The sequence below is a fragment of the Streptomyces sp. NPDC047315 genome, from assembly GCF_040643215.1.
Lineage (GTDB): Bacteria > Actinomycetota > Actinomycetes > Streptomycetales > Streptomycetaceae > Streptomyces.
Genome location: NZ_JBEYTZ010000022.1, coordinates 1 through 113,047, shown reverse-complemented (window position 1 = coordinate 113,047; position 113,047 = coordinate 1). Strand labels below are relative to the sequence as shown.

Genomic DNA, 113,047 nt, shown 5'->3' with positions numbered 1-113,047 from the left:
GGCCGTCGCCACGGGCGCGGCGGAGGACCCGGTGCTCCGCGCCCGGCTCGTACGGCAGTGGGCGGAGCTGCACGCCCTGCGCTGGAACGCCGTCGAGACCCTGGGCGACGACGGGGACCCGGGCGCGCCCAGCGTGGCCAAGCTGCTGTGGGGCGGCTGGCACCGGCGGCTGGGGGAGCTGGCGGTGGCCGTCCGGGGCGCCGCGGCGACCGTCGGCCCGGGCGACTGGCACCCCGCCGATCCGTACGGACTCGACGCCGCGCAGCGGCTGTTCCTGTTCAGCCGGGCCGACACGATCTACGGCGGCTCGGACGAGATCCAGCGCAACATCGTCGCCGAGCGGGTACTCGGCCTACCGAGGGAGCCACGGGCATGAGGGGTGTCGTGTTCGACGGGAGCCGGCCGCGGGTCGTCGACGACCTGGAGGTACGGGCGCCGGGCCCGGGCGAGGTGCTGGTGGCAGTCGCCGCCGCCGGGCTGTGCCACAGCGATCTGTCGGTGCTGGACGGGACGATCCCGTTCCCGCTGCCGGTGGTGCTGGGGCACGAGGGCGCGGGCGTCGTCGAGGAGGTCGGGCCCGGGGTGCGGCACGTGGCGCCCGGGGACCACGTCGCGCTGTCGACGCTCGCGAACTGCGGGGCGTGCGCGGACTGCGACCGCGGCCGGCCCACCATGTGCCGTGCCGCGATCGGCCGTCCGACCAGGCCGTTCTCCCGGGGCGGCGAGCCGCTGCACCAGTTCGCCGCGAACTCGTCGTTCGCCGAACGCACCGTCGTCAAGGCGGTGCAGGCCGTCCGCATCCCGCGCGACGTCCCGTTGACGTCGGCCGCGGTGCTGGGCTGCGGGGTGCTCACCGGCGTCGGCGCAGTGCTGAACCGGGCGAAGGTCGGCCACGGCGAGAGCGTGGTGGTGATCGGCGTGGGCGGCATCGGCCTCAACGTCATCCAGGGCGCGCGTCTCGCGGGTGCCACGACGATCGTGGCCGTGGACACGAACGCGGCGAAGGAGGCGCCGGCGCGCACCTTCGGCGCGACGCACTTCCTCGACTCCGCGGCGCAGGTGAAGAAGGAGGTGCTGGCGACGGGCGCCGACCACGTCTTCGAGTGCGTGGGCCACACCGGGCTGGTCCGGCAGGCCGTCGACCTCCTCGACCGCGGCGGGCAGGCGGTGCTGCTGGGCATGACCCCGCCGAAGGCGGAGGCCAGCTTCCTGCCGGCGGCGATGTTCCTCGACAAGTCGATACTGGGCTGTCGGTACGGCTCGTCCCGCCCGCAGCGCGACATCGCGCTGTACGCGGAGCTGTACGGGCGCGGGGCGCTGCTACTGGACGAGTTGGTGACGGAGACGTACCCGGTGGAGGACTTCACGAGGGCGGCGGACGACGCGCACCACGGGCGGGTGGCGCGCGGCGTGTTGACGTTCTGAGCAGCCGCGGCGCGCTGCACGTCGGTCAGTTCTTCTCGTGCTTCTCCCATGAGATCTGGAAGTAGCTCTCCCTGCGGAACTCCACCTGGAACACGGTGTCGTGGCGCTCGCGCACCTGGGCCGCGGTCGTGCCGGCCGGCTCGACCACGCAGCGTCCGCTGTCGTTGGACAGCCGCTGCTCGGGGCAGTACATGTGCGGGTCCTGGACCGTGGAGCCCGACAGCGGATCGTCCCACGACACCACGGTGCTGGGCTCGGACAGCGTTGGAGGCCCGAGCTTCACCCCGTTCAGCACGCCCTTCAGCCGGTAGTAGTCCAGGGCGCGCTTGACCGAGTCGTCGCCACCGAGTGCGGTGCCCCACGCGCCGAGCGCGGCGGCGTCGATCTTGCGCAGCACGGTGGGTACGGGCGTGTCGGTGCCGTAGTACGCGTACGCCTGCATCGAGCAGTTGAAGGCATACGGGTCCTCCTGCGCGTCGAACAGTTCCGGGCGCTGGCCGCCGCCGCAGCTCCACTGGAGGTGGAGGAGCGCCGGCTTCAGGTCCGTGCCCTTCGTGAAGGCGGCCACGCGCTCGCGCAGGGCCCGTTCCGCGTCGGCCCGGTTCGACCCGGCCTGCGGCGAGGAGCCGTAGCGGCGCATCTCGTCGCTGCTGAGTTCGCCGTTGTCGAGGGCGCAGGAGGCGAGCGAACCGGTCAGCAGCAGGACGCCCGCCAGCGCCGCCCACTTCGTCCGTCGTCGCATCCCGCCCCGTCCTCCGTATCCGTACCCGGAGGCCATGATCGCCCGATGCGCCCGGGGCGGGCACGGGGCGCCTGCTCAGCGAGGTGAGTACGCGTACGGATGGGCGGCCGGGCGGCCGTCATGCGCAGGGCGCGCGGTGGCCGTCGGGGCGGAACGTCCTGCGGTACGCCGTGGGGGACACCCCGAGCGCGGCTTGCAGATGGCTGCGCATGGACTGCGCTGTGCCGAAGCCCGCGCCGCGGGCGACCTGGTCGACGGAGAGGTCCGTGGACTCCAGGAGCTGGCGGGCACGCTCGACGCGCTGTTGGGTGAGCCACTGGCCGGGGCTGACCCCGACCTCCTCGCGGAAGCGGCGGGTGAACGTGCGTACGCTCATCGCCTCCTGCTCCGCGAGGTCGCGCAGCTGGAGGGGTTCGTGGAGCCGGCCCAGCGCCCACGCCCGGGCCGCGGACGTGGTCGCCAGCTGGGCCTCGGGCACCGGGCGGCTGATGTATTGGGCCTGGCCGCCGTCGCGGTGCGGCGGTACGACGCTCTTGCGGGCGGTCTCGTTGGCGACGGCGGCGCCGTGGTCGCGGCGCACGATGTGGACGCACAGGTCGATGCCGGCGGCGACGCCGGCCGAGGTGAGGACGTCGCCGTCGTCCACGTACAGCACGTTCGGATCGACCCGCACCGAGGGGAAGAGCTGCTGGAAGCGGTCCGTCCAGCCCCAGTGGGTGGTGGCCGGGCGGCCGTCGAGGTAGCCGGCGGCGGCGAGGAAGAAGCTGCCGGTGCAGATGGAGGCGATCCGGGCGCCGGGCCGGATCGCCGCGAAGACGTCCGCGAGCTGCGGCGGGAGGCGGCCTTCGGCGTAGAGCACGGCGGGGCGGTACGCGGCGGGCACGATCACGGTGTCCGCGCCGGCCAGCTCCTCGACGCCGCGCTCCACGTTCACCTCGAAGTCGGCGGTGGTGGGGACCGGGCCCGGGTCCGGGGTGCAGCTGACGACCTCGTACAGCGGGTCGCCGGCGGGCGTCGTGGCCCGGCCGAAGATCCGGTGCGGGATGCTCAGCTCGAACGGGATGACCTCGGGGAGGACGAGGACCACGACGCGATGCGGATCGGCCATGGCCCGATCCTAGCGAATGCTGTCCTTCGGGCCACTCGATGCGGGATCTCGGGCCACGGAAGCTGTACGCCGTGACCACATCGCAGATCGAGAACTCAGCCTTCGGCGGCGTCGGGGCGCCCCGCGGGCGCCGCCCTCCGCGGATCCACCGCGCCTGGTACGTGGCCGCCGTCACCTTCGTGACGATCATCGGGGCGGCGGCCTTCGCGTCGCTGCCCGGCCTGTTGATCGAGCCGCTGCACGAGGAGTTCTCCTGGTCGCGCGGGACGATCGGGTTCGCGGTCTCGGTGAACCTGGCGCTGTACGGGCTCACCGCGCCGTTCGCCGCGGCGCTGATGGACCGCTTCGGCATCCGCCGCGTGGTGGCCGTCGCGCTCACGGTCATCGCGGCCGGCTCCGCGCTCACCGTCGTGATGACGGCCGCGTGGCAGTTGGTGCTGTACTGGGGCGTCCTCGTCGGCCTCGGCTCCGGCTCGATGGCGCTCGCCTTCGCCGCGACCGTCACCAACCGCTGGTTCGTCGCCCGCCGCGGCCTGGTGACCGGCATCCTCACGGCGGCGGGTGCGTCCGGGCAACTCGTCTTCCTGCCGCTGCTGTCCTGGCTGGTGGAGCAGCACGGCTGGCGCCCCGCGGCGATCACGGTCGCGCTCTCCGCGCTGGCCGTCGTCCCCTTCGTCTGGCTGCTGCTGCGCGACCACCCGGCGGACGTCGGACTGGCCCCGTACGGCGCGAAGGAGGCGGTGGCGAAGCCGGCGCCGGTACGGGGGGCCGCGCGGCGGGCGCTCTCCGTCCTGTTCCGGGCGGCCCGCACCGGGCCGTTCTGGCTGCTGGCCGGCACCTTCGCGATCTGTGGCGCCTCCACGAACGGCCTGATCAAGACGCACTTCGTGCCCGCCGCGCACGATCACGGCATGGCGATCACCGCGGCGGCTTCGCTGCTGGCGGTCATCGGCGTCTTCGACGTCGTCGGCACGATCGCCTCCGGGTGGCTCACCGACCGCTTCGACGCGCGGCGGCTGCTCGCGGTGTACTACGCGCTGCGGGGCGTCAGCCTGCTGTTCCTGCCGATGCTGTTGGCGCCGACCGTGCAGCCGCCGATGATCTTCTTCATCGTCTTCTACGGCCTGGACTGGGTCGCGACGGTGCCGCCGACGATCGCGCTCTGCCGCGAGCACTACGGCGAGGACAGCGCGATCGTGTTCGGGTGGGTGCTGGCGTCGCACCAGGTGGGGGCGGCGGTGGTGGCGTTCGGGGGCGGGGTGGCGCGGGACGTGTTCGGGTCGTACGACGTGGTGTGGTACGCGTCCGGCGCGGTCTGCGCTGCGGCGGCGCTGATGTCTTTGGTGATCCGTCGCGCGTAGCGCGACGTATCCCCCTGCCCTGCGGGCGGCCTGGCGCCCGCGCCGTTTCCCCGCGGGTTGCTTGGCCCCCGCGCCCCGGTGGTGGGCTTGTCGCGCAGTTCCTCCCCCTTGGCCCTAGAGGGCCTGGGGGGACCCCCAGCGCCCCTGGCACGCTCGCCGTTTCCCTGCGGGCTGTTTGGCCTCTGCGGCCCGGTGGTGGGCTGCTCTCGCAGTTCCTCGCGCCCCTGTTTCGCTGTTCCCGTCACTTGTCTGCGGGCTGGGGCAGAGGCTTTTAGGGGCGCGGGGAACTGCGCGAACAACCACAACGGTGCCGCGGAGACTAGCCGGCCGTGGTGCAGCGGCAGCGGGAGCCTTACGCGGGGGCGGTCACCTTGGTGATGAACGTGGTGAGGTTGCGGTGGAGGCGGGCGACCTTCTCGTCGAGGGGCAGGTGTTCCTCGGTGCGCAAGGTGCGGAGCTTTGGGGTGCGCTTGCCGCGGACGTACAGCGAGCACGCCAGGTCCGCGCACACGTACGCGCCCACCGTGCTGCCCTCCCGCCCCCGCGCCCCCGCCAGGGGCGCGGCGAGGAGGGTGACGCCGGAGGACGCGTGCGAGGTGATGCAGAAGTCGCAGATGCTGGACTTGAACACGCTGGAGTTCCGCGTGCTCGGCACCCGCAGGCCCAGGCCGAGCGGGTCGCCCGTCGGCTGCGGTACGACGACGTACGCGCGCAGCGGCGCGCCGGGGTCGATCCAGCCGAGGTAGTCGAGGTCCGACCAGGGGAGCTCGGCGAAGTCCAGGGGGAGGCGGAGCCGCTTCGCCTCGCCCTTCGTGCAGTTCACGAAGGACGCACGGATCTGCTGGTCACTGAGCGGTTCCATGAAACGGACGATACGCACGTCACGACGGTGCGGCACCCTCTTTTTCCGGGTGGTCCCCCGCCAGCCGGCGGAACCGGCCGCGGTGGAACACCAGCGGGCCGCCGGCCTCGGTCGGCGCGCCGAGCGCCGTGACCCTGCCCACCACGATCAGGTGGTCGCCCCCGGTGTGCACGGCGTGGACGGCGCAGTCGACCCAGGCCGTGACGCCCGCCAGCAGCGGCGCGCCGCTGACCGGTGCCGGCCGGTGGGCGACCCCGGCGAACTTGTCCGCGCCGCTCACCGCGAAGCCGCGGCACAGCTCGCCCTGCTCCTCGCCGAGCACGTTGACGCAGAAGGACCCGGCGCGGGCGATCCGCGGCCAGGTCGTGGAGGTGCGGCCGACCATGAAGGCGATCAGCGGCGGGTCGAGCGACAGCGACGAGAAGGACTGGCAGGCGAAGCCGGCCGGACCGGCGTCGTCGTGCGCGGTGACGACGGTGACGCCGGTGGCGAAGTGGCCCAGGACGCGGCGGAACTCGCCGGGGGCGAGCGGTGGCCGTTCGTCCTGCCGTACGGCCCGCAGCTCGGGGCGGGGGTGCGCTTCGTAGGGCGCCGGCGGCGCGGCGGCCTCCGGCGCGGCGGCGTCCGCGGCGGCACCCACGGAGCGGAGGTAGCGGACGGCGGTGGCGGCCATGGCTGCGTGTCCCATCACACCTCCATTGAAACTGACGGTTCGTCAGAAAGGAAGCCCTCGCCGTCGCGTCAGCGCCCCCGGTACTCGGGCGTTCGACGCGCCACGAAGCTCGCCACGCCCTCCTGTGCGTCCCGCGTCCCCATGTTCAGCTCCTGCGCCGTCGCCTCCGCCGCGAACGCGGTCGTACGGTCCGACTCCAGCGATGCGTTCACCAGCTGTTTCGTCAGGGCGATCGCCCGCGTGGGGCCGCGGGCCAGCCGCTCCGCCCACTCCCGCGCCGTCCGCGCCAACTCCTCGGCTGCGACGACGCGGTTGACAAGTCCGATGCGTTCGGCGTCCGCCGCCGAGAGTGCGTCGCCGAAGAACATCAGCTCCTTCGCGCGCTGCGGCCCCACCAGCCGGGGCAGCAGATACGCCCCGCCGCCGTCCGGGACCAGTCCGCGGCGCACGAACACCTCGATGAAGCGGGCGTCTTCGGACGCGAGCACCAGGTCACAGGCGAGGGCGAGGTGCGCGCCGAGCCCCGCGGCGGTGCCGTTCACCGCCGCGATCACCGGCTTCTCGCAGTCCAGTACGGCCGCGACGAAGCGCTGTGCCCCGCCCCGGATCAGCCGCGCCACGTCCCCCACGACCCGGTCCCCGGCCGGGCCGCCCGACGGCGGTGCGCCGCGCAGGTCCGCGCCCGCGCAGAAGCCCCTGCCCACCGCGGTGATCACCACCGCCCGCACCTCCGGGTCGGCGGAGGCGTCCGCGAGCAGGTCCGTGATCAGCTCCCGCTGCTCCCAGGTGATCGCGTTCATCGCCGCGGGCCGGTTCAGCGTGATCCAGCTGACGCCGTCCTCGATCCGGTGCAGCACCTCCGCGCCGTCGCCGTCGGTCGCGGTCACCGACACACCGCCGCCGTCGGCCGCGGTCACCGGCACACCGCCAGCGCGTCCAACGCCACCGCGCCCTGCCCGCGCGGCAGCACCATCAGCGGGTTGACGTCCAGCTCCACCAGCTCGTCACCCAGCTCCAGCGCCATCCGCTGCACCCGGAGCACCACCTCGACCAGCGCGTCCACGTCCAACGGCGGCCCGCCGCGCACCCCGTCCAGCAGCGCCCGGCCGCGCAGCTCGTCCAGCATGGCCCGCGCCTGCCCCTCCCCGAACGGCGGCACCCGCACCGCCGCGTCCCGCAACACCTCCACGAGCACCCCGCCGAGCCCGACCGTGACCGTGGGCCCGAACAGCACGTCCTGCGTGACCCCGACGACCATCTCCACGCCCTGCTCCACCATCTGGCACACCAGCACCCCGTCGAGTTCGACCTCCTCGTACCGGGCGACGTCGGTCAGTTCGCGGTACGCGTCGCGCACCTGGCTCGCGGAGGTGAGCCCCACCTTCACCAGCCCCAGCTCGGTCTTGTGGGCGAGTCGGGCGCCGGACGCCTTCATGACGACCGGGTAGCCGACCAGCGCCGCGGCGCGCACCGACGCGGCGGCGCTGGTGACGAGCTGCTCGCGCGGCACCCGTATCCCGTACGCCCGCAGCAGCTGCTTCGCCGCGTGCTCGCTGAGCTGCGCGCCGGGACGCAGCAGGGCCCGCGCCTTGCGGAACGACGGGGACGGGGTGCGCGGCGCCTCGTCGAAGGGGGAGAGGTAGGAGGAGGCGAAGCGGTGGTGGTCGAGGTAGGCGCGCACGGCGGTGATGCAGTTCGCGAACGTGCGGAACGTGGCGACGCGCGAGGAGCCGAGCAGGGTGGTGCGGTACGCCTCCTCCGTCCCCACGGGCGAGCCCCACACCACGCACACCAGCTTGTCGGTGGCCTCCGCCGCCGCGACCAGGTCTTCGGCGAGCTTGTCGCTCATCGGCGGGAACGGGCCGGTGATCGGACAGATCAGGACCCCCACCTCGGGGTCGGCCAGGATCGCGTCGATGATCTTCCGGCCGCGCCAGTCACCCACCGGGTGGCCGCCGTTGTCGACCGGGTTCGCCACGCTCAGGTACTCGGGGATCCACTGGTGCAGCTCGGCTTGTTTTCCCTCGCTCAGTCGGGGGAGCCGCAGCCCCGCGGCCGTCGCCAGGTCGGAGAAGTGGGCGCCGGTGCCGCCGGAGATCGAGTACACGACGACGCCGTCCGCGAGCGGCTTGCGGGCCCGGGCCAGCAGGGCGGAGGTGTCCTGGAGCTCGTCGAGCCCGTCGACGCGGATCACTCCGTACTGCCGCATCGCCGCGTCGACGACCTGGTCGGCGCCGGTGAGCTTGCCGGTGTGGGAGGCGGCCATCCGCGCGCCGGCCTCGGTGCGCCCCACCTTCACGGCGACGACGGGCACGCCGCGGCGCGCCGCCCGGTCGGCGGCGAGGAGGAAGGAGCGGCCGTCCTTGAGCCCTTCCACGTAGCAGGCGATCGCGCCCACCTCGGGGCGTTCGGCGAAGTACGAGATGAAGTCGGCGGTCTCCAGGTCGGCTTCGTTGCCGGTGGGGGCCCAGTGCGACAGGCGCACGCCGAGCTGCTGGAGGGTGAAGACCGGCCGGCCCTGGTGACCGGACTGGGTGATCAGCGCGATCGCCGGTCCGTCGAGGTCGTCGCGGAACTCCTCGAAGGCGTTCAGGTTGGTGTTCGGGCCGAGCAGGCGCACGCCGGCGCGCTCCACGGCAGCGGCGAGCCGGGCCTGGGCCGCCGCGCCCTCCTCGCCGGTCTCCGCGTATCCGGAGGCGAAGGCAACGGCGAACTTGACCTTGGCGTCGGCCAGTTCGTCGATCAGCGGCAGCGGATCGCCGACCAGCAGGACGGCGAGGTCCACCGGTTCCGGCAGCGCTTTGACGCTCGGTGCGCAGGGCAGGCCGAAGACGTGCGTGCGCACGGGGTGCACGGGGTGCAGCCGGGCGCCGACGCGATCGGCCCAGGCGATGAGTTGGCGCGTGATGCCGGTGTTGGGGCGGCCCTCGGCGTCGGACGCGCCGACGACGGCGACGGACGCGGGGCGGAAGAAGCGGTCGAGATCGGGGACGGGGGCGTACAGGGGGCGTCCGCTGACGTCGGTGTCGCCGTCGGACGCGGTGTGCGACGCGGCGTCGTGGACGGCGTCGCGGTGCTGCTCGCCGCAGGCGACCACCCGCGCACGGAGGTCGGAGGTGAGGGTGCCGTGAGTAGATCCAAGCATCGGTGAGCCCCGCTCCTGCTCGTTCTCGTTCTCGTCTTCGGTCTGCTGTGGGGGTGTCCTGCTTCTGTTTGGATGTGTGTGGTGGTCGGGGGACCCGGAGTTGGGTCCCGGCGTTAGGTCAGGTCGTTGGGGCGGGCAGTTGGGTCCGGTGGTGAGGGGAATCCAGAAGCTGACATGTTGTCAGGTTACAAGAACTGACGGCTCGTCAGGAACAGGCGTGCGGGCAAAGGCCGGTCACCGGCTGGGGCCGGCCGTGCAGGGCGAGGCGGGCGCGCAAGCGTGATCTACCCAGCAGTAGGTGCGCCGACGCGCCGGTTTTCGGTCGAGGGGTGCGCGCAGTCGCAGTCGCGGTCGCAGCCGCGGGCCTCACGCGCGTGCCAGCGCCCTCGCGATTTTGCGGGCGTCCATCGACATCTCCCGCAGCATCCCGCTGATCGGGTTCGTGAAGCCGGTGAAGTACAGGCCCGGTGCCCGGGGCGGGGTGCGTCGGCCGCGGGTCGTCGGACGGCCGCGGTCATCCAGCACGTCGAGGTGGCCGAGGACGCCGTCCAGCCCGCGGGCGTACCCCGTCGCCGCGATCACCGCGTCCGGGCGGATCCGGGTGCCGTCCGCCAGCACCACCTCGTCCCCGTCGAAGGAGTCGACCGCCGCGACGGGCTCCACCGCGCCCCGCCGCACCGCGCGCACGAAGCCGACGTCCTGCACCGGGATCGCGCCCTGTCTGGCCCGGGTGTACAGCCCGGCGCGCGGGCGGGGGAGGCCGTGGGCGGTGAGGTCGGGGACGGCGACCTTCGTGAGGGCCGCGGCCAGGCCGTCCACCACCCGCACCGGGAGCCGGCGGACCAGTACGGCGGAGCGCTGCGCGGGCCAGCCCATCGTGCTGCGCCGCATGATGTGCGGGGGCGTGCGGACCGCGATGCGCACCCGGGCCGCGGCGCCGTCGCCGGTCGCGCCGAGCTTGCCGCGGCCGGGCTTCTTGCCTTCCGCGAGGTCCACGGCGATCTCCGCGCCGGTGTTGCCGACGCCGACGACGAGCACGTCCTTGCCCGCGTAAGGACCGGGGTTGCGGTACGCGCTGGCGTGGACGACCTCGCCCGTGTACGTGTCGAGGCCGGGCCAGTCGGGCAGTCGGGGTGTGTGGTTGTAGCCGGTGGCGACGACGACCGCACGGCCGGTGAGCCGGCGCCCGCCCGTGGCGTGCAGCAGCCAGCCGGGACGGCCGGGGCGGCGCGCGTCGGCGGGGGCGGGCTCGACACGGGTGACCTCGACGCCGGTGACCACCTCCAACTCGTGGACCTCGGCGTACTTCTCCAAGTACCGCACCACGTCGTCCCGGTGGACCCAGCGGCCGAACGACCTGGGCATGGGCAGGCCGGGCAGGGCGGACATGCGGCGGGTGGTGTGCAGGCGCAGGCGGTCGTAGTGGCCGCGCCAGGAGGTGCCGACCGCGCCGGACTTCTCCAGGACCACGGCGCGCACGCCGCGCTCCCGCAGTGCCGCGGCGACCGAGAGCCCGGCAGGGCCGGCGCCGATGACGTACACGGGCCGGTCGTCAGGGTCGCTCCCGCCGCGCCTGCCGCCGCTGCTGTCCTTCTTGGGGCCGGCGGCTCTGCCGGAGCCGTCGGCATCTCTGCCGTCTCTGTCGTCCTTGTCGTCGGTGCGGTCGATGCCCATGGGACCTGAGCGTAACGGCGCCGTCACTTGTTGGGTCTCGGTCAAGATGGAAATGGATTGCGAACTGATCACGGACGTACGCAGCGCTTTCGTTCCTGATCGTTCGGTCCCAACTCTTGCGCGCCCGGGGAAGTCGCACTGAACTGATGACCTCAACTGATGGAGCGTCAGATCCAGTGCCCGGAAGGGATCCCCGCCGTGACAGCTGCCACCCCCGACGTCGACGACTTCAGCCGCGCCTACTGGGACGCAGCCGCCCGCGGCGAGCTGCTGATCCGCCGTTGCCGCGGCTGCGGGCTGCCGCACCACTACCCGCGCGAGTTCTGCCCGTACTGCTGGGGAGATGACGTGGAGTGGGAGCGGGCCGGCGGTCGCGCCACGCTCTACACCTGGTCCGTCGTGCACCGCAACGACCTGCCGCCGTTCGGCGGGCGCGTGCCGTACGTGGCCGCCGTGGTGGACCTCGCGGAGGGGCCGCGGATGATGACCGAGGTGGTGGAGTGCGCCGAGGAGCGGCTACGGATCGGGATGGAACTCACGGTCGCGTTCCGGCCGGTGGGGTCTCAGGCGGAGGGCGGCGCAGCCGCGGACGCGCTGGCCGTGCCCGTCTTCCGCCCCGCGCGTCCCTGACAGGCACCCGCCTCCCGACGCCCTCCGCTTTCCCGGCGCCCCGGCGCCCTCCGCTTCCCTGACGCCCGGCGTGTCACCGCGTCACGGCCACAGCAGCTCGCGCACCCAGCCCGCGTCGTCGGGGTCGGCTTCGAGGTCGCGCCGATAGCGCAGCCGTACGTGCCGGCGCGCCGCGTCGCCCTGGAAGAACTCGACCTCGCGCGGCGTGAGTACGTACCGCGTCCAGGTGGGCACGGGCGCGTCAGGCTCGGCCTCCGCCCGCACCCAGGCGGCCCGGGACGCCGCCGCCAACTCTTCAACGGACGACAGCACATCGCTCTGACGGCCGGTGAGTGCGGCGGCCAGCGCTCCCGTGGACCGGGCGCGCAGATCCGCCCGGCTCTCGGCGGCCCCGGCCGCGGTGACCGCGCCCCGCGCCCGCACCTGGCGGCCCTGCGCGGCCCAGTAGAAGCCGAGCGCCGCGTCCGGGCGGGCGGCGAGTTGGCGGCCCTTCGCGCTGGTGGCGTGGGTGGCGAAGTGCCAGCCGTGCTCGTCGGCGTCGTGCAGCATCAGGGTGCGCACGTCCGGGCGGCCTTCGGTGTCCACCGTGGCCAGGGTCATGGTGTGCGGCTCGGGCTGGCCCGCGGCCACCGCCTCCGCGAACCACCGGTGGAACAGTGGCAACGGGGCCTCGGGCGCCTGCGCCGGGTCGAAGGCGGGCAGCTCGACGTCCCACACCCGCTGGGAGAGCAGCAGCGCGCGGAATGCTTCGAGGTCGGGCTCCTGGGCGTGCTCGTCCGTGGTGTTCATGGGGTCAGTGTGGCCCGGGTGCGGGCGCGACGAGGGCTGCGGCGTACGCGGCCATCGAGCGGTTGTACCGCGGCAGGTGCCGCGCGAGCGCGCCCACCGCCAGCGCCACCGCTTCCCGCTCCCGTCCGGCGTCCGTCAGCGCCAGGGCCAGTACGGCGTCGACGGCGTCCCCCAGCCCGCGCGTGGCCTCGTCGAGCGCCGCCGCATCCTTCGCCCGCTCGGTGCGCAGCAGTGCGACGCTCTCCTCCAATTCGCCAAGGTTTCGCAGCGTGGAGGCGAGTTGGATGTTCGCCCGTCGTTCCCGGTAGGGGTCGAGCCCGCCGGCGAGTGCCGCGCGGTAGAGGGGCGCGGCCCGGTCGGGGAGTCCGGTGCTGTCGTTGGCGCAGGCCAGCTCGAAGGCGCTGACGGGATGGCCCTCGGGCAACTCTTCGGCGAGTTCCCGTACGAGGGCGCGGAAGGCGGCCGGTTCGTGGTCGTCGATGGCGGCCCACAGGGCGGCGCTACGGGCTTCCCAGGCGGGGGAGGGGGCGGGTGCGGTCGTCATGGCGCGAGCGTCGCACGGGGCGCGGGCGCTGCGCGAGGAGTTTCCCGCGGGCTGCGCCCGTTGCCGCCCGGTGCCGACCGCGACCCGGTGCCGACCGCGACTGGGTGCCGCCCAGTGCGGTCCGTTGCCGTCCGCGACCGGGTGCCGTCCGCCCGTGCGTCCGCGTACTCAGTCGCGCCCCAGGACCACCGTCGCCGACGAGCAGAACCAGCCGCCCGTCGCCGACGCCACCGCCAGCCGCGGCGCGGTGCCGTCGGGGCGTAGCCACTGATGGGAGCCCGCCTCGTTGCGGAGTTGGCGCACCGCCTCCACCAGCAGGAACAGCCCGCGCATCCCCGGGTGGCAGGCGGAGAGCCCGCCGCCGTCCGTGTTCACCGGCAGTTCGCCGCCCGGCCCGATGCGGCCCTTCTCGACGAACGCGCCGCCCTCGCCCTTCGCGCAGAACCCGAGGTCTTCCAAGGTCACCAGCGTCATGTAGGTGAAGGCGTCGTAGATCTCGGCGATGTCCATCTCGGCGGGCGCGAGCCCCGCGCGTTCGAAGGCGAGGCGGCCGGAGACCGCGGCCGGGGAGACGGTGAAGTCGTCCCACTGCGACATCGCGGTGTGCGAGACGTACTCGCCGGTGCCCAGGATCCACACGGGCGCCTTCGCCGCGTCCGGCAGGTACTCCTCCGCCACGAGCAGCACCGCGCAGCCGCCGTCGCTGCGGATGCAGCAGTGCAGCTTGGTGAAGGGGTCCGCGATCAGGGGCCCGTCGAGCACGTCGTCGACGGTGATCGGGTCGCGGAACATGGCGTCCGGGTTCGCGGCGGCGTGCGCGCGGGCCTGCACGGCGACCGCGGCCAACTGCTCCAGGGTGGTGCCGTACTGGTGCATGTGCCGGCGTGCCGCCATCGCGTACTTGGCGATCAGGGTGTGGCCGTAGGGCACTTCGTACTGGAGCGGGCCGCGGCTCCCGAAGGAGAGGTTCGCGGTGCGGCGGCGCGCCTTGACGTCGGCGCGGGCGGTGGATCCGTACACCAGCAGCACGGCGTTGGCGTGCCCCGCGGCGATCGCGTCGGCCGCGTGCGCCGCCATGACCTCCCAGGTCGCGCCGCCGACCGCGGTGGAGTCCACCCAACGGGGCCGCAGCCCCAGGTACTCGGCGACGTCGACGGGGGCGAGCGTGCCGAGTCCGGCGGAGGCGAAGCCGTCGATCACCGTCCGGTCGAGGCCGGAGTCGGCGACGGCGCGCCGGGCGGCCTGGGCGTGCAGGGCGTACGGCGTGCGGTCGTCGACCCGGCCGCAGTCCGCCAGTGCCACGCCGGCGATGGCGACCTTGCGACGGGGCGGGGAAGCCAGCGCGGTCATGAATCTGACGGTACATCAGATAAGGGTGATGCGGTACGCCGCGCGGGGCTGTCCATCTCCGGCCCTCCGCTCTAACATGACGGCCCGTCAGAAAGGGGGTTCGCCCGTGGACACGGACACGGACACCGCCGACGCCGGGGCGCGGGACGAGATCCGGCACACCCTGCGCACCCTGCTCGCCGAACGCGCCGCGCCCGACCGGGTCAAGGAATCCGTACGCACCGAAGCCGGGCACGACCCCGACCTGTGGGCGCGGCTCGCCGGTCAGCTCGGGCTGCCCGGCCTCGCGCTCCCCGAGGAGTACGGGGGAGCGGGCTGCACCCTCGCCGAACTCTCCGCCGCCTGCGAGGAGACCGGCCGGGCCCTCCTGCCGTCCCCGCTGCTCGCCACCTGCGGGCTCGTCGCGCCGCTGGTCACCGCGCTCGGCACCCCGGCGCAGCGCACCGCCCTGCTGCCGGGGATCGCCGACGGCTCCCTGACCTGTGCGCTCGCCGTACCGGGCGGCAGCCTTGCCACCGCGCTCGCACTGGTCGACTCGGGCGAGTCGGGCGACTGGTCGGGCGGCGGCCGGGCCGGCGGCGTCCAGGCCCGGCCCGCCCCTGCGAACGCCGGATGGCTGCTGTACGGGGAGGCGGCCCAGGTCATCGACGGCCACCGCGCGGACCTGCTCGTCGTCGCCGCGCACACCGGCGGGTTCCCGCGCAGCCGCACCCTCCTCTTCCTCGTCCGCGCCGGCGCCGACGGGCTGTCCCGCCGTCGGCAGACGGCGCTGGACGAGACCCGCTGCCAGGCCCGGGTCGAGCTGCGCGACTGCCCCGCCGAACTCCTCGGCACGGATGACGCCGACTGCACTGGTGGCACGTCGGTGCTCGACGCGCTCGCCGCGACCGGGACGTGGGCCGCGGCCCTGATCGCCGCCGAGGCCGTCGGCGCGGCGGAAGGCGCCCTGGAGCGGACGGTGGCGTACGTACGCCAGCGCGAGCAGTTCGGGCGGGCGATCGGCTCGTTCCAGGCGGTCAAGCACCGGCTGGCGGACCTGTACGTCCTCACCCGCGCGGCCCGCTCGGCGGCGTCCTGGGCCGCCCGGCACCCCGCCGACGCGGGGCTCGCGCTCGCCCAGTGCCTGGCGGCGCTGCGCACGGTCAGCGCGGAGGCGGTGCAGCTCCACGGCGGCATCGGCTTCACCTGGGAGCACGAGGCGCACCTCTTCTTCAAACGGGCCGCTGCCGACGAATTGCTGTTCGGCCCGGTGCACCGGCTGCGGGCGCACGCGGCGCAGGCCGCGGGCCTGTTCGCGGTACCCGAGCGAGAGGCGGCCATCCGATGACGAACGGCAACGCAAGGAAGGAAGCCAGGGCCGTACGCCTGGTGCAGAAGGTCTCCTCGACCCGCGGCTTCGCCAAGGTCGCGCCGCACCTCCTGCCCGCCCTGGACCGCACCGTGCACCGGCTGACCCGCGGCCGGGTGCTGCTCAGCGCCCGGATGCTGCCCGGCCTCGTCCTCACCGCCCGCGGCGCCCGCTCCGGCCTGCCCCGCACCACCCCGCTCGCCTGCCTGCGCGAGCCCGGCACGGACACCTGGCTCCTCGTCGGCTCCAACTTCGGCCGCGACCACCATCCCGCGTGGACGGCGAACCTCATCGCCCACCCGGACGTCGAGATCAACTGGAGGGGGCGGGACGTCCCCGTCCGCGCGCGGCTCCTGGAGGGCGAGGAGCGGGGGCGGGCGTGGGAGGGGGCGCTGGCTTTCTGGCCGCCGTACGCGGCGTACCAGGCGCGCATCGGCCGCGAGATCCGCCTCTTCCGTCTGACCCGCCGCTAGCGCCTGCGCGCGCCCTTGCGGCTCTGGACGTAGTCGCCGCTTCCCTGCGGGAGCGTTGGTCTCCGCGGCCCGGTGGTGGGCTTGTCGCGCAGTTCCGCCCCCTGTGCCCTGCGGGCACGGGGGGACCCCCAGCGCCACCTGATTTGCTGCCCCCGCCATTCACCTGCGGGCTGGAGCGGAGGCATTTAGGGGCGCGGGGAACTGCGCGAACAGCCACAGACGGGCCGCAGACGCCATGACCGCATACGAGCAACGGCGTCACGGCGTCACCGCGCCGCCGCGTCGCCGAGCAGCCGCGCCACCGCGCGGGCCCGTGCTACGGGCCGCGGGTGCCCCACACGTGGACCGTGTCGTTGAGTCGCAGCGCCTGCCACAGGCGCCTGGCGTCGTCGTAGCGGAGGTTCACGCATCCGTGGGAGCCCGGCTCCTCCCAGATGTCGCGGTAGCTGGCGTGCAGCGCCTGGCCGCCGTCGAAGAACTGGCTGAACGGCATCGGGCCCTCGTACAGGTCCGACCACTGCTTCTCGACCCGCTCGTAGATCCGGTGCGCCCCGGTGCGGGTCGCGTAGCCGGACTTGCCGGTGCGGATCGGCACCGGGCCGAAGGCCACGTGGTCGCCGTCCCAGACCCACAGCAGCTGCCGGCGCAGGTCGACGCAGACGGCGAGACGGGCGCCGTGCGGGCAGCCCGTCAGCCGGGCGGGGGCGGCGCGGGCCTGCTCGTACTGGACCATCCGCCAGGTCTCGGGGCCCGCGAAGCCGTTCGCGCCCTCCATGCCGTTGCGCGTCTGGAGGGTGCGGATCGCGGCGCAGTCGGCGGCCGACTGGACGCCGTCCGCGGTCAGCTTGAGGTGGGTTTCGACGGTCTTCTGGTACGGGCCCGTCTCGGTCGAACACTCGTCGGCGCGCCCGGCAGCAGCGGCGGCGGCGGGCGCGGCGAGCGGGCCGAGCGCGGCGCCCACGGCGACGAGGGCGGCAAGCGCGGCGACGGGCAGCGCGGTACGGGAACGGCGGGCGAACATGGCTCGCATCGGTGGTGGGCCTCCACGAAGTGGGCGCGAACGGGGATAGCAGGGGCCGAACGGGCGTGGTTCGGGGCCGAACGGACCCGGAATCGTTGCTTCCACGATGCGTGCCCCCGACGGGGAGCGCGTGCCGGCCCGGGCCCCGCACCCCGTCGTACGACGCCGTACGACGCCGCACGCCGTCGTCGTAAGCAGCGGTGCCCGGCGCCGCGGCCCGTTCCCGCGGCCCGTGGACGCCTCGTCGCCACGAGCCGTGGCCCGTTGCGCCGCTGGAGCGAACGGCCCTTCTCCCGAAGCTGCTCCGGCCGGCTGACGGCGCCAGCGCTCCTCGGGTGACGCTCGGCCCGGCGGCCACGGAGCGTGCGCAAGATCCCCTGCGGGGTGCGGTACTGCTGTGCCCTGGGGGTGCGTACCGGACGACCTGATGAGTCCTGAACGAACGGAGCACATGTCGCTATGCGTGGTTCTCCCGGTAGACGAAGGCGCCTCGGCGCCCTCACGTCCGCGGGCCTGGCGATCGGGGCCCAGGTGGCGGCCTTCGGGGCCGTCGCCCTTCCCTTCGCGGCCCCGGCAGCCGCAACACCCGGTACGCCCGGCGTGCCGCAGTCACCCGTCGTCGCCTTCGACGAGGACTTCGAGAACGGCACGGGCCAGACCCCGATCCTGCTGACCGCCTACGTCGGCGCCCCGCCCGTCAACGCCCAGTACACCGCGGACCCGCCCTGGGTGAGCGCGACGCACTGCAACGGGATCATCCTGAACCAGTCCGGTGCGAACAACCCCGCCTGCCAGACCCGGAGCGCGACGGCCATGGCGGAGCTGAAGTTCATGGCGAACGTCCTGGGCCAGGTGGCGGGCTCGCCGTCACCGCGGGACAACCACGCGGTCTCCGCGTACACGGAGGGCGCGAACCCCGGGGCGAACCTGGTCGAGCTCCAGACCGTCAACCCGATCCCGCTCGTCACCTCGAACCGCTTCATCACCTTCTCGGTGGACGCGGCGGCGGTGAACTGCAACGTGTCGGCGCCGCTGCTGAACTTCTTCCTCACGGGTTCCGGTCCGGACATCCCCGTCAACACGACGCCCATCAACCCGTGCACGGACCCGCGCTCCGCCACGTACAACGTCGGCCCCCGCCCCATCCAAGCCGGTTCCTTCGCGTCGAACTCGTCGGTGCTCTTCACCGGCTCGGCGGTCGGCATCAAGATGACGAACGCCAACGGCAGCGGGCTCGGCAACGACCACGCCTACGACAACATCCGCATCCTGGACGTCACCCCGCAGCTCGACAAGGCGTTCGCGCCGGCCTCGATCCCGCAGGGCGGCACCTCCACGATGACGTTCACCGTCACCAACACCTCCGAGCTAGCGGAGAAGGACGGCTTCTCCTTCTCCGACGCGCTGCCGGCCGGGGTGACCGTGGCGGCCGTTCCGAACGCCTCCAGCACCTGCGGCAGCCCCACCCTCACGGCGGTCCCCGGCAGCGGGACGGTCGGGCTGAGCGGCGGTGACCTCGCCGCGGGCGCCGCGTCCTGCACCTTCTCCGTCGACGTCACCTCGAACACCCCGGGCACGTACGTGAACGTGCCCGCGAACGTGACCGTCGCCGGCGTGAACCCGCCGGGCGAGGCCACGCTGATCGTCAACGTCCTCGGCTCGCCGACCATCGCCAAGTCGGCGGACGCCGCCAGCTTCCAGGCCGGCGAGACGATCAACTACGCCTTCGACGTCACCAACACGGCCACCACCCAGCTCACCAACATCACCGTCACGGACAACGGTCCCGGTACGCCGACGGTGAGCTGTCCCTCGACCACGCTCGCCGCGGGCGGGTCGATGACGTGCACCGCGACGTACACGGCCACCGCCACCGACGTGGCGAACGGGACGATCGACGACACGGCCACGGTCACCGGCACCATCAACGGCAACACCGTGACCGGGACCAGCAACGCGGTCTCCATCCCGCTGCGGGCCCTGAGCGTCACCAAGACCGCCGACCACGCGGAGTTCAGCGCGGCGGGCGAGACCATCACGTACAACTTCCGGGTGACCAACACCGGACAGGTCCCGCTCACGGACATCGCCGTCACGGACAACGGCCCCGGGTCCCCGGTGGTGACCTGCCCGGGCAACCCGGTCGCCCCGGGCGACAGCGTCAACTGCGTCGCCACGTACACGACCACCGCGGCGGACGTCGCCGCGGGCAGCATCACGGACACGGGCACGGCCGTGGGCACCGCCCCCGACGGCGAGACCGCCCAGGACACCAGCAACATCGTCCGCATCCCCTTCGTCCCCATCGAGGCGGACCTGCAGATGGTGAAGACCGGCCCGGCAGCCGTGCTCCCGGGCGGTCAGATCACGTACGAGCTGACGGTGACCAACAACGGTCCGGACGCTTCGACCGGATACACCGTGAGCGACACCTTCCCGGCCGGTGTGTCGAACCCGACCACGAGCGCACCGGGCTGTTCGATCAGCTCGAACGTGCTGACCTGTACGGGTGCCGCTCTCGCCGTCGGCGCGAGCAGGAACGTCGAGGTCACGGGTACCGCCGCCGCCGGTGCCACGACCATCGTGAACACGGCCACGGTGACGGGCCAGAACGACGACCCGAACCCGGACAACAACACCAGCTCGACGACGACGAACGTGACGCCGATCGAGGCGGACCTGGGCATCGTGAAGACCGGCCCGGGGTCGGTGTCGCCGGGCGGTGAGATCACCTACCAGTTGACGGTGACCAACTTCGGCCCGGACGACTCGACCGGCTACACGGTGAGTGACAACCTTCCGGCCGGGATCACCGGGGCGGCGACGAGCACGCCCGGCTGTTCGATCAGCGCGAACCAGCTGACGTGCACGGGTGCCGCTCTCGCCGACGGCGCGAGCAGGACGATCGTGGTCACGGGCACCGCTGCCCCCGGTGCGACGAGCATCGTGAACACGGCGACGGTGACGGGCCAGGACGACGACCCGAACCCGGACAACAACACCAGTACGACGACGACGAACGTGACGCCGATCGAGGCGGACCTGGGCATCGTGAAGACGGGCCCGGCGTCCGTGGACCCCGGTGGCCAGGTGACGTACGAGCTGACGGTGACGAACCACGGCCCGGACGACTCCACGGGCTACACCGTGAGCGACACGCTTCCGGCCGGGCTCAGCGGTGCGACGACGAGCACGCCGGGCTGCTCCATCGGCGCCGGCGTGCTGACCTGCACGGGCAGCGGGCTGGCCGACGGGGCGAGTACGACGATCGAGGTGACGGGCACGGCCGCGGCCGGTGCCACGAGCCTGGTGAACACGGCGAGGGTGACGGGTAGGGACGACGACCCGAACCCGGACAACAACACCAGCACCATCACCACCACGGTCACCCCGACGCCGTCGCCCGTCGTCATCAAGAAGACGCAGGACGGGCCCTCGACCGTGCGGCCCGGCGACACCGTCTCGTACACGATCACCGTGACCAACCCGGGCACCACCAGCGTCGACGCGTCCTTCACCGACGACCTCAGCGGGCTGCTCGACGACGCGAACTACAACAACGACGCCACCGCGACCGTCGGTGACGTCACGTTCTCCTCGCCCGACCTGGAGTGGTCCGGCACCCTCGCGCCGGGCCAGACGGCGACGATCACCTTCTCCGTCACCGTCCACAACCGCCCCTTCGGGGACCTGAAGCTGGACAACACGGTCGTCTCCTCGACCCCGAGCAACTGCACCGAAGGCAGCACCGACAGCCGCTGCTCCACCCACGGCACCGTGAAGGTCAAGGACAAGGACAAGGACAAGAAGAGCAAGGGCGAGAAGTCGATCGAAGGACGCCCCGCCAGGGACGTCTAGCGAGCAGGCTCTCTCGTAGCGACGGCCCGCCCGGGGCTTCCCGGGCGGGCCGTCGCGATGTCTCCACCCATTTGAGATGTCGACACCATCTGGATGGTGTGCGTATTCTGATCGCCTCGACGGGGCACGACGGGGAGGGAGTCGGGTGTGGCTCGACTGACGCGGGTCCAGCAGCAGGCGCGTACGCGCGCAGCGGTTTTGGTGGCGGCCCGGGAGGAGTTCATCGCGCACGGCTACGCCGCGGCGAAGGTCGACCGGATCGCGGAGCGCGCGGAGCTGACGCGCGGCGCCGTGTACTCGAACTTCCCCGGCAAGCGGGCGCTGTATCTGGCGGTCCTCATCGAGCTCGTCGAACTCGTCGACGGCGTCGCCCCCGCGCAGGCCGCTCAGCCATCAGCGCAGCCGCCCGCCCGGCCCCCCGCTCGGCCGCCGGCGTCGTTGGCTGATGCGCTGGGGGCGTTCGCCCGCACGTGGCTGGAGCGGCTGCCGTTGGTCGACGACACCGCGGCCGGTGGGCGCCTCCAGCTCCGCTCCTTGGTAGGGGTGTTCGACGACGAGCGGGGGCGGGCGGCGCTGGCGCAGCTCGCCCACGTGGAGGCGCTGTTGCTGGGCCTCGCGCTGGAGTCCGGTGTGCCTGGTGAGGCGCCGGGGCGGCGGGTGCGGCTGGCCGAGCTGGTGCTGACCCTGCTCGGCGGCGCCGGCTTCCTGGCCGAGACGGCGCCGGGGTTCGGCGACCCCTTCGACCGGGCGCGCGCGTGCGAGCACCTGGCCCGGCTCGACCTCGCCGACCGCTGGGAACCCTCGTACCTGCCCTACGTCGCCCCCGCCGAGACGTGCCGGGAGCCCTGGTCGCCGCCCGCGGGGCTGACGGACCTGCTCACCGGCGAGCCGGTCGACCTCGGCGCCGACGGCCTGGTGGCGGTCCTGGGCGCGGGCCGGCTCGCCGCCGCGGAGGAGGCCGTGCGCTCCGCCCGGCCCGGCGACCGCGTCACCGTCGTCGTGGCCACCGACGACCCGGCCGAGACCGGCAGTCTCGTACGGCTCAGGGTCAGGGACCTCGCGGCCTGCCTGCGTGCCGTGTTCCCGCCCGAGAGCTGGCAGCGGCTTCGGCTGGTGGTCGACGGCGGGGCGGCCGTGGCGTCGGCCGCAGGGCTGGCGGCCGAAGGTGACGAGGAGGAGGCGGCCGTACGCATCCGGGGCGGTGCGATCGTCGCCCGCGGTCACGGGCGGGGCGCGGCCCACGCCGTATCAACTGCACCCATCACGCCCACTGTTGGGCCGTCTCGGAGGACCGAAGCGTGATCGAACCCCTGGGTACCGACTGCGGCACCGACGACGCGTCGGCCGTGCTCCACGCCCTGCGCTGCGGCGGCTTCGCCGGCCTCACCCGCCTGTCGGCGGCCACCGGGCTCCCCGAGCCCGCGGTCGAGTCCGAGCTGCTGGACCTCGCGGTCGCCGGCCTCGTCACGCACCTGAGCGGGGACTTCGGCGGTTGGGGGCTGACGGACGCCGGCCGCGCGGCGGACGCCGAGCGCACGGCCCGCGAGCTGGAGTCGACCGGCGCCCGCCCCGCGCTCCTCGCCGCGTACGAACGCTTCCTCACCCTCAACCCCGAACTGCTCGACCTCTGCACTGCCTGGCAGCTGCGCACCGTCGACGGCGTGCCGACGGCCAACGACCACCGGGACCCGACGTACGACGCCCGCGTCCTGGACCGGTTCCTCGACCTGCACCTGCGGGCCGCGGTCGTCGTCGCCGAGCTGATCGCCGCGCTGCCCCGCTACGCCGGCTACGGCGTCCGGCTCGCGGAGGCCCTCAACCGGGCCGTGGCGGGCGAGTCGGGGTATCTGACCGACCACACCGCCTCGTACCACACCGTGTGGGCGGAGCTGCACGAAGACCTTCTCGCCACCCTGGGCATCCCGCGGTGAACCCGGGTGGTGCTTCGACGAGGTGGATCCGCCCGCTGTCCGCGGAGGTCGAGGAGCCGGCGGAGGTGCTGGGCGCGAAGGCGCGGGGACTCGTGGAGCTCCGGCGCCTGGGGCTGCCGGTGCCCGCCGGGTTCGTCGTCACCACCGAGGCGTGCCGTGCGTTCCTGCGCGACGGACGCCTGCCCGACGGGCTCACCACGGAACTGGGCGCCGCGCTCGGCGACTTGGAGGCCGCGACGGGACGCCTCTTCGGCGGGGCGCGCCGCCCGCTGGTGGTGGCCGTCCGCTCCGGGGCGGCCGTCTCCATGCCCGGCATGATGGACACGGTCCTCAACCTGGGCCTGACGGAGGAGACGACCGCCGCGCTCGCGACCGAGACCGGCGACGCGCCCTTCGCGCACCGTGCGCGGCAGCGCTTCCTGTCGACCTTCGCGGCTGCGGCGGCGGGCGGCGCCGTACCCGAAGAGGCGGCCCGCCAGTTGGAACTGGCGCTCGCCGCGGTGTTCTCCTCGTGGCACGCGCCGCGCGCCCGCACCTACCGCGAACTCCACGGCCTCCCGCACGACCTCGGCACCGCGGCGATCGTGCAGACGATGGTGTTCGGCAACCGCGACGCCCGCAGCGGCTCCGGGGTCGCCTTCAGCCGCGATCCCAACACCGGGGAGAACGTCCCGTACGGCGACGTCCTCTTCGGCCACCAGGGCGACGACGTCGTCTCCGGCCGCACCCCCACCCACCCGCTGCACCACCTCGCAGAGCGCGCCCCCGCCGTGTGGAGGGCCCTCACCGCCGCCCTGCGCCGCATCGAGGAGCAGCTGCGCGACGCGGCCTACGTCGAGTTCACCTTCGAAAGCGGCGAGCTGTGGTTCCTCCAGGCCCGCCCGGGCCGCTTCACCGCGGGCGCGGCCGTGCGCGTGGCGACGGACCTCGCCGACGAGGGCACGATCACCCGCACCGAGGCGCTGCTCAGGGTCTCCCCGCACCACCTGCGCCACGCCCGCACCCCCCGCATCGCGGCCCCGTCGTCCGCCGACGTCGTGGCCCGTGGCGTGGGCGCCTGCCCCGGGGTGGCCGTCGGCCGGGTCGCCACCACCACCGAGGCCGCGATCCGCATGGCCGCGCAAGGCCCGGTCGTCCTCGTCCGCCCCGAAACCTCCCCGCACGACATGCCCGGCCTCGCCGCAGCCGCCGGCATCCTCACCGCCCGCGGCGGCCCCGCCAGCCACGCGGCGGTCGTCGCCCGGGCCCTGGGCAAACCCGCCGTCGTCGGCGCATCCCCGACCCCCGGCGCCCGCCCCCTCGACGAAGGCACCCTCATCACCCTCGACGGCACGACCGGCGACGTCGCCCTCGGCACCCCCCGCCTCACCACGACCGAGCCCAACGCCTCCCTCGAACGCCTCCTCACCTGGGCAGACGACATCTCGGGCACCCACCCGACCCACGACGACCTCCACCGCCTCACGGCGGCCCACGAGGCCCTCCGCGCCGAGAGCTGACCCGCGCTCCGTAAGGCAGGCCCTGGCCCTACGGCCGCACGCCCGGACCGAAGCCCGTCCAGCGCAGGCTGGGCGGGAGGTGGCTCATGTCGTTGTACGTCAGTACGCGCGGTGCCGCGCCGTCCGCGTAGTCGATCGCCGTCAGCGCGGTGTTTCCGCAGCTGAGGCCCAACCACCGCACTGGTGGCGCGTCGAGGGCGTGGCGGAGCAGCCAGGACACCTGGTAGGCGTGGGTGACCAGGACCTCGTGGGTCTCCGACGCGGCGGGGCGGGCGAAGCGGGCGGTGAGGGCGTCCGCGAGGCGGGAGCCCTCGGCTGCTTCGGCCCGGTCGTACCCGTCGAAGAACCCCGCCCAGGGCGCGGGGATCTCCGTCGGGACGTACGGGACGTGGTCCACCAACTCGGCCGCTTCCCGCACGGGTATGTCACCCAGGCGCTCGCCGACGATCCGCGCCGAGCGCACCGCGCGCGGGAGCGGCGAGTGCCACACCGCGTCGACCGGGAGGGCGGCGAGGCGCTCCGCCAGCAGCTCCGACTGCTGCCGGCCCGCCTCTGTCAGCTCGCCGAACGCGTCGGCCATGCCGTGCCGCACCACGTACAGATGCCGGGTCGCCATGCCGTCCTCCCCGATGTGCGAGGCGTCCTATTGCGCGGGGGACAGGTGCTTCCGCGCCCACTCGTCGAAACGGGTCAGCGGGATGCCGAGTTCCCGCGCGAACTTCGGATGGGCCGGCGGGTCGAACACGTTCTGCCACGCCTGGGCGGGGAGCAGGAACTCCGGCATCCCCGCGGCGAGGATCTCCTTGTCCGTCGCGGCCAGTACGGGCGGGGGGACGTCGAGGGAGCGGGAGACGACGTCGGCGATCTCCGCCACCGACAGGCGTTCGCTCGCCAGCTCCAACTCCACCCGGTGGAACCGCTCCGGTGCCGCGATGGCCGCGGCGGCTGCCGCGCCGATGTCGTCCGCCGCGACGAGAGGCAGCACGGTCTTCGGGGCCAGGGGCGTGACGAGGCCGCCCTCGATGCCGCGCGGGAAGAGGTAGCCCGCGGACGGGAGGGCGTTCTCCATGAAGAAGCCGGGTTTGATGAGCGTCCAGTGGGTGAAGCCGGCCGTACGGACCGCTTCCTGGATCGCGGACTTGGCGGCGTAGTACGGCTCCAGCGGAGCCCAGCGGCCCTCGGCCCAGCCGGGAGCCCGTGTGTGCTGGTCGGCGCCGGTGACCGAGGTCTGCACGAACTGCGGTACGCCCGCGGACTTCGCGGCCTCGATCAGGTTCAGGCCCTGGGCCACCTCGCCGTCGAAGTCGAATCCCTGGTCGTTGAGGGGCAGCTGTACGGAGAAGACGGCGCGGGCGCCCTCGGCGGCCCGGGTCAGGGACTCGCGGTCGCGGAGGTCGCCGACGACGAGCTGTGCGCCGAGCGCTTCGACGGCCTTGGCCCGGTCGGTCGACGCGTCGCGCACCAGCGCGCGGACGGGGACGCCCTGCGCGAGCAGGGCGCGGGCGGTCGCGCCGCCCTGCTTGCCGGTGGCGCCGGTCACCAGGACGGGCGCGGAAGCGGTGGCGGCTTCGGTGGCTGCGGAAGCTGCGGGATCTGCGGACATGGCTCTCCTCAGGAGTGGGCGTCCAATAAGTGGCGGGCCCCGCCGTTTACGTTTCGATACGATACGGCGGAGCCCGCCACTTAGCAACGCCGGAGGTGAACGCCATGCCGATGCCGCAGCAGCCCGAGCGCTCTGAGCGTCCCGAACGCCAACGCGCCGACGCCCGGCGCAACTACGCACGCATCCTCGCCGTGGCCGAGCAGGAGGTCGCCGCCCACGGCGCCGACGCGTCCCTGGAGAAGATCGCCCGCACCGTCGGCGTCGGCTCGGCCACCGTGCGCCGCCACTTCCCCACCCGCCGCGCCCTGCTGGAGGCCGTCGCCCAGGAGCGCATCACGGCCCTCGGCGCCCGCGCCCACGACCTGGCCGACCACGACGACAGCCGCGCCGCGCTCCTGGAGTGGCTGGGCGAGGTCGTCGAGTACTGCGTCTGCGCGCGGGGCCTGGCCGCCGCCCTGTCGTACGACTTCGCCGAGACGGACCCGGTCCACGAGAACAGTTGCGCGGCGGACCTGGAAGCGGCGGCGGCCCCGCTGCTGGACCGCGCCGTACGCGATGGCCGGGCGTCCCCGGACGCCACCCCCGCCGACCTGATCGCCCTGGCGGTCGGCATCGCGCTGGCGACGGCCGGCCACCCCGACCCCGCCGCGAGGGCGCACCGGTTGTTCCAGCTCACCGTCGCGGGGATCAGCCCGCAGCGCTGACGCCGACGGCGCGGCCCCGGACCGCTCAGGCGCTGGCGGAGGCGGAGGCGACGAAGAACGGGATCGCGGCGAGGAAGCGCCCGGCCTCGGCGCGCCCGCGCTGTTCGGCGAGCCAGCCGTCCGCCCGGTCGCGGTCGACGGCGCCGCTGGCGCAGGCCGGCTCGGCGAGCCGCGCGAGCAGCGGCAGCATCGCGGGATCGGTGAACACGCTGGTGTGCACTTCGACGGCGACGTCGTCGAAGCCGCCGGCGAGCAGCAGGCCGCGGTACTGCCGTCCGGCGCGGGGCGCGCCCAGGAGGTCGGCGCGGGCGTGCACGATCGTCCGGGTGAGCGCCGCGTCGGCAGAGTCGATCATGATGGCGTCCCAGTCCTGCCCGACCAGCACGATCCGGCCGCCCGGGCGCAGGACCCGGCGCGCTTCCGCCACCGCGCGCGCCGGCTCCTGGAGCAGGTGGAAGACCTTGTCGGCGCGGTAGCCGCGGACGCTTCCGTCGGCGAACGGCAGTTCCTCCGCCCCCGCCTCCCGGAACTCGGCCGCCGGCCACCGCCCCCGGGCCGCGGCCAGCATCCACGGGCTGGGGTCCACGCCCACCGCGCGGACGCCCTGTTCGGCCAGTTCGCCCGCGGCCCGACCGGCGCCGCAGCCGACGTCCACGACGGTCGACCCCGGGGCGAGCCGCAACAGCTCGTAGGAGCGGACCCGCAGCCGGGCGGCGCTCGACAGCCGGTCCGCAGCGTCCAGGACCCCCAACAGGGCTTCGGTGTCGCGGTGTTCAGCCACCGCTTCCTGATTCTCAGACATGTTGGACATGGCCGCCATGCTGCGACTTAATGTCGATATGAAGTCAAGCGGAGGCGGAGGCGGTGACAGCGGCGAAGGTGGTGCTGGCGGCGGTGTCGGCCGCGGCACGTTGAGCATCGGCGCCATCGCGGCGCGGTTCGGCCTGGCCACGCACGTGCTGCGGCACTGGGAGGCGATGGGGCTGCTGCGCCCCGTACGGGACCCCGGCGGGCGCCGCCGGTACGGCACGGACGACCTCACCCGCGTCGCGACGATCCTCATCATGAAGGAGGCCGGTTTCGACCTGACCACCATCGGGAGGTGGCTCGGAACGAGTGACCGCACCACCCGCCACGAGATCCTGCGCCCCGCGGCCGACGAACTCCGGTCGAGGATCGCGGCGGCCCAGGCGTCGTTGGAGCTCGTCGAGGGCGGCCTGAACTGTGAGCACGAGGACCCCGCCCAGTGCCCGAACTACCGGCGGTTGATCACTGAGCGGGCCGGCCCCGGAGCGGTTCGCTAGCCGGCCGGCTCCGTTCAGGCTTCGTTCAGGGCTTCGCCCGGCGACCGATGTCGTTCAGCTCCGCCACGTCCTCGTCGGAGAGGGCGAGCCCGGCGCCCGCGACGTTCTCGCGCAGATGCGCGGTGGAGGAGGTGCCGGGGATGAGCAGGATGTTCGGCGAGCGCTGCAACAGCCACGCCAGCGCAACGGACATGGGCGTCGCCCCCAACCGGCCCGCGACCCGCGAAAGGGCCTCGGACTGCAGCGGCGTGAAGCCGCCCAGCGGGAAGAACGGCACGTAGGCGATGCCGTCGACGGCGAGTTCGTCCACCAGGTCGTCGTCGTTCCGGTGGGCGAGGTTGTACATGTTCTGCACGCATACCACCGGCGCGATGCCGCGCGCCTCGTCGACCTGCTCCGCGGTGACGTTGCTGATGCCGAGGTGCCGGATCAGCCCCTCGCGCTGGAGCCCGACGAGCGTCTCGAACGCCTCCGCGAGGGAGCCGGCCCGGGGGCTCTGTGCGTCGCCCATCCGCAGGTTGACCAGGTCCAGGACCTCGACGCTGAGGGATTCGAGGTTCTCGTGGACCTGCTGGCGCAGGTCTTCGGGCCGCCGGGCCGTGGGCCACCCGCCCTCGGCGTCGCGGTTCGCGCCCACCTTGGTGGCGATGAGCAACGACTCCGGGTAGGGGTGCAGCGCCTCGCGGATCAGCCGGTTCGTGATGCGCGGCCCGTACGCATCGCTGGTGTCGACGTGGGTGATCCCGAGCCCGACCGCCTCCCGCAGCACGCCCAACGCACCGTCGCGATCGGCCGGCGGCCCCATGACCCACGGGCCGGCGAGCTGCATCGCGCCGTACCCGAACCGGGTGACGGTCGCGTCGCCCAGTGTCCAGGTTCCACCGGGGAGGGATGGGGAGGACGTGTGCATCGTGGCGCCTTTCGTCTCGTTCTGCTCGTTCCGGGGGTGGCGGCTCCGGCCTCTTGTGCACCAGTGTTGGAGAGTTGCTTCCTGCCGGGAAGTAGGCACTCTGAAGTGTGTAACTAACTGAAGGAGAGGTACGAGGCCGGTGACGAATACGAAGGCGGAGTACAACGCGTTCCTCGCGGAGTGCCCCAGCCGCCAGCTCCTCGACCGGATATCCAACAAGTGGGCCGTGCTGATCCTGTGCGCCCTGGGCGGCGACACATCCGCCGCTCCGCAGGCGATGCGCTACTCCGAACTCGCCCGCCTCCTGGTCGGCGTCAGCCAAAAGATGCTGACCCAGACCCTCCGAGCCCTCGAACGCGACGGCCTCCTCACCCGCACGGTGACCCCCACGGTCCCCGTCACCGTCACCTACGAACTGACGGCCCTCGGCCTCTCGCTCCACCACCTGACGCGCGGCCTCCGGCAGTGGGCGCAACACCACATGCCCGAAGTCCTCACCAACCGCGAGAAGCACGACGCCCGGGCTTCGTGAGAGGAGCGGAGAGGGAAGGAGGGGATGAGGAAAGGAGGGGACGGTGGACGTGGAGCGGGAGCGCTGGGAGATACGCCCTGGAGGCTGATTTCCAGCCACGCCCACCCTGATCGCGCCATTGTCCGCGCGGGAGACAACCTCTGTCGCCCCTTCCCCCTAAGGACGTGAGGGGCCGCCAGGCCCCGACCGGATCCGGCAGGAAGGGTTTCCTTTGAGACACACCGACAGAACGACCGCGGCTCCCGCCCGCCCACCCCGCCCCAAACGGCAGCGTCTGCCCCTTCGCGCGGTGGTGTACGCGCTGGTGACGGCGCTCGTCGCGGGGCTGCTGAGTGCGGGGGCGGTGCTGGCTGGGGCCGGGGCCGCCGTGGCCGCCCCGGGTGGTCCGCCCGCCGCCTTCTACATTCAGAACGTCAAGAACGGCTTCGCCCTCTCGGCGGCGAGGGACAACGTCGACAGCCGCCCCCCGAAGGGCAACGAGGACCATCAGCAGTGGGAGTTCGTCCCGCAGTCGGACGGCTCGCACTGGATCAGGAGCACCAGCCGCGACGGCCAGTGCCTCGGGCGGAGCAACGCGAACGCCTGGCCCAGTCTCGTGGGATGCGGAAACGCCTCGGGCAACTGGTGGCTCCAGGGAATCGCCGGCGAGAAGTACTCCCTCCACACCGGCCCGGGCAGCGCCGAGCGGCTGGCCGCCGGGCAGGTCACGGACGAGGAGGTGGCGTGGCCGATCTTCAGCACCGCCACTGACGAGACCGCCCAGTGGTACGTCACGCCCATCGACCCGCCGAAGACCCCGCGGACCGGCGACGACCTCACCGATCCCACCTTCGACCAGCTCACCTTCCTCACGACGCACAACGCGTTCCAGAACACCGAGGACATCCCCGGGGTCATGGGCCCCGCCCAGCCGCATTCGATCGTCGGGCAGCTCAACGACGGCGTGCGCGGCCTGATGATCGACGTCCACAACCACCACGGAACGATCGGCGTCTGCCACAAGCCGTGCTCGTCCCTCGAAATACGGCCGCTGGAGAACGTGCTGGCGGACATCACGCAATGGCTCAACAGGCCCGACAAGCGGAATGAGATAGTCACCCTCTTCATCGAGGACCGGGTCTCCGCGGCGCAGCTCAAGTCCGCTTTCGATCACCCGTCCGTCCAGGGCGCGCTCAGCAGCCTGATCTACAACCCCCGCCTCGAACAGGTCCACGAGAACGGGTGGCCCCGCCGCTCGGAGATGATCAACGACAACAAGCGCCTGATCGTCTTCTCCGACAAGCACGACGACGAGAACGCGGCCCGGGAGGGCTTCGGGGTGATGTCCGGCAAGGACTGGACCGTGGAGAACTACTGGTCCATGGGGCCCGGGCTCGGCAACTCCAACTGGAGGTGCTTCAGCCGGTGGCACGACGTTCCCCTGACCAAGGAGGAGCCGAAGTTCCGTCGGTTGTTCGTCATGAACCACTTCCGTGACGCCCCGCTCGCCCCGACGTACACCAACGACAACTCGAAGCTCCAGAACCGGGCCGAGCGGTTCTGCATGCCCGCCGCCCGCAAGAAGCCCAACTTCCTCGCCGTCGACCAGTACAAGAACGGCGACCCGACCCCGCTGACCACCGTCGCCAAGCTGAACGAGTACACGTACCACGGCGACACCCCGGGCCAGGGCGGAACCCAGCCGCCGTGGCAGATTCCCCGGCTGGCCGTGATGCCGATCGGCGACTCCATCACCCAGGGCGTGGGCAGCAGCACCGGCAACGGCTACCGGGACTACCTGCGCAACCACCTCCAGGGACGGGTGGGCACGCTCGACTTCGTCGGTTCCCTCCAGCACGGGAACATGCCCGACCCTGACCACGAGGGGCACTCGGGCTTCCTGATCGAACAGGTCGCCGCGGACATTGAGTCATGGCTGTACGCGGCCAAGCCCAATGTGATCACGCTGCACCTCGGCAGCAACGACATCAACCGCAACCACGAGGTCGCCACCGCGCCCGCGCGTCTGGGCAACCTGATGGACCGCATCCTGGCCGTCGCCCCGGACGTGACCATCCTCGTCGCCGGCATCGTGCCCAACTACCGGCAGGCGGTGGGCGACCGGGTGAATGCCTTCAACAACGCGCTACCGGGGGTGGTCGCCGCACGCCAGGCGAACGGCTTCAAGGTGTTCCAGGTGAACTTCCCGCGCCTCAAGGTCAATGACCTGCCCGACGGGCTCCACCCGAACGACAACGGCTACCGGAAGATGGCGCGGGGCTTCTACGACGTGCTGGCCCGGCCCGAGGTGCGGGGCGTGATCACCGAGAACGTCACGGTGGCGCCCGCCCCGCCGGGAGCGGGCCTCACCCTCGGCGACCAGGACGTGGACTTCGACGCGGACGGCCGCGCGGACTATCTCGTCGTCGGTACGAACGGCAGCGTCCGGGCCCTGCTGAACCGTGGCGGTGACAACCGTGGCGGCTGGGAGGATCTGGGCCAGGTTGCTTCCGGGTCTTCGCAGTGGACGGGCGACCAGGTCAGGTTCGCCGACTTCGACGCGGACGGCCGTACGGACTACCTCGTCGTTGGTACGAACGGCAGCGTGCGGGCTCTGCTGAACCGTGGCGGTGACGGTCGGGGTGGCTGGGAGGATCTGGGCCAGGTTGCTTCCGGGTCTTCGCAGTGGACCGGTGACCAGGTCAGGTTCGCCGACGTCAACGCGGACGGCCGTACGGACTACCTCGTCGTCGGCGCGAACGGCAACGCGCGTGCCCTGCTGAACCGCGGCGGCGACAACCGCGGCGGCTGGGAGAACCTCGGCCACATCGCCGCGGGCTCTTCGCAGTGGACCGGCGGTCAGGTCAGGTTCGCTGACATCAACGCCGACAACATCGCCGACTATCTCGTCGTGGGTGCGAACGGCAGTGTCCGCGCTCTGTTGAACCGTGGCGGTGACGGTCGGGGTGGCTGGGAGGACCTGGGGCAGATTGCTTCGGGTTCCTCGCACTGGACCGGCGGCCAAGTCCGATTCGGCGACATCAACGCCGACAACGTCGCGGACTACCTCGTCATCGGTGCGAACGGCAGCGTTCGCGCGCTGCTGAACCTGGGCGGCGACGGCCGCGGCGGCTGGCAGAGCCTCGGCTACATCGGCCTCGGCTCCCCGCAGTGGACCGGCCGGCAGGTACGCATCTGATCCACCCGGCTCCTGGCCCCGCGGCCAGGAGCCGTCGCCGGTCTGGGGAATCGACCTCCCGTCGCCCCAGACCGGCGGCACCGCCGCTGAGCACCCGCCTCTAGTCCTCGACGCCGTACGGGGAGCGCGGCGGGAGGTCCGGGAGTATGCCCTCCTGGCAGTCGACGGCGGTACGGGCCGCGCGCGCCGCCGCGGTCATCTCCTCGTCGGTCGCCTCCAGGTCCCGGTAGCCGTCGTCCATCGCGAGCCCGAGGAACCGCGTGAACGAGGCGCGCGGGGTGAGGACGACGCGGTGCGGGGCGTTGCTGTCCCAGAGCTGCACCATGCGCGTGCCGTCCGGCGTGACGTTCGAGGGTTCGATGTTCAGCAAGAGGCTCCTCCCTTCCTTTTGTCATATTCCGCTGCGTCATACCGAATGGCGGCTATTGGCATTGATCTCCGTGAGCGCGGGAGAGATCAGGTCGGCGGTGGTGGCGGGGCGGAGTTCGCTGGGCGGGGCTTCCCATTCGTATCCCCCGCGGGGAGGGCGGAGGTAGTAGCGGGTGGGGTACTTCGCCATGACCACGCCCACGCGTTTCATGACGACATCGAAAGCGAGTTCGCCTACGGCGAGTTCGGGTCGGGGAGCGGGTGCATTGTTCTCGGTCATATGCCACTCCTATTCGTATTGCCCCCCACTACCAAGCGAGTTCAGCGTGACCTACAGTGGCATGACCTTCAACTTACGGTAACTGTTTGGGGAGTTAGGTGAAGGACGTTGAACCGTAAAGAATTGCACCCTGAGGAGTCGCCGAAAGCGGCCTTTGGTCAGCGTTTACGCTTTCTGCGGGACGAGCAGGGTCTGACGCAGGACGAGTTGGCCGATCTGATGGGCTGCTCGGGGACGCACATCTCGGCCGTGGAAACTGGTCGGCGTGCTCCAACTCCACGGTTCGCACGGACCGCCGATCGCGTGTTCGGCACTGAAGGCAGGCTCGAACGCCAGTGCCTTGCTGTGCGGCAAACGGCTTGGCTGGAGGGTTTCCCGGAGTACGTCGAGCAAGAGAGGCGGGCCGCGGAGATCCGACTGTACGAAGTCGGTGTCGTACCGGGGCTGCTCCAGGTTCCGGAATACGCCACGGTCCTGGCGGAGAGCGACGTCAAACGCGGAGTTGCAACTCCGGAACAGGCTGGCGAGCAAGTAGCTCTCGTCGAGCGAAGGCAAGCCGCTCTCACTCGCACGCCGCTCCCCTCGATCTTCGTGGTGCTCGATGAGAGCTGTCTGCGTCGACCTATCGGTGGGCGCGAGGTCATGGAAGCGCAACTGACACGGTTGATCGAGTTCGCCGAGCAACCGAACACCGTGCTTCAGGTCGCCCCGTTCGAGATGGGCGCCCGCCGACCCCTCAGCCTGCCGCTCTACATTCTGACGCTGGGGGATCGGTCTCTGATGTCCTACGCCGAGTCCGCTCAGCGCGGGCGCCTCGTACGAGACAGCGCCGCCGTCGTGCCTCTGCTGACGTCCTACCATCAGCTACAAGCCGAAGCTCAGTCGCAGGCCGAGTCTGTGGCCACGATCAACAAGTTTCGAAAGGGCACCTTGTGACGTCCCAAACCCCCCGCTGGTTCACGTCCTCATACAGCGAACATGGCGGCGCTTGTGTGGAAGTTGCCGCCAATGTCGTCGCCTCGCGCGGCATCGTCCCGGTCCGTGATTCGAAGGACCCGTCCGGTCCGGCCCTGGACATAGCCGCGTCCGCGTTCGCGTCCTTCGTCGCCGGCGTCAAGGACGGCTCCCTTCGCTGAACCGCGCGTAGCGCACCCCGTAGCGCAACCCGCCCCGTCGCGCAGACCCACGCGCGGCGGGGCTCACTTGTGCCGCCGCGGCGAGCGGATGCGCGCGGGTTGTGCCACAACGCGCCGTGGGGGGCGGCTGGAAGAGGGCTGCCGGGGGGCGCGGGGGTGCGGGAGTCTACGGGGAGGGGAGGAACGGAGCGTACGGAGGTCGGAGCATGGGGAAGCACGGGGACGGCAAGGGCGGCGCGGACGGGGATCAGCAGCAGGCGCCGCGGGAGTCCGACGGGCAGTGGGAGCGGCCGATTCCGCCGGCGCAGCCCGACGAGGAGTGACGCGCTGACGTGACTTCGCCGCAGCGACTGGTCGAGATCCTGGTGAACAAGGACGCGGTGCCCGCGGAGTGGCGGGAGACGGTCGCCGCCGTGCCGCGGGAGTTGTTCCTGCCGGACACGTTCGAGGCCAGGGGGCGCGTCGTGTCCCGCAGCCGCGCGCCGGACCAGTGGCTGCGGTACGCGTACGGGGACCTGCCGCTCACCACGCAGTACAACGACGGCCGCGACACCCCGCAGGGCGGCTACCTGCTGCCGACGTCGTCGAGTTCGATGCCGTCGGTGATGTTGGAGATGCTGCGGCTGCTCCAGGCCGCGCCCGGACACCGGGTGCTCGAAGCCGGGGCCGGGACCGGGTACAACGCGGCCTGGCTGGCGCATCGGCTGGGGTCGGAGAACGTCGTCGCCGTGGACGTGGATGCCGCGCTCGTCCAACAAGCCGTGCGGAACTGCGCGTTGGCGGGGTACTGCCCGGCCATCGTCCGCGGCGACGCCGACCGCGGATGGCCGGCCAGCGCGCCGTACGACCGGCTGATCGCCACGTACACCGTGCCCCGCATCCCGTACGCGTGGATCGAGCAGGTGCCCGGCGGGCGGGTCGTCGCGCCGTGGGGCGGTAGCTTCTTCCACGCCAGTTACGCCGTGCTGGACGTGGACGACGGCGTGGGGCGCGGCCGGTTCCACGGGTACCCGGCGTTCATGCGGACCCGCAACGGGCGGCCCCACCGGGGCTATCTGTCTGACTTCGTGCACCACGCCGAACTCGCGGACGTCACGCGCACGACCTTCCACCCGCAGGACCTCCTGCGCAGCCCGGACGCGCTGTTCCACGTCGGGCTCGCGCTGCCGGACGCCTGGTACGCGCTGGTGGACGCCGACGACGGCAGCGGCGAGTCCACGCTGTGGATCCTCGCCGACGACCGCCTCTCCTGGGCCTCCGTCGACTACGTGCCGGGGCACGACGCGTACGCCGTCGAGCAGTACGGGCCGCGCCGGCTGTGGGAGACGGTCGAGACGGCGTACGGGGACTGGGCCGTCCGCGGACGGCCCGTGCGGGACCGCTACGGGATCACCGTCACCGCCGCCGGGCAGCGGATCTGGCTGGACGACGAGTCCAACGCCGTACCTACTCCCTGAGCGGTGCCACCGCAAATCGACTGGCGGAGCCGGCGGCCCGGCCGTGAGGATCGGCACATGTCCGTCTTCCTGGAGACCGCACGGCTCGCCCTGCGGCCGTTCACCACCGCCGACGCCGACCGCCTCATCGCTCTGCACGGCGATCCCGACGTCATGCGCTACATCAGCGGCGGCAAGCCGAGCAGCCCCGAGACGGTCCGCACGAGGACCCTGCCGCGCTTCCTCCACCACTACCCGTGCCTCGGCACCCGCGGGTACTGGGCCGTCGAGGAGAAGGCGACCGGCGCGTTCCTCGGCTGGTTCGAGTTCGCGCCCCTGGCCGACGACATCGGCGCCGTCGTCGAACTCGGCTACCGGCTGAACGCGTCCGCCTGGGGCAGCGGATACGCCACCGAGGGCGCCCGGGCCCTGGTCGACAAGGGCTTCACCGATCTGGGGGTCGACATGGTCACCGCGAACACCATGACGGTCAACACCCGCTCCCGGCGGGTGATGGAGAAGGCCGGACTGACCCTCCTGCGCACCTACACCGGGGAGTGGCCCGAGCCGATCGAGGGCTCCGAGCACGGCGAGGTCGAGTACGTGCTCGGCCGGTCGGACTGGGTCCGGCGGCGCACTGCCGGGGGCGGCATCAAGCCGTAGCGACGGAAGCTTCGGTAGCGCCGACGGCGCTGAAGTCCGTCGTCCGGACGTACTCCGAGAAGTCGCGCGGCTCGCGCCCCAGCGCCTGCCGCACGCCGTCCGTCACGCTCGCGCCGCCCTCGTCGCGGATGTGGTGGAGGATCGTCACCAGCAGGTCGGCGACCTCCTCGGGGTAGCCGGCCGCCGCCACGTCCGCGCGGTACTCCTCCTCGCTCACCGGCGTGAAGCGCAGGGTGCGGCCGGACGCCCCCGCGATCTCCGCGACCGCGTCGGCGAAGTTCAGCGAGCGCGCGCCGGACAAGGTGTACGTACGACCCGCGTGACCGTCCTCCGTCAGCGCGGCGACGGCCACGTCCACCAGGTCCTGGAGGACCACGAACGGCTCCCGGCCCGAGCCGGTCGGCAGCCGCAGCTCGCCGGTCTCCAGCAGCGGGGCGAAGAACTCCAGCTCGGTGAAGTTCTCCGCGAACCAGGTGGGGCGCAGGATCGTCCACCGCAGGCCCGACTCGCGGACCTCCCGCTCGGGGGCCAGGTGCGGATTGGTCGCGTCGATCTCGGGCCAGGACCGGGCGGAGAGCAGCACCAGCCGCTCCACGCCCAGCCGGGCGGCGAGCGCCGCGAAGTCCCTGACCTCCTCGCCCATGCCCGGGCCCTGGGAGTCCACGACGTACACGGAACGCACGCCGGTCAGGCCCGGCTCCCAGGTGGAGCGGTCGGCCCAGTCGAAGCGGACCTCGCCGGTGCGGGAGGCCGCGACGGTGGTGAAGCCGCGGCTGCGCAGCTCGGCGACGACCCGGCGGCCGGTCTTGCCGGTGCCGCCGAGCACCAGCACGGTCCCGAAGTCGGCGGGGGAGGAGTCACGGGAGGGGGTGGTGTGCGTCGTTGTCGTCATACGGATCAGTACAGCGGAGCCGTGCGGCACGGGCGATGGTTACTCCTCTCGCTTCGATGTCTGATCGTCTCGCCCGCCTGCCAGCCGCGGCCGTACGATCCGGGGCATGGAAGACGCGTTGTCGAGCCTGCTCCAAGACGTCCGGCCCCGGGGCGCCCTCTTCGACCAGTCCGTGGTCACGCCGCCCTGGTCGCTGCAGTTCCTCGAAGGGACGCCGCTGGCGCTGCTGACGATGCTCCGGGGAGACGGCTGGGTGGTGCGGGACGGGGTGGAGCCGGTGCCGCTGCGCCACGGCGACGTGGCGATCGTCGTCGGCCCCGCGCCGTACACCGTCGCCGACTCGCCGGACACCGCGCCGCGCGCGTTCGTCCGCGACGACCACCGGTGCACGACCCCCGAGGGCGCGCTGGTCCTCGGCGGCGACCTGCCGATGTGCCCGCTGGAGGCGGAGGAGGAAACCGGCGTCGTCCTGCTGAAGGGGACGTACCAACTGCACGGCAGCGTCTCGCAGAGGGTGCTGAGCGCGCTGCCGCCGATTGCCCGCGTGCCGCTGCCGCCCGAGGGGTGCCCGGCGCTCGACATGATCCAGCGGGAGGTCGGGCGGGACGTGCCCGGGCGCCAGGTGGTCCTGGACCGGCTGCTGGACCTGTTGCTCGTCTCGGCGATGCGGGACTGGTTCGAGCTGCCGCACGCGCACGCGCCCGCCTGGTACCGGGCGTATCAGGACCCGGTGGTCGGGCGGGCGCTCAAGCTGATCCACGGCGATCCGGCCCGCGCGTGGACGGTCGCGGGGCTCGCCGCCGAGGTCGGGCTGTCGCGGGCGCGGTTCGCCCGGCGGTTCTCGGACCTGGTGGGGCAGTCGCCGATGGCGTACCTGACGGACTGGCGCATCTGCTGGGCCGCGGACCTCCTCGCGGAGACCGACGAGACGGTGGCCGCGGTCTCCCGCAAGGTGGGGTACGCCAACGCGTACGCGCTGAGCGTGGCGTTCAAGCGGACCATGGGGCTCCGGCCGACCGAGCACCGGGCGTTGGCCCGCGCGGCGGGCTGACCACGTTCCCACGGATTCCGTGGCCTGTGCATTTCAGCCAGAATGGCGCGGGAAGGGTTTCGACGGGCTCGGTATTACGGGTGAAACCCGGGTGAACTTCTGATGGAACCGCTGGCGCGAGGGCGAGGTTCGGCCGTAAGGGCGGGAACTCCGTTCGCGGGTCGGGGGCGTGCGGCAGAGTCGGTGATCCACGCGGAGTCGACGGCCCCACCCGTCGGCCGACCGCCCGGCCCTGTCCCCCACCAGGAGGCCCGATGTCCCCCCGTCAGCAATCCCGTTCGCGCCTCGCGCGCCCCCTGCGCATCGCGCTCACCGTCGCCCTGCCCCTCGCCCTCGTCGGCGGCGTCGCCTTCACCGCGACCGCCACCGACGGCCGGCCCGACGCCCGGTCCGGCGGAGCCCGGCCCGGCGGCGACTCCCCGAAGCAGACGCAAGGACCCGTCGTCACCGGGTCCGCCGTACTGGACGAGATTCCGCTCGCCGAGTTCAGCAACGGCCTGATCCCCGGCTCCGTCGACGACGACCGCGGCGTACACCTCGGCGTCGGCAGCGACCTCTACCCGGCCGACCGGCCCGGCGAGTTCTGGGCGCTCACCGACCGCGGACCCAACGGCCTGATCACCGTGGACGGCAAGAAGCGCCGGACGTTCCCCGTACCCGGGTTCAACCCGGCGATCGTCCGGGTGAAGGTCGACGGCGAACGGGTCCGGGTGCTCGACGCCGTCCCCGTCACCACCCGGTCCGGCAAGCCCGTCACCGGCCTGCCGAACCAACTCGCCCGCGACGAGGCCCCGTTCACGTACGACGCGCGCACCGCGCTGGAGACGAACCCGAACGGGCTCGACACCGAGGGTCTGGTCCGGGCCGCCGACGGGACGTTCTGGCTGGTCGACGAGTACAGCCCGTCCCTCGTCCACGTCTCCGCGCGCGGCCGGGTGCTCACCCGCTACGTGCCCGAGGGCCTGAAGCTGCGGGGTGCCGACTACCCCGTGGTCGAGGCGCTGCCGTCGATCCTGCTGAACCGCAAGCAGAACCGCGGCTTCGAAGCGCTGACCGTACTGCCCGGCGGCGATCTGGTGATCGCGGTGCAGAGCCCGCTGCTGGTGCCCGACAAGGCCGCCGGCGAGGCGTCCCGCAACCTGCGGCTGCTGCGGTTCTCGCCCGACGAGGGCGAGGTGACGGGGGAGTACGCCTACCGCGTCGACCCCGTGAACGTCGTGGACCCGCAGGAGGCCGACCAGTCGGAGCTGAAGGTGTCCGCCCTGGTCGCGGTGGACGCGAACACCGTCCTGGTGCAGGAGCGCACCGACCGCACCGCCCGGCTGCACCGGGTGGAGCTGCCGCGCGGCGAGGGCATCCTCGACAGCCGCTGGGACGAGGCGGCGACCTCCCCCAGCTACGAGCAGACCCAGGACCTCGCCGGCGCCGGCGTCGACGTGCTGGAGAAGCGCCTCGTCGTCGACCTCGGCAAGGTCCCCGGAGTGCCGGGCAAGGTCGAGGGCGTGGCCCTGGTGGGCCGTGACACCCTCGCGCTGATCAACGACAACGACTTCGGGATGTCGGACGGCCCCGAGGCGTTCGACGAGAACGGCCGGCTGCGCGACAGCGGACTGAACACCAAGGTCACGCACGTCAAGCTGCCGACCGCGATCCGCCGCTGAGCACCGGGCCCCGGGCGGCAGCCGCCCGGGGCCCGTCCTCACAAGTCCAGCGGCGTGAGCTGCCAGGCGCGCCCGCGCTGGCTGCGCAGCAGCGGAATCGGGCTGTCGTCCTGCCCGTACAGCGCGTCCGCGAGGTTCAGCAGGGTGTCGCAGCGCGCCAGCCACAGCCCGCGCAGGCACACCTGCGGCCCGTACGAGGCGAGGGCCGCGGCGCGCACCGCGGCGGACGCGCCCACCGAGAGCGCGAGCCCGGCGATGTCCTCGGCCGGGTCGCCCAGCGCCGCGTCCGTCCAGTCCAGCACGCCGGTCAGCGCGCCGTCCTCGTCGACCAACAGGTGCTCGCCCTTGAGGTCGTTGTGGAGGAGCACGACGGACGGCTCCGGGGCGGGCGGGGTGTGCAGCCGGCGCTCGACGAGGGTGGGGTCGAACTCCCGGTCCGCGGCGAGCTGGCGGGCCGCGACCAGGGCCCGCGCCTTGAGCTCCGCGAGGTCGCGCCACGGCTCCGACGGCAGCCCGAGACCGCCGTCCCCCTCGTCGCCCCCTGCACCTCCCTCGATGTTCCCGGCGTCGTACGAACGCAAGCCCGCCAGCAGCCCCGACAGGTCCTGCTCGCCCGTCCCCGACACCGTGCGCCGCTCCGCGGAGAGCCCCGGCAGCAGGGTGTCCACGGTGTACGCGAGACCGGGCGCCCACTCCCCGGCCGCCAGGCTCCGCGGCACCGCCACCGGCAGGTGCTCGCGCAGCGCGTCCCGCAGTCGAAGCTCCCGCCGCTGGCGCAGCGAGGTGTCCTCGTCGACCGCCATGCGCAGCACCCGGTCCGTACCGATCGTCCAGGTGACGTGCTCGCTCCCCTCGGCGACGCGTTGGACGGGCACGGGTGTGGGAGCGGGGACCGCTGGCGGCGAGTCGAGGTCGAGCAGTCGTCGTACGGCGTCGGCGTCGAGGGCCGAGGGGTGGGGCATCGGGCGTCGTCCCTGTTCGAGTGCGTGGCTGAGCTGGCTGAGCTGCTGGCAAAAGCGGTCGGCGCGTCCGCGCGCGACTCTGCCTCGTGCCGGGCGATAGCGCCAGCGAATATCCGGCGCGTCCGACCACGTACCGACGCGCGGGTGATTATCAGAATCAGTGTTCGCCTTGTCCGGGAGTGTCGCTTCTATCCGTATGTGTCGGCTCGTCAGCCTTGGGCGGGGATCCGTAACGGGAGTCCCGAGACCTAACGAGAGAAGTCGATGTGATGAGAGCAGTTCTCACGCGGCTGCGACAACGTTCCTGGACCACGGGCCTGGCCTGTGCGGTCCTGGCGGCTGCCGCACCCGCGTTCGCCCTCGCACCGGGCATGGCGACGAACGCCGTAGCAGCGCCCGGCCAAGGAGTACGGGCCCTCACCGTGGCCGACTCCGGGCAGGACAAGGGCGAGAAGGAGGGGAGCAAGGAGAAGGGACAGCGAGCCGGCGGCAAGGGCGAGGGCGCCAAGAGCGCCAGCCGGGCCCCGCAGCTGCGCGCCCCGCTCCCCGGCGGTCTCGGCCCCTGTCTGCCGGGCGACTGCCCCGACCCCTACCCGCCGATCAACAACGGCCCCATCGCCGGCCGTGACAACAACATCAACATCTTCGCGGGTGGAAACTTCCTGGTCCGCGAGCGCGCGGCCGAAGCCGAAGGCAAGGTCGTCGTACTCGGGAACTTCGACCAGAACAAGTCCGCCGGCGGCAGCGCGGTCTACAACGTCGGCGTCGTCGGCGTCGGTTCGCGCGTGCCCCCGGACGACGGCACCGACTTCCTCACCACCGGCGGCAACGTCTCCGTCGCCGCCGGCCAGCGACTGCTCGCCGACGGCGGCAACGTCCGCCACGCGGGCACCGCGACCGGCACCATCGAGGGCACGGTCATCCAGGACCCCAACGCCGCGGCCCCCTACGCCGCGCTGCGTGACGAGTTGACCAGCGCCAGCCAGTGCTACGCGCGCACCGAGACCGGCGCCAACCGCCCGGCCACCGGCACCGCGGTCAACAGCGGCGGCCAGACCACCTTCACCGGTGACGGCACCTCCGCGCTCCAGGTCTTCAACGTCGACTTCGACATGCAGAGCGCCAGCGGCGGACAGCAGGGCCTGGTCTTCAACAACATCCCGGCGAACGCCACGATCCTGGTGAACGTGTTGGGCGCCAACCGCACCATCAACACCTACAGCGGCAGCCCCTTCGACACGGACCCGCTCAACCAGCTCCGCGAGCGGCTGCTGTGGAACTTCCCCGACGCCACCACCGTCGGCCTGCGCGGCACCGGCCAGTTCCAGGGCAGCGTGCTGATCGGCAACCAGGCGTCGACCGCCACGGTGACCCTGCCGGGCACCAACGGCCGCTTCTTCTCCACCGGCAACATCACGCACACCAGCGTGGTCGGCGGTGGCGGCGGCCAGGAGTTCCACGCGTACCCCTTCAACGGCGACCTGCCGGACTGCTCCGTGGTGGTCCCGACCGCCCCGGTGCGGGTCATCAAGGAGGACGCCACCACCGGCCTCCCGCTGGCCGGCGCGACCTTCCAGCTGTGGGAGGAGACCAACAGCGTCCCCGGCCTGCAGACCACGGGCGCCTCGCCCGACTCGAAGGTCGGCACCCCCTGCACCACGGGCGCGGACGGCACCTGCTCGCAGACCGTGGACCCGGGCACGTACTACTGGCAGGAGACGGCCGCACCGCCGGGCTACGACCTGCCGGCGAACCCGGTCTTCCCGATCGTGCTGACGGCCGAGGACATCCCGGACGGCGTCACGGTCACCGCGGACAACAGCCGCACTCCCGTCACCGGTGAGGTCTCCGTCGAGAAGACGGACTCGGAGACCGGCGAGCCCCTGGCCGGCGCGATCTTCGAGCTGTGGCACGAGACGAACGGCGTGACCGGTCTCCAGACCACCGGAGCCAACCCGGACACCCAGCTCCCGCCGGACTGCACCACGGACGTCGTCGGCGAGTGCGCCCGGATCGTCCCCGTCGGCACGTACTACTGGCGCGAGGTCTCGCCCCCGCCCGGGTACGACCTGCCCGCCGTCACGGTCTTCCCGCTCACCCTCACCGAGGAGAACGCGGCGATCGGCGTGAACGTCGACGTCACCAACACCCGCACCCCGGTCCCGCCCGGCGAGGGCCCGATCACGGTCGTCAAGGTGGACTCGGAGACGGGCGCACCGCTGGCCGGCGCCGAGTTCCAGCTGTGGCACGAGACCAACGGCATCGCCGGTCTCCAGACCACCGGAGCCAACCCCGACACCCAGCTCCCGCCGCCCTGCACCACGGGCACCGACGGGCAGTGCAGCCGTGACGTCGTCGCCGGTACGTACTACTGGCGCGAGATCACCCCGCCGCCCGGCTACGAGCTGCCGGCGAACCCGGTCTTCCCGCTCACCCTCACCGACGCCGACATCCCGGACGGGGTGTCGGTGACCGCGGAGAACGTCAAGGTGCCGGTGCCGCCGGCCCGCGGTGACGTGACGGTCGTCAAGGAGGACGCCATCTCGGGCGCCACGCTGCCCGGCGCCGTCTTCCAGCTGTGGGAGGAGACCAACGGCATCCCCGGTCTCCAGACCACCGGAGCGAACCCGGACACCACGGTCGGCACCCCCTGCACCACCGGCTCCAACGGCCGCTGCACCCGCACCGTCGAGGTCGGTCAGTACTACTGGCAGGAGACGGCGGCGCCGCCCGGGTACGACCTGCCGGCGAACCCGGTCTTCGGCCCGCTGGTGCTCACCGACGAGAACGCCGCCGAAGGCGTCACCGTCACCGCCGAGAACACCAGGACCCCGGTCATCACCGGGGACGTGACGGTGGTCAAGGAGGACTCGGAGACGGGCGCCCCGCTCGCGGGCGCGGTGTTCGAGCTGTGGGAGGAGACCAACGGCGTCCCCGGCCTCCAGATCTCCGGCGCCGACCCCGACACCCAGCTCCCGCCGCCCTGCACCACCGGGGCGAACGGCGAGTGCAGCCGCACCGTCGGGCTCGGCACGTACTACTGGCTGGAGACCGCGGCCCCCGACGGGTACGACCTGCCGGCGAACCCGGTCTTCGGCCCGCTGGTGCTGACCGCGCAGAACGCGGCCGAGGGCGTCACCGTCATCGCCGAGAACACCGAGACCCCGCCCGGCGAAGCGCCGATCACGGTCGTCAAGGTGGACTCGGAGACCGGTGACCCGCTGGCCGGAGCCGTCTTCCAGCTGTGGCACGAGACGAACGGCATCGCCGGTCTCCAGACCACCGGAGCCAACCCGGACACCCAGCTCCCGCCGCCCTGCACCACCGGGGTGAACGGCCGGTGCTCGCGCGACGTCGTCGCCGGTACGTACTACTGGCGCGAGACCTCCGCGCCCAGCGGCTACGACCTGCCGGCGAACCCGGTCTTCCCGATCGTCCTGACCGAGGCGGAGATCCCGGGCGGCGTGACCGTCACCGCGGAGAACGTCAAGACCCCCGTTCCGCCCGTCCGCGGCAACGTGACGGTGATCAAGAAGGACGCAGTCTCGGGCGCCACGCTCGCGGGCGCGGTGTTCCAGCTGTGGGAGGAGACCAACGGCATCCCCGGTCTCCAGACCACCGGTGCGAACCCCGACACCCGCGTGGGCACCCCCTGCACCACCGGCTCCAACGGCCGCTGCACCCGCACGGTCGAGCTCGGCCAGTACTACTGGCAGGAGACGGCGGCGCCGCCCGGGTACGACCTGCCGGCGAACCCGGTGTTCCCGATCACGCTGACCGAGGAGAACGCCCAGCAGGGCGCCACGGTCACCGCCCAGAACACCAAGACGCCGACCCCGCCCACCGGTGAGATCGACGTCCACAAGAAGGACGCCAAGAACGGCAAGCCGCTCGCCGGCGCCGTGTTCGAGCTGTGGGAGGAGACCAACGACGTGCCCGGTCTGCAGACCAGGCCGTCGAACGGCACCCGGGCGGACACCCGCATCGGCAACGGCTGCTCCACGGACGCGCAGGGCGACTGCACGTTCGACGAGCTCGCGCTCGGCACGTACTACGTGCTGGAGACGGCCGTGCCCGAGGGGTACGTCCTGCCGGAGGACCCGATCAGCGGTCCGTTCACCATCACCGCCGAGAACGCCGACGAGCCCGTTCGCGTCGAGATCGCCAACAAGCGCGGCGAGCCCGGCAAGGGCAAGGGCGAGAAGCACGGCGGGATCGTCCAGCAGCGCAAGGGCTGACGGTCCGCCGTGAGGCGAACCCCCTGACGGGGTGAAGACCCCCTGACGGGGTGAAAGGGGCGCGGGCGCGCCGGAGACGGCCGCCCGCGCCTCACCTTTTCGGCCCTCCGTGGCGGCGCGTTCCCACGCGCGCTGATACCTCTGGGATGGGGGTGATCCGGGGTACGCACGAGGACGGAGTGCCGCATGCGACGCAACACCACTGGAAAGACCACGGCGGGAACGGCAGGGGCGGACGGCATACGTCCCGCGCGGCGGTCCGCCGCCGCACCCGCCGCGCTCGCCGCGACGGCGCTCGCCGCAGCCCTCGCCGGCACGCTCGTCGCCGCACCGGGCGCCGCCGCGGCGCCCGATCCCTGCACGGCCGGCACGGGCCCGTACCAGCGGCCCATGGAGGAGTTCCTGAAGCGGCCGGTGGACGGCGTCCAGTCGGAGGCCGACTGCGTCGCCATCCGCGACTTCCAGACGCAGAACGACGTCGATCCGGCGAACGGGTACGCGAGCCTCGGCACGTACCGCGTCATGGTCGCCGTCCAGGCCCGGGCCAATCCGAACGCGGCCGGCAAGTGCCCCGTCAAGAACTACCGCGTGACCTGCGTGGACCTGGACCGGCAACTGCTGTGGGTGCAGAAGAAGAAGGACGTGGTCTTCGACCCGGTGCCGGTCCGCAGCGGACGGGACAGCCAGGAGACCCGGCTCGGCTGGCACTCGATCTACTGGCGCAGCCGCGACCACGTCTCGACGATCTACGACAACGCGCCCATGCCGTACGCCCAGTTCTTCGACGGGGGGCAGGCGCTGCACGGCAGGCTGGACGACCTCTACGACGGCGGAGGGTCGGCGGGCTGCATCAATCTGCGCCTCGCGGACGCGAAGGCGCTGTGGGACCTGCTGGGAATCGACGACGCGATCTACATATGGGGCGCGAAGCCGGGAACCTCGGACTGAGCGAGAGAGGGGGGGAGAGGGAGCGGGGAAGGTGGGAGGGGGGAAGGGGGGAGTTGGCAGGGCCTGGGGCCCGACGTACGGCGCGGGCGAGCGCGCCGGGGTCGGGCCCTACTTCAGCGGCTTCTTGCCCGTGATGCCGAGGTGGACCAACAGCGCGAGGTTCGGTCGCAGTTCGGCCTGCTTGACGCCCCAGGTGGTGAAGCCCTTCTGGTGCGAGGCGACGGCGGCGAGCATCGCGACCAGCGAACCGGAGACCGCGGCGGGGCTGACGTCCTTGTCCACCCGGCCCTTGGCCTGGAGTTCCTTGATGGCGTCCGTGAGGGAGTTGGTGACCGAGTTCAGGATCTTCATGCGGATCTTGTAGAAGCGCTTGTCGCCCTCGGCCGCGCCCAGGTCGACGACCCGCAAGATGGCGTCGTTGCGCCGCCAGAAGTCGAGGAACCCGTCCACCAGGTCCTCCGCCGTCTGCCACGCGGACTTGCCGACCCAGGAGCGACCGGATACCAGTTCGGTCAGACTCGCGCCTTCTTTGGCCATTTCCTCGGCGATTTCGAGAACTGCGCCCTCGACGTCGGGAAAGTACTGATAGAAGGTGGCGGGGGAGGTGCCCGCCTTCCGGGCCACGTCGATCACCTTGACGTCCCGGTACGGCGAGGAGCTGAGCATCTCGCTGAGGCAGTCGAGCAGCTTCTGCCGCGTCGCCTGGCCGCGTCGTCCGGCCACTCGGCCGTCGACAGTGCGTACTTGTCCTGTCATGCCGTCAGCTTACCGAGGGGTGATCGGCGCGCGATTCGGCCGACTGCAAATGGGGTGCACCGAGCGTTCCCGGCCACCCGGTGCGACGTCCTTCGTCCATTTCTGCGTCAAGGATCACGCCGCTTCGCGCCGTGCGCCCGCTCCCCGCCCGCCGTCGGCGCCGTCCGCACCGGCCGCTGCGCCCCCGTCCGCCCCTGCTGTGTTTTCCCTGGATGAATCTCCCTACTTCCGGACAATCAGCACACGGCGTGCGGTGTCAGGACGGGTCCCGAGTCGGCCCCGGAGCGCGCCTTTAGCGCCCCGATGTGCCCGTCGTGCCCGAAACAGGGCGAGACACCCCGATCCGCCCCCGGGTTCGCAACCGTCGCCCTGGACAGGAACAATCGGGGTGCGCGACCGCTGTGGGGCTCGGCGGTGAGACGCCGCACAGGGCTTGGATACGGGCCTGAAGGAGCCGGGGCCCGTACGGGGAGGTGGCAGGAATGGAACAGCTGACGCAGCACGACCCGAGACGGATCGGTCCGTTCGAGGTGCTGGGCCGGCTCGGCGCGGGCGGCATGGGGCTGGTGTACCTCGCCCGGTCCGCATCCGGCCGCCGCGTGGCGATCAAGACCGTGCGCACCGAACTCGCCGAGGACCAGCTCTTCCGCGTCCGCTTCACCCGCGAGGTGGAGGCGGCCCGGGCCGTCAGCGGCTTCTACACCGCCGCCGTGGTGGACGCCGACCCGCGCGCCGACGTGCCGTGGCTGGCCACCGCGTACGTCCCCGCGCCCTCGCTGGAAGAGATAGTGAACGAGTGCGGGCCGCTGCCCGCCCAGGCCGTGCGCTGGCTGGCCGCGGGCATCGCGGAGGCCCTGCAGTCCATCCACGGCGCCGGACTCGTCCACCGCGACCTGAAGCCGTCGAACGTCCTCGTCGTCGAGGACGGGCCGCGCGTGATCGACTTCGGCATCGCGTCCGGCGTCTCCAACACCCGGCTGACCATGACGAACGTCGCCGTGGGCACCCCCGCCTACATGTCGCCCGAGCAGGCCAGGGACTCCCGCAGCGTCACCGGCGCCAGCGACGTCTTCTCCCTCGGCTCCACCCTCGTCTTCGCCGCCACCGGCCACGCCCCCTTCCACGGCGCGAACCCGGTCGAGACCGTCTTCATGCTGCTGCGCGAGGGCCCCGACCTGGAGGGGCTGCCCGACGAGCTGCGGCCCCTGATCGAGTCCTGCATGGGCGGCGACGCCGCCCGCCGCCCCACCCCCGAAGACCTCCAGGCCCAGCTCGCACCGCACCTCTTCGCCTCGGGCGGCGACGACGGCGGCACCGCGTCCGCCTGGCTGCCCGCTTCGACGATGGCGATGATCGAGGCCCGCCGGGGCGGTGGCCGCCACCAGACGGCGCCGGTTCCGCCCGCGCCGTCCGCCCCGCCGGCCCCGCCCGCGCCCTGGAGGCCGCCGAACTCCTCGCCCGTACCGCCGCGGCGCGACCCGGAGTGGGCCCGGCACGGCGCGCACGACCCGCGTACCCACGGCGTCGCCCCCGCCGCCGCGGCGTCCGTGCAGCTTCCGGGCGTACGGGAGCCGATCGGCCCCGGGCTGCGGCTCTCCGACGCCCGCGGCCCGCTGTCCGCGTCGGCCGGGGCGACCGGCTGGATCCGGCCGCCCGTCGGGCCGAACGGCACCGCACCGCCTCCGCAGGCCCCGGCCGCCCCGCCGCCGCCCACCCGCCCGCCGGCGGCGCCGGCGGCCCCCGCGCACTGGCGGCCCTGGCGGTTCCGGATGTCCAACGAGGTCTGGGGCACCCCCGTCGTCGAGGCCGGGCTGCTGTACGTCACCTCCTTCGAGGTCCACGCCCTCGACATCGGCACCGGCCGACGCCAGTTCAAGACCCGCGACGTGGCCTGGACGATGGCCGTGGACGGCGGCCGGATCCACGCCTCCGACGGCCCCACCCTCTACGCCCTGGACGCCGCCGACGGCCAGGAGCGCTGGCGCGTCGGCACCGACGCCTGGGTGTACTCCCTCAAGACCGACCGCGGCACCGTGCTGACCGGCACCCGCGGCGGCGGCGTCCAGGCGTGGGAGGCGTCCAACGGTGAGAAGCTGTGGGAGCTGACCGGCGCCCAGACCGACTTCGAGACCCCGGAAGCCGGCCCCGTCATCAGCGGCGACACGGTGTACGTGTGGAAGGACGCCCGGCTGCGCGCCCTGGAGGCCCGCACCGGCGTGGAGCGCTGGTCGTACCCCGTCGGGGACGCCGCGTCCTGCGGCGGCGTCCCCGTCCGCGTCCACCCCGCCGGCGACGGCTTCGCGTACGTCAGCGCCGGCACCCGAGTCCTCGCCGTCGACATCGCGAACGGCCGGGTCCGCTGGCACTTCGAGGCCCCCGCGGTCTTCCTGTCGCCGCCCGCCTACGTCCCCGGGCCCGCCGTCACCGGCGGCGGGGTGTACCTCGCCGACTACCTCGGCACCGTGTACGCGCTGGACGCCACCACCGGCAAGGACCGCTGGCGGATCGCCACCGAGTCCCGCCAGTCCGTCGAGCCGGTGCTGGTCACCGCGGGCCACGTGCACGTGGGCAGCGGCTCCGCGCTCTACACCCTCGACGCGGTCACCGGCACCCCGCTGTGGCGGTTCGCCGCCGGCGGCGAGGTCATCGGCGCACCCGTCGTCGCCGACGGCCGGGTCCACTTCGGCTCCGCGGACCACGTCCTCTACACCCTGGACGCCGGCGGCGGCCAACTGCGCTGGAAGCTCGCCACCGGCGGCGAGATCACCGGCTCCCCGCTGGTGCGCGGGGGAGTGGTGTACGCGTGCAGCAAGGACCGCTGCGTGTACGCGCTGGACGCGGTGAAGGGCACGGCGACGGGACGACGATGAGTTCGGCGCCCTGACGGGGTCAGCCTTCCGGATTCCAGCAGAGAGAGGAAGGCAGCATGGCGAGCTTGGACAGCGTGTTGGCGCCGCACGTCGAGGCGGGAGCGCTGCCGGGGGCGGTGGCGCTGGTGGCCCGCGGCGACGACGTCGAGGTCGCGGCGGTGGGCCGGACGGCCTTCGACGGCCCGCCGATGGAACGGCGCTCGCTCTTCCGCGTCGCCTCCCTGACGAAACCGATCACCGCGGCGGCGCTGCTGCTCCTCGTGGAGGACGGTCGCGTCGGACTGCACGACCCGGTCGGCGAGTGGCTGCCGGAGCTGGCCGCGCCGAGCGTGGTCCGTACGCCCGAAAGCCCCCTCGACGACGTCGTCCCGGCCGCCCGCCCCATCACCGTCTTCGACCTGCTCACCGCCCGCGCCGGCCACGGCTACCCCGCGGACTTCTCGCTCCCCGCGGTCCAGGCGCTCTTCATCGGACTGCGCCAACGGCCCCCGGAGCCCTCCGACGTCACTCCCGACGAGTGGCTGGCGGACCTGGCCCGGATCCCGATGCTGGCCCACCCCGGCGAGCGCTGGCTCTACAACACCACGTCGGACGTCCAGGGCGTACTGATCGCCCGCCTCGCCGGCCGCCCGCTGCCGGAGTTCCTGGCGGAGCGGCTGTTCGCCCCGCTGGGCATGGTGGACACGGCGTTCAGCGCGCGCCCGGCGGACCTGGACCGCTTCACCACCCTCTACCGCCCGACCGAGTCAGGCCCGCCGGAGTTGTGGGACCCTCCGACGGGCCTGTGGAGCCACGAGCCCGGCTTCCCCTCCGGCGCCGGCGGCCTGCTCTCCACCGCCGACGACCTGCACGCCTTCGCCCGCATGCTGCTCACCGCCGGCGCGGGCGTCCTCACCCCCGAGTCCGTCCGCCTGATGACGACGGACCACCTGACGCCGGAGCAGCGCGCGGCCGGCGAGCTGTTCCTGGAGGGCCAGGGCTGGGGCTGCGGCGGCTCGGTGGACGTCGAGCCCCGCGACCCGTGGAACGTCCCGGGCCGCTACGGCTGGATCGGCGGCACGGGCACGTCCGCGCACGTGATCCCCTCGACGTCCACCACGACGATCCTCCTCACTCAGGTGGGCCTGGAGGGCCCGACGCCGCCCCGTGTGCTCCGTGACTTCTGGGCGTGGGCGGCGACGTGAGCCGTGTCAGGGCTGTTGGATGCCTTCACAGGTGCCCTCGGCCTTCTGCCCGGTGCGGAAGAAGGCGACGGCCTTCTGGGCGCAGGGCAATGAGGGCAGGGAGCCGTGGACGTTGTCCAGCACGGTGAGCAGGGTGCCACCGGTGGCGTCCCTGGCCCGTTCGGCCCATACGTGGGGAGTGACGGCCTCGTAGAGGTGGCCGGACAGTTGGAGCGCGCTGTTGCCGCGTACGGGCTTGGCGTCCGGCGCGTTCAGCGGCCACTTCGCGCACCAGGCGCTGAAATACCTTCCTCCCATCAAGGGGTCAGCCGCACGGCGGGCCTCCCGGGCCGCCCAGGTGTCCCCGAAACGGCGGCTCGCGGGATCGGAGGCGTTGCAGAGCATGGCGTTGTACTGGATGGCGTTCATGCCGCTGCGCGGGTTGCCCAGCCCGAAGGTGCCGACCGGTGTCCGTGCGGCCTTGGCTGCCTGGGGTGTCGGGGGTGTCGGCGGCGTACCCCCGTTGCGCACCGCGACCAGGTTCCGGGCCGCCTCGCCCCACTCCTCCCGGGGGCGGATGACCTGGTCGCCGACCCAGTCCCCGCCCAAGCGCACCCCGCCGCTGACGCGCGGCTTCCTCTCCAACTCGCTGCGGAGATCGCCCAGCCGTCGAGCGACCGTGGACTCGTCGGTGCCCAGGCCGTACTCGGCGTCGCGCTGGGCCAACCAGGCGAGCATCGGCGTGCCGCTCTTCTTGCCCACCGCCTCTATCTCGCCGTCCAGCGTGGGCCAGTGGCGGCCCGTCGGAGGCATCACCGAGTCCAGCCACATGCGTTCCGTGCGGCGGTCGAACAGGGAACGGTAGGCCATTCCGATGGCGGTGCCGAAGGAGGTCCCGTAGTAGCTGATCTTCTCCGTGCCGAGCGCGGCCCGGAGCCGGTCGATGTCGCGGGCGGCGTTCTCCGGAGTGAGCTGGCGCACGAACTCCGGGTCGACGGCCGCGCAGCGGTTGTTGAACTCCGCCTCGTTGTCGAACTCGGCCTTCCTGACGCTCTTCTCCGTCGCCGTCGGCGGCGGTTCGGCCGCCGGTTCGTAGGCGCAGGCGATGTGCTCGCTGTATCCGGTTCCCCGGATGTCCAGTCCGATGAAGTCGCGCTCGGAGTTGAGCGCGGCGAGTCCGCGTCGCGTCAGCGTGTGCGAGTCAGCGATGTTGAAGAGCCCCGGTCCGCCCAGGTTGACCACGATCGGTGCGGCGCCCGCCTTCGGGCGGGTGGCCTTGACGCGGCTCACCGCGATCGTGATCTTCCGGCCGTCGGGCTTCGCGTAGTCCATCGGTACGGACAGCTCGGCGCACTCGCTACGGGTGTCGTTCGGAACCGGCCAGTTCACCGCCGCGGTCGAGCAGAGCTGCCAGCGGAGTTCCGTCGCGGCGGTACGCCCGCTGTCCTGCGCGGCGGCGAGGCCGGTGCTCGCCTGTACCCCGGCCAGCGCCATGGCGGAAACGGCCAGGGCGCGACGGCGCCCGACCCTGACTCGGCGGGGTCGCTCACTGCGGGGGTGATCGGTCATCTCTGACAAGGGAAGAAGCCTCCGTGCAGGGGACGACGAGAGGTCCGCGGCGCCCGCGGACCTCCTCATCGTGGACAGCCCGTGCTGAGGGGGTGCGTAGGTACGGCAGCGGTTGCCTTTCCGTTCTGTTTCACCGACGCAACGGAGACGCGGTGCCGTTGCCGAGCCGGGACCGCCCGCCGAGTCGCCCGCCCCCAAGAGCTCACCGCACCCCGGGCGGGCCGACCTGGAAGCGGGCCGCCTGCGCAGCAACCGGCGCGTTGCCCAGGGCAATCGGGCGGTGGCAAAGGGAGAGCGCCGTCGAACGTACCGGCTCAACGTGCCGACCACAGCGCCCACGCCGTTCCCTGCGCGCCGGTTGCTGCCCTCTACGAACGCCATGAATGCATGCGGGACAGTCTGTGGCGACGCCACATGACGTGGGGTCAGGGCGACTCTCCGTTTGGGACCGGGCGGGCGGAGGGCGTCGGTAGGGACAGAAGTGGAACCGTTGGACCCGTGCGGACACTTGTCGGATGTGGAGTCCCCCTTGAATGAACGGATCCGATTAGGCGATCAGGCGGCGTTCGCCGAGATCTTCGACCTGCACGCGCGCGTGGTCTACGCCCATGCCGTCCGGACGACGGGCGACCGGGTCCTCGCCGAGGACGTCATGTCGCTCACCTTCCTGGAGGCGTGGCGGCTGCGCCACAAGCTCCGCGAGGAGGTGAGGAGCGTCAGGGCGTGGCTGTTGGGCATCGCGACCAACGTGATGCGAAACATCACCCGGGCGGCGCGTCGGCACCGGGCCGCGATGTTGCGCCTGCCGCCGCCCGAAGCGCTGCCGGACTTCTCGGACGAGGTGGTGGGGCAGATGGCCGACGCGCACCGGCTCGCCGCGGCGTCCAGGGCGCTGAAACGTCTGAAGCGGAGCGAGCGCGAGGTCTTCGCCCTGGTCGTCTGGTCCGATCTGGGGTACGCAGCGGCTGCCGAGGCACTGGGGGTGCCCGTGGGCACCGTACGCTCCCGGCTCTCACGGGCGAGGAAGAAGCTGCGCAAGCTCGTCGAGGAGGAACTGGCGCCGAGCGCACCGACCGTGGAACCGCGGACCGGCAGTGGACACATACCGGATAGCCGGGCAGCCGCAGCCCGTGGGTCCCACAGGAGGAGCACATCATGAACCCGGAGCAGCAAGAGCGGTCCGAACGCGAACAGGCGGTCCGGACGCTGCCGCCTGCCCCCTACCCGGAACCGGCGCCCGGACGGTTACGGGCCCGCCGCCAACACCTGTTGAACGAGGTCGACCGGCAGGCACGGCCGGCGCATTCCCGCCCGGCACGGCGTCAGGGGCGGCGTCTGGCCCTCGTACTGGGCGCAGCGGCGGTCGCCGGCGCGACCGTCTTCGTACTCGGTCTCGGCACCGGAGACGGCACGTCGCCACGGAAGGCGGCACCGGCGTCGGCCGCGTCCGTGCAACTGCTGGAGAGGGCGGCTCTGACCGCCGCCGCGGGACCGCTGCCGAAGGTACGGGCCGAGCAGTACGCATACGTCAAGGTGATCGGCCACACGACGGTCCTGTCCGAGGACGCTGCCGGCGAGATGGAGCGTCTGCGCGAGGACGAGAGCATGGAGCAGTGGACGTCCGTGAACGGCGGTGAGCGGACCCTGCAACGCAAGGGCGGACAGGACCAGCTTCTGCCGGACGCCCCGGGCAAGGGCAATCTGAACTCGCCGACGTACACCTTCCTGGCGGGCCTGCCGACGGACCCCGACGCCCTGCTGAAGCGGATCTACGAGGACGTCGAGAAGAACCACGGATCGGGCTCGGACTCCACGACGGGTCCCGACCAAGAGGCCTTCGTCACCATCGGCGACCTGCTACGCACTTCGGCGGCGCCTCCCGCAACCACTGCTGCCCTCTACCGCGCTGCCGCCCTCATCCCCGGGGTCGTCGTCGTCCCCGACGCCGTGGACGCCGCGGGACGGAAGGGAGTGGCGGTCGCCCGGGTGCACGACGGCGAACGCTTCGAGTGGATCTTCGACAAAGACACCGTGCGCCTACTCGGCGAGCGCACGGTCCTCCTTAAGGACAACGCCTGGGGCAAGGCCGGCACGGCCGTGACCTCCGTCGCCGTCATGAGCAGCGGCATCGTGAACGGATCCGGACAAACCCCGTAGCGGCTCCGGTACAACGACGCGCAATACATCGGAAAGTGAGGCTGCGCAAGGTCGAACATTCGTGCATTCTCGGTTGGGAAGTCGTCAAGTTCTGTCACGACGGGCCCGCTTCCGTTCAGCATGCTGTGAGCTTTCTGTGCCCCATCCGTTCCAAATCAGCACAGGAGGAACAGCATGCGCATCCCACGTGCCCTCGTCCCCGTCGTCGCGGCCCTTTGCGCCCTGACGGCGGGCGCGACGACCGCCTCCGCAGCGCCCGAGCCGGGCCCGGCCCCCGAAGTCGGCTTAGCCTTACCCGCGGAGGAAGCCCGGCTGCAGCAGCAGCTTGAGCAGAGCCAACCCGTCGTCGCCACCTACGAGGGCAGGCAAATCAACCTGGCCGAAGGCTGGCAGGGCGCCCAAGCCTGTACCGAGGTGCCGAGCGGAAAGGTCTACTGTTTCGACACCGCAGAGGAGGCGGACCGGGCACTCGCTGTCGTCGCCCCGGCCGCCGCGGCAGAGGCCAAGAGGAACGCGGCGCCGGCAGGAGCTCGCGGCGCACTCGGCACCATGGCACCCAGCGACTGCGCGTACGGGTACCTCTGCCTCTGGGAGCACTCGGACTACACAGGCCGTCGGCTTCAGTGGTCTGCCTCCGGCACCAAGCAGCTCTCGGACTGGGATTTCAGGGACAAGGCCAGCGCCGGCTGCGCATACCGAGTCTCCGGCGGTGGGCTGGTATACGACGCCCGCACTGCTCTGCCTGACCCGTTCATGGCGCTCGCCAACGGCAACTGTTACAAGTTCAGCACTGCCAGCTACCCGACTGGCGGAAACTGGAATGACAAGGCCGACTACGTAGTCCTCTAATCCGAAGGTCCACAGTCCTGGCGGCTCACCGCACCCGTGGCGGTGGGCCGTCCGACCTCGTACGGAAGCGGGTCTCCTGGGCCGACACCGGTGCGTTGCCCAGGGCGATCAGGTGGGGGGCCAGGGACAGGGCCGTGGAGCGGGTCGGCTCGTGTGCCGACCACAGGGCGCGGACCGTGCCCTGTACCGCTTCCGGCGGGTAGGACGCCATCGTCGTGGCGCACCGCAGCGCCGCCGCGCGCGCCTCGCCCGGCTCCGTCAGTTCGGACACCAGGCCGATCTCGTGGGCGCGGGCCGCGCCGAGGCGTTCGGCGGTGCCCATGAGGGCGAGGCGGGCGATCTCGCCGTACGGCATGCGTTGGGCCAGGAGCACGGACTCGTACGCGCTGACCATGCCGTAGGTGGTGTGCGGGTCGAAGAACGTCGCGGTGCGGGCGGCCACCACGAACTCGCATTCGCCCAGCAGGTAGAACGCGCCGCCGCAGGCCATGCCCTCCACCGCCGCGACGACCGGTTTCCACAGGTCGTTCGCCTTGGGGCCGATCGCGATCAGCGGGTCGTCGATGCTGTACGGGGAGGCTGGCTGCGGCACTTCCACGCCGCGGTCGATGCCGGTGGTGAAGGCGCGGTCGCCGGCGCCGGTGACGACGACCGCGCGGACCGCGTCGTCGTACCGGAAGGAGCGCCACGCCTCGGTGAGCGCCCGCGCCGCGGCGAGGTCGATCGCGTTGAGCTTGTCGGGGCGGTCGAGGACGACGACGGCGACGCCGGTGGCCTCGACCGCGTCCCGCTCCACGCGCACCCCGCTCACGGCCGCTCCAGCAGCCACCGCGGCATCCGCAGCCCCGCGCCGTCCGGTGGCGCGAACGCCACCTTCACGCCCGCCCCGATCCGCAGCCGCGCCGGGTCGACCGAGTCCAGCGGTGCGTCCGGCGCGCTCACCACGTTGCCCACCAGCCGGATGCGGGGTGCGTCCAGCAGTTCGACGACGACCGCGTTGTACGGGACGAGCGCGGCGTACGCCGGCAGCAGCGGCGGGTGCGGTACGACGTACGACCAGATCCGGCCCCGGCCGGCCAGCCGGCGCCACGTGCTGTCGAAGGACTGGCAGTGCGGGCAGCACGGCCGGGGCGGGAACCGCGGCTCGTCGCAGGACGCGCAGGTCTGCACCCGCAGTTCGCCGCGCGCCGCGTACTCCCAGAACGGCGCGCCGTCCTCGTCGACGACGGGCGACAGCAGCCCGGAGGTCTCGCTCATGTGTCAACTCCTCAGCAGTACGGCCGACGTGGGCACGCCCTCGCCCGCGGTGACCAGGCAGGTCGCGGCGTTCGGCACCTGCGCGGTGGAGGTGCCGCGCAGTTGCTTGACGCCCTCGGTGATGAGGTTGAAGCCGTGGACGTACGCCTCGCTCAGCCCGCCGCCGCCGGTGTTGATCGGCAGCCGGCCGCCGATCTCCAGCGCCCCGCCCTCGGTGAACGCCGCGCCCTCGCCGCGTCCGCAGAAGCCGTACCCCTCCAGGGAGAGCGGGATCAGCGGGGTGAACGCGTCGTAGATCTGGGCCACGTCGACGTCGTCGGGGCCGAAGTCCGCGCTCTTCCACAGCTGGCGGGCGCAGGTCCAGGCCGGGCCGGTGAGGGGGTCGTCGTTCCAGTAGTTCACCATGCCGTGGTGCTGCGCCGGCAGGCCCTGGGCGACGGAGTGCAGATAGACCGGCTTCTGCCGCAGGTCGCGGGCGCGTTCGGCGGAGACCACGACGCAGGCCAGCGCCCCGTCGGTCTCCAGGCAGTTGTCGAAGAGGCAGAGCGGCTCGCTGATCCAGCGCGAGGTCATGTACATCTCGCGGGTCAGGGGGCGTTCGTACATCATCGCGGCCGGGTTCTGGTTGGCCCGGTTGCGGCAGGCGAGGGCCACGTTGAAGAGGTGGTCGCGGGTGGCGCCGTACTCGTGCAGATAGCGGCGGGCCAGCATGCCGATCTCGTCGGCCGGCCGCAGCAGGCCGAAGGGTCGGGTCCACTGGCCGGGGGTGGGCAGTTGCACCGCGGTGTTCTTCCAGGGGCGCGGTCCGCTGCCGCGCTTGCGGGAGCGCCAGGCCACCCCGACGCTCGCCTGGCCGGTGGCGATCGCCGCGGCGAGGTGGGCGAGGGTGGCGCAGGAACCGCCGCCGCCGTAGCCGACCTTGGAGAAGAAGGTCACGTCGCCCGCGCCGATGGCCTTGGCGATCTCGACCTCGTCGGTCTCCTCCATGGTGTACGAGGCGAACGCGTCCACCTCGGACGGGGCGACGCCGGCGTCGTCGAGCGCCTGCACGATCGCTCGGCAGGCCAGCGTCTTCTCGGATTCCGGAAGCTGTTTCGCGAAGGCCGTCTGGCCTATGCCGGCTATCGCCGTCGCGTCCTTGAGACCGGGCACGGGCACCTCCGCCGTTCGATCCCGAATGCTGACAGCGCGTCAGGCTACCGCTAATCTGACGGATAGTCAGCTAGGCGACGAGGGGGCTCGGGATGGACGCGGCCGACACTGCTTCGCGATCCTTCGCGCACACCATGCGCGGTGACCTGGAGTGGGGCACGGTGCCCGCGCTCGTACGCCGTGCCGCGGAGGTCCACGGCGCGCGGGAGGCCGTCGTCGACGGCCGCACCCGCGTCAGCTACGCCGAACTCGGCGCGCGCGTCGAGCGCTCCGCAGCCGCGTGCATCGCGGCCGGCGTGGGGCCGGGCGACCGGGTCGCCGTCTGGGCCCCCAACTCCCTCGACTGGATCGTCAGCGCGCTCGGCGCGGTCACCGCCGGCGCGGTCCTCGTCCCCCTCAACACCCGCTTCAAGGGCGGCGAGGCGGCCGACGTGCTGCGCCGCAGCCGGGCCCGCCTCCTCTTCGTCACCGGCACCTTCCTCGGTACGTCGTACGTCGCACAACTACGCCGATACGTTGACGAGTTGCCGCACCTGGATCAGGTCGTCGTCCTCGCCGACTCCGCGCCCGACGACTACCGGGCCTGGCCCGACTTCCTCGCCGGCGGCGCCGCGGTCGGGGCGGCCGAGGTCCGCGCCCGCGCAGCCGGCATCGACCCCTGCACCCCCTCCGACATCATCTACACCTCCGGCACCACCGGCCGCCCCAAGGGCGCGGTGATCACCCACGCCCAGACCCTGCGGTGCTACGACGTCTGGAGCGAACTCGCCGGACTGCGCGCAGGCGACCGCTATCTGATCGTCAACCCCTTCTTCCACACCTTCGGCTACAAAGCCGGCGTCATCGCCTGTCTGATGCGCGGGGCCACGATGGTGCCGCAGCCCGTCTTCGACGTGGACACCGTCCTCGCCAACGTCGCCGCCGAACGCATCTCCGTCCTCCCGGGCCCGCCGACCCTCCACCAGTCGCTCCTGGACCACCCGGCGCGCGACGCGTACGACCTGTCCGCGCTCCGGCTCGTCGTCACCGGCGCGGCCGTCGTGCCCCGTCAACTCGTCGAGCGGCTACGGGCCGAACTGCACGTCGACACGGTGCTCACGGCGTACGGGCTCTCCGAAGCGAGCGGCATCGTCACCATGTGCCGCCGCGGCGACGACCCCGAGACCGTCGCCGCCACGTCCGGCCGTGCGATCCCCGACACCGAGGTGCGCGTCCTGGCCGCCGCCCCCGGTGGGCCCGGCGAAGTGCTGGTCCGCGGCCACCACGTCATGGCCGGCTACTTCGAGGACCCCGAGGCCACGGCCGCGGCCGTCGACGCGGACGGCTGGCTGCACACCGGCGACCTCGGCGTCCTCGACGCGGACGGCAACCTGCGGATCACGGACCGGATCAAGGACATGTACGTCGTGGGCGGCTTCAACGCGTACCCCGCGGAGATCGAACGCCTCCTCGCGCTCCACCCCGACGTCGCGGACGTGGCCGTGGTCGGCGTCCCGGACGCGCGCCTCGGCGAGGTCGGCAAGGCGTACGCGGTCCGCCGCGCGGGCTCCGCGCTGACGGCGGACGACCTCATCGCCTGGTCGCGCCGCGAGATGGCGAACTACAAGGTGCCGCGGGAGGTCGAGTTCGTCCCCTCCCTCCCGCGCAACGCCAGCGGCAAGGTCCTGAAGACCCAACTACGAGCCCGCGCGTAGCCCCCCACGCCCTCTGGGCGTAGGGGGCGGAACTGCGCGACAAGCCACAGACGGGCCGCAGACGCCATGACCGCACACGCACCACGGCGCCAGCGCGCCAGCCATAGCGCGGCACCGCCCTTTGCGGACACGACCTGGCCCCGCGAGCCCGCCTGGCCCCTTCAAACCGTGCTGAACCATGCCTCCGCGAGGGAGGACAGGGTTTCCTCGGCAGGCGCGGGCAGTTCGCTCAGGTACCAGGGAAGGTCGCTGTACACGTGGAGCAGCGTGTGGGCCATGAGTTCACGCGGCTCGAAGCCGTGGCCGTACGCCCCGGTGAGGCGGGCCAGCAGGGCCGGATCGCCGCGGGTGACGAAGAGGCCGGCGGCGACGAAGTCGTAGGCACGGTCACCGATCAGCGCCGGTTCGAAGTCGAACAGTCCGGTCAGCCGCCATCCGTCGGGGTCGACCAGGAAGTGCTGCTGCATGACCTCGGTGTGCAGCAGGGAACGGCGCGGGGCCCGCGGCAACGCAACCGACGCGAGGAAGTCCGGGATCTGCTCCAGCCAGGCCGCCGACAGTCCATGGGCGCGCTGCCGTTCCACCGCGCCGGCCCGTTGGCGGTCCAGGAAGGCGCCCCAGTCCTCGGGGCCGAGGACGTCCCCCAGCGCATGGGGGTCGAGGGAGTGCAGCGACGCAAGGGTCTCACCGATCTCGACGACGAGCCGTTCACGGTGGTCCCGGGGCACCTGACCCCAGGAGCGGGCGAGGTTCTCGCCGCGGAGCCTGGACATCAGGACGTACTGCCAGCCGTTCTCGTACGGGCCGCAGGCACGCACCACGGGCGTCGGCACCGGCAGCCGTCCCTGGACGTGCGCAAGGACGCGGCCTTCCGCGATTCCGAGCCGGGCGTCGGCGCCGGGGAAGAGCTTGAGCACATGGTCGTCACCCACCGCGTAGACCGGCTGTGACCCGTCCGGGAATCGAGCCAGCGAGGCGCCGGCGAACCCCAGACGCGCGCAGAGGTCCTCCGCCCCCGGACGCATCACGCCTTCGTCGGAGACGACGGCGTCCCGCTCGGCATCCGTTTCCACCGCAGGCAGCATGACCGGGACCGTAGGCCACGCCTGGCCGGGAGGCAAAGGGGTTTCGCCCCCGCCGCGGCCGGGCCAGGCCGCTCCGAGTTTGCGGAGTGAGTCCTCACTCATTGACGGAGTGAGGACTCACTCCGTATGGTCGGGGCATGACCAAGGCCAAGGAGAACCAGACCGCTCGCCGTCGCGCCCCCGGCATGTCGCCGGAGCAGCGGCGCGCGATGATCATTCAGACGGCGATCCCGCTGATCGCCGAGTACGGCTCCGCGGTGACCACCGCGAAGATCGCCAGGGCCGCCGGCATCGGGGAGGGCACGATCTTCCGGGTCTTCGCCGACAAGGACGAACTGCTGCAAGCCTGCCTGGCCGAGGCGCTCTCGCCCGAGCACGCGGTCCGCGAGCTCGGGGCGATCGAGCTGTCCCAGCCGTTGCCCGACCGGCTCGCGGAAGCGGCGCAGGCGCTGCAGGCGCACCTGGTCCGCATGGGCGCGATCGCGGGGTCGCTGCACGCCTCCGGACATCGCGGCGGCAAGCACCCCGGCGCGGTGCGCGGCGCCGGCCGCGAGGAGTCGACGACCCGCATCCGGACCGCCATCGCCGATCTGCTGGAGCCCGACAGGGCCGTACTGCGCCGCCCGCCGGAGCAGATCGCGGCCCTCTTCTTCGGGCTGCTCTTCACCCAGCCGCACGTCGAGGACGAGCCGGAGCTGACCGCGGAGGAACTGGTGGAGATCTTCCTGCACGGCGCGGTCACCGGCGGTGCCAAGTGACCACGCGCACCAGACGCCTGACGGCCACGGGCCTCACGGTCCTCGCGCCCCTCCTGGTGTGGCTGGTCGCGGACCCCATGCTGGGCCGGCGGCTGGAGATCGCCAACGGCGACGAGACCCTGGAAATCGGCGCGGTGGCAGTCGCGTTAGTCGCCCTGCTCATCGCCCTCGCCGCCTGGGGACTGCTGGCCGCCCTGGAACGGTTCGCGGCACGGCGCGCCCGCGCCGTCTGGACCGGCGCGGCCATCGCCGTACTCGCCGTCTCCGTCCTCCCGCTGACCGGCGACATGGCCGGCGGCACCCGCGCCGCACTCGCCCTGATCCACCTGGCGGTGGCGGCCGTGCTCATCCCGGGCCTGCCGGGCACGGCGCGAACAGCCCCACCGGGCCGCGGAACATAACGCTCACACAGAGCTGGTGGGGCTGTCGGGGGGAGCGGGTCAGCGCAGGACGACCGGGATCTGCTCCCAGCCGTACGCGATGAACGACGGCACCTGGCGCAGCCCGTCGGCCCCGGACGCGAGTCGCATCTCCGGGAAGCGTTCGAAGAGCGCCGGCAGCGCCGTCAGCGCCTCCACCCGCGCCAGCGGCGCCCCGATGCAGCGGTGCACGCCGATGCCGAAGGAGAGGTGGTCGTCCGCGCCGCGCCGGGCGTCGAAGACGGTCGCGTCGTCGCCGTACTGCGCCGGGTCGTACGACGCCGCCGCGTACGTCGTCAAGATCGCCTCGCCCGCGGGGATCGTCACCCCGTCCACCGTCACGTCGTCGACCGCGAACCGCAGCGGCAGGTTCGCGATCGACGGGTGGACCCGCAGCACCTCGTCGACGACCGCGTCCCAGGTGATCTCGCCGGCCCGCACCGCCGCCAGTTGCTCGGGGTGCTGCAACAGCGCGACGACCGCGTTCCCGATCAGATTGACCGTGGTCTCGAATCCCGCCCCTATCACCAGGAGCAGCGTGCAGATCAGCTCCTCCTCGCTGAGCCGGTCGCCGTCCCCGGCGCGGACCTTGATCAGCTCGGTGGTCAGGTCGTCGCCGGGGTGCTCGATCCGGTGGCCGATGAGCGCCGGCAGCACCGTCGCGACCTGCTGTTGCACGTACGCCGCGTGCTCCGGGCTGGGGTCCGAGGTCTTGATGATCCCGGCCACCAGGGTGCCCATGGCCTCCACCAGGTGGTCCGGCACCCCGAACAGCTCGCAGATTATTCGCATCGGCAGCGGGTGCGCGTACGTGCTCCGCAGGTCCACCGGCGCGCCCGCCTCCGCTGCCACCTCAAGCTTTTCCAGCAGCTCCTCGGTGACCGCCTCCACCCGGCCGCGCATCGACTCGGTGCGGCGGGCGGTGAAGCTCGGGGCGACCAGCTTCCGCAGCCGGGTGTGGTCGGTGCCGTACGTGGAGAGCATGTTCACCACGCCCACCCAGCCGAGTATCCACACCCACTCCGGCTTCTCGGTGGCCTCGCCGAAGCGGGACCAGTGCTTGCGCGGGTCCTTGCTCACCTGCGGGTCGAGTATCAGGGCGCGCAGCGCCGCGTACGTCGTCGGAGCCCAGGCCGGTATCCCGCCGGGCAGCTCTATCGGGACGACCGTGCCGAGTTCGCGCAGCCGGGTGCACTCCGCCTCCGGGTCGGCCCCGAACGGGTCTATGGCGTACGGGCCGGCCGCGGCTGCCCCGACGTGCTCTTCGGTCACGCTCATCTTGGGGTCTCCTGACTCGTCGTTGCGTGGGCCGGGTCGCCGTCCGGCACCCGGGGTGTGAAGCGGACCGGCAGCGCCTTGAGCGAACGGTGGAACGGCCCCGGTCGCCAGGTCAGTTCGGACCGCGGCAACACCGGCTCCAGGTCCGGCAGCCACTGCGTCAGCCGCTCTATGGCCGTCGTCGCGATCAGCAGGGCGTGGTGCTTCACCGGGCAGGCGTGCTCGCCCGCCGACCACGACAGGTGCGAGGCGTCGTGCGGGTGGTGCGCGCCGCCCTGCTCGCGCTCGGCGAAGTGGCCGAGCGCGCCGTACGAGACGATCACCGGCACCGCGGAGCGCACCCACACGCCGTGGAAGCTGACGGACTCGCGCGCGTAGTACACGCCGTAGTTCGCGAGCGGCGTCTCGTGCCGCAGCACCTCCATGACCGCGTCCATGACCGGGCGCGAGCCGCTGGTCAGGGTGGAGTAGTACGCCGGGTTGCCGAGGATCCGGGACAGGGCGTTGGCGACCAGGTTCGAGGTGGGCTCGTGGCCGGCGCCCAACGTCAGGAAGACGTGCCAGGTGACCTCCTCGGGGCTGAGCCCGAGGGGGTGGTCCAGCAGGTGGCTGGTGATGTCGTCACCGCGTTCCGCGGTCTTCGCGGCGATCAGCTCCAGTACGTACCTGCCGTACTCCTCCTCGCCGCGGACGCAGTCCTCGCCGCCCTCCATCAGCAGGGCGAGGGAGTCGTTCAGCCGGCTGCTCTCGCTGTCGGGCAGCCCGAACAGGCCGTTGAAGATCAGCGCCATCAGCGGGCGGGAGAACTGCGACACCAGGTCGGCGCTGCCGTCCGGGCCCATCCGGGAGACCAGCGTGTCGACGGACCGGAGCACCCGTTCGCGCAGGTCGTGCGGTTCGATCAGGTCGAACGCATCGGTGAGGGCGGCACGGTAGCGGGCGTGCACGGCGCCGTCGGCGAACAGGGCGTTGGGCCGCCAGCGCAGCATGCCGAGGACCGGGGAGTCCTCGGGGACCGTGGCCTCCCAGGCCCGCGGGTCGCGCGACCAGGTCCGTTCGTCGTGCAGCAGGTCCAGGGACGCGCGCCGGTCGGTGATGACGTACGCGCCGACGCCGGGCGCCAGTTCGGCCCAGCCGACCGGGCCTTGGGCGCGCAGGGCCGCGTAGTACGCGTACGGGTCGACGGCGAAGCCGTCCTCCCACAGGCGCACCGGGCCGGTCACGGCGGCGGGCGCCCCGGGAGCGGGGGCGTGCGGGTGGTTCACCGGGGTTGGTTCTCCGTCCACGGGGTGGCGGCGGGGGTCGGCGCGGCCCCCGGCGAGGAGACCGCGGCCGGAGCCGGGGCCGCCTGCACCGGGTCCGGGGCCGCGGCCTGCACCGGGGGCGCCAGGGTCAACAGGTGCTCGACCAGGGAGAGCAGCGCGTCGACGGACGAGTTCTGGTCCCGTGCGTCGCACAGCACCATCGGCGTCGTCGGGTCCAGGTCCAGGGAGCGCCGCAACTGCTCCTCCGTGTACGGGCGGGAGTCCGGGAAGGTGTTCAGCGCCACCGCGTACGGCAGCCCGCTGTCCTCCACCAGGCCCAGCACCTCGAAGGAGTCGTCGATCCGACGGGTGTCCACCAGCACGAGCGCGCCCAGCGCCCCGTACGCGATGTCCGACCACAGCGACCGGAACCGCTCCTGCCCGGGCGTGCCGAACAGGTAGAGGACTATGCCGCCCTTGAGGGAGATGCGTCCGAAGTCGATCGCGACCGTCGTCGTGGTCTTGTTGCGCACGCCTTCGAGGTCGTCCACGGAGACGGACGCCTCGGACAGCCGCTCCTCGGTGTGCAGCGGGCGGATCTCGGACACGGAGTCGATCAGGGTGGTCTTGCCGACCCCGAAGGGGCCTGCCACCAGGATCTTCACCAGCTCTCTGGCGCTGTCCGGCAGGTGCAGGCCGCCGGAGCCATTGCTAGAGCTTGAGGGCGCGGAGGCCATCGGCGACTCTCTCCAACAGATCGGATGGGGGTTGGGCTGCGTACGGGACCGGGGGGCGCGAGCGCGCCAGACCGCGGTCGATCAGGTGCGCGGCGAGCACGCGCACGGCGGACACGGGCAGTTCGAGCAGGGCTGCGGCCTCCACGACGGTGAGGGAGCCGCCGTCCAGCGCGGTGAGCAGGGCGAGCTGGGCGGCGGGCAGGTCAGCCGGGACCGGCGACCCGGACGCGGGTGCCGGCGCCGGTACCGGCGGAGTCACGGATACGGGCGCAGGCGGGCCCGACGGTGCCGGGGCCGCGCGCGGCCCTGGCGGTAAGGGGACGAAGTTCTCCGGATCGTACGGGTCCTTGGGGGCCTTCGAAGCCTCGCCGGCCTCGGCTACGCCGGGTGCCGCGGCTGCGTCGGCCGCATGGGCTGCCTCGTGGCTCGCCGGGGCTTCACTCCTTGCGGAGCTCGCCCCGGGCGAGGCCGAACCGCTGCCGTCGGCCGTGGGCCCGTCCGGGCCCTGGGGCCCGCCGGTGCGTTCGGGCCGTACCAGGCCCGTCAGCACCGACAGCCGCTCCAGGACGCCCGAACTGGGCCGGGTCTGACCGCCCGTCGACAGGTACGCGGGGACCAGGGGTCGGCCGCCCCGGCGCGCGTTCATGCGGTACGGGGGTCGCCATCGGTCCCACGTGGCGCGGCGGACATGGCCTTCTCGCCCAGCCGCGCCACCTGCGAGTGCACTCTGTGTGCCAGCAGGTCGAGCCGTACCTCGGGATCGCCGTAGGCGGCGACGCACGTCCCGTGGTGGGTGGGTGCGACCAGGATGTATCCGTGGTCGGACTCGATGACCACCTGGCGCACTTCGGCGGACTCCTGGTCCGCGAAGGTGGCGGCGGCGGTGCGGCAGGCGCCCTGCACGGTGCTGATGATCGCGGCGGTGCGCTCGGCCGACGGGCGGGAGAGCCGGTCGGAGTAGCCGGCGACCAGGCCGTCCAAGGTCAGCAGGACGGCGGCCCGTACGTGCGGGATCTCCAGGATCGGATCGAGCACCCATGCGGACTCGCCGGTCTCGCGGGAGGTACGGGTGGTCATCGGGGGTTGTTCCTTTCGCTGTCGGCGGCGGTGGTGCTGGCGCTGACGCCGTCGCCGAAGGGGCGGTGCTCGGCGTGGTCGGCGTGTTCGGCGCCACTGAGTGCGGCTGCGGTCCCGGCCTGGAGGGCGCCGAGAGCGGCGGCGGCTTCCTCCGGGGTGCGCACGGGGGTACGGGGACGCGCGGCGGCGGTCGCGCCGGCGTCCGTCGGGCGGACCCGGCGACGGCGCCGGGGGAGCGCGTCGCCGTCCGGCTGGGGCCGGTGGGCGGGGTCGGTGGCGGTGTCGTGGGTGATGGCATCCGCCGGCGGCGTACCGGGTGTACCGGGCGTCCGGACGGGCGCGGGGTGCGCGTCGCCCGGGTGTCCGGCGGTGGGGTGCCCGGCGGTGGGGTGTGCCGTCGGGGCGGGGACTCCCGGTGCGGCCGGGGTAGCCGGTGCGGCCGGGATGTGGGGTGCGTGGGGTGCCGTGGGGACGTGGGGTGCGGCGGACGCGGTGGGTATGGCGGGTGCGTACGGTTCGGCGGGTGCGTGCGGTTCGGGGGTCAGTCCGTGGGGTACGGCGAACTGGCCGGAATGGTCCTGGGCCGCGGCCTCCGCCGCACCGCCCGCGTTCCGGGTCGAGCGCGGCGCGCTCGGCGCCTGCGGCCGTATCGTCGGGTCGAGCTGGCTCAGCAGGTGGTTCTTGATCAGCAGTACGGCCCGCACGCCGCCGTACGGCGACGGCGACGACAGGTCGACGAAGAGGTCGAACTGACGGGTGAGCTGCCCGATCGCGGCCAGCCCCATCCGCGGGGGGTCGCCCAGCTCGGACAGCAGGATCGGCTCCGTGCCGGCCACCATCCGCTGGGCGTAGGCGCGCTCGGCGGCGGCCATGCCGACGCCGGCGTCGTCCACGGTGACCGTGGCGCCGTGGTGCGCGCGCTCCAGGTTGACGACCACGCGGGTGTCGGGGGAGGAGTGGCGCAGGGCGTTGTCGAGGAGTTCGGCGACGATGATGGCGACCGGCTCGACGGCGTGGGAGACCAGCGCCGTGCCGTCCTCCAGGTGGTTGTTGATCTCGACGCGGTGGTAGCCGACGAGCCGGGACTGGCCGCCGGTGACCGCGTCGACCAGGTGCGACTCCTCGCGGGCCAGCCCCACCCACGCCCCGCACACCACGGCGGTGACCTGGGCGCGGCGCAGCGACTGCTCGTTCTCGTGGTCGAGGGCGTAGAGGGTCTGCGCCAGCTCGGGGTCGTCGTAGCGCTGTTGGAGGCCGCGCAGCACGTCCTGGAGCCGGTAGAGCCCGGCCTGGATCTCGCGGGTCGCGCCGCGCATCCCGGCGCGGGCGGCGGCGTCCACCCGCTTGCGCTCGTGCGTGATCGCCGAGACCAGCCCGTCCAGCACCGCGTCCATGCCGTCGCCCAGCGGTCCGTTGACGACCTCGGGGCGCAGCGGCCCGGGGACCGGCAGATGGGCGTGGGCGGTCCGGGCGGCGACCGCGGGGACCCGCTTCTGCGCCAGGTGGGCGACTTCGGCGGCGTACGCCTGCCCGGTACGGCCCGCTTCCTGGCGGGCGACGTCGAGGTGGGACCGCAACTCCGCGATCTCCCGACGCTGCTCGGTCCGCTGGCGCCGCGAGCGTAGGAGCCCGCCTCCCAGAACGAATGCCGACAGGGTCCCGGCGGCCAGGCCGGCGGCGGCCAGGTCCGGTAGCTCGATCATGGAAACCTCGGGGAGGGCGGTGGTGACATGTCGTCCAAGAAGGCGACCGGTCAAGTACACACCGTTATTGATCGATTGCGGGAGGGGGCCCGGGAAGAAAATTGTGAACTTGCCTTAAGGATCAGCCGCTTATGTCGCCCTTGCTGGGGGCATGTACTGATTGCGGGCAGTTGATGGCGGGTCTGTCCTCTATGTCGGGCCGAGGTGGTCTGTTGGGCCTTCCCGTCGTCGTGTCGCCCGCACATGTGTGCACACAGGTGTACGGCCGTGGCGGGTCCTCCCCCAAGGCCGCCACGGCCGTACACGTTTCACCGGTGGTTCTCTGTGGTTGTGCTCGACGTCACTCCTGGTCAAGGGGGTGACGGGCGAGGTCGTGCAGCCGGTGCCGCCTCAGTCGCGGGGCGGGGTCGGCGAGTGCCGCTCCATGGTGACGATTTCGTCCTCCAGCTTGACCACCGGAGAGCCGCTGGTGTCCGCAGTCGGGGCGCCCCCCTCCGCCGGGGCGTCAGTCGTGGCGTCCACCTGGGCGTCGGCCGGGGTGACCGGCGGCGTCGTGGGAGCGGTGGGGATCGTAGGGTCGGTCGGGTTGGTGGGTGCGGTCGGCGTCGGGCTGTGGCGCTCCTGAGGCGCCAACGTCTCGGCCTGATCGACGGTCGCGGTCGCGGTCGCCGTCTCGGGCGGCGCGGGTGGCGCAGGGCTGTGGCGCTCCCGGGGCGAGACGCCCTCGAAAGCCGTGGCCGGAGCCACCTGGGCCGCGCCCCTGCTGGTGATGAACTCACCGGCGCTGGTGTTCGTGTTCTTCTGTGTCATGTTCTGCCCCCATGCATTGTGCTGTCGTTCCATCAACCAGAACCGGCCTTCCGGCCGGAGACTCCCCCGAGGGTCCCCGGACGGAAGGCCGGGGGACCTTCTCCTCACCCCCCGGAGAGGAGGAGGCCCCACGCGATCCGTCTGCCCCCCGATGCGACGGATCGACTGGAAGAGAGCATGACTGAACGGCATAAACATTCGATGAACGTCCAGGCAGGATGCTGTCACAATGCCGCTGAGCAGGGACGACGGCGATGGAGCGCCGTGTGCCGCGTCGCACTCGCCCAGCTGTGCGCCCGAAGTGCGCTACCGCGCACGCCCGTTTCGCTTCGCGCGCCCCCTGGGCGCTTCCTCACGTCGTGCGGGCTGTCACCCACACGGACCACTGAACCGGACCACTGGGCCCGTTGGACCCGACCGTTGAGCCGGGCCGTTGGATCGTACGGACCCGAACGGCCTGTCGTTCTCTGCACGTTACGCGACAGGGGCCCAGTTTCCACACCCCCAAAGGGTTTTTGCAACGGGCCCTGACGAAAGCTGCACAGTCCCCGGACCTTTGAGACCGAACCAGGAAATAGGTCAGCTGAGGACAGCCGCGAGGACAGTCCCTGGGGGCAGCCACGAGGGCAGCTCTGAGGGCAGAGCTGGGGGCAGGGGAGGGCCGGCGGCCGGACGGCAACCGGAACCGGAAGCAGAACCGGAGGGGCAAGCGGAAGGGCAAGCGGAACCTGCCTCAAGGCACGGAGCGGCCCGGGCTGGCCCGGACCGCCGCTGTACGGCCGCGTCAGCCCGTGCCGAGCGGTGCCAGCAGCAGCCGGGCCTCTTCCGCCTGCGGGGCGCCGCAGGACTCCAGCAGGGACTTCGCCTCCAGCAGACAGGCGCGGGCGCGGTCGGGTTGGCCGAGCCCGGACAGGGCGCGGCCGAGGGTGATGAGGACCATGCCGCGAATGCGGTCGCCGCCGATGCAGCCGATGGCGAGGGCCTGTTCGCAGTGCTGGGCGGCGCGGGCCAGCCGGCGCGCCTCCAGGTGGGCCTGGGCGATGCGGAAGTGCGTGGTGCCCTCCCACAGCCGCTGCCGGTTCACCTCGAAGAGCTCCAGCGCCTCCAGCAACTGCTCCAGCGCGTCCGTGTGCCGTCCGGCCTGGGTGAGCGCGATGCCCAGCGCGTAGCGGGCGTTGGCCAGCCGGAAGGCGTTCCCCAGCTTGAGATAGACCTCCACGCCCTGCTCGGCGGTCTCGATCGCCTCGTCCATGCGCCCCAGCCCGACCTGGGTGCGGGAGAGGTTGCACAGGGCGCTGCCCTCGGTGGGGGTGCTGCCGTCGCGTCGGGCGCCTTCCAGGGCCCGGCGGGAGAACTCGGCCGCGGCTTCGTAACGGGCTTCGTTCAGCGCGATGATGCCGCGGTCGTTGTCGGACCAGTAGAGCGGGGCGGGGTCGCCGACGGTACGGGCGAGGTCGGCCGCCATCCGCGCTTCGTCGTCGGCCTGGTCGTAGCGCCCGGTCACCAGGTGGACGTTGGTCATCGCGACGCGCGCCCGGCCTTCGGTGCGCAGGTCGCCCGCTTCGTGCGCGGCGTCCCGCACCGTGAGGGCCGCGATCTCGTACAGCTTCGCGTTGGCGCCGGACTCCGAGAGGTCCTGGGTGATCCACAGGAGGTCGGCGGCGAGCTGGAGCCGTCGGCCGTGGGTGGCCTGCCGGGCGGACGCCAGCAGGTTGTTCGCCTCCGCGTACAGCCAGTCCTGGGCCTGGCGCTGGTCGACGAAGGGGATGCCCTCGTGGACCGTGGGTCCGACGTGGTGCACCAGTCGGTCGCCGGGGCGCTCGATCGCGTACACCCGCACCGAGGTGGAGAGGTAGAAGTCCAGCAGGCGCTTGAGCGCCGCCTCGCCCTCCTCCGGGCCCTCGTCCCGCTCGGCGCACGCGCGCGCGTACAGCCGTACCAGGTCGTGGTACCGGTAGCGGCCGGGGGCGGCCGACTCCAACAGCGAGGTGTCGACCAGGGACTCCAGCAGGTCTTCCGTGTGCTGGACCGGCAGCGCGAGGACCGCCGCCGCGGCCGTGAGCGAAATGTCCGGGCCGTCGACCAGGCCCAGGATGCGGAACGCGTGGCGCTGGCCGGGCTCCATCTGCCCGTACCCCAACTCGAAGGTGGCCTTCACCGCCAGGTCCCCGGCCTGCAGCTCGTCCAGCCGCCGCCGCTCGTCCGCCAGCTTCTCCGCCAGCACCGACACCGTCCACGTACGCCGCGCGGCCAGCCGGGACGCGGCGATCCGAATGGCCAACGGCAGGAACCCGCACGCCGCCACCACGTCCAACACGGACTGCCGCTCCGCCGAGACCCGCTCCTGTCCCACGATCCGGGTGAAGAGCTGAAGGGCCTCCTCCGGCGACATCACATCGAGGTCCACCAGATGCGCCCCGGCCAGATCGACCATCCGCACCCGGCTCGTCAACAGCGCCGCGCACCCCGCCGTCCCCGGCAACAACGGCCGGATCTGGGCCGCGTCCCGCGCGTTGTCGAGCAGCACCAGCACCCGACGGCCCGCCAGCGTGGACCGGTAGAGCGCCGCGCGCTCCGCCAAGGTGTCCGGAATTGCGTCGTCCGGGGTGCCCAGCGCCCGCAGGAAGGCGCCCAACACCGCCTCGGGCTCGGCCGCCCGCACACTCGTGCCCTGGAGGTCCACGTACAACTGGCCGTCCGGGAAGTGCGGTCGGGCCTCATGGGCCACGTGCACCGCGAGCGTCGTCTTGCCCACCCCGCCGATGCCCGCCAACGCCGACACGGCCATCACGGCACCGTCGGCGGACGCCAGCCGGCCGCCCAACTCCCGTACGAAGGAGGCCCGGCCGGTGAAGTCCGGGACCGTCGCCGGAAGCTGCGCGGGGCACGACACCGGAGGCGGCGCGGAATGCTGCTCGGTGGGCGGCGCCAGCGTCGCGTCCGCCCGCAGGATCCGCTCCTGGAGCTGCGCCAGCTCCGGATTCGGGTCGACCCCCAGCTCCTCCGTGAGCAGCCGGCGGGTGTCCGCGTACACCGCCAGGGCTTCGGCCTGTCGGCCGCTGCGGTACAGCGCGACCATCAGCAGCTCCCGCAGCCGCTCCCGCAAGGGATGCGCCGCGGTGAGCGCCGTCAGCTCCGAAATCGCCTCGGCGTGCGCGCCGACCTCCAGATCGAGGTCGAGTCGGGTCTCCAGGAGCTGGAGGCGCCACTCCTCCAACCGGGTGCGCTGGGTCTCCGCGTACGGCCCGGGGACGTTCGCCAACGGCTCGCCGTCCCACAGCCCCAACGACTTGTTCACCAGCAGACGCGCCTGATTGAGGTCACCGGCCGCGCGCACCTTCTCCGCCGCGCCCGCCAACTCCTGCGCCACGAACAGGTCGAGCGCATCCCGCTCTATCCGCAGTGCATAGCCGCCGGCCTCGCTGATCAGCGTCGTCGCCGAAAGGATCTTCCGTAGCCGCGACGCATACGTGCGAATCGTCGCCAACGCCTGAAGGGGCGGTTCCTCGCCCCAGATCGCGTCGATCAGCTCGCGCGAGGTCGCGGTGCGCCCGTCTCTGAGTAGGAGCGCGGCCAGCAGCGCCCGCTGCTGCGGGGACCCGGGCTCCAACGCTTCCCCGGCCCGCCAGGCGCGCACCGGCCCGAGCACGCTGAAGCGCAGGTCGACGGCACCACCCATCTCCCTGGATTCGCTGGGTGCCGGAGCGCGCTGCTCCGGAACGCGCGGCCCGCGGTCACGGTCCATGCTGCCCCCTGCCCCAACTTCCGGTTAGCCCCCGACAGTCTGCCTTGTGCGCGGTGACTCCGTCAGCCACCGGAGCGCTTCATTCGGCTCCTTGCCCGGCGAACCCGGCGTCTTAACGCCATCTGGCGATCTTCCGCCACATCCGCGAGGGGTGACTCCGTTTCCGCGGGCCTCCCGCGGGAAGACGTCAAGGTCGGTAGATCTCGCCGGGGTTGGGCTTCGCCGGCGCCAGGAGCTGGGAGACGGTGACGAAGGTGTAGCCCCGCTTCTTGAGTTCGGTCACAATTCCGGGAACGGCCGGAACCGTCCCGTCGTAAATGTCATGCAGAAGGATGATTCCGTCCTTCTTCGCCTGCTTGAGTATCCGGCTCTCGATCAGCGCCGAGTCGGTGGTCGAGTAGTCCTTCGCGGTGGCGTTCCACAGGATCTGGGCCAGCCCGAGCTCCTTGGAGACGGCCGTCACGTCGTCGTTGATCCGCCCCTGCGGGGGCCGCATCAGGTTGGGCTTCTGCCCGGTTATCTTCTCCAGCTCGACCTGGGTGCGCTCAAGCTCCTCGCGTATCTCGTCCTTCTTGAGCTTGTCGAGGCGGGGGTGGGTCCAGGTGTGGTTGGCGACCTCGTGACCCTCGTCGGCGAATCGTTTCACCACGTCGGGCCACTTCGTCAGGTGCTTGTTGCCGAGGACGAAGAAGGTGGCCGGCACCTTCTCCTTCTTCAGGTAGTCCAGCAGCTCCGGCGTCTTCTTGCCCGGGCTGGAGTCGAAGGTCAGCGCGATGCACTTCACTTCTTCGCAGTCGACCTGCCCGGCCGGGGGCTTGCCCTTCGCGTCCCCGCGCGCGCTCGCCGGCGCCGTCGTCTCCATGCCGCACGCACCGAGCGTGAGCGCGAGCGCGGCGACGCCTGCGGCGACGGCCGCGGTCCGGGTTTTCCTCCTGGTCGCGGGCATGGTGGGGGTCCCCCTGGTGGATCGGATTGGTCAGTTCCGCCTGCACCATACACAGGAGGCTCACAGGGTTCGCCGGGGTGTTCGACGGGCGGAAGCGGGCGATCACGGCGGGGCGGGGCTTGACCCTCACGTGACGTGATGGCGCATGGTCGGGGCGTGGCGGAACACCCGGTGGAACATCTGGCGGCGGAGCACCTGACCGTGGGGCGGGTGGCGGAGCTGGCCTGCGTGAGCGTCCGCACGCTGCACCACTACGACGAGATCGGCCTCGTCCGACCGTCGGCGCGCACCGGCGCCGGCTACCGCGCGTACTCGCCCACCGACGTGGAGCGACTGCGGGAAGTCCTCGCCTACCGACGGCTCGGCTTCGGCCTGCGCGAGATCGCGGACCTGGTCGACGACCCGAACACCGACGCCCTCGCCCATCTGCACCGACTGCGCGGCCTGCTGCTGGAGCAGCGCGACCGCGCCGCCGCCACCGTGGCGGCCATCGACAAGGAACTGGAGGCCCGCGCCATGGGGGTCAAGACGACGTCCGAGGAGCAGTTGAAGGTGTTCGGCGCGCAGCTGTACGACGCCATCGGCGGCGCCTACGCGGCGACCCGGCGCACCGAGCCGCGGATCGCCGCGAAGGTCTGGGAAGCCCTCGGCGACGCGCGTACGGTGCTGAACGTCGGCGCCGGCACCGGCTCCTACGAGCCCCCGGACCGCGACGTCACCGCGGTGGAGCCGTCGGCCGTCATGCGCGCCCAGCGCCCCGCCGACGCCGCCCCCTGCGTGGCCGCCGCCGCGGAGAGCCTCCCCTTCGAGGACCAGTCCTTCGACGCGGCGATGGCCTTCAGCACCGTGCACCACTGGCGGGACCCGATCGCCGGGCTGCGCGAGATGCGGCGGGTCGCGCGGCGCGTGGTGGTCTTCACGTACGACGCCAGCAGCCCCGGCTGGCTGGAGCGGTTCTGGCTCACCCGCGACTACCTGCCCGAGTTCGCGGACCTCCTCGTCGACTGGCCCTCGCTGGCCGACCTCACCCGCGCGATCGGGGGCCGCGCCGAGCCCGTGCTCATCCCGTGGGACTGCGCCGACGGCTTCTTCGAAGCCCACTGGCGCCGCCCCGAGGCGTACCTGGACGAGCACGTGCGCCGCGCGGTGTCGGTGTGGACCAGGGTCGGCCCCGAGGTCGAGCGGCGCGTGGTGCACGACCTCCGCGACGACCTCGCGTCGGGCCGCTGGGCCGAGCGCAACCGCGACCTCGTCGCCCACGACGCGGCGGAGCTGGGCCTGCGGCTGCTCGTCGCCTGACCCGCCCGGGGGTCCGAGTTCCCGCGCCCCAAGGAGCTGACGAACCGTCAGATTCTCGCTACCGTGAACCCATGGAGACCTTCCCGAAGATCATCTCGGTGGACGACCACACGGTGGAGCCCCCCAATGTCTGGCGGGACCGGCTCCCGTCGAAGTACGCGGACGTCGCCCCGCGCACCGTCCGCGCCCCCCTGCGGGACATGACCTTCCTCGGCGGAAAGTTCGCCCCCGTCATGGGCGCGCCCGGCGAGGACGGCCCGATCGGCGACTGGTGGATCTACGAGGACCTGCACCGCCCCCTCACCCGCCTCGACACCGCGGTGGGCTACGACCGCGACGAGATCAAGCTGGAGGTGATCACGTACGAGCAGATGCGCCCCGGTTCGTACGACGTCCCCCAGCGCCTCGCCGACATGGACGTCAACCACGTCCAGTCCGCGCTCTGCTTCCCCACCTTCCCCCGCTTCTGCGGCCAGACCTTCACCGAGGCGAAGGACCGCACGCTGGCGCTGCTGTGCGTGCGCGCCTACAACGACTGGATGGTGGAGGAGTGGTGCGGCCCCGATGCGCAGGGCCGCCTCATCCCGCTGACCCTCATCCCCCTGTGGGACCCCGACCTCGCCGCGGCCGAGGTCCGCCGCAACGCGGCACGCGGCGTGCGCGCGGTCGCGTTCTCCGAGATACCCCCCTTCCTCGGCCTGCCGTCGATCCACGGCGACGAGTGGGACCCCTTCCTCCGCGCCTGCGACGAGACGTCCACGGTCATCGCCATGCACATCGGCTCCTCCTCCAAGATGCCCTCCACCTCGGCGGACGCCCCGCCCGCGGTCGGCTCCACCATCACCTTCGCGAACTGCTGCTTCTCCATGGTCGACTGGCTGATGAGCGGCAAGTTCGAACGCTTCCCGAACCTGAAGGTGATGTACGCGGAGGGCCAGATCGGCTGGATCCCGTACATCCTGGAACGCGCGGACGTCGTCTGGGAGGAGAACCGGGCCTGGGGCGGCGTCGCGGACAAGGTCCTGCGCCCGCCGTCCGAACTCTTCGCCGACCACGTCTACGGCTGCTTCTTCGACGACGCGTTCGGCCTGCGCAACCTCGACGCGATCGGCGTCGGCAACGTCCTGTACGAGACGGACTACCCGCACTCGGACTCGACCTGGCCGAAGTCGCGGGAGGTCGGCGAGGCGCAGATGGGCCACCTGGCACCGGACGTGGTGGAACGGATCGTGCGCGGCAACGCGATCGAGTTGCTGGGGCTGACAGGGGAGGGGCTCTGGGTGGGGTGAGCTGAGTCCTCACCTCGGGCCGCCGAGCGCTTCCCGTACGGAGCGGTGGGGCGTCGGGCGGGGCTGGTGGGAGTACAGGGCGCGACGCAGCGCGCTCGGCGAGACCAGGAGGCGTCCGCGGCAGGGGCGTAACCAGTACGCGCCGCCGCTCGGGCGCCGCTGGGTCAGCGCCGGCACGACGATCTCCGCGGGCGCGCCGACGCACACGCCGTACGGATGGTGCTCCCACTGCGCTGTCGTGCCGGGCGGCACCAGCCAGTACAGCCACGGCCGGCGCACGTCGGCGATGACCGGTCCGCAGCCGTACGTCTGCGCCGCTTCGACCGTCGCAACGGTGGCGTGCCCGCGCTGCCCGGCCGCGCTGATCACGACGTCGAAGAGCCGCCCGCCGAGCGGTACGAGCGCGTCTCCGTTGGCGTCCAGGTCCCGCAGAGCGCGTACCCGCGAGGCGAGGTCGTCCGCGGGCATCACGCGCCGCCCCCGTCCAGCCGCAGCGCGCACCACGCACCGCCGGCGGTGACGCCCCACCCGTCGGCGAGCAGGGCGACGAGATGCATCCCGCGCCCGTTCTCGTCGTACGGCGACGCGTCGCGCACGCGCGGCACGCGCGGGCTGGCGGAGCCCACCTCGATCAGCAGCCGGCTGTCCGTGCGCCAGAGGTGCACTTCGACGGAGCCTTCGCCGTGCTGGAGGGCGTTGGTGACCAACTCGGAGACGAGTACGTCCACGGTGTCGACGAGGTGGTCCAGCCGCCAGAGGGTGGCGTGCGCGCGGGCCGCGTGACGCATGAGTCCGGGCCAGAGCCGGTCCTCGTCGCTGAGCGGTTCCCCGGCCTTGGTCGATCGGTTCAGTTTCATGTCGAAACCGGCCACCGGTGTGGAGCCGGGGCACTTGGTGGTGAGGGGCATGGCGGCGTCCTCTCGCATGCCTGTGGTGGTGTCGCGCAGGCGTACGAAAAGACACCTTGCGGAGTGCTGTATCTCGCAAGGTCATACCTGCGTGGGCTTCCTCAACTACCGTGACGGCCAGGCGGAACGAGCCGCAACTAGAACACCGCTGAATAACCAGCTAGTGGCCAAAGTGGACTATGCGGGGAGGTGCTCAGCGGCCTGTACCGCCTGCGCAGGGGTTCAACGGACCTGCACAACGTCATACTGAACATGCACAAGGGCACTGGAGGGGTGCACAGTGGGAGCCAAACGCGGGGCGACAGGGCGTCGCCTGGAACTAGGCATTCAGCTCCGGCAATTACGGGAGAACTGTCCACCGGTCGAGCGAGCGGGCGGCAGGGGGATGAGCCGTAAGGAGGCGGTCCGCGGCATCAAGGAGTTCTCCGAGGCGACCCTGACCCGGATCGAACTCGGCGAGCTGAACTTCCGCCGCAACGTGGGTGTCCTGCGGACGCTCCTGAAGCGGTACAGCGTGACGGACGAACAGCTCATCGAAGAGCTGGTTGCGCTGAACCGCGAGGCGCCGAACGAGGATTGGCTGACGCAGTACCGCAGCTTCATGCCGCCGGGGATGCCGCACTTCGTGGGTTTGGAGGCTGAGGCGGTCGCCATCACGGCGTACCACCCCACGGTCGTGTACGGCATTCTCCAGACACCGGAGTATGCCAAGGCAATCTACGAGCTGACTCGTCCCGTGGAGGACACGACCACCGAGTTCGTCACCCGCAATGTCGAACTACGGATGGAACGCAAGCGTAGGGTTCTGGCGCGCGAGGACCCGATGAGGTTGCGCATCATCTTGGGCGAGGCGGCATTGCGTATCCCCGTTGGCGGGGACGACGTCATGCGAGGGCAGTACGAGGAGATCATTCGCCTTGCCGAGATGGGCAACATCTCGATACAAGTCCTCCCGTTCGCACGGGGGTACCGGGCGGTCCACGATTTTCGGATCCTCGACCTGGGCGACCTGCCTTCCCGCGTTCAGACGGACAACGCATGGGGAGCGATCTCCACCTCCGACAAACCACAGCAGGTGAGCCGGTTCAATCGCCGGTTCGACGCGATGGTGGGCGTGGCCCTTGGGGTCGAGGAAACCATCAACTTCGTGAAGGATCTAACGAGAAGGTAGTAGAGCCATCAACACTAAGCCGGCAATACAGATGGACGCCATCAGCAGCTGGTTCAAGTCGTCCTACAGCGACGGCACCGGCAATGATTGCGTAGAGGTCGCCTGGTTCAAGTCGTCGTACAGCGGCGACACCGGCAACAGCTGCGTCGAGGTCGCCGACCTCGCCACCCACATCGGCATACGTGACTCCAAGGTCGCGCACGGCCCCGCCCTGTTCGTCCCCACCGCCGCATGGTCATGCTTCGTGACCTTCGCGGCCGGGGCGCCCGTCGCGTGAGCCTTCGGCGTCCCTCCCGCGACGGCGACGCGCCGCGGGAGGGACGTCGCCGAGGCGAGCGCATGGAGAATGCGGTCATGGGCTCGCAATCCGGTTCCGTTGGCCGGAGCGGTTGCGCGAGCATGTCCGAATGACCTTGCTGCGGTGCTGGGGAGGTTTTTGATGGACGCGAGTCCTGGGCCCAGGCTGATCCTGCTGTGCGGGCTTCCCGGCTCCGGGAAGACGACGCTGGCCAAGCGCATGGCGAGAGAGATTCCGGCGGTGCGTCTGTGTCCGGACGAATGGCTGGAGGACCTCGGTGTCGACCTCTTCGACGAGCGGACGCGTGACCGGCTGGAGAGGCGGTTTTGGGCTCATGCCCAGGAACTGCTGCGGCTCGGGCAGGCTGTGATCTTGGAGTTCGGCTTCTGGGCTCGCTCCGAGCGGGACGAGAAGCGTCTGGCGGCACGCGCGCTCGGCATCCCCGTCGAACTGCACTACCTTGCCGCGTCGACCGATGAGTTGTGCCGCCGACTCGAAGCCCGAAGCCGGGAGGGTGGACAGGGGACCGTCCCGATCAGCCGCGAGTTGCTGGACGAGTACGTGAAACTCTTCCAGGCGCCTGACGATGACGAACTGGCTCTCTTCGACACCCCGCCCTTGGGACGACGCGGCTGACCGGGCCTTTGTGACGCAGGCCCGGCCAGGTTGCGGCGGTCAGCCGGTGGCTTCCACCGGGGCGCTGCTGCGGCCCCGGCGTCGGCCGCTGAGCTCGGCGTCCAGTGATTCTTGGGCCACGCGCATGGCCTCGGCGTACACGGGGTCCTGAAGCCGCTCCCACATCTGGTTGTCGGAGAGGTCCTCCAGATGACTGGTGACCCACCAGATGTTGTCGAAGGGGTCCTTGACGCGTCCTCCCCGCTGCCCGAACGCGTCATTGGCCGGGGGCGTGACGACCCTGCCGCCGGCTTCGGCGGCCTGCGAACACGTCTTGTCCGCATCGGCCACGAACACGTTCAGCAGACTCGGCATGGCGGGCCAGTCCGTGCGTCGGTCGAAGGCCATCACGACGGTGTCGCCGACCCGGATCTCGGCGTGGCCGATCGAACCGTCTTCGGTCGTCACCCGTGACAGTTCCTCCCCGTCGAACGCCTGGGTGACGAAGTCGAGGAACGCTCCTGTGTCGCCGGTGACGACCCAGGGCGCAACGGTGGTGTAGCCCTGCGGCGCGGTGTTGGTCTGCTCAGGCATCGGGGTCCCTTCGAAGGCATCGGTTGCCGGCAAACTAGGACCCATCTAGGCCAAATTTTGTCCTACAAGGTTCGACCGGGTTCCGCTGCATCGCGGGACACGCCGGTCGGGGCCCCTTCTTACGGGCCCCGGCCGGCTAGGTATGCAGGGCGGTGAAGACCTTGCCGGGGGGCGCGGGCGAGTGCTTCCCCCGGAGGCCGTCAGCGCTCGGGGCGGTGGCTATAGGTCGACCCACTTGTGGGACGAGATGCTGTTGTCCAGCGACCGGTTGGTGCCGTCGTACCTCCACTGCTGCAGATCGGCCAAGGCAACACCGTTGTGGATGCCCCTGCTGGGGCCCGCGTACCTCGCGTCCAGGTAGACCCGCACGTCATCGAGAGCTCCGGGATAGCCGTTGTTCCACAGCGAGGACGCCGTGTTGTCGGAGCTGCCGTAGTTGGAGGCGTTTCCAAAGTACCCGGCCCGCGCGCCGGTGAAGAAGTATCCGTTGTAGAGGTAGAAGTGGCCATCCGCTGCCGCAGCCGGCGGCTGGGCCTCCGCCTTCGGTGCGGGCACCGCAGGCGCGTCGTCCGCCTGGGCCGCCTGCGGTAAGGCCATCAGCCCGAGCGCTGCGATCGCCGCACTCGCGGCCAGCGCGATCCTGTTCTTCATCGTGTTCCCCTCCTGGGGTGGACGTCCACGCAGGCCCTGTGCCCGCGTGATCTCCCGCGCGTCGGTCTCCGGCTCACTTGACGACGGAGCGGGCGCGGGGCACGGCAGCGAGCTGGAGCCGGTACCCGGTTTCCAGGTCGGCTCGGTGGCGCTGCCGGAGTTCGTGGTCGTACTGCCGGTCCAGTGACGCGGCCGTCTCGGCGAGGCCGGAGGTGCCGGCGCAGGTCGCCTCGGCCACGGCCAGCTGGATCTCCTGCTGCCGGGGCAGTGGCCGGTCGCTCGACGGCAGTTTCTGGCGAAGGTCGGCCGGGGTGTCGTAGGGGTGGCCCGCCGCCCGCATGCACCGAGCCCACGGCTTGGTCGCCTTGGCGAACCGGGGGTCGGCCAGGACCCGGCTCCTGCGCACGTCCGGCAGCGCCCCAGCGGTGGACCGGGCCTGGAACAACTGCTGTACGTCGCCGTACAGCGCGCGTTCGGCATCGGTGCGGCAACCCTGGTCGCTGCGCGTGAGGGTCGTGCCGTCCGGGTTCTTCGCAGTCAGGCCCACGGGCCGCCGTCCGTTGGCCGCCTCCAGCGCGGCGGCTCGGCGCTCGGGCGGCAGGTTCTGGAAGTAGCGCTGATTGGGGTCGGCATCCCGCAGCCGGGCCGACTCGCGGTCGATGTCGCTGCCGTAGCCGTGTCGACGGGCCCAGGCGACGTCATCGACGACGTACGGAAACTCCCGCGCCTCCGGCACCGGATTCTTCGGCACGGGCTGGTAGACGAAGCCGTGGCGGCGCATGCAGTCGCGGAGCAGAAGCTGCTCGGCCCGGTACAGGGAGTCCTTCTCCTGGCGGGTCGGCTCCCGGTCCGGGCGCCCGGAGTCACTGTCGGGACGCGCGCCGTCGGCCTTCGCGCCGGTCGTGCCGTCGCTCTCCGAGACGGCGTGGACGGTCAGCGGGACCGCCAGCACCGCGCAGAGGACGAGCGTCCCGGCAGCCAGCCGACGCCTGTTGCCCGTCACCTTTCGCCATATGCCGGCCACTGTTCCCCCGTCTTTCTGTGGCTCCGTCATCAGTTCGCTCTGCCTCTCTGTCAACTTCCTCCGTGCGTCGGGGGCCTCGCCCCGTGTTCCGTGGCAGCGCCGATACGGGCTGAACCGGCCCTCGGAACGGTCGTGTTGTACGTCGCAAATCCTTGCCGCAAGCAGGCTCGGGCCGCCGCATTCTGCCAATGACAAAACACACGCGATCCATAGACTTCCTGTTATGACGGACGCGAAGGCGGGCGACGGAGGGAGTGCCCCGGCTCCCGTCTCCACCGCGCCCCGCTCGGAGCCGACCGTGCACCAGTTACGGCTGCTGCTGGTCGTGGCGGAGGAGTTGCACTTCGGCCGGGCGGCGGCCCGACTGTTCATCACGCAGCCCGCGCTGAGTCGCCAGATCTCCGTACTCGAACGGCATCTGGGAATCGGACTGTTCGTACGGAACAGCCGCACCGTGGAGGTGACCACCGCGTGCCGGGCGCTCCTGCCGGAGGTCCACGAGGTCGTCGAGGCGATGGAACGGCTGCGCCGGTCCGCGGACGCACAGCACCGCGAACTCACGGGGCGGCTCGTGGTGGGGTCCATCGGCGCCGAGTCGTCGATGGAGCACGCGCGGGTCATCCTGGCGGAGGTGCGCGCCCGCCACCCCGGACTCACCGTGGAGCTGCGCAACCAGCACCTCGCGGATCACGTGCGGGAACTCCTCGACGGCGAGGTGGACGTGGCGTTCCTGCGCCCGCCGGTTCCGTCGGGCATCCAGACCCGGCACCTTGCCACCGAGCCGCGCGTCGCCTGCCTGCCCGCCTCCGACCCGCTGGCCTCCCGCTCCGCCGTCAGCCTGGCCGAACTCGCCGGCCACCCCGTCGTGGACCTTCCCGCACAGCTCCCGCGGCTGTGGTGGAACTTCTGGGCCGTCGACCCCCGTCCGGACGGCTCCGTCGTCCGATACGGGCCGATCGTGTCCGACATGGAAGGGCTGCTGCACGTCGTTTCGGAAGGTGCGGCAATGGCGTTCCTGCCCGCCGCGGCCCGGGAGTTCTTTCCGCGGCCAGGTGTCAGCTACGTCGACGTCACCGACCTTCCGCCGAGCACGTCCGCCCTCGCCTGGGCCGCCGCACACCGCGACCGCCCCGCCGTCGCCGCGATCCGCCGTGCCGCCGCCGCGGTCTGGCCACCCCGCTGAGTGACGGAGCTGAACGCGTCAGAGGGGCGGCAGCGACCCGGGGCCTGTCTTACGGATCTTGCTGGGCTCGCGTGCCCCGGCACCGCTCCCCCTGGGCCTTCGGCCCGGGAGGTGCCCCCACTCCCCGTTGTCGTCGGTCGCGACGGCGCCGCGACCTGAAGCCACCTCCGTGACCTACGCGGCCGGGGCGCCCGCCCCGACCACTGGGTCAACAAAGGGCGCGTCCCACCCGACGGCCCCGGCGCGCGGCGCTGGGTTGCTTCGGGTGGTGGCGACGCAGGTTGGCCGCGAGGAGGCGATCGAGCGTGCGATCGGGCAGCAGTCGGCCCAGGTGCACGATCAGGGCGGCGTCCCGGCCGGCGGTGTAGCGGGTGCGCGGTCTGCGTGCCGTCACGGCCTTCGCGACGACGCGGGCGGCGGCGTCGGCGGTCAGGCCCGATGCCGTGCCCGAGGCCATCAACTCGTTGTTCGCCCGGATCCGCGGCTTGCAGGCGACTCGGGAGCGGCTGGGGCGGCTCGCGGGCGGGCAGTTGGTGCCGTTGCCGGCCGACGTCGTTGCCCACTTGGCGGATCTGGAGAGTTGGGGGTTCAGTCAGCGGTGGGTCGACCTCCAGCGGGACCTGTGGATCCTCGTCTTCGCCACCCACCCGGACCAGGCGCCCGTGCTCTTCGGTGACCAGCGCGAGAGCCTGGCCGAGCCGGCGCTGCGGCGGCTCTTCCTGGACTACGACGCCGCGTACGACCTCGCCGCCGACGACCCCCGCATCGACGACCTCGCCCGTCGGATCGGCGCGGCGACCCGGGAGCGCTACGGGCCCGGCGGCGAACTGCCACAACTGGACGCGGCATCCCAGATCCCGGGCTCATCCAGGGCGCGGTCAGCGACGCGTCCCCGGCGTGGCGAAGGCTCGACGCGCTGATTCGCCGGCAGCTCGACGAGTGACGGACGGGCGGCCGGACGAGCGGTGGGACGGGCGACCGGTCAGGACGCGTACTCGCGCAGCAGCACCAGCGCGTCCTGCGAGCTGGAGTCCTCCTCGGTCGTCACGAGGACGAGGGACTGGTCCGGGGAGCGGGCGGGGACGAGGATCTGTTGGGTGACCGTCAACTCGCCGACCACGGGGTGGCGAAGTCGGTACGCTTCCGCTTCACACGGCTTGACCCGATGATCGCTCCACAACGTGGCGAACTTGGCCGACGCCATGGAGAGTTCGCCGACCAGTGACGCGAGGAGCGCGTCTTCCGGGTGACGGCCGGCGACCTGGCGGAGGCTGCCCACCACCGCTCGCGCCTTGCGTTCCCAGTCCACGTACAGCTCCCGGCTGTGCGGGTCGAGGAACAGCATGCGGGAGAGGTTGGGGCGGTCCTCGGGGCGGTCGGGGGCGGTGGGGGAGAGGTGGCCGGCGAGCAGGGCGTGGGCCAGCGGGTTCCAGGCCAGGACGTCGCTGCGGCGGCCGAGGAGCAGCGCCGGGGTGTGGCCCACCGAACGCAGCAGGTCACGGCTGAGCGGGTCGACGCGTTCGGCCGGCGGACGCCGCGGCGGGCGCGGGCGCTGCGCGGCGAGTTCCCGCAGGTGGGCGTGTTCGTGCTCGTCCAGCCGCAGGGCGGTGGCGAGGGCGTTCAGGACGCCGTCGGACGCGTTGATCGACTGGCCCTGTTCCAGGCGCGTGTAGTACGAGACGCTGACGCCCGCCAGTTGCGACAGCTCCTCGCGGCGCAGGCCCGTCACTCGCCGTACGCCCGGCAGTTCGGGCAGGCCAACGTCCGCGGGGCGCACCCGGGCCCGTCGGGCCCGCAGGAACTCGCTGAGCTGCTGGGAACTCGCCATGGCGTCGAGTATGCCGGCGCGCCCGGCCGACAGCCTGCCCCTGTTGTGCGTAGGCACGAGGCGCGTAGGCAGGCTGCGCGTGTGCACGAGGCGGGACTGGTGTTGGTGGCGGTCCACGGCGAGGTTGGCAGGACTCCACCACCCCCAACGGACGGGACCAGCCATGCAGCAACAGGAAATCGTGCTCGGTGACGTGTCGATCACTCGGATCGTCGAGTTCCACGGACCGATCGGGATCGCCCCGGCCGACTTCTTCCCCGAGGCGCCCGAGCAGGCGTGGCGCGAGCACGGCCACTGGCTGGAGCCGGACTTCGTCGACTCCGCGGCGGACGTGTGCGTCAACGCGGTGCAGACGTGGCTGCTGCGCAGCGAGGGCGCGACGATCCTCGTCGACACCGGGATCGGCGACGACAAGGAGCGCCCCTACGCGCCGATCTGGAGCCGGCGGCGCACCGGCTTCCTCGACGAACTCGCCAAGGCCGGCGTGCAGCCGCAGGACGTCGACGTGGTCGTCAACACGCATCTGCACGTCGACCACGTCGGCTGGAACACCCGGCTGGAGGACCGCACCTGGGTGCCGACGTTCCCCAACGCGACGTATCTGCTGCCGCGGCGCGACTTCGACTTCTGGAACCCGGAGAACGGCCACGCCTCGAAGGTGGGGCGGGGCAACCAGAACGTGTTCGAGGACAGCGTGGCGCCGGTGTACGAGGCGGGGCAGGCGCTGCTGTGGGACGACGGCCACACCATCGACGGGAACCTCCGGCTGGAACTCGCGGCGGGCCACACGCCGGGCTCCTCGGTGCTGGCCCTGGAGTCGGGCGCCGACCGCGCGCTGTTCGTCGGCGACCTGCTGCACACCCCGCTCCAGTTCGTCTCGCCCGACACCAACAGCTGCTTCTGCGAGGACCCGGCCGAAGCCCGGGCCACCCGCCGCCGCCTGCTGGGCAGGGCCAGCGACACCAACGCGCTCGTGCTGCCGGCGCACCTTGGCGCGTCGGGCGGGGCGGAGGTCGTCCGGGACGGCGACGCGTTCGCGATCGCGGCGTGGGCTCCGTTCGACCACATCTGAACCACGACACCCCAACCGCACTGCGAAAGAGAACGGGAGAACCGTGTCCGATCTGGTCGTGACCACGACGGAAGGCCGCGTCCGCGGCGTACTCACCGAACACGCCGGTGGCGAGGTGGCGCGGTTCCTCGCCGTCCCCTACGCCGCACCGCCGCTGGGTGCCGGCCGCTTCGCGCCGCCCCGCCCCCACGAGCCGTGGACGGGCGTGCGCGACGCCCTGACCCCCGGGCCCAGCGCCCCGCAGCCGCGCCGCGACGGCTTCGGCGCGCTCGACATGTCGCCGTACTTCGGCCCCGGTTGGGTGCGCGGTGACGACCACCTCACGGTGAACGTGTGGGCGCCGCGCGGCGCCGGCGAGGGCCGCGGGCGTCCGGTGATGGTGTACGTGCACGGCGGCGGGTTCGTGGCGGGCTCGGCCGGCGCCGCGCTGTACGACGGCGCCGCGTTCGCCCGCGACGGCGTCGTCCTCGTGACGCTCAACTACCGTCTCGGCGTCGCGGGCTTCCTCGACCTGCCCGGCGCGCCGGCCAACCGCGGCCTGCTCGACGTCGTCGCCGCGCTGCGCTGGGTCCGCGGCAACATAGCGGCCTTCGGCGGCGACCCCGGCAACGTCACCCTGTTCGGCCAGTCCGCGGGGGCCACGATCGTCGGCGCCGTCCTCGCCGAGCCCGCGGCGGCCGGGCTGTTCCGGCGGGCGATCGTGCAGAGCGGCAGCGGACTCGGCGCGTTCTCGCTGGAGCAGGCCGCGCGGGTGACGCGTAAGGCCGGTGCGGCGCTCGGCGTCGCGCCGACGGCCGCGGCGTTCGCGGGCGTCCCCGACGAGGAGTTCGTCGACGTCGTGCCCGAACTCGGCGGTCTCGACCTGCGGACGGCGACGCGGGCGGACCCATTGATGGGGCTCAGCCCGTTCGGGCTCGTCCTCGCGCGGCAGCCGGCCGAGAGCCCACTCGCCGACGTGGACCTGCTGATCGGCACCAATGCGGAGGAGGGGAACCTGTACCTCGTACCCCAGGGCGAGTTGACGAGCTCCACCGCGGACGACGTACGCGCCACCGCCGCCGCGCACGGCTCCGCCGCCCCGCTCGTCGCGGCCCACCGCGCCCGGCACCCGGACGCCGGCCCCGGCGAGGTGCGCTCGGCGATCCTCGGCGACGCGCTGTTCGGCGCGGGCAGCCGACGGCTGGCGGAGGCGCACGGCCGCGCCCACGTCTACGAGTTCACCTGGCGTTCCCCCGCGGTCGACGGCCTGCTCGGCGCCGCGCACACGGTGGAACTCCCCTTCGTCTTCGACCGCCTGGACCTGCCGGCGCTGTACGGCCGGCGGGGACTGCTGGGGCAGCGCGAGCCTGCGGGGACGGCCGGGTCGCCGGCGGCTCTGGCGGCTCTGGCGGACGAGATGCACGCGGCATGGGTCGCGTTCGCCCGCACCGGCGACCCGGGCTGGCCGCCGTACGGCAGGGGCGGATCAATCCGCCAATTCTCCTGAACGAGTCGACTGTGCCCCGGCAGGCCGTGGGCAGGCGAAGACCGTGACCGGGTCGCCGAAGAGTTCGTCCTCGCGCAGGGGGGTGAAGCCGAGCCGTTCCGCGACCTTCAGGGTCCAGCCGAGCTCGACCTCGTCGTAGTTCTCCCAGTAGTTGAGGCCCGTCCGCCCGATGAACTCCCCGCTCGACCTCAGCTCGATGGCGCACAGGCCGTGCCCGCGCTGCGTCCACTGACGTTCGACGTCGGTCAGGCGTTCCAGGGCACGTTGGTGGGTGTAGGAGCCGACGAAACGGTTCACGCGGGGGTCCGAGTGGAGGGTGACGAAGTCCTCCACGTCCTCGACGCGCAGGGGGCGCAGCAGAAGTCGCTCGGTCTCGATCATGGCCTGAGCCTAGGACAGGCCCAGGCCCTGTCCGCGAGGCCCCGCGCGCGTCCCTGCGCCTTTGGACGTAGCCGCCGTTTCCCTGGGGGAGCGTTGGTCGCTGCGGACCGTGGATGGTTCTCGCGCAGTTCCCCGCGCCCCTAAAGCCCTTGTCCTCAGCCCGCAGACAAGTGACGGGGGCAGCGAATCAGGTGGCGCTGGGGGTCCCCCCACGCCCTCTGGGCGTAGGGGGCGGAACTGCGCGACAAGCCACAGACGGGCCGCAGACGCCACACCGCAGCACGCCGCACGGCGCCACCGCGCCAGCAAGGCGCGGCACTGCCCCACGGGGCCTCGCGGACAAGACCTGCGCGGCGCCCGCGCCTTCAGGCGGTGGAGCCGGCCGGGGCCGGCGCCGTGGGCTGCGTCCGGCAAGGAACGGCGCGGTCCGCCGTCGGGGAGAGCGCCGTGCGGCGGAACTCGGTCGGGTTGGCGCCCTGGACGCGCTTGAACGCCGCGCTGAAGCCGAACGGGTCCGCGTACCCCACACTGCGGGCTACCTCCGCGACCGTCGCGGAACCCTGCTCGACCAGGAGGTCCGCGGCGAGCGTCACGCGCCAGCGGGTTAGGTACGTCAGCGGTGGCTCGCCCACCAGGTCGGTGAAGCGCTTGGCCAGGGTGGAACGGGACACTCCGGTGCGGTCGGCGAGCGCGCCGACCGTCCACGGCGCCGCGGGCTCGGCGTGCAGCAGGCGCAGCGCCTCGCCGATCACCGGGTCACGCTGGGCCGCCCACCAGGACGGTGACCTGCCGCCCGGGCGGTCGAACCACTGGCGCAGCGTGCAGACCAGCATCCAGTCCAACAGGCGGTCGAGCACGACCTGTTGGCCCGGGGTGTCGACTGCCGCCTCCTCGGCGAGGTGGTCCAGTACGGCGTCGGCGGGGCCGTCGGAGGGCACGCGCAGCACGACGGGCAGCGCCTCCAGCAGCCGACGGCTGATCTCGCCGCGTACGGGATAGGCGCCGACGATCAGGGTCGTCGCGCCGGCACCACCCGCGCCGGCGCCGGCCTCCTCCGCGTGGGCGCTCCTGGCGGGATCTTCGACGGGGTCGTGCCAGCCGATCCGGTGGCGCGTCCCGCCGTGCTCGGGCGTCGCGCAGAACTCGCCGCACTCGACCGGCTCCGCCCGGGTGCCGACCTCGTCGACGAAGGTGAACGTCGCCGGCCCGCGCACCACGATCGTCTCGCGGGCCCGCAGCGGCTCGGGCGGATGGTGCTCCGGCACGATCCAGCCCGACCCGTTCAACACGGCGCACAGGGTCAGCGGCGCGCCGTCCACGAAGTGCAGCGCCCAGGGCGGGGACAGGGTCGAACTGCCGAACAGCGAGCCGTGGGCCCGCACCCCCCGGATCAGATCACTGAACACGTCCACCCTGGTGAGGCTATCTCGATCGGCTCGGACGATGACACAGGCAATCCGGCTTCTCACCCATGGGATCGTCCGATCCCGCCGTGTTCAATCGAGTCATGAGCGACGTCAACACTCTCGTACTCGGCGCAACGGGCAAGACCGGCCGACGGGTCGCCGCCCGGCTGCGGCTGCGCGGCACCCCGGTGCGTGCCGCCTCCCGGACCAGCGCGGCGCCCTTCGACTGGTCCGAGCCCGGCGGCTGGGACGCCGTCCTGCGCGGCGCCGAAGCCGTCTACGTGGTGCCCCCGACCGTGCCAGGCCCGGTGCACGAGTTCGTGGCCCGGGCCGAGGCCGCCGGAGTGCAGCGGCTCGTCCTGCTGTCCGGACGCGGCTCCGACACCTGGGGCGACACCGCGTTCGGCCTCGACATGCGCTCCGCGGAGGAGGCCGTGCGCGGCTCCGCGCTGGAGTGGACCGTGGTGCGGCCGTCGAACTTCGCGCAGAACTTCGACGAGGACCTGTTCCACGCCCCGCTGCTCGCCGGGGAACTGGCGCTCCCGGCCGGTGCGGTGCCCGACCCGTTCATCGACGTCGAGGACGTCGCCGACGTCGCGGCCACCGTGCTGTCCGAGCCCGGCCGGCACGCCGGGAAGGCGTACGACGTGACGGGACCGCGCTCGATCACCTTCGAAGAGGCCACCGAGCTGATCGCCCGGGCGAGCGGGCGGCCCATCGCGTACCGCCGGGTCTCCGCGGACGAGTACGTCGCAGGGCTCGTCGAGGAGGGGTGGGGCGAGGACGACGCGCAACACGTCGTCGACATGTTCGTCCTGATGGAGCGCGGACTGCTCGCCGATCCGACGGACGACGTCGCCGCGGTGCTGGGCCGGCCGGCCCGTTCCTTCGAGGACTACGTGGTACGCGTCGCGGCGGCGGGCGCCTGGCGGCCGTGACGGCGCCTACTCACGCGGTGTGAGTACGAGGGCTCATGCCGCGCCGCCCCGCCCGGGATTGGATCAAGGGCAACGAAGGTCGGAGGGCCGGAACGGGGCCCGGGCCGCAGGGGGGAAGGAATCCACATGAGCGCGTTCGCACTGATGCGGTCCAACGTGTACCGCTTCAAGCGGGGCAAGGTCGCCATGGCGGCGGCGACGGCGTACGCCGCGGTCGTCATCGGCCTCGCGCTCTGGATCGAACTGCTGATGCTGTACGGGGACGTCGGCTTCGCGGGGATCTGGCTGGCGCTCGCGGTGTTCCCCAGCTCCGTACCGCTGATGACGCTCCCGGTGCACGGCCACGCCCAACTCGCGCTCCAGACCGCGGCCGGGCTGGGGCAGGCATGGCTGCTGTGGCGACTGTTGCGGGGCGCGTCGCGCCACTGACCCCGCAGCTGTGGACGGACGTCAGGGCGGGGCAGCGCATCGCGCTGCACGAGGGCCGTGGCGCTTCGGGGGCGGCGGTGGTGCTGGAGGTGCGGGAGCCCCGCGGGAGCAGTTGAGAACGGCGGGGACGAACAAGACCGGATCAAGCAGACGATCTTGGACCTGGGAGCACCCCCGCGGGACAGCTGCGCGGGCCGTGGCAACAGTACGGCCCGCAGCAGCAGTACGGGTCCGCATCAACAGTACGGCGGCTGGTTCGTCAGGGACGACGCCACCCGCATCCACACCCCGAACTGCCGGTACAGCCCGGGCAGCGCGCCCCGCGCCTGGACGGTGCGGCTGTCCGTCGACGTGACGCCGGGGATCCCCTGAAGCGTCGAGGCGACGGACGCCGACTGCCAGCGGACGGCGAGGGTGCACGAATCCGCCACGGCCGCCGGGGACTTGGGAGGTGCGGCGAGACCGGCCCGTACCGTCTCCTCGATGTCCGCGCGGGCCTCCTCCACCGGCCGCAGCTCGGCGGCGAACCGGTCCCGCGCGTACTTCACGGCCACGGTCCTGACCGAGTCGTCCCACTCCGCCATCTCCGCGCAGGCCCGGTCGTCACCGGTGAGGACCGCGACCGGCACGCCGAGCGCGGCGGCGGTGGCGTGCGCGAGACCGATCTCGCCGACCGGTCGGCCGTCCAGCCAGATGTCCTCGATCTCGTGCCCCATGAAGCTGTGGCTCAGCACGCCGAGCGCGCCGGCGCGGGAGTGGTACCCGACGCAGACGACGGCGTCGTGCTCGGCGCCGAGACCTTCGAGCATGCCCATGTGCTTGGGCCGTCCGCGGATCAGCCGGGCCGCGGGGTGCAGGGACTCGGGCAGGACGTTGCGCATCGGGCCGTGCGCGTCGTTGACGGTGACTTCGGTGGCGCCCGCGGCGAGCGCGCCGCGGACGGCGGCGTTCACGTCCTCGGCCATCATCAGCCGCCCGCGCTCGTAGTCCCGCCCGGTCGGCTGGACGTCGGCGGAGTCGACGAGTCCCGTGACGCCCTCCATGTCCGCGCTGATGTAGATCCGCACTGCGCGATCCCCTCACTTCCTTGTGTACGCGAGCCGCCCGTCCGCCCGGCGGGCTTGCCGCGCAGTTGCTCCCGCAGTGCCCTGCGGCCAGGGGCGTCCCCCGCGCCCCGAAAACCATCGCCGGTTTCCTGCGGGAGCGTTGTCCTCTACAGGCACGCTGTGGTTGTTCGCGCAGTTCCGCCCCCTACGCCCAGAGGGCGTGGGGGGACCCCAGCGCCCCAAACGCCTCCGCCTCAGCCCGCAGACAAAGGCGGGGGCAGCGAAACAGGGGCGCGTGGGGGTACCTCCCTCGCCTCGGGGCGTAGGGAGCGAACAGCCCACCGCCGGGTCGCTGCCCCCGTGCCCGCAGGGCGCAGGGGAGCACGCACCAGGACAGCGCGCGCACGCGCGGCCTAGCGTCGGGCCAGAGCCAGAACGCTGAGGCCGAACATGAGGACGCCCAGGGGGAGGTGGACCGAGGGGACGTGTGCGATGCCGACGGCTACCTGGACCGAGGCGAGGGCGAGGAAGCCCGACGCGTGCCAGACGGGGCGGGGCGAGCCGCCGCCCGGTTTCCACGCCAGCACCGCCGCGAGCACGTACAGCATGGACGCGCCGTACATCACCCGGGCTCCGACGTCGTGCAGCGTGCCTCCGTGGGACCAGCTCACCAACAGCCCGGCGGACACGGCCTGGAGGAAGATGGTCAGGGTCTGTAGCGCGATCGCGACCCGCAGGAACGACGAACCGCCCTGCTGCCCGCCCGCCTTCGCGTCTGCCTCCGCCGGTGCCTGAGTGGCCATGTCGCGTCCCCACTTCCGCCCTGGGTCTCTCCGCCCTCGGGCAGTCGATCGATAAGGTTTCAACACTTCGACGACGTGGGCGTGCGAAAGGTAAGGCGGGGGCCGGAAGGCATGGGGACGGGCGCGGACGGGACGGCCGGCGAGCAGCGTCGGCTCATCAACGTCGCCTATCGGCTGCTCGGTTCGCTGACCGAAGCCGAGGACGCCGTGCAGGACGCCTACGCACGCTGGTACGCGCTGCCGCGCAGCCGACGGGACCAGATCCTCTCGCCCGGCGCCTGGCTGACGACCGTGACCAGCCGCATCTGCCTGGACGTGCTCGGCTCCGCGCGGGTCCGCCGGGAACGCTACGTCGGGGCGTGGCTGCCCGAGCCGCTGCCGGACCGCGCCGAGTGGGGCCACGCGGGCGGCGCCGCCCGCCCCGGGCCCGCCGGCCCCGTCAGCCCCGACGGGGCGGCGGACCCCGCCGACCAGATCGTCCTGGACGAGTCGGTGTCCATGGCCTTCCTCGTCGTCCTGGAGGCTATGACGCCCGCCGAACGCGTGGCGTTCGTCCTGCACGACGTCTTCCGGTACCCCTTCGCCGAGATAGCCGACGTCCTCGGCCGCACCCCCGCGGCCTGCAAGCAACTGGCGGCCTCCGCCCGGCGACGGGTCGGTGCGGCGCGCGCGCCGGTGCCGGCGAGTGGCCGGGCCGAGGTGCTGCGGCACGTCAAAGAGGCGTGGCAGGCCAAGGACATCGCGACCCTCATCGGCCTGCTCGACCCGGCCTCCGTGATGACCGCCGACGGCGGCGGTCTGGCCGGCAGCACCCTGCGCCCGATCGAGGGCGGCGCGAGCATCGCCCAGTACATGATCGCCATCGCCGACCGGGCCCCGGGGCTGGAACTCCTGGAGCGGTCCGTCAACGGCCTGCCGGGGCTGGTGGCCCGGCGCGCCGGCGTCGTCGTGACCGTGGCCGCGTTCGACGTCGCCCCCGCGTCCGCCCCCGCCTTGGCCCGTGTCACCCGGATCTGGGTGGTCCGCAACCCGGAGAAGCTACGGCCCTGGGTGAGCTGCCCCGGGTGAGCTGAGGGCCGTCCCGACGAACTCACCCGCCTAGCCCGTTCGGGGTGCTCCCGGACCATGCGGCGGGCAGATTGGCGGGACGGGCGAACGGACGGGCTGAGAGGCGAGGGCGAGGCGCGCGATGGGCCAGGGCGAGCGGGGAGGCGGCGAGGCGGGCGGCAGGGGCGCGGCCGGGCGGATGCTGGCGCGGCTCGCCGTGCTCGCGGCCGTGGGCGTCCTGGTGGTGCTGGTGGTGGCCGTGGGCCAGGCCGGGCTGGTGGTCGTCGGGTCCGGGCTGGTCGGGCTGGTCGTGTGCGCCGTCGGCGGGTGGTGGTTCCTGGCGTACCGGGGCGTACGACGTCTCCTCGGGGCCGTCGTCGCGATCGCCGCACCCGCGGCCGTCCTGGTGCTCTTCACCGTCGAAGGACTCTGGCTCACGGCGCTGCTCCTCGGCGTGTGCTGGGCCGCTACGGCGGCCTGCGCCAAGGCGGCGCTGCGCCGCTCGGACCCGCAGCGGGCGCGGCGGGCGGTGGACGCGCGCCGGCCGCGGCGGGCCGTGCTGATCATGAACCCGAAGTCCGGGGGCGGGAAGGTGGGCCGCTTCGGGCTGGTCGAGCGGGCGCAGGCGCTGGGCGCGCGGGTGGTCCTGCTGGACCCCGACGCGCCGGCCGACGTCGCCGCGCTGGCCCGCGCCGCGGTCGCCGGGGGAGCGGACCTGCTGGGGGTGGCGGGCGGCGACGGCACGCAGGCACTCGTCGCGGCCGTCGCCGCGGAGTACCGCGTGCCGTTCCTCGTCGTCCCGGCCGGCACCCGCAACCACTTCGCCCTGGACCTCGGCCTCGACCGCGCCGACCCCGCCCGCTCCCTGGACGCGCTGACGGACGGCGAGGAGGTCCGCGTCGACCTGGGGACGGTCTCGGGCCGGGCGTTCGTCAACACGGTCTCGTTCGGGGTGTACGCGGACGTCGTGCAGCGCCCCGAGTACCGCGACGCCAAGGCGGGCACGGCGCTGAACGTCATGCCGGACCTGCTGGTGGGGGAGGGCGTGCGACGGCTCGACGCGCACGTGGGCGGCGCGGTGCTGTCGGCGCAGCAGGCGCTGCTGGTCAGCAACAACCCGTACGCCTCGCCCGACGCGCTCGGCGGCACCGGCCGCCGGCCGCGGCTGGACTCCGGCGTGCTGGGGGTGCTGGGGATCAGGGTGGAGGGCGCGGCGCAGGCGGCGGATCTGGCGGTGCGGGGGTCGCAGTCGGCGGGGCTGACCGTGACGACGGCCAGGAGGGTGGAGGTGACGTCCGGGACCGCGTCCGGGGCTGACTCCGGGCCTGCCTCCGGCGACGGGCCAGGAACGGCGGCAGCTACGGCGGACGTGATCCCCGTCGCGGTGGACGGCGAGGCCCTGCGGATGCCCACCCCGGTCGTGTGCACCCTGCGGCCCCGGGCGCTGCGGGTCCTGGTGCCGCGCGACCGCGCCCCCGCCGTCGCGCCCGCCCCGCCGGTGGACTGGCGGCGCCTGCTCCGGCTGGCGTTCGGCCGTACGCCGACCAAGGAGACCAAGGCGACCACGCCGACCACGCCGACCACGCCGACGTCGCCGTAGGTGCTACAGAGCCAGGTGCATGACGTGGAGGCCGACGTATCCGCGCGTGGGGTGGCGGAAGGCGCCCGGCACCGTGCCGACGACGGTGAAGCCGAGGGATTCGTACAGCTTCACGGCGTGGACGTTCGTCTCGACGACGGCGTTGTACTGGATCGCCCGGTAGCCCTGCTCGCGGGCCCAGTCGATGGAGTACGCGCACAGGGCGCGCCCGACGCCGCGGCCGGAGCGCGCGGGGTCGACCAGATAGCTGGCGCTGGCGACGTGGGAGCCGTTGCCCTGCTGGTTGCGGTTCATCTTCGCGGTGCCGAGGACCGTGCCGTCGTCGTCGACGGCCACGACGGTGCGGTCCGGCGCGGGCAGCAGCCACAGGTCCCGGCCCTGCTCAGACGTGAGGTCGGTGGGGTAGGTGAAGGTCTCGCCCGCGGCGATGACGGTGCGGAAGAAGGGCCAGACGGCCGGCCAGTCTTCGGCGGCGGCCTGACGGATGTGGACCGGTGGCTTCTGCATGGGGACAGGATGCCGGGGCGGGACGGCAGCCTCCACCGGGTTTGCGGCCGGGTTTGCGGCCTTGGGGTTGCGTCTCGGGGAGGAGTCAGGGGCGCCCCTCATGGCGCTCGTGGTGACCCCTGATGTTCCGGGCGCGCGGGGCCGGTTGACTGGAGGGCAGCAGGGCGGTGGCGGGTTCGACCCGTCGCCGTCGTACGCGTACGGCACGGATCAGGGGGAACGACGTGTTGGCGGAGTTACGGGCTTTAGGGGTGCGGTTACGGGCTTGGGCCCGCTGGAAGGGCGCGCGCGGGTGGCCGGGGGCGGGGCGACGCCTCGTCGCCTTGGCGACGGCGGGGGCGCTGGCCGCCGCGGTGACCACGACGGTGACCACGACGGCGGCGGGCGCGGCGCCCGGCCGCCCCGACGCCCAAGGGCCACCAGGCGCGCCCGGCGCGCCCGGCGCGCACGAGCGGACGCAGGCCGCGCTGGATGCGATCGTCGCGGCCGGCACGCCCGGCGCGCTGGCCCGCGTCACCACCGGCGACGGCCGGTGGTTCGGCGAGGCGGGCGCCGCCGACCTCGCCACGGGCGAGCCGCGGCGGGCGGACGACCGCTTCCGCGTCGGCAGCCTGACGAAGACGTTCACGGCCACGGTGCTGCTGCAACTCGAAGCGGAAGGTCTCCTCTCACTCGACGACAGCGTCGAGCGGTGGCTTCCGGGCGTCGTCCGCGGCCGGGGTCACGACGGTCGCAAGGTCTCCCTGCGCCAACTGCTGAACCACACCAGCGGCATCTTCAACTACAACCGCGACGCCGGCTTCCTGGCCGACTTCACCGGAGAGCCCTTCCTCAAGAACCGGTACAAGGGCGCCACCCCCGAGCAGCTGGTCGAGATCGGCCTCGCGCACCCGCCGGAGTTCGCGCCGGGCACCGGCTGGTCGTACTCCGACACCAACTACATCCTGGCCGGGATGGTCATCGAGCGGGCCACGGGCCGCAGTTACGCATCCCAGGTCGAGCGGCGCATCACCGGTCCGCTGAAGCTCCGCTCCACCAGCGTCCCCGGCAGGTCCCCGACGATCCCCGGGCCGAACGCCCGGCACTACTCGAAGCTCTACGACGAGGACCCGGGCGCGGCGGTCCACGACGTCACGGAGTTCAACCCGTCCGTGGCCGGGGCGGCGGGCCAGATCATCTCCACGGCCGGCGACGTGAACCGCTTCTACGGAGCCCTGCTCGCGGGCGAACTGCTGCCGGCGCGACAGCTGAAGGCGATGCTGACGGCGGTCCCCGTCGACCACGCCGGCGGCGCGGTGGCCGCGTACGGGCTCGGCATACGCTCCGACACCCTGCCCTGCGGGGTGACCGTCTGGGGCCACGGAGGCCAGGTCCCCGGCTCCCTGTCGAGAGCGGCGGCGACCCGCGACGGCGCGCACGTCCTCACCCTGAACAGAAACGGCGACTGGGGCGCGCAGTCGCTGGAGGACGCGACCCTGACAGCCGAGTTCTGCGGCTAGCTCCACGAGGGGCAGCACCCCGCGGTGCTGCGTGCGGTGTTGCGCCCCCAGCCCCCTGACTACCTCGCCGTTTCCCTGCGGGTGCATCCAGGCGCGTCGGGCTACGGGCCCGTGACGCCGTCGATTCGTTCGCGGAGCAGGTCCGCGTGGCCGCTGTGGCGTGCGTACTCCTCGACCAGGTGCACCAGGATCCAGCGGAGGGAGATCTCCTTGCCGCCGACGTACTCCGCCTCCTCCTCGGAGAGGTGACCGCAGTCGTCCAGCGAAGCATCCGCGGTGATCGCCCGACCGTGGGCGATCTCCGCCTGCCACGCGGCCATCGCCTCGTCGAGCCCCCGGTCCGGACGCAGGGCGAAGCCGTCGTCGCCGCTGTCCTCGAAGACGCGGGGCGCGTCCTGCCCTTCGAACTTCCGTCGGAACCAGTTGCGCTCGACCTCGGCGAGGTGCTGGACGAGACCGAGCAGGGACATCGAAGAGGGCTCGACGGACGTCAGACGCAACTGCTCGTCCGTGAGCCCCTGACACTTCAGGGCGATCGTGCCGCGGTGGTAGTCGAGCCAGGCTTTGAGCATGGTGCGCTCGTCGGCCTGCGGGGGCGGGATGGGTCGGCCGTCAGGCGTGGTCTTCATGCGCCCATCGTGGCAGGGGCCTCTGACAATCGGCCCGGACGCGGTCGCCAGGGCCGTTCGTCAGAGGAGGCGCCGCCGCTACCGCACCCCGAGCCGCTGCTTGATCCACGCCGTCGAATCCGCCGCCGCCGCGTCGACCACGCTCCCGTGGCCCGCCGCCGCGTACTCCCGGTACGTCACCTTCGAACCGACCTTCCGCAGCGCCTTCGCGTACTCCGCGGTGACGTTCGCCTGCACGATCTCGTCCTTCCCGCCCTGGCCGATGAAGAGCGGACGGTCCAGCCGTACGACGGGGGTGTCCACGTGCTGCCGCAACGCGTTCAGCAGGGCGGGGACCGTCTCCGGGCGCTGCTTCCAGACCGTGTCGTCGTTCAGCCCGGACTGCACGACCTGAGTGACGAGTTCGGGCAGGCACTTCGTCCGGGCCGTCGGCACCAACTCGGCGGCGCGGTCGGTGAACAGGTGGGTGAAGTCGAGGTCGCTGTCGATGGCCCGCAGCCCCTCCGTGACCAGCGGGTACAGCGCCGTACGCACCTTGCGTTCGAACGAGGGCGAGGTCGAGCGGTCGGCCACCAGCCGGCTCATCTTCGTCGGCGGCGCCGTGGCGACCGCGCCGCGGAAGTCCAGGCCGGGGGCGTAACGCGTGGCGTGCACCGCGGTGCTGATCGCCGCGTGGCCGCCCTGGGACTGGCCCATCGCGACCCACTTCCGCGAGACCCCGACGTCCGCCTGGCGTGCCGCGTGCACGATGTCGATCGTGCCGTACGCCGAGCTGCGGGCGTGCAGGTAAGGGTGCGGGCCCGCGGTGCCCAGGCCCTCGTAGTCCGTGGCCACGACCGCGACGCCGGCGTCCAACCAGCCGCGGATCTCCGGGTCGTGGGCGAACCGTGCCGCGTCCGTACGGCTCGGGGCGCACTGGTCCGCGCTGCCGACCGTGCCGTGGGCCAGGGAGATCACCGGCCAGCCGCCCTTGGGCGGCGTCCCGGCCGGGGCGAAGACCAGGCCGGACACCAGCACCTTGCCGCCGTTCGCGCCGGTGGAGGTGTACTCGACGACCTGGCCGGGGCCGCCGTGGGGGCGGGCCTCCGGCGGCAGCTCGGTCGCGCTGACGAGCTTGCCGCTGCCGGGCGCCGGGCGGCCCTTCGCGCCGTCGGACGGCACGGAGCCGGAGCCGGAGCCGGGGACGGAGGCGGACTCGGGCGCCGGCGCCGCGGACGCGCCGCCCGCGCCCGCGAGCGCGGTGAGGGCCAGCGCGCCGACGGTCACGGCGACGGTGGCGGTGGTCCGGTGCGCGCCGCGGCGCGGCTGCGCGGGGCGGGTTGGCTGCGTGGTGCTGACGCGTGAGGTCACGGCGGTCCCTTCGCAAGTGACGGTCGGGGCCCCGGCCGGACCGCGGCGGCAGCCGGCCGGGACCCCGCACGGATTACCGCACGGTAATCTGCGGCGGGACCCGTCTTGAAGACACCTGGGGGCCATTCCCTCCTCGTCCGTGATGACGAGGAATCACCCGTGTCTCGTCCTTCGGGATCACAACCCGAGTCCCGCGCCCTGCGTCCGTCGCGCTAGCTCACCGGCTGACTCGCCTCGTCCTGACGCTGGTTGGGCGCCGCCACGAGGAGGGCGAGTGCCGCAGCGGCGATGCCGACGAGTGCGTACAGGAAGGCCGTGCGGAAGCCGTCGGCACCCGTCGCGGCTGCGCCGCCCGTACCCTTGACGGCCGTGCCGACCAGCACCGCGAGCCCGAGTGCACCGCCGAGTTGGTCCACGGAACGCTGCACTCCGGACGCCGTGCCCGCGTCGTCCTCGGTGACGCCGTGCAGCGCCGCGTTCTGGAGTGCGAGCAGCCCGACCCCCATGCCGGCGGCGACACCGAGCATGCCCGGCAGCACGTCGGCGGCGTACGCGCCCCCGTCGGGCAGCCGCGCCAGCCACGCCAGGCCCGCGGCCGTGCACACCAGCCCCACCAGCGACGCGTACTTCAGCCCGAGCGCGGTGATGAGCCGGGGCGTGACCGCGATGGCCAGGAACAGGGCGGCGCAGAACGGGAGGAAGGCCAGCCCGGCTTGGAGCGGGCCGAGCCCGATCACGTTCTGCATGTACAGCGTGAGCAGGAAGAACGCGGTGGAGAGCGCGGCGCTCAGCAGCACCGTCACGGCGTTGGCGACGGCTCGGACGCGGTGCGTGAAGAAGGCGAGCGGTACGAGCGGGTGCCGGGTGCGCGCCTCGACGAGGACGAAGCCGGCCAGCAGCAGCGCACCGGCGGCGACGGCCGCGGGCGCCTTCTCCACCACGCCGTACACCAGGCTCAGCGGGCCCGCGGTCAGCAGCAACGCTCCGGGCAGGTCGAGGCGTTCGGTGCGGGTGCGCGGCCCGTCGGCCGGCAGCAGTCGCGGCGTGATCAGCAGTACGGCGATCGCGAGCGGCACGTTGATCCCGAAGATCCAGCGCCAGTGCAGCAGTTCGGTGAGCACGCCGGACAGCAGCACGCCGGCGACGAGCCCGCCGGCCGAGATCGCGCCCCAGACGCCGAGTGCCTTGGCGCGTTCGGCGGGTTCGGGGAAGAGGAGCGCGATCAGCGACATGGCGGCGGGCGAGGCGAGCGCCTCACCGGCGCCCTGTGCGAACCGCGCCCCGACCAGCGTCGGAAGGTCGGGCGCGAGGCCCGCGGCGAGCGATGCGGCGGCGAACAGGGCGGCGCCCAGCAGGAACATCCGGCGCCGGCCGAGGAGGTCGGTCACCCGGCCGCCGAGCAGCAGCAGTCCGCCGCCGACCAGGGTGTATCCGGTGACGACCCAGGACAGCGAGCTGGTCGGTGCGTCGAACTGCGCGCCGATGGACGGCAGCGCGACGTGGACGACGGTGACGTCCAGGGCGATGAGGAACTGCAGGAGCGACAGCAGCGCGAGGGCCAGGCCCCGGCGATCGGCGAGCGGGCGTGCCGCGGCCGTGGGAAGGGCGTTCATGGGACGGGGTACTCCAGGTACTCCAGAAAGCGGAAAGGACGCTTCCGTGCCGCGCCGGCACGACGAGCGGACCCCACCGGTGCGGACCGGTGCGGCTGCGGCCGTGGGACGGCACTCCTGGAGTTACTTGGTGACGGCGATGCCCATGAGGGGATCGTAGCCCGCGGCACGACGCCCCCTCGCTCTCGGAGGGGGCCGGGGGGCCTCCGGCGGTCACCGGCCCCCTCGCCGCTCCCCTGCGGGTGCTCTGTGGCTCATGGCGGTGCTATCGCGCCTGGGGTGCCTTGGCCGCGGCGGGCTCCGCCTCCTCCGCGGCGGCCGGGTCCGGGTCCGGGGCCGAATCCAGAGCCGGACCCGGGGCCTTCGGGCCGCGGAGGGCGATGGTGAGGAGCAGCGCGCACATGACGGCCACCCCCGCCCACATCGCCTGCTGCCAGCCGTCAACGAAGGACTGTTGCGCGGCGCTGACCAGGTCCGACGCATGCGGGCCCGCGCCCTCCGCCGCCTCGACCGCGTTGGCGACGCCCTCCCGCGCGGTGTCCGCGGTCCCCTGCGGGATGCCGTGCAGCCGGTCGTCGACGGCGCTGCGGTAGCCGGCGGACAGGAGTGCGCCGAGCAGGGCGACGCCGAGGGCGGTGCCGAACTCGCGGGTGACGTCGTTGAGCGCGGAGGCGACGCCCTGCTTCTCCCGCGGCAGGGAGCCGGTGATGGCCTCGGTGGAGGGCGTCATCGACAGGCCCATGCCGATGCCCATCGCGAGCATGCCGGGCAGGACGGACGGATAGCCGCCGTCGACGGAGACGAAGAGGGCCATGAGGGCCAGGCCGGCGCCGGCCAGCGCGATCCCCGCGGTCATGGTCGCGCGGGCGCCGATGCGCCCGGCCATCCTGGGCGCCAGCCCGGACGCCGCCATCATCGTGACGGCCATCGGCATCAGCGCCAGCGTGGACGCCAGCCCCGACCAGCCGAGCACGGCCTGGAAGAACGGGAAGAGCACCACGGCGATGCCGGCCTGCACGCCGAAGACCACGAGCAGCGTGAGCGAGCCGCCGGCCAGGCCGCGCTCCCGGAACAGCCGTACGTCCAGCAGCGACGCGTCCCGGCGGTGCAGCTCCCAGCCCACGAAGGCGACGGCGGCGACGGTGCCGACGGCGAGGCCGAGCAGGGTGGCGGGGGCGCTCCAGCCGCGCTCCGGCCCCTCCTGGAGGACGAAGATGAGCCCGACCACGGCGACGGTCGACAGCAGGGCGCCGACGGTGTCGAAGGAGTGGCCGGACCGTTCGCGGGAGTTGGGCACCGAGGACGCCGTCATGGCCAGGGCCACCGCGATCAGGGCCACGGGCAGGACGAACAGCCAGCGCCAGCTCGCGACGTCGACGAGGAGTGCGGAGAGGAACATGCCGACGATCCCGCCGCCCCCGGCGACGCCCGTCCACACGCCGATCGCCTTCCCGCGCTCCTCCTTCGGGAACGTGGAGGTGATGACGGCCAGCGTGATCGGCATGATCATCGCGGCGCCGACGCCGCTGGCCACGCGGGCGGCCAGCATGACCTCGGCGGTCGGCGCCAGGCCCGCCGCGACGCTCGCGACGCCGAAGACGGCCAGCCCGGCGAGCAGCATGGGCTTGCGGCCGAGGCGGTCGCCGACGGCGCCGAGCGGCAGCAACAGCGCGGCCAGGGCGAGGGTGTAGACGTTGATGATCCACAGGACCGTGCCCTGCGAGGCGTCGAACTCGACGGCCAGGTGGGTCTGGGCGACGTTCAGCCCTGACACGGACGCGATGACGGCCATCAGCGCGATCGAGACGGTGATCAGGATCGTGCGCAGCTGACGCGGGTCCGGGGCGGGGCCGGCGGCGGCTGCCTCCCGTGGAAGCTGGTTCGTACGCATGGATTCCTCTCGGCAGCGGCGTGCGGATCGGTACGGGCGTGAGGGCGTCAGGGCGTCAGGGCATGCGGGCATGCCGAGTAGGCGCCGGAGGGCGGACAGGCGGGCGGTACGGGCCCGGGGGTGTCAGGCGGCGGTGTCGACCCGCGCCGCGGCGAAGTCGGCGAAGGCCGCGTCGGTGTCGGCGGTGGCCAGTGCGGCGTTGATGTGGGCTCCGGCCAGGGCGCCGGCCGCGGCGGCTGCGCCCACCTGGGCGGTCAGGTCGGTGGCGTTGCCGGCCACCCACACGCCCGGCACCTCGGTGGCGCCGGCCGGGCCGGCGGAGAAGCGGCGGCCCATGTCGTCGGGCAGGTCCTCCATCGGCAGCTCCAGACCCTCCAGGCCCTCGGTGCGGGCCTGCATCCGGGTGGCGACCGCGAGGACGCGCCGGGCCACGAACCTGCCGTCGGCCAGTCTCACCCCGGCGATGCCGCCGTCCTCGCCCGTCACGACGTCCCGCACGGGGACGTCGACGACGCGGACGCCGCGGGCGGCGAAGCGCGCCCGGGTGTCCCCGTCCAGCTCGGTGCCGCGGGTGAAGTAGGTCAGGTCGTCGGTCAACTGCCGGAACAGCAGGGCGTGGTGGAGCGAGGCGGGGCCGGTCGCGAGGACGCCGACGGGCTCGTCGCGCACCTCCCAGCCGTGGCAGTACGGGCAGTGCACCACGCCGCGGCCCCAGTGCTCGGCGAGCCCGGGCACGTCCGGCAGCTCGTCCCGCAGGCCGGTGGCGACCAGCACGCGGCGCGCGGTCACGGTGCGGCCGTCGGCCAGGGCGACGGTGAAGCGCAGGTCACCCCCGGCGGCGGGGGCGGCCGGCGCGGCGGCGGCCACCTCGCCGAAGACGACCCGGCCGCCGTAGTGGCGCACCTGCTCCCGGCCCTGCCGCAACAGCTCGGCGGGCGGGGTGCCGTCCAGCGCGATGAAGCCGTGCATGGCTTCGGCGGGCGCGTTGCGGGGCGTACCGCCGTCGATGACGACGACCGAGCGGCGGGAGCGGGCGAGCATCAGCGCGCCGTTCAGCCCCGCGGCACCGCCGCCGATCACCACGGCGTCGACGGTCGTCTGGGGCAGCGCGTCGCTCGCGTACGCGAAAGCCGCGTGTGCGGAAGCCGCGTGCGCAGAATCAGTCCCGGTCATGTCCTCGTTCCCTTCGCTCGGGTGTGGCTCCGGGGTGTTCCGGGCCGTCACGAGGACCGTAGCTTCGCCTTGCATCAGAGGCATACGATGTTGCCTATGACGCAAGAAGATGGCGAGCTGGACGGCCTCGTACGCAAGCGGATCCGGGCCCTGCGCGTGGCACAGGGCTGGTCGCTGGAGGAGCTGGCCACCCGCGCCAACCTCAGTCAGTCGACGCTCTCACGCATCGAGAACGGCCGCCGCCGCCTCGCCCTGGACCAGCTGGTCACCCTCGCCCGCGCCTTGGACACGTCCCTGGACCAGCTGGTGGAGACCGCCTCCGACGACGTCGTCACCAGCCCGGTGATCGACGCGGCCCACGGGCTGATGCGCTGGTCCATCAAGGCCGACCCGGGCATGAGCGTCGTACGCCAGCGCATGACCGGGCCGCCGCCGGACAACCCCGCGCGCATGCGTGCGCACCCCGGCCGGGAATGGCTCGTCGTCCTGTCCGGCACCGCGGTCCTCATGCTGGGCCACCGCCGCATCCGGATCGAGACCAACCAGGCGGCGGAGTTCCCCACGATGCTCCCCCACGCGATCGGCGCGGAGGGCGGCCCCTGCGAGATCCTGGGCATCTTCGACCGCGATGCCCGCCGCGGCCACCAACGCGACCGCACCGCCGACACCGCCGACTGAGCCCCGCGCCGCGGGGACCACGTGTACGCGGCGGCCACGCCGTCCCTGGACCAGGGGCCACCCCCGCGGGGCGGGGCTACAGGGCGCGCTCGAAGCAGAGGGAGTCCGGTACGTGCTCGTACGGGCCGAAGTTCGGGATGCGAGCGTAGCCGGCGCGGGTGTAGAAGCGTACGGCGGCGAGCTGTCGGTCGCCGGTCTCCAGTCGCAGCGCCGACCACCCGCTGCGGCGCGCCCAGTCCTCCAGTGCGCGCAGGATCGCCCCGGCGGCGCCCGTGCCGCGCGCCCCGGGCGTCACGTACATCCGCTTGACCTCGCCCGTCGCCCCGTCCAGCCGGCGCAGCCCGCCGCAGCCGAGCGGCGTTCCGTCGGGGCCGTACGCCACCAGGAAGACGGCGACGTCGTCCGCGGACGGGGGCTGGCCGGCCTCGCTGTCGGGCGTGCCGTACATCTCGGCTATCTCCGCCCGCTGCCCGGCCCGCAGCGCGACGGCGTCCGCGTCGTCCCAGGCGACTTCCCTGACGTCGACCTCCAAGAAGGCCGGGCCGCCCACGGCCGCACCGCGCTGACTCGTCTCGCTGACTTCGCTGGTCTCCATCCGGCGCATTCTGGCCGCGTCGTGTTTCCCGAATGTGTCGAGCCCCCTGCGTGCGCCCCTGCCCTTGTCTGGGGGAGGGGGAAGCGGTGAAATATGACGAGGCGTCAGATCTGGTCGCCGTGGGCCCGGTAGTGGGCCCGTCGGTCGAGTCGAGGAGGCGGACGCGGTGCACGTGCAGGTGTTGCCCGAGGGGCGGTTGTCGTACGGGATGCAGCTTCCCGTCCAGGCCCAGAGCGCGCTGTTCGCCGAGCCCTGGGAGGCGGGGGCGGGGGCGGAGGACCTCGTGGAGGTGGCGAAGGTCGCGGATCGGACCGGGTTCGCCTACGTCGCGGTCTGTGACCACGTCGCGATACCGCGGCGGCTCGCGGACGCGATGTCGACGGTCTGGTACGACCCCGTCGCCACGCTCTCCCACCTCGCCGCGGTCACCCGGCGCGTACGGCTGCTCAGCCACGTCGCCGTCGTCGGGCTGCGGCATCCGCTGCTGGTCGCCAAGCAGTACGCCACGCTCGACCACCTCTCCGGCGGGCGGCTGGTCCTCGGGGTGGGGGCCGGGCACGTGCGGGAGGAGTTCGAGGCGGTCGGGGCCGACTTCGACGGGCGCGGGCCCCTGCTGGACGAGACGGTCGACGCGCTGCGGGCGGCGCTCGGGCCCGATGAGTACCCGGAGCACGCGGGGGAGCGGTTCGCCTTCTCCGGGCTCGGGCAGCGGCCACGGCCCGCGCAGGCGCGGGTGCCGCTGTGGGTCGGCGGCTCGTCGCCCGCCGCGGTGCGGCGCGCCGCGCTGCGCGGGGACGGCTGGCTGCCGCAGGGCGATCCGCGCGACCGGCTCCCGGCGCAGATCGCCCGGCTGCGCCGGCTGCGCGAGGAGGCCGGGATCGCCGCGCCGATCGAGGTCGGGGCGATCGTCGAGCCGCTGTACGTGGGGGAACCGGAGTGGGAGGTGGGGCGGCGGACCCTGACCGGGAAGCCCGCGGCGATCGCCGAGTCGCTGCGGGCGTACCCGCAGATGGGGGTGGACCAGATCCAGGTGCGGTTCCGCAGCCGCAGCCGCAGCGAGCTGACCGACCAGATGGCCGCCTTCGCCCACGACGTCGCACCCCACCTCACCGCGTGAGACCCCACGGAACGAAGCCCCACGACGCGCGGCACCCACGACCGAAGGGAACCCCGACATGAGCACTGAGCCCCACCCCGCGCCCGGCAAGCTCGACGGGCGCGTCGTCCTCATCACCGGAGCCGCCCGCGGGCAGGGCGAGCAGGAGGCCCGCCTCTTCGCCGCCGAGGGCGCCCGCGTCGTCCTCGCCGACGTCCTCGACGAGCAGGGGCGGGCCGTCGCCGCCGACATCGGCCCGGAGCGCGCCCTCTACCTGCACCTGGACGTGACCGACGAGGACGGCTGGCGCGCCGCGCTCGCCGCCGCCAAGGAGCGGTTCGGGCACGTCGACGGCCTGGTCAACAACGCCGGCGTGCTGCGTTTCAACGAGCTCGTCGCCACCCCCCTCGCCGAATTCCAACTCGTCACGCAGGTCAACCAGGTCGGCGCCTTCCTCGGCATCCGCACCCTCGCGCCCGAGATCGTCGCGGCCGGCGGCGGCACGATCGTCAACACCGCCTCGTACGCCGGGATGACGGGCATCGCGTACGTGGGCGCGTACTCCGCCTCCAAACACGCCGTCGTCGGGCTCACCCGCGTCGCCGCACTGGAGCTGGCGCCGAAGGGGATCCGGGTGAACGCGATCTGCCCCGGCGCCGTGGACACCCCGATGACCCACCCGGACGCCTTCGCCCCGGACGCCGACCCCGCGACCTTGGAGAAGATGCGGCAGTCGGCCGGGGAGTACTACCGGAAGCTGGTGCCGCTGGGCCGGGTGGGGCGGCCCGAGGAGATCGCCAAGCTCGCGCTCTTCCTGAGCTGCGAGGACTCCTCGTACATCACCGGCCAACCGATCGTCATCGACGGCGGATGGCTCGCCGGCGTGACCGTCCAGTAGGGCCGCGCACCCACGCGATGAGGGCCGCGCACCCACGCCATCTGACTGAGCGTCAGCTATTGACGCCTTCCGACCCCGATGGGACAGTCGCGAAACATGAACTGACGATGCGTCAGAAAAGCGGGAGACCACAGCGCAGAGGACGGTGAACCCCCGTGGAATTCGGGATCTTCGTACAGGGATACGTCGGCAAGCGCGCCGAGACCGACCCCCTCGCCGAGCACAAGGCGCTCATGGAGGAGACCGAGTACGTCATCCAGGCCGACCGGTCCGGCTTCAAATACGCCTGGGCCTCCGAGCACCACTTCCTGGAGGAGTACTCGCACCTCTCCGCCAACGACGTCTTCCTCGGCTACCTCGCCCACGCCACCGACCGCATCCACCTCGGCTCCGGCATCTTCAACCCCCTCGCGCCCGTCAACCACCCCGTGAAGGTCGCCGAGAAGGTCGCCATGCTCGACCACCTCTCCGAGGGCCGCTTCGAGTTCGGCTCCGGGCGCGGCGCCGGCAGCCACGAGATCCTCGGCTTCCTGCCGGGCATCACCGACATGAACCACACCAAGGAGATCTGGGAGGAGACCATCGCCGAGTTCCCCAAGATGTGGCTCCAGGAGGAGTACGAGGGGTTCCACGGCGAACACTGGTCGCTGCCGCCGCGCAAGGTGCTCCCCAAGCCGTACGGGAAGGCGCACCCGGCCATGTGGTACGCCGCCGGCTCCCCCTCCTCGTACGCCATGGCCGGCCGCAAGGGCATGGGCGTCCTCGGGTTCAGCGTGCAGAAGGTCTCCGACATGGAGTGGGTGCTCGACTCGTACAAGACGGCGATCGGCGAGGCGCGGGCGATCGGCGCGTTCGTCAACGACAACGTCATGGTCACATCCACCGCGATCTGCGCCGAGACCCACGACGAGGCCGTGGAGATAGCCGTCAACGGCGGGCTGAACTACCTCCAGTCGCTGCTCTTCCGCTACCACGACACCTTCCCGCGGCCCGAGGGCGTGCCCGAGTGGCCCGAGCTGCTGCCGGAGTACACCGCGGAGGTCGTCGAGGTCCTGATCCAGGAGGAGTTGATGATCTGCGGCGACCCCGACGAGGTGTTGCAGCAGTGCAAGCGGTGGGAGCAGGCGGGCGCGGACCAACTCTCCTTCGGGCTGCCGATCGGCATCCCGTACGAGGCCACCATGAACACGATCAAGCTGATCGGTGAGCACGTCATCCCGCAGATCGACACCGACCCCGTGCACCGCACGACCCGCTTCCGCAACGCCGCGACCACCGACTGAGTCCGAAGGAAGGAGGGAGGAACCGCCGTGCTCGACCACCTCATACGGTCCGCCACCGTCGTCGACGGGACCGGCGCGCCGGCGCGCGTCGCCGACGTCGGGCTGCGGGACGGCCGGATCGCCGTCGTCGCGGAGCCGGGGACCACCGCGGAGGAGGCCAGGACCGAGGAGGACGCCACCGGGCTCGTCCTCGCGCCCGGCTTCGTCGACCCGCACACGCACTACGACGCCCAGCTTTTCTGGGACCCCTACGCCACCCCCTCGCTCAACCACGGCGTGACCACGGTCGCCGGCGGCAACTGCGGCTTCACCCTCGCGCCGCTCAACCCGGACCGGCCCGAGGACGCCGACTACACGCGGCGGATGATGGCCCGGGTCGAGGGGATGGCGCTGGTCGCGCTGGAGGAGGGCGCGCCCTGGAGCTGGCACACCTTCGGGGAGTACCTGGACGCGCTGGAGGGCCGGATCGCGGTGAACGCCGGCTTCATGGTGGGGCACTGCGCGCTGCGCCGGCACGTCATGGGGGCGGACGCCGTCGGCGGCCGGCCCACGGACGAGCAGTTGGCGCGGATGGTGGAGCTGCTGCACGACGCGATGGCCGCCGGCGCCTGGGGCCTGTCCACCACCCAGTCGTCCACCCACTCCGACGGCGACGGGCAGCCGGTCGCCTCCCGGCACGCCAGCCCCGACGAGCTGTTGGCGCTCTCCCGGGCGGTCGCCGAGCACGAGGGCACGCAGCTGGAGGCGATCGTCGCCGGGTGCCTGGACCAGTTCAGCGACGCGGAGATCGACCTGTTCGTGGCGATGACGGCGGCGGCCGGGCGCCCGCTGAACTGGAACGTGCTCACGATCGACGCGGCCGTGCCCGAGCGGGTGCCGCGGCAGCTGCTGGCCAGCGAGCGGGCGCGGGCGGCCGGCGGCCGGATCGTCGCGCTGACGATGCCGATCCTCACCCCGATGAACATGTCGCTGGGCACCTTCTGCGCGCTGAACCTGATCCCGGGGTGGGGCGAGGTGCTGGGGCTGCCGGTGCGGGAGCGGATCGCGAAGCTGCGCGACCCCGGGGTGCGGGCGGAGATGCTGCGGCGCGCGGACTCCAAGGAAGCGGGCGTCTTCCGGCGGCTTGCGGACTTCGGCCGGTACGTCATCGGGGACACGTACTCCAGGGAGAACGAGGGCCTCGGCGGGCGGGTCGTCGGGGACATCGCCGCCGAGCGCGGCCAGGACCCCTTCCACTGCCTGGTGGAGATCTGCGCCAACGACGGGCTGAAGACCGTGCTGTGGCCGATGCCCACGGACAACGACCCGGCGTCGTGGGAGCTGCGGCGGCGGACCTGGGAGCACGAGGACGTGCTGCTCGGCGGCTCGGACGCGGGCGCCCACCTGGACCGGATGTGCGGGGCGCCGTACACCACCCGCTTCATCGGGGACTGTCTGCGCGGGCGCAAGCTGGTGTCGCTGGAGGCGGCGGTCAAGATGCTCACCGACGATCCGGCGCGGCTGTTCGGGCTGCGCGGGCGCGGTCGGGTGGCCGAGGGGTACCACGCCGATCTGGTGCTCTTCGACCCGGAGCGGATCGACGCCGGGCCGGCGCGGCTGGTGCACGACCTGCCGGGGGACAGCCCGCGGCTGGACGCCCAGGCGCTGGGGGTGGTGTCCGTGCGCGTGAACGGGGTGGAGGCGATCCGGGACGACCGGGTGACGGGCGCGGTGCCGGGGGTCGTACTGCGCTCGGGCCGGGACACCGAGACGGTCGACACCAGGGTCCCGGTGTGACGGCCCCCGGCGAGCAGCGGCTGTTCATCGGCGGTGAGTGGGTCGAGCCCGACGACGGGCACTACGAGGTCCTCGATCCGGCGAACGAGACCGTCGTGGGCCTCGCACCGGAGGCCAGCCGGGTCCAGGTGCACGCGGCGGCAGCGGCGGCGCGCGAGGCGTTCGGCCCCTGGTCGCGCACCGCGCCCGAGGAGCGCGCCCGGATCCTCGCCGCCACGGCCGACCTGATCGAACGGGACGCCGCCGACCACGCCGACCTCGCGCGCAGGGAGAGCGGGGCGACGACCGCGACCGCCCGCGGCATGCAGGTCGCGGTGGCCGCCGCGCGCTTTCGCCGGTACGCGAAGGGCGCGCTGGAACCCGTCGAGCAGCCGCTGCCGCCGCAGGTGAACGCGGCCGGCCCGTTCGGCAGGGCCGCGGTCGTCGGCGCGGTCGCGGTGCGCCGGCCGGTCGGCGTGGTCACCTGCATCACCTCGTACAACAACCCCTGGGCGAATCCGGCGGGGAAGGTCGCGCCGGCGCTGGCGATGGGCAACACGGTCGTGGTGAAGCCGGCGCCGCAGGACCCGCTGTCGGTGTTCCGGCTGGCGCGGGCGCTGGAGCGGGCGGGGGCGCCGCCGGGCGTGGTGAACGTGGTGACCGGCTCCGCGCCGGAGGCGGGCCGGGCCGCGGTCGACTCGCCCGACGTCGACATGGTCAGCTTCACCGGCTCGACGGCGGTGGGGCGGGCGATCGCCGAGGTCTGCGGGCGGGGGATGAAGCGCCAGCTCATGGAGTTGGGCGGCAAGGGCGCCGCGCTCGTCTTCGACGACGCCGACCCGGCCGCCGCGGTGGCCGGGATCGGGACGACGTACTCCTTCTACAGCGGACAGATCTGTACGGCGCCGACGCGGGTCATCGCGCAGCGCGGGATCTACGAGCGGCTGGTGGCGGGCCTCGCCGGGTACGCGGGCCGGCTGGCGGTGGGCGACCCGGCCGAGCGGGGCACCGTGGTGGGGCCGGTGATCTCCGCCGCGCACCGCGACCGGGTGGAGTCGTACGTGGCGCTCGGCCGGGCGGAGGGGGCCCGGCTGGTCGTCGGCGGCGAGCGGCCCGACCTCGGCAAGGGCTTCTACGTGGCGCCGACGCTCTTCGCGGAGTGCACCGGCGGGATGCGGGTGGTGCGGGAGGAGATCTTCGGGCCGGTGGTCGTGGTGCTGCCCTTCGACACGGAGGAGGAGGGGATCGCGCTCGCCAACGACAGCGAGTACGGGCTGATCGACTACGTGTGGTCGGGGGACGTGGCGCGGGCGTTCAGGGTCGCGGGCGAACTGCGGGCCGGCGGCGTGGGCATCAACACGGTCGGCCGGAACATGGAGGCGCCGTTCGGCGGGTTCAAACAGAGCGGGGTGGGGCGGGACGTGGGCTCGTACGCCCTGCACGCGTACAGCGAGACGCAGGCGCTGGTGTGGCCCGGGTGACGACGGCGGTCTCTGGGCCGGCGGGTGTTCGCTGTCGGCTCACCGGAAAATTTCAAAAGGGGTAAAACGGGCAGTGCTGCGGTTATCGTACATCGGAAAACTGACGTTACGCCTTGCAAGGTGGGAGCGCTTTCCTGAGTAGATCTTTCATGTGCAGGAAATCATCCGTACTCGCCACCGAAAGGCAGGGTTCGATATTCGGACGCTTGGGCTCCGGATGTGGAAACCGCAGCGTTTAACGTCCTGTTCATGACTCAGCTGGACGCCCGGCCGCAGGCCGGAGACACGGTGCGGGGCGCCGCCCCCGGCAAGGGCGGTGGCGTGCGCGGCAAAGGGCTCGGCGGCAACTCCGTCGGGCTGACGGGCAGTGCCGTCATCGGCATCTCCACCGTCGCCCCCGTCTACTGCCTCACCTCCACCCTCGGCTCCACGGCCGGTGAGGTCGGGCTCCAGATGCCCGCGATCTTCCTGGCCGGCTTCCTCCCGATGCTCCTGGTCGCCTTCGCGTACCGGGAGCTCAACCGCGTCATGCCGGACTGCGGCACCTCCTTCACCTGGACGGTGAAGGCGTTCGGGCCGCGGGTGGGCTGGATGTGCGGCTGGGGCCTGGTGGTCGCCACGATCATCGTGCTGTCCAACCTCGCCGGCGTCGCGACGTCCTTCTTCTGGCTGCTGGCGGGCGAGGTCACCGGCAGCGAGTCGATCGCCGCGCTCGACGACAACAAGGCCGTGCACATCCTCACCGTGCTCGCGCTGATCGCGATCGCCACCGCGATCAGCTACCGCGGCATGACGGCGACCAAGGGCGTGCAGTACGCCCTGGTCGGCCTCCAGCTGCTGGTGCTCGGCGTCTTCGTCGCGATGGCGCTGTCCAAGGCGGGCTCGTTCGAGACCTCGCTGTCCTTCTCCGGCGAGTGGCTGAACCCCTTCGCCGTCGAGTCCTTCGCCGCCTTCACCGCCGGCCTGTCGCTGTCGATCTTCATGTACTGGGGTTGGGACGCCAGCCTGAGCGCCAACGAGGAGACCACCGGCAGCGGCAAGACGCCCGGCCGGGCCGCGCTGATCGCGATGGTCGTGCTGGTCGCCTCGTACCTGATGACCGGCGTCGCCGCGCAGATGGCCGTCGGCTCCGGCGAGCAGGGCCTCGGGCTCGCCAACCCGGACACCTCCGACAACGTCTTCGCCGCGCTCGCCGGCCCGGTCATGGGCCCCGGCCTCGGCGTGCTGCTCTTCGTCGCGGTCCTCGCGTCCGCCGCGGCGAGCCTCCAGACCACCTTCATCCCGGTCGCCCGCACGGTGCTCGCGATGTCGACGTACGAGGCGCTGCCGCCGTCCTTCGCCCGGGTCAACCCGCGCTTCAAGACCCCCGGCAAGGCCACGGTGGTCGCCGGCATCGCCACCGGCGCCTTCTACACCGTCATGACGCTGGTCAGCGAGAACGTGCTCATCGACACGATCTACGCGCTCGGCCTCATGATCTGCTTCTACTACTCCCTCACGGCCTTCGCCTGCGCCTGGTACTTCCGGGCCGAGATCTTCCGCTCCGGCCGTGACTTCGTCTTCAAGGGCCTGGCCCCGGTCGTCGGCGGGCTGCTGCTTGCGGCGGTGTTCGGCAAGACGCTGTACGACATGTGGGACCCGGCGTACGGCAGCGGCTCCACGGTCGCGGGCGTGGGCGCGGTCTTCGTCATCGGCGTCGGGCTGCTGGCGCTCGGCCTGGTGGTCATGTTGGTGATGCGTCGGGTGAGCCCGGCGTTCTTCCGGGGCGAGGTCCTCAAGCGGGACACCCCGTCCCTGATCATCGCGGACTGAGTCCGGTCGTACGACGTGGGTGGGGGCGGCCGGTGATCACCGGCCGCCCCCCCCCCCCGGGGGGGGGGGCGCGCGCCGCGGGGGTGCGCCGCCGAGGTGGGGAGAGGGGGGGGGTGGGGAAGAGGGGTTGTTTTGTTGTGTTTATAAGGG

The 113,047-nt window shown here is 72.5% G+C and carries 101 protein-coding genes and 2 pseudogenes (1 of these 103 cut by a window edge); 51 read left to right on the top strand and 52 right to left on the bottom strand.

The window, feature by feature from the left end; translation table 11 throughout:
- Window positions 1–376 carry the final stretch of an acyl-CoA dehydrogenase family protein gene (locus ABZ842_RS24765; RefSeq protein ID WP_361540568.1) on the top strand. The gene continues 800 nt to the left of window position 1, outside the view, so only the last 376 of its 1,176 coding nucleotides appear in the window; its start codon lies off the left edge, out of view; it ends in the stop codon at window positions 374–376.
- Window positions 373–1,425, top strand: coding sequence for a Zn-dependent alcohol dehydrogenase (locus ABZ842_RS24760; protein WP_361540565.1), 1,053 nt, complete (start codon window positions 373–375; stop codon window positions 1,423–1,425). Before ABZ842_RS24765 ends, ABZ842_RS24760 begins: the two co-directional genes overlap by 4 nt.
- A gap of 25 nt (window positions 1,426–1,450) precedes the next feature.
- On the opposite strand, the gene ABZ842_RS24755 is transcribed toward ABZ842_RS24760, so the two are convergent.
- Together ABZ842_RS24755 and ABZ842_RS24750 are read right to left on the bottom strand one after the other, a co-directional pair.
- Window positions 1,451–2,167 (bottom strand): hypothetical protein, encoded by a 717-nt coding sequence (locus ABZ842_RS24755; protein ID WP_361540562.1) that lies wholly within the window; start codon window positions 2,165–2,167, stop codon window positions 1,451–1,453.
- A 118-nt stretch (window positions 2,168–2,285) separates the two neighbouring features.
- Complete coding sequence (locus tag ABZ842_RS24750) at window positions 2,286–3,275, bottom strand: helix-turn-helix domain-containing protein (RefSeq protein WP_361540559.1); 990 nt, start codon at window positions 3,273–3,275, stop codon at window positions 2,286–2,288.
- A gap of 86 nt (window positions 3,276–3,361) precedes the next feature.
- Here ABZ842_RS24750 and ABZ842_RS24745 point away from each other — a divergent pair, with 86 nt between their 5' ends.
- Window positions 3,362–4,636 (top strand): MFS transporter, encoded by a 1,275-nt coding sequence (locus ABZ842_RS24745; RefSeq protein ID WP_361540704.1) that lies wholly within the window; start codon window positions 3,362–3,364, stop codon window positions 4,634–4,636.
- Between the two features lie 352 nt (window positions 4,637–4,988).
- Here ABZ842_RS24745 and ABZ842_RS24740 read toward each other — a convergent pair whose 3' ends face one another.
- The 5 genes from ABZ842_RS24740 to ABZ842_RS24720 form a co-directional block, all read right to left on the bottom strand.
- Window positions 4,989–5,498, bottom strand: coding sequence for an FBP domain-containing protein (locus tag ABZ842_RS24740; protein ID WP_361540556.1), 510 nt, complete (start codon window positions 5,496–5,498; stop codon window positions 4,989–4,991).
- A 19-nt stretch (window positions 5,499–5,517) separates the two neighbouring features.
- Window positions 5,518–6,171, bottom strand: a complete 654-nt coding sequence (locus ABZ842_RS24735; RefSeq protein ID WP_361540701.1) for a flavin reductase family protein — start codon at window positions 6,169–6,171, stop codon at window positions 5,518–5,520.
- A 68-nt stretch (window positions 6,172–6,239) separates the two neighbouring features.
- A complete protein-coding gene (locus ABZ842_RS24730; protein WP_361540698.1) occupies window positions 6,240–6,971 on the bottom strand; it encodes an enoyl-CoA hydratase-related protein in 732 nt (243 codons plus the stop codon).
- Between the two features lie 113 nt (window positions 6,972–7,084).
- Complete coding sequence (locus ABZ842_RS24725; protein ID WP_361540553.1) at window positions 7,085–9,316, bottom strand: acetate--CoA ligase family protein; 2,232 nt, start codon at window positions 9,314–9,316, stop codon at window positions 7,085–7,087.
- A 366-nt stretch (window positions 9,317–9,682) separates the two neighbouring features.
- The gene (locus ABZ842_RS24720) at window positions 9,683–10,990 is read right to left on the bottom strand and encodes an NAD(P)/FAD-dependent oxidoreductase (RefSeq protein WP_361540550.1); all 1,308 of its coding nucleotides are present in this window, start codon (window positions 10,988–10,990) and stop codon (window positions 9,683–9,685) included.
- Window positions 10,991–11,188: 198 nt separating this feature from the next.
- On the opposite strand from ABZ842_RS24720, the gene ABZ842_RS24715 reads away from it, so the two are divergent.
- Window positions 11,189–11,620 (top strand): OB-fold domain-containing protein, encoded by a 432-nt coding sequence (locus tag ABZ842_RS24715; RefSeq protein WP_361540547.1) that lies wholly within the window; start codon window positions 11,189–11,191, stop codon window positions 11,618–11,620.
- Between the two features lie 81 nt (window positions 11,621–11,701).
- Here the strand turns inward: ABZ842_RS24715 and ABZ842_RS24710 are convergent, their stop codons facing one another.
- The 3 genes from ABZ842_RS24710 to ABZ842_RS24700 form a co-directional block, all read right to left on the bottom strand.
- The gene (locus ABZ842_RS24710; RefSeq protein ID WP_361540544.1) at window positions 11,702–12,409 is read right to left on the bottom strand and encodes a pyridoxal 5'-phosphate synthase; all 708 of its coding nucleotides are present in this window, start codon (window positions 12,407–12,409) and stop codon (window positions 11,702–11,704) included.
- A gap of 4 nt (window positions 12,410–12,413) precedes the next feature.
- On the bottom strand, window positions 12,414–12,953 hold the full coding sequence (locus ABZ842_RS24705; protein ID WP_361540541.1) for a tetratricopeptide repeat protein: 540 nt from the start codon (window positions 12,951–12,953) through the stop codon (window positions 12,414–12,416).
- Window positions 12,954–13,121: 168 nt separating this feature from the next.
- On the bottom strand, window positions 13,122–14,303 hold the full coding sequence (locus tag ABZ842_RS24700; protein WP_361540538.1) for an acetyl-CoA acetyltransferase: 1,182 nt from the start codon (window positions 14,301–14,303) through the stop codon (window positions 13,122–13,124).
- A gap of 106 nt (window positions 14,304–14,409) precedes the next feature.
- Between ABZ842_RS24700 and ABZ842_RS24695 the strand changes: the two genes are divergently transcribed.
- Together ABZ842_RS24695 and ABZ842_RS24690 are read left to right on the top strand one after the other, a co-directional pair.
- Entirely contained in the window at window positions 14,410–15,630 is a 1,221-nt protein-coding gene (locus ABZ842_RS24695; RefSeq protein ID WP_361540536.1) for an acyl-CoA dehydrogenase family protein, read from the top strand.
- The gene (locus tag ABZ842_RS24690; RefSeq protein ID WP_361540533.1) at window positions 15,627–16,124 is read left to right on the top strand and encodes a nitroreductase family deazaflavin-dependent oxidoreductase; all 498 of its coding nucleotides are present in this window, start codon (window positions 15,627–15,629) and stop codon (window positions 16,122–16,124) included. Before ABZ842_RS24695 ends, ABZ842_RS24690 begins: the two co-directional genes overlap by 4 nt.
- Window positions 16,125–16,440: 316 nt before the next feature.
- Here the strand turns inward: ABZ842_RS24690 and ABZ842_RS24685 are convergent, their stop codons facing one another.
- Window positions 16,441–17,154, bottom strand: coding sequence for a L,D-transpeptidase (locus ABZ842_RS24685; protein ID WP_361540530.1), 714 nt, complete (start codon window positions 17,152–17,154; stop codon window positions 16,441–16,443).
- A 450-nt stretch (window positions 17,155–17,604) separates the two neighbouring features.
- Between ABZ842_RS24685 and ABZ842_RS24680 the strand changes: the two genes are divergently transcribed.
- From ABZ842_RS24680 to ABZ842_RS24665, 4 genes are all read left to right on the top strand, one after another.
- Window positions 17,605–21,003 carry a DUF11 domain-containing protein gene (locus ABZ842_RS24680; protein ID WP_361540527.1) on the top strand — a complete coding sequence of 1,133 codons (3,399 nt, stop codon included), beginning with the start codon at window positions 17,605–17,607 and terminating at the stop codon, window positions 21,001–21,003.
- A 147-nt stretch (window positions 21,004–21,150) separates the two neighbouring features.
- Window positions 21,151–22,305, top strand: coding sequence for a helix-turn-helix domain-containing protein (locus tag ABZ842_RS24675; RefSeq protein WP_361540524.1), 1,155 nt, complete (start codon window positions 21,151–21,153; stop codon window positions 22,303–22,305).
- Complete coding sequence (locus ABZ842_RS24670) at window positions 22,302–22,934, top strand: transcriptional regulator (protein WP_361540521.1); 633 nt, start codon at window positions 22,302–22,304, stop codon at window positions 22,932–22,934. The genes ABZ842_RS24675 and ABZ842_RS24670 overlap by 4 nt, the downstream gene beginning before the upstream one ends.
- Window positions 22,931–24,433: a pyruvate, phosphate dikinase gene (locus tag ABZ842_RS24665; protein ID WP_361540518.1), complete on the top strand. Its 1,503-nt coding sequence runs from the start codon at window positions 22,931–22,933 to the stop codon at window positions 24,431–24,433. The genes ABZ842_RS24670 and ABZ842_RS24665 overlap by 4 nt, the downstream gene beginning before the upstream one ends.
- A 28-nt stretch (window positions 24,434–24,461) precedes the next feature.
- Here ABZ842_RS24665 and ABZ842_RS24660 read toward each other — a convergent pair whose 3' ends face one another.
- Window positions 24,462–25,049 (bottom strand): histidine phosphatase family protein, encoded by a 588-nt coding sequence (locus ABZ842_RS24660; protein ID WP_361540515.1) that lies wholly within the window; start codon window positions 25,047–25,049, stop codon window positions 24,462–24,464.
- A 27-nt stretch (window positions 25,050–25,076) separates the two neighbouring features.
- Complete coding sequence (locus tag ABZ842_RS24655) at window positions 25,077–26,036, bottom strand: NmrA family NAD(P)-binding protein (protein WP_361540512.1); 960 nt, start codon at window positions 26,034–26,036, stop codon at window positions 25,077–25,079.
- A gap of 104 nt (window positions 26,037–26,140) precedes the next feature.
- Here ABZ842_RS24655 and ABZ842_RS24650 point away from each other — a divergent pair, with 104 nt between their 5' ends.
- On the top strand, window positions 26,141–26,740 hold the full coding sequence (locus ABZ842_RS24650) for a helix-turn-helix domain-containing protein (RefSeq protein WP_361540509.1): 600 nt from the start codon (window positions 26,141–26,143) through the stop codon (window positions 26,738–26,740).
- A gap of 25 nt (window positions 26,741–26,765) precedes the next feature.
- Here ABZ842_RS24650 and ABZ842_RS24645 read toward each other — a convergent pair whose 3' ends face one another.
- Window positions 26,766–27,542 (bottom strand): methyltransferase domain-containing protein, encoded by a 777-nt coding sequence (locus ABZ842_RS24645; protein WP_361540506.1) that lies wholly within the window; start codon window positions 27,540–27,542, stop codon window positions 26,766–26,768.
- A 37-nt stretch (window positions 27,543–27,579) separates the two neighbouring features.
- On the opposite strand from ABZ842_RS24645, the gene ABZ842_RS24640 reads away from it, so the two are divergent.
- Complete coding sequence (locus tag ABZ842_RS24640; RefSeq protein ID WP_361540503.1) at window positions 27,580–28,044, top strand: MerR family transcriptional regulator; 465 nt, start codon at window positions 27,580–27,582, stop codon at window positions 28,042–28,044.
- Between the two features lie 25 nt (window positions 28,045–28,069).
- Here the strand turns inward: ABZ842_RS24640 and ABZ842_RS24635 are convergent, their stop codons facing one another.
- Window positions 28,070–28,954: an aldo/keto reductase family oxidoreductase gene (locus ABZ842_RS24635; protein ID WP_361540500.1), complete on the bottom strand. Its 885-nt coding sequence runs from the start codon at window positions 28,952–28,954 to the stop codon at window positions 28,070–28,072.
- A gap of 139 nt (window positions 28,955–29,093) precedes the next feature.
- On the opposite strand from ABZ842_RS24635, the gene ABZ842_RS24630 reads away from it, so the two are divergent.
- Together ABZ842_RS24630 and ABZ842_RS24625 are read left to right on the top strand one after the other, a co-directional pair.
- Entirely contained in the window at window positions 29,094–29,486 is a 393-nt protein-coding gene (locus tag ABZ842_RS24630) for a helix-turn-helix domain-containing protein (protein WP_361540497.1), read from the top strand.
- Window positions 29,487–29,775: 289 nt separating this feature from the next.
- Window positions 29,776–32,664, top strand: coding sequence for an FG-GAP-like repeat-containing protein (locus ABZ842_RS24625; protein ID WP_361540494.1), 2,889 nt, complete (start codon window positions 29,776–29,778; stop codon window positions 32,662–32,664).
- A gap of 100 nt (window positions 32,665–32,764) precedes the next feature.
- On the opposite strand, the gene ABZ842_RS24620 is transcribed toward ABZ842_RS24625, so the two are convergent.
- On the bottom strand, window positions 32,765–33,034 hold the full coding sequence (locus ABZ842_RS24620; RefSeq protein WP_361540491.1) for a hypothetical protein: 270 nt from the start codon (window positions 33,032–33,034) through the stop codon (window positions 32,765–32,767).
- A gap of 36 nt (window positions 33,035–33,070) precedes the next feature.
- A complete protein-coding gene (locus ABZ842_RS24615) occupies window positions 33,071–33,313 on the bottom strand; it encodes a hypothetical protein (RefSeq protein ID WP_361540488.1) in 243 nt (80 codons plus the stop codon).
- A 108-nt stretch (window positions 33,314–33,421) separates the two neighbouring features.
- Here ABZ842_RS24615 and ABZ842_RS24610 point away from each other — a divergent pair, with 108 nt between their 5' ends.
- From ABZ842_RS24610 to ABZ842_RS24595, 4 genes are all read left to right on the top strand, one after another.
- On the top strand, window positions 33,422–34,249 hold the full coding sequence (locus tag ABZ842_RS24610) for a helix-turn-helix transcriptional regulator (RefSeq protein ID WP_361540485.1): 828 nt from the start codon (window positions 33,422–33,424) through the stop codon (window positions 34,247–34,249).
- Window positions 34,246–34,449, top strand: coding sequence for a DUF397 domain-containing protein (locus ABZ842_RS24605; protein ID WP_361540482.1), 204 nt, complete (start codon window positions 34,246–34,248; stop codon window positions 34,447–34,449). The genes ABZ842_RS24610 and ABZ842_RS24605 overlap by 4 nt, the downstream gene beginning before the upstream one ends.
- Before the next feature lie 332 nt (window positions 34,450–34,781).
- Window positions 34,782–35,906, top strand: coding sequence for a methyltransferase domain-containing protein (locus ABZ842_RS24600; RefSeq protein WP_361540480.1), 1,125 nt, complete (start codon window positions 34,782–34,784; stop codon window positions 35,904–35,906).
- Between the two features lie 57 nt (window positions 35,907–35,963).
- Entirely contained in the window at window positions 35,964–36,548 is a 585-nt protein-coding gene (locus ABZ842_RS24595) for a GNAT family N-acetyltransferase (RefSeq protein WP_361540477.1), read from the top strand.
- On the opposite strand, the gene ABZ842_RS24590 is transcribed toward ABZ842_RS24595, so the two are convergent.
- Window positions 36,538–37,440, bottom strand: coding sequence for an NAD(P)H-binding protein (locus ABZ842_RS24590; RefSeq protein ID WP_361540474.1), 903 nt, complete (start codon window positions 37,438–37,440; stop codon window positions 36,538–36,540). The genes ABZ842_RS24595 and ABZ842_RS24590 overlap by 11 nt on opposite strands.
- A gap of 106 nt (window positions 37,441–37,546) precedes the next feature.
- On the opposite strand from ABZ842_RS24590, the gene ABZ842_RS24585 reads away from it, so the two are divergent.
- Together ABZ842_RS24585 and ABZ842_RS24580 are read left to right on the top strand one after the other, a co-directional pair.
- The gene (locus tag ABZ842_RS24585; RefSeq protein ID WP_361540472.1) at window positions 37,547–38,491 is read left to right on the top strand and encodes an AraC family transcriptional regulator; all 945 of its coding nucleotides are present in this window, start codon (window positions 37,547–37,549) and stop codon (window positions 38,489–38,491) included.
- Window positions 38,492–38,745: 254 nt separating this feature from the next.
- A complete protein-coding gene (locus ABZ842_RS24580) occupies window positions 38,746–40,152 on the top strand; it encodes an esterase-like activity of phytase family protein (RefSeq protein ID WP_361540469.1) in 1,407 nt (468 codons plus the stop codon).
- A 38-nt stretch (window positions 40,153–40,190) separates the two neighbouring features.
- Here the strand turns inward: ABZ842_RS24580 and ABZ842_RS24575 are convergent, their stop codons facing one another.
- Entirely contained in the window at window positions 40,191–41,114 is a 924-nt protein-coding gene (locus tag ABZ842_RS24575; protein ID WP_361540466.1) for a phosphotransferase, read from the bottom strand.
- 269 nt (window positions 41,115–41,383) lie between these two features.
- Here ABZ842_RS24575 and ABZ842_RS24570 point away from each other — a divergent pair, with 269 nt between their 5' ends.
- Both ABZ842_RS24570 and ABZ842_RS24565 read left to right on the top strand, forming a co-directional pair.
- A complete protein-coding gene (locus ABZ842_RS24570) occupies window positions 41,384–45,352 on the top strand; it encodes a SpaA isopeptide-forming pilin-related protein (protein WP_361540463.1) in 3,969 nt (1,322 codons plus the stop codon).
- A gap of 186 nt (window positions 45,353–45,538) precedes the next feature.
- Window positions 45,539–46,300, top strand: coding sequence for a L,D-transpeptidase (locus ABZ842_RS24565; protein ID WP_361540460.1), 762 nt, complete (start codon window positions 45,539–45,541; stop codon window positions 46,298–46,300).
- A gap of 108 nt (window positions 46,301–46,408) precedes the next feature.
- Here ABZ842_RS24565 and ABZ842_RS24560 read toward each other — a convergent pair whose 3' ends face one another.
- Window positions 46,409–47,056, bottom strand: coding sequence for a TetR family transcriptional regulator (locus ABZ842_RS24560; RefSeq protein ID WP_361540457.1), 648 nt, complete (start codon window positions 47,054–47,056; stop codon window positions 46,409–46,411).
- 482 nt (window positions 47,057–47,538) lie between these two features.
- Between ABZ842_RS24560 and ABZ842_RS24555 the strand changes: the two genes are divergently transcribed.
- On the top strand, window positions 47,539–49,926 hold the full coding sequence (locus ABZ842_RS24555; protein WP_361540454.1) for a PQQ-binding-like beta-propeller repeat protein: 2,388 nt from the start codon (window positions 47,539–47,541) through the stop codon (window positions 49,924–49,926).
- 56 nt (window positions 49,927–49,982) lie between these two features.
- Window positions 49,983–51,110: a serine hydrolase domain-containing protein gene (locus ABZ842_RS24550; protein WP_361540451.1), complete on the top strand. Its 1,128-nt coding sequence runs from the start codon at window positions 49,983–49,985 to the stop codon at window positions 51,108–51,110.
- A gap of 6 nt (window positions 51,111–51,116) precedes the next feature.
- Here the strand turns inward: ABZ842_RS24550 and ABZ842_RS24545 are convergent, their stop codons facing one another.
- Window positions 51,117–52,583: an alpha/beta fold hydrolase gene (locus ABZ842_RS24545; RefSeq protein WP_361540448.1), complete on the bottom strand. Its 1,467-nt coding sequence runs from the start codon at window positions 52,581–52,583 to the stop codon at window positions 51,117–51,119.
- A gap of 592 nt (window positions 52,584–53,175) precedes the next feature.
- Between ABZ842_RS24545 and ABZ842_RS24540 the strand changes: the two genes are divergently transcribed.
- From ABZ842_RS24540 to ABZ842_RS24530, 3 genes are all read left to right on the top strand, one after another.
- The gene (locus tag ABZ842_RS24540) at window positions 53,176–53,817 is read left to right on the top strand and encodes an RNA polymerase sigma factor (RefSeq protein ID WP_361540445.1); all 642 of its coding nucleotides are present in this window, start codon (window positions 53,176–53,178) and stop codon (window positions 53,815–53,817) included.
- The gene (locus tag ABZ842_RS24535) at window positions 53,814–54,815 is read left to right on the top strand and encodes a CU044_5270 family protein (RefSeq protein WP_361540442.1); all 1,002 of its coding nucleotides are present in this window, start codon (window positions 53,814–53,816) and stop codon (window positions 54,813–54,815) included. The genes ABZ842_RS24540 and ABZ842_RS24535 overlap by 4 nt, the downstream gene beginning before the upstream one ends.
- Before the next feature lie 174 nt (window positions 54,816–54,989).
- On the top strand, window positions 54,990–55,664 hold the full coding sequence (locus ABZ842_RS24530; RefSeq protein ID WP_361540439.1) for a peptidase inhibitor family I36 protein: 675 nt from the start codon (window positions 54,990–54,992) through the stop codon (window positions 55,662–55,664).
- A gap of 25 nt (window positions 55,665–55,689) precedes the next feature.
- Here ABZ842_RS24530 and ABZ842_RS24525 read toward each other — a convergent pair whose 3' ends face one another.
- The 3 genes from ABZ842_RS24525 to ABZ842_RS24515 are packed head-to-tail and all read right to left on the bottom strand — an operon-like array spanning window position 55,690 to window position 58,073.
- Window positions 55,690–56,475 (bottom strand): enoyl-CoA hydratase/isomerase family protein, encoded by a 786-nt coding sequence (locus ABZ842_RS24525; protein WP_361540436.1) that lies wholly within the window; start codon window positions 56,473–56,475, stop codon window positions 55,690–55,692.
- Window positions 56,472–56,921 carry an OB-fold domain-containing protein gene (locus ABZ842_RS24520; protein ID WP_361540433.1) on the bottom strand — a complete coding sequence of 150 codons (450 nt, stop codon included), beginning with the start codon at window positions 56,919–56,921 and terminating at the stop codon, window positions 56,472–56,474. Before ABZ842_RS24520 ends, ABZ842_RS24525 begins: the two co-directional genes overlap by 4 nt.
- Before the next feature lie 3 nt (window positions 56,922–56,924).
- Window positions 56,925–58,073, bottom strand: a complete 1,149-nt coding sequence (locus tag ABZ842_RS24515) for a lipid-transfer protein (RefSeq protein WP_361540430.1) — start codon at window positions 58,071–58,073, stop codon at window positions 56,925–56,927.
- A gap of 134 nt (window positions 58,074–58,207) precedes the next feature.
- Between ABZ842_RS24515 and ABZ842_RS24510 the strand changes: the two genes are divergently transcribed.
- Window positions 58,208–59,767, top strand: coding sequence for a FadD3 family acyl-CoA ligase (locus ABZ842_RS24510; protein WP_361540695.1), 1,560 nt, complete (start codon window positions 58,208–58,210; stop codon window positions 59,765–59,767).
- A 161-nt stretch (window positions 59,768–59,928) separates the two neighbouring features.
- On the opposite strand, the gene ABZ842_RS24505 is transcribed toward ABZ842_RS24510, so the two are convergent.
- Complete coding sequence (locus tag ABZ842_RS24505; RefSeq protein ID WP_361540427.1) at window positions 59,929–60,852, bottom strand: aminoglycoside 3'-phosphotransferase/choline kinase family protein; 924 nt, start codon at window positions 60,850–60,852, stop codon at window positions 59,929–59,931.
- Window positions 60,853–60,989: 137 nt separating this feature from the next.
- On the opposite strand from ABZ842_RS24505, the gene ABZ842_RS24500 reads away from it, so the two are divergent.
- Both ABZ842_RS24500 and ABZ842_RS24495 read left to right on the top strand, forming a co-directional pair.
- The gene (locus ABZ842_RS24500; RefSeq protein ID WP_361540424.1) at window positions 60,990–61,610 is read left to right on the top strand and encodes a TetR/AcrR family transcriptional regulator; all 621 of its coding nucleotides are present in this window, start codon (window positions 60,990–60,992) and stop codon (window positions 61,608–61,610) included.
- Complete coding sequence (locus ABZ842_RS24495) at window positions 61,607–62,011, top strand: DUF6069 family protein (protein ID WP_361540421.1); 405 nt, start codon at window positions 61,607–61,609, stop codon at window positions 62,009–62,011. The genes ABZ842_RS24500 and ABZ842_RS24495 overlap by 4 nt, the downstream gene beginning before the upstream one ends.
- A 39-nt stretch (window positions 62,012–62,050) precedes the next feature.
- Here the strand turns inward: ABZ842_RS24495 and ABZ842_RS24490 are convergent, their stop codons facing one another.
- From ABZ842_RS24490 to ABZ842_RS24450, 9 genes and pseudogenes are all read right to left on the bottom strand, one after another.
- The gene (locus tag ABZ842_RS24490; protein ID WP_361540418.1) at window positions 62,051–63,307 is read right to left on the bottom strand and encodes a cytochrome P450; all 1,257 of its coding nucleotides are present in this window, start codon (window positions 63,305–63,307) and stop codon (window positions 62,051–62,053) included.
- Window positions 63,304–64,572 (bottom strand): cytochrome P450, encoded by a 1,269-nt coding sequence (locus ABZ842_RS24485; protein ID WP_361540415.1) that lies wholly within the window; start codon window positions 64,570–64,572, stop codon window positions 63,304–63,306. Before ABZ842_RS24485 ends, ABZ842_RS24490 begins: the two co-directional genes overlap by 4 nt.
- Before the next feature lie 128 nt (window positions 64,573–64,700).
- Window positions 64,701–65,288 (bottom strand): annotated as a pseudogene (locus ABZ842_RS24480) (ATP/GTP-binding protein); the annotation flags it as partial.
- A pseudogene (locus tag ABZ842_RS24475) lies at window positions 65,263–65,514 on the bottom strand (DUF742 domain-containing protein); the annotation flags it as partial. The pseudogenes ABZ842_RS24480 and ABZ842_RS24475, both read right to left, overlap by 26 nt.
- Window positions 65,515–65,930: 416 nt before the next feature.
- Window positions 65,931–66,365 carry a roadblock/LC7 domain-containing protein gene (locus ABZ842_RS24470; protein WP_361540412.1) on the bottom strand — a complete coding sequence of 145 codons (435 nt, stop codon included), beginning with the start codon at window positions 66,363–66,365 and terminating at the stop codon, window positions 65,931–65,933.
- The gene (locus tag ABZ842_RS24465; protein ID WP_361540409.1) at window positions 66,362–68,068 is read right to left on the bottom strand and encodes an ATP-binding protein; all 1,707 of its coding nucleotides are present in this window, start codon (window positions 68,066–68,068) and stop codon (window positions 66,362–66,364) included. The genes ABZ842_RS24470 and ABZ842_RS24465 overlap by 4 nt, the downstream gene beginning before the upstream one ends.
- A gap of 390 nt (window positions 68,069–68,458) precedes the next feature.
- Window positions 68,459–68,878, bottom strand: a complete 420-nt coding sequence (locus ABZ842_RS24460) for a hypothetical protein (RefSeq protein ID WP_361540406.1) — start codon at window positions 68,876–68,878, stop codon at window positions 68,459–68,461.
- A 784-nt stretch (window positions 68,879–69,662) separates the two neighbouring features.
- Window positions 69,663–72,623: a BTAD domain-containing putative transcriptional regulator gene (locus tag ABZ842_RS24455; RefSeq protein ID WP_361540403.1), complete on the bottom strand. Its 2,961-nt coding sequence runs from the start codon at window positions 72,621–72,623 to the stop codon at window positions 69,663–69,665.
- Between the two features lie 187 nt (window positions 72,624–72,810).
- Window positions 72,811–73,569, bottom strand: a complete 759-nt coding sequence (locus ABZ842_RS24450) for a polysaccharide deacetylase family protein (RefSeq protein WP_361540400.1) — start codon at window positions 73,567–73,569, stop codon at window positions 72,811–72,813.
- A gap of 210 nt (window positions 73,570–73,779) precedes the next feature.
- On the opposite strand from ABZ842_RS24450, the gene ABZ842_RS24445 reads away from it, so the two are divergent.
- Both ABZ842_RS24445 and ABZ842_RS24440 read left to right on the top strand, forming a co-directional pair.
- Window positions 73,780–74,868, top strand: coding sequence for a MerR family transcriptional regulator (locus ABZ842_RS24445; RefSeq protein WP_361540692.1), 1,089 nt, complete (start codon window positions 73,780–73,782; stop codon window positions 74,866–74,868).
- 71 nt (window positions 74,869–74,939) lie between these two features.
- On the top strand, window positions 74,940–76,157 hold the full coding sequence (locus tag ABZ842_RS24440) for an amidohydrolase family protein (RefSeq protein WP_361540398.1): 1,218 nt from the start codon (window positions 74,940–74,942) through the stop codon (window positions 76,155–76,157).
- A 9-nt stretch (window positions 76,158–76,166) separates the two neighbouring features.
- Here the strand turns inward: ABZ842_RS24440 and ABZ842_RS24435 are convergent, their stop codons facing one another.
- Both ABZ842_RS24435 and ABZ842_RS24430 read right to left on the bottom strand, forming a co-directional pair.
- A complete protein-coding gene (locus ABZ842_RS24435; RefSeq protein ID WP_361540395.1) occupies window positions 76,167–76,625 on the bottom strand; it encodes a hypothetical protein in 459 nt (152 codons plus the stop codon).
- Window positions 76,625–77,065: an ATP-binding protein gene (locus ABZ842_RS24430; RefSeq protein ID WP_361540392.1), complete on the bottom strand. Its 441-nt coding sequence runs from the start codon at window positions 77,063–77,065 to the stop codon at window positions 76,625–76,627. The genes ABZ842_RS24435 and ABZ842_RS24430 overlap by 1 nt, the downstream gene beginning before the upstream one ends.
- A 385-nt stretch (window positions 77,066–77,450) precedes the next feature.
- Between ABZ842_RS24430 and ABZ842_RS24425 the strand changes: the two genes are divergently transcribed.
- The 3 genes from ABZ842_RS24425 to ABZ842_RS24415 all read left to right on the top strand — a co-directional run bounded on the left by ABZ842_RS24425 (window position 77,451) and on the right by ABZ842_RS24415 (window position 79,170).
- Complete coding sequence (locus ABZ842_RS24425; protein ID WP_361540389.1) at window positions 77,451–78,236, top strand: DUF5753 domain-containing protein; 786 nt, start codon at window positions 77,451–77,453, stop codon at window positions 78,234–78,236.
- A gap of 31 nt (window positions 78,237–78,267) precedes the next feature.
- Window positions 78,268–78,513: a DUF397 domain-containing protein gene (locus tag ABZ842_RS24420; RefSeq protein WP_361540386.1), complete on the top strand. Its 246-nt coding sequence runs from the start codon at window positions 78,268–78,270 to the stop codon at window positions 78,511–78,513.
- A gap of 162 nt (window positions 78,514–78,675) precedes the next feature.
- Complete coding sequence (locus ABZ842_RS24415; protein ID WP_361540383.1) at window positions 78,676–79,170, top strand: ATP-binding protein; 495 nt, start codon at window positions 78,676–78,678, stop codon at window positions 79,168–79,170.
- Between the two features lie 39 nt (window positions 79,171–79,209).
- Here the strand turns inward: ABZ842_RS24415 and ABZ842_RS24410 are convergent, their stop codons facing one another.
- From ABZ842_RS24410 to ABZ842_RS24400, 3 genes are all read right to left on the bottom strand, one after another.
- Window positions 79,210–79,743: a VOC family protein gene (locus ABZ842_RS24410; RefSeq protein ID WP_361540380.1), complete on the bottom strand. Its 534-nt coding sequence runs from the start codon at window positions 79,741–79,743 to the stop codon at window positions 79,210–79,212.
- A 219-nt stretch (window positions 79,744–79,962) separates the two neighbouring features.
- Entirely contained in the window at window positions 79,963–80,394 is a 432-nt protein-coding gene (locus tag ABZ842_RS24405) for a peptidase inhibitor family I36 protein (RefSeq protein WP_361540377.1), read from the bottom strand.
- Window positions 80,395–80,467: 73 nt separating this feature from the next.
- Window positions 80,468–81,397, bottom strand: a complete 930-nt coding sequence (locus ABZ842_RS24400; protein WP_361540375.1) for a hypothetical protein — start codon at window positions 81,395–81,397, stop codon at window positions 80,468–80,470.
- A 244-nt stretch (window positions 81,398–81,641) separates the two neighbouring features.
- On the opposite strand from ABZ842_RS24400, the gene ABZ842_RS24395 reads away from it, so the two are divergent.
- Window positions 81,642–82,601, top strand: coding sequence for a LysR substrate-binding domain-containing protein (locus ABZ842_RS24395; protein ID WP_361540372.1), 960 nt, complete (start codon window positions 81,642–81,644; stop codon window positions 82,599–82,601).
- Between the two features lie 208 nt (window positions 82,602–82,809).
- Here the strand turns inward: ABZ842_RS24395 and ABZ842_RS24390 are convergent, their stop codons facing one another.
- The gene (locus ABZ842_RS24390; RefSeq protein ID WP_361540369.1) at window positions 82,810–83,058 is read right to left on the bottom strand and encodes a hypothetical protein; all 249 of its coding nucleotides are present in this window, start codon (window positions 83,056–83,058) and stop codon (window positions 82,810–82,812) included.
- On the opposite strand from ABZ842_RS24390, the gene ABZ842_RS24385 reads away from it, so the two are divergent.
- Complete coding sequence (locus tag ABZ842_RS24385) at window positions 83,045–83,521, top strand: MerR family transcriptional regulator (protein WP_361540366.1); 477 nt, start codon at window positions 83,045–83,047, stop codon at window positions 83,519–83,521. The two genes, ABZ842_RS24390 and ABZ842_RS24385, sit on opposite strands and share 14 nt — an antisense overlap.
- Window positions 83,522–83,583: 62 nt before the next feature.
- Here the strand turns inward: ABZ842_RS24385 and ABZ842_RS24380 are convergent, their stop codons facing one another.
- The gene (locus tag ABZ842_RS24380; protein ID WP_361540363.1) at window positions 83,584–84,429 is read right to left on the bottom strand and encodes a helix-turn-helix transcriptional regulator; all 846 of its coding nucleotides are present in this window, start codon (window positions 84,427–84,429) and stop codon (window positions 83,584–83,586) included.
- Window positions 84,430–84,592: 163 nt separating this feature from the next.
- Between ABZ842_RS24380 and ABZ842_RS24375 the strand changes: the two genes are divergently transcribed.
- Together ABZ842_RS24375 and ABZ842_RS24370 are read left to right on the top strand one after the other, a co-directional pair.
- The gene (locus ABZ842_RS24375) at window positions 84,593–85,501 is read left to right on the top strand and encodes an MBL fold metallo-hydrolase (protein ID WP_361540360.1); all 909 of its coding nucleotides are present in this window, start codon (window positions 84,593–84,595) and stop codon (window positions 85,499–85,501) included.
- A 58-nt stretch (window positions 85,502–85,559) separates the two neighbouring features.
- Window positions 85,560–86,987, top strand: a complete 1,428-nt coding sequence (locus tag ABZ842_RS24370) for a carboxylesterase family protein (RefSeq protein ID WP_361540357.1) — start codon at window positions 85,560–85,562, stop codon at window positions 86,985–86,987.
- Here the strand turns inward: ABZ842_RS24370 and ABZ842_RS24365 are convergent.
- Entirely contained in the window at window positions 86,967–87,368 is a 402-nt protein-coding gene (locus ABZ842_RS24365; RefSeq protein ID WP_361540354.1) for a GNAT family N-acetyltransferase, read from the bottom strand. The two genes, ABZ842_RS24370 and ABZ842_RS24365, sit on opposite strands and share 21 nt — an antisense overlap.
- A gap of 365 nt (window positions 87,369–87,733) precedes the next feature.
- Window positions 87,734–88,780 carry an AraC family transcriptional regulator gene (locus ABZ842_RS24360; protein ID WP_361540351.1) on the bottom strand — a complete coding sequence of 349 codons (1,047 nt, stop codon included), beginning with the start codon at window positions 88,778–88,780 and terminating at the stop codon, window positions 87,734–87,736.
- Between the two features lie 95 nt (window positions 88,781–88,875).
- Here ABZ842_RS24360 and ABZ842_RS24355 point away from each other — a divergent pair, with 95 nt between their 5' ends.
- Both ABZ842_RS24355 and ABZ842_RS24350 read left to right on the top strand, forming a co-directional pair.
- On the top strand, window positions 88,876–89,712 hold the full coding sequence (locus ABZ842_RS24355) for an NAD(P)H-binding protein (protein WP_361540348.1): 837 nt from the start codon (window positions 88,876–88,878) through the stop codon (window positions 89,710–89,712).
- Window positions 89,713–89,838: 126 nt separating this feature from the next.
- On the top strand, window positions 89,839–90,141 hold the full coding sequence (locus ABZ842_RS24350; protein WP_361540345.1) for a hypothetical protein: 303 nt from the start codon (window positions 89,839–89,841) through the stop codon (window positions 90,139–90,141).
- A gap of 236 nt (window positions 90,142–90,377) precedes the next feature.
- Here ABZ842_RS24350 and ABZ842_RS24345 read toward each other — a convergent pair whose 3' ends face one another.
- Entirely contained in the window at window positions 90,378–91,208 is an 831-nt protein-coding gene (locus tag ABZ842_RS24345) for a M55 family metallopeptidase (protein ID WP_361540342.1), read from the bottom strand.
- A gap of 392 nt (window positions 91,209–91,600) precedes the next feature.
- Entirely contained in the window at window positions 91,601–91,990 is a 390-nt protein-coding gene (locus ABZ842_RS24340) for a hypothetical protein (protein WP_361540339.1), read from the bottom strand.
- Between the two features lie 111 nt (window positions 91,991–92,101).
- Between ABZ842_RS24340 and ABZ842_RS24335 the strand changes: the two genes are divergently transcribed.
- Together ABZ842_RS24335 and ABZ842_RS24330 are read left to right on the top strand one after the other, a co-directional pair.
- Window positions 92,102–93,058 (top strand): sigma-70 family RNA polymerase sigma factor, encoded by a 957-nt coding sequence (locus ABZ842_RS24335; RefSeq protein ID WP_361540336.1) that lies wholly within the window; start codon window positions 92,102–92,104, stop codon window positions 93,056–93,058.
- Between the two features lie 121 nt (window positions 93,059–93,179).
- The gene (locus ABZ842_RS24330; protein WP_361540333.1) at window positions 93,180–94,637 is read left to right on the top strand and encodes a diacylglycerol kinase family protein; all 1,458 of its coding nucleotides are present in this window, start codon (window positions 93,180–93,182) and stop codon (window positions 94,635–94,637) included.
- A 3-nt stretch (window positions 94,638–94,640) separates the two neighbouring features.
- Here the strand turns inward: ABZ842_RS24330 and ABZ842_RS24325 are convergent, their stop codons facing one another.
- Window positions 94,641–95,144 carry a GNAT family N-acetyltransferase gene (locus ABZ842_RS24325; protein WP_361540330.1) on the bottom strand — a complete coding sequence of 168 codons (504 nt, stop codon included), beginning with the start codon at window positions 95,142–95,144 and terminating at the stop codon, window positions 94,641–94,643.
- Window positions 95,145–95,467: 323 nt separating this feature from the next.
- Between ABZ842_RS24325 and ABZ842_RS24320 the strand changes: the two genes are divergently transcribed.
- Entirely contained in the window at window positions 95,468–96,643 is a 1,176-nt protein-coding gene (locus ABZ842_RS24320) for a serine hydrolase domain-containing protein (protein WP_361540327.1), read from the top strand.
- 101 nt (window positions 96,644–96,744) lie between these two features.
- Here the strand turns inward: ABZ842_RS24320 and ABZ842_RS24315 are convergent, their stop codons facing one another.
- From ABZ842_RS24315 to ABZ842_RS24295, 5 genes are all read right to left on the bottom strand, one after another.
- The gene (locus ABZ842_RS24315; RefSeq protein WP_361540324.1) at window positions 96,745–97,272 is read right to left on the bottom strand and encodes a DinB family protein; all 528 of its coding nucleotides are present in this window, start codon (window positions 97,270–97,272) and stop codon (window positions 96,745–96,747) included.
- A gap of 78 nt (window positions 97,273–97,350) precedes the next feature.
- Complete coding sequence (locus tag ABZ842_RS24310) at window positions 97,351–98,622, bottom strand: lipase family protein (RefSeq protein WP_361540321.1); 1,272 nt, start codon at window positions 98,620–98,622, stop codon at window positions 97,351–97,353.
- A 212-nt stretch (window positions 98,623–98,834) separates the two neighbouring features.
- On the bottom strand, window positions 98,835–100,235 hold the full coding sequence (locus tag ABZ842_RS24305) for an MFS transporter (protein WP_361540318.1): 1,401 nt from the start codon (window positions 100,233–100,235) through the stop codon (window positions 98,835–98,837).
- A gap of 265 nt (window positions 100,236–100,500) precedes the next feature.
- Window positions 100,501–102,126, bottom strand: coding sequence for an MFS transporter (locus ABZ842_RS24300; protein WP_361540315.1), 1,626 nt, complete (start codon window positions 102,124–102,126; stop codon window positions 100,501–100,503).
- Between the two features lie 123 nt (window positions 102,127–102,249).
- Window positions 102,250–103,299, bottom strand: a complete 1,050-nt coding sequence (locus ABZ842_RS24295; RefSeq protein ID WP_361540312.1) for an NAD(P)/FAD-dependent oxidoreductase — start codon at window positions 103,297–103,299, stop codon at window positions 102,250–102,252.
- Between the two features lie 96 nt (window positions 103,300–103,395).
- Between ABZ842_RS24295 and ABZ842_RS24290 the strand changes: the two genes are divergently transcribed.
- Window positions 103,396–103,977, top strand: a complete 582-nt coding sequence (locus ABZ842_RS24290; protein ID WP_361540309.1) for a helix-turn-helix transcriptional regulator — start codon at window positions 103,396–103,398, stop codon at window positions 103,975–103,977.
- Window positions 103,978–104,053: 76 nt separating this feature from the next.
- On the opposite strand, the gene ABZ842_RS24285 is transcribed toward ABZ842_RS24290, so the two are convergent.
- Complete coding sequence (locus ABZ842_RS24285; RefSeq protein ID WP_361540306.1) at window positions 104,054–104,572, bottom strand: GNAT family N-acetyltransferase; 519 nt, start codon at window positions 104,570–104,572, stop codon at window positions 104,054–104,056.
- Window positions 104,573–104,780: 208 nt separating this feature from the next.
- Between ABZ842_RS24285 and ABZ842_RS24280 the strand changes: the two genes are divergently transcribed.
- From ABZ842_RS24280 to ABZ842_RS24255, 6 genes are all read left to right on the top strand, one after another.
- Window positions 104,781–105,689 carry an LLM class F420-dependent oxidoreductase gene (locus ABZ842_RS24280; RefSeq protein WP_361540690.1) on the top strand — a complete coding sequence of 303 codons (909 nt, stop codon included), beginning with the start codon at window positions 104,781–104,783 and terminating at the stop codon, window positions 105,687–105,689.
- Between the two features lie 58 nt (window positions 105,690–105,747).
- Window positions 105,748–106,566: a glucose 1-dehydrogenase gene (locus tag ABZ842_RS24275; protein WP_361540303.1), complete on the top strand. Its 819-nt coding sequence runs from the start codon at window positions 105,748–105,750 to the stop codon at window positions 106,564–106,566.
- A gap of 155 nt (window positions 106,567–106,721) precedes the next feature.
- Window positions 106,722–107,849: an LLM class flavin-dependent oxidoreductase gene (locus ABZ842_RS24270; protein ID WP_361540300.1), complete on the top strand. Its 1,128-nt coding sequence runs from the start codon at window positions 106,722–106,724 to the stop codon at window positions 107,847–107,849.
- Between the two features lie 27 nt (window positions 107,850–107,876).
- A complete protein-coding gene (locus ABZ842_RS24265) occupies window positions 107,877–109,625 on the top strand; it encodes a D-aminoacylase (RefSeq protein WP_361540297.1) in 1,749 nt (582 codons plus the stop codon).
- Window positions 109,622–111,085 carry an aldehyde dehydrogenase family protein gene (locus ABZ842_RS24260; protein WP_361540295.1) on the top strand — a complete coding sequence of 488 codons (1,464 nt, stop codon included), beginning with the start codon at window positions 109,622–109,624 and terminating at the stop codon, window positions 111,083–111,085. The genes ABZ842_RS24265 and ABZ842_RS24260 overlap by 4 nt, the downstream gene beginning before the upstream one ends.
- 249 nt (window positions 111,086–111,334) lie before the next feature.
- Window positions 111,335–112,897, top strand: a complete 1,563-nt coding sequence (locus ABZ842_RS24255; RefSeq protein WP_361540292.1) for an APC family permease — start codon at window positions 111,335–111,337, stop codon at window positions 112,895–112,897.
- Window positions 112,898–113,047 lie beyond the last annotated feature (150 nt).

Coding starts and splice junctions, on each gene's coding strand:
- ABZ842_RS24760 (WP_361540565.1), top strand. CDS start 373: ATGAGGGGTGTCGTGTTCGACGGGAGCCGGCCGCGGGTCGTCGACGAC.
- ABZ842_RS24755 (WP_361540562.1), bottom strand. CDS start 2,167: ATGCGACGACGGACGAAGTGGGCGGCGCTGGCGGGCGTCCTGCTGCTG.
- ABZ842_RS24750 (WP_361540559.1), bottom strand. CDS start 3,275: ATGGCCGATCCGCATCGCGTCGTGGTCCTCGTCCTCCCCGAGGTCATC.
- ABZ842_RS24740 (WP_361540556.1), bottom strand. CDS start 5,498: ATGGAACCGCTCAGTGACCAGCAGATCCGTGCGTCCTTCGTGAACTGC.
- ABZ842_RS24735 (WP_361540701.1), bottom strand. CDS start 6,171: ATGGCCGCCACCGCCGTCCGCTACCTCCGCTCCGTGGGTGCCGCCGCG.
- ABZ842_RS24730 (WP_361540698.1), bottom strand. CDS start 6,971: ATGAACGCGATCACCTGGGAGCAGCGGGAGCTGATCACGGACCTGCTC.
- ABZ842_RS24725 (WP_361540553.1), bottom strand. CDS start 9,316: ATGCTTGGATCTACTCACGGCACCCTCACCTCCGACCTCCGTGCGCGG.
- ABZ842_RS24720 (WP_361540550.1), bottom strand. CDS start 10,990: ATGGGCATCGACCGCACCGACGACAAGGACGACAGAGACGGCAGAGAT.
- ABZ842_RS24710 (WP_361540544.1), bottom strand. CDS start 12,409: ATGAACACCACGGACGAGCACGCCCAGGAGCCCGACCTCGAAGCATTC.
- ABZ842_RS24705 (WP_361540541.1), bottom strand. CDS start 12,953: ATGACGACCGCACCCGCCCCCTCCCCCGCCTGGGAAGCCCGTAGCGCC.
- ABZ842_RS24700 (WP_361540538.1), bottom strand. CDS start 14,303: ATGACCGCGCTGGCTTCCCCGCCCCGTCGCAAGGTCGCCATCGCCGGC.
- ABZ842_RS24690 (WP_361540533.1), top strand. CDS start 15,627: ATGACGAACGGCAACGCAAGGAAGGAAGCCAGGGCCGTACGCCTGGTG.
- ABZ842_RS24685 (WP_361540530.1), bottom strand. CDS start 17,154: ATGCGAGCCATGTTCGCCCGCCGTTCCCGTACCGCGCTGCCCGTCGCC.
- ABZ842_RS24680 (WP_361540527.1), top strand. CDS start 17,605: ATGCGTGGTTCTCCCGGTAGACGAAGGCGCCTCGGCGCCCTCACGTCC.
- ABZ842_RS24660 (WP_361540515.1), bottom strand. CDS start 25,049: ATGGCGACCCGGCATCTGTACGTGGTGCGGCACGGCATGGCCGACGCG.
- ABZ842_RS24655 (WP_361540512.1), bottom strand. CDS start 26,036: ATGTCCGCAGATCCCGCAGCTTCCGCAGCCACCGAAGCCGCCACCGCT.
- ABZ842_RS24650 (WP_361540509.1), top strand. CDS start 26,141: ATGCCGATGCCGCAGCAGCCCGAGCGCTCTGAGCGTCCCGAACGCCAA.
- ABZ842_RS24645 (WP_361540506.1), bottom strand. CDS start 27,542: ATGTCTGAGAATCAGGAAGCGGTGGCTGAACACCGCGACACCGAAGCC.
- ABZ842_RS24640 (WP_361540503.1), top strand. CDS start 27,580: ATGAAGTCAAGCGGAGGCGGAGGCGGTGACAGCGGCGAAGGTGGTGCT.
- ABZ842_RS24635 (WP_361540500.1), bottom strand. CDS start 28,954: ATGCACACGTCCTCCCCATCCCTCCCCGGTGGAACCTGGACACTGGGC.
- ABZ842_RS24615 (WP_361540488.1), bottom strand. CDS start 33,313: ATGACCGAGAACAATGCACCCGCTCCCCGACCCGAACTCGCCGTAGGC.
- ABZ842_RS24595 (WP_361540477.1), top strand. CDS start 35,964: ATGTCCGTCTTCCTGGAGACCGCACGGCTCGCCCTGCGGCCGTTCACC.
- ABZ842_RS24590 (WP_361540474.1), bottom strand. CDS start 37,440: ATGACGACAACGACGCACACCACCCCCTCCCGTGACTCCTCCCCCGCC.
- ABZ842_RS24585 (WP_361540472.1), top strand. CDS start 37,547: ATGGAAGACGCGTTGTCGAGCCTGCTCCAAGACGTCCGGCCCCGGGGC.
- ABZ842_RS24580 (WP_361540469.1), top strand. CDS start 38,746: ATGTCCCCCCGTCAGCAATCCCGTTCGCGCCTCGCGCGCCCCCTGCGC.
- ABZ842_RS24575 (WP_361540466.1), bottom strand. CDS start 41,114: ATGCCCCACCCCTCGGCCCTCGACGCCGACGCCGTACGACGACTGCTC.
- ABZ842_RS24570 (WP_361540463.1), top strand. CDS start 41,384: ATGAGAGCAGTTCTCACGCGGCTGCGACAACGTTCCTGGACCACGGGC.
- ABZ842_RS24565 (WP_361540460.1), top strand. CDS start 45,539: ATGCGACGCAACACCACTGGAAAGACCACGGCGGGAACGGCAGGGGCG.
- ABZ842_RS24560 (WP_361540457.1), bottom strand. CDS start 47,056: ATGACAGGACAAGTACGCACTGTCGACGGCCGAGTGGCCGGACGACGC.
- ABZ842_RS24555 (WP_361540454.1), top strand. CDS start 47,539: ATGGAACAGCTGACGCAGCACGACCCGAGACGGATCGGTCCGTTCGAG.
- ABZ842_RS24550 (WP_361540451.1), top strand. CDS start 49,983: ATGGCGAGCTTGGACAGCGTGTTGGCGCCGCACGTCGAGGCGGGAGCG.
- ABZ842_RS24545 (WP_361540448.1), bottom strand. CDS start 52,583: ATGGCGCTGGCCGGGGTACAGGCGAGCACCGGCCTCGCCGCCGCGCAG.
- ABZ842_RS24535 (WP_361540442.1), top strand. CDS start 53,814: ATGAACCCGGAGCAGCAAGAGCGGTCCGAACGCGAACAGGCGGTCCGG.
- ABZ842_RS24530 (WP_361540439.1), top strand. CDS start 54,990: ATGCGCATCCCACGTGCCCTCGTCCCCGTCGTCGCGGCCCTTTGCGCC.
- ABZ842_RS24520 (WP_361540433.1), bottom strand. CDS start 56,921: ATGAGCGAGACCTCCGGGCTGCTGTCGCCCGTCGTCGACGAGGACGGC.
- ABZ842_RS24510 (WP_361540695.1), top strand. CDS start 58,208: ATGCGCGGTGACCTGGAGTGGGGCACGGTGCCCGCGCTCGTACGCCGT.
- ABZ842_RS24505 (WP_361540427.1), bottom strand. CDS start 60,852: ATGCTGCCTGCGGTGGAAACGGATGCCGAGCGGGACGCCGTCGTCTCC.
- ABZ842_RS24500 (WP_361540424.1), top strand. CDS start 60,990: ATGACCAAGGCCAAGGAGAACCAGACCGCTCGCCGTCGCGCCCCCGGC.
- ABZ842_RS24490 (WP_361540418.1), bottom strand. CDS start 63,307: ATGAGCGTGACCGAAGAGCACGTCGGGGCAGCCGCGGCCGGCCCGTAC.
- ABZ842_RS24470 (WP_361540412.1), bottom strand. CDS start 66,365: ATGACCACCCGTACCTCCCGCGAGACCGGCGAGTCCGCATGGGTGCTC.
- ABZ842_RS24465 (WP_361540409.1), bottom strand. CDS start 68,068: ATGATCGAGCTACCGGACCTGGCCGCCGCCGGCCTGGCCGCCGGGACC.
- ABZ842_RS24460 (WP_361540406.1), bottom strand. CDS start 68,878: ATGACACAGAAGAACACGAACACCAGCGCCGGTGAGTTCATCACCAGC.
- ABZ842_RS24455 (WP_361540403.1), bottom strand. CDS start 72,623: ATGGACCGTGACCGCGGGCCGCGCGTTCCGGAGCAGCGCGCTCCGGCA.
- ABZ842_RS24450 (WP_361540400.1), bottom strand. CDS start 73,569: ATGCCCGCGACCAGGAGGAAAACCCGGACCGCGGCCGTCGCCGCAGGC.
- ABZ842_RS24440 (WP_361540398.1), top strand. CDS start 74,940: ATGGAGACCTTCCCGAAGATCATCTCGGTGGACGACCACACGGTGGAG.
- ABZ842_RS24435 (WP_361540395.1), bottom strand. CDS start 76,625: ATGCCCGCGGACGACCTCGCCTCGCGGGTACGCGCTCTGCGGGACCTG.
- ABZ842_RS24430 (WP_361540392.1), bottom strand. CDS start 77,065: ATGCCCCTCACCACCAAGTGCCCCGGCTCCACACCGGTGGCCGGTTTC.
- ABZ842_RS24425 (WP_361540389.1), top strand. CDS start 77,451: ATGAGCCGTAAGGAGGCGGTCCGCGGCATCAAGGAGTTCTCCGAGGCG.
- ABZ842_RS24420 (WP_361540386.1), top strand. CDS start 78,268: ATGGACGCCATCAGCAGCTGGTTCAAGTCGTCCTACAGCGACGGCACC.
- ABZ842_RS24415 (WP_361540383.1), top strand. CDS start 78,676: ATGGACGCGAGTCCTGGGCCCAGGCTGATCCTGCTGTGCGGGCTTCCC.
- ABZ842_RS24410 (WP_361540380.1), bottom strand. CDS start 79,743: ATGCCTGAGCAGACCAACACCGCGCCGCAGGGCTACACCACCGTTGCG.
- ABZ842_RS24405 (WP_361540377.1), bottom strand. CDS start 80,394: ATGAAGAACAGGATCGCGCTGGCCGCGAGTGCGGCGATCGCAGCGCTC.
- ABZ842_RS24395 (WP_361540372.1), top strand. CDS start 81,642: ATGACGGACGCGAAGGCGGGCGACGGAGGGAGTGCCCCGGCTCCCGTC.
- ABZ842_RS24390 (WP_361540369.1), bottom strand. CDS start 83,058: ATGGCCTCGGGCACGGCATCGGGCCTGACCGCCGACGCCGCCGCCCGC.
- ABZ842_RS24380 (WP_361540363.1), bottom strand. CDS start 84,429: ATGGCGAGTTCCCAGCAGCTCAGCGAGTTCCTGCGGGCCCGACGGGCC.
- ABZ842_RS24375 (WP_361540360.1), top strand. CDS start 84,593: ATGCAGCAACAGGAAATCGTGCTCGGTGACGTGTCGATCACTCGGATC.
- ABZ842_RS24365 (WP_361540354.1), bottom strand. CDS start 87,368: ATGATCGAGACCGAGCGACTTCTGCTGCGCCCCCTGCGCGTCGAGGAC.
- ABZ842_RS24355 (WP_361540348.1), top strand. CDS start 88,876: ATGAGCGACGTCAACACTCTCGTACTCGGCGCAACGGGCAAGACCGGC.
- ABZ842_RS24350 (WP_361540345.1), top strand. CDS start 89,839: ATGAGCGCGTTCGCACTGATGCGGTCCAACGTGTACCGCTTCAAGCGG.
- ABZ842_RS24340 (WP_361540339.1), bottom strand. CDS start 91,990: ATGGCCACTCAGGCACCGGCGGAGGCAGACGCGAAGGCGGGCGGGCAG.
- ABZ842_RS24335 (WP_361540336.1), top strand. CDS start 92,102: ATGGGGACGGGCGCGGACGGGACGGCCGGCGAGCAGCGTCGGCTCATC.
- ABZ842_RS24330 (WP_361540333.1), top strand. CDS start 93,180: ATGGGCCAGGGCGAGCGGGGAGGCGGCGAGGCGGGCGGCAGGGGCGCG.
- ABZ842_RS24325 (WP_361540330.1), bottom strand. CDS start 95,144: ATGCAGAAGCCACCGGTCCACATCCGTCAGGCCGCCGCCGAAGACTGG.
- ABZ842_RS24315 (WP_361540324.1), bottom strand. CDS start 97,272: ATGAAGACCACGCCTGACGGCCGACCCATCCCGCCCCCGCAGGCCGAC.
- ABZ842_RS24305 (WP_361540318.1), bottom strand. CDS start 100,235: ATGAACGCCCTTCCCACGGCCGCGGCACGCCCGCTCGCCGATCGCCGG.
- ABZ842_RS24300 (WP_361540315.1), bottom strand. CDS start 102,126: ATGCGTACGAACCAGCTTCCACGGGAGGCAGCCGCCGCCGGCCCCGCC.
- ABZ842_RS24295 (WP_361540312.1), bottom strand. CDS start 103,299: ATGACCGGGACTGATTCTGCGCACGCGGCTTCCGCACACGCGGCTTTC.
- ABZ842_RS24290 (WP_361540309.1), top strand. CDS start 103,396: ATGACGCAAGAAGATGGCGAGCTGGACGGCCTCGTACGCAAGCGGATC.
- ABZ842_RS24285 (WP_361540306.1), bottom strand. CDS start 104,572: ATGGAGACCAGCGAAGTCAGCGAGACGAGTCAGCGCGGTGCGGCCGTG.
- ABZ842_RS24280 (WP_361540690.1), top strand. CDS start 104,781: ATGCAGCTTCCCGTCCAGGCCCAGAGCGCGCTGTTCGCCGAGCCCTGG.
- ABZ842_RS24275 (WP_361540303.1), top strand. CDS start 105,748: ATGAGCACTGAGCCCCACCCCGCGCCCGGCAAGCTCGACGGGCGCGTC.
- ABZ842_RS24255 (WP_361540292.1), top strand. CDS start 111,335: ATGACTCAGCTGGACGCCCGGCCGCAGGCCGGAGACACGGTGCGGGGC.